The sequence below is a fragment of the Caballeronia sp. M1242 genome (genome assembly GCF_017220215.1).
Classification (GTDB): domain Bacteria; phylum Pseudomonadota; class Gammaproteobacteria; order Burkholderiales; family Burkholderiaceae; genus Caballeronia.
The window spans coordinates 2215094-2328898 of sequence record NZ_CP071129.1 but is presented as its reverse complement, the minus strand read 5'-3'; the positions used below and the strand labels follow the sequence as shown (position 1 = coordinate 2328898).

Here is a 113805-nt window from a genome sequence, read left to right as displayed (position 1 = left end):
CCGTATGTGGGGCTGGTGGAATCGCCGGTTTTCGACAAACCGGTGCACGTCATGCGTCCCGACCGTTATGACGAGATCTGGTTGATGTCCAAGGACCGTCTGTCCATTCCAATGATGCGCACGCTGCACCGGTGCGACGTTCATTTGGTGCCGTTCATATGGCATCCCCAGTTTCTCGAGCAGCGCATCGCAGAGATAAGCGAACACGGCTTCCATTATGGATATCAGCCGCGCCCGGACGGGGCGCTCGGCGATGCTTCTCAGCGGCAAGGCTTTCGCGTCTCCATCTTTGAGCCGAATATTTCCGTCGTTAAAACGTCCAGCATCCCGATGCTTGCCTGTGAAGAGGCATATCGGACCGATCCTTCAAGTGTTTCGCACATGCATGTGCTCAATACTTTGCATATGAAGGATCATCCGACGCTCGTGCAGATGGCTAATTCCCTGAATATCGTCAAGGACAGTAAAGCGACGTTCCACGGGCGCAACGATATTGCGGGATTTATGTCGCAGTTTTCGGATGCCGTTGTGTCCCATCAATGGGGCAACGACCAGAATTATCTTTATCTCGACGTGCTATACGGCGGCTATCCCCTCGTGCATAACTCGCCCTGGCTCGAGGCCGGCTATTACTACCCTGGCTTCGATTCACAGGAGGGAGGGCGGCAGCTCTTGCGCGCAGCGCGGGAGCACGATGCGTCGCTTGCGGACTATCGCGCTCGTGCGCAGCGTGTCATCGACTCAGTGAACCCCTTCAATCAAGCAAACCTGGACAGCTTTGCCGACCGGTTACTGAATTTGTTTCAAGGCAGCGAGGCGAAGCTCGGCGTATGAACAAGCAAACGAAATCCGGTATGCCCGAACGGCTCAATATCGGCGTATCCATTTTTATTCGCAAAGGCGAGCAGTCGCTTTGGGAAAACGGTATTTTCCAGAACTGTCTCTACCTCGTGATGCTGCTGAAACGCTCGCCGCGTGTGAAGGCCACTTATCTCGTGACGGGTGGAGGCGACGGCGGCCCGGAGGATGCGAAGCGTTTCCTGGTGGATGCGCCCGCGCCGCTGATCGACATGGAAACCGCGATGAACAAGCTCGATGTCATGATCGAGATGAGCGCGCAGCTCAACCGCGAATGGGCGATCAAGTTTCGGGAGAAGGGCGGCAAGATCATTACGATGCGCGTGGGTAACGATTACGTGATCGACATCGAGCGCATGGTGTTCAATCTTCAGCATGCCTTGCTAATCTCTGGCGCGCCATACGATGAAGTGTGGACGCTGCCTGAATATGAGAATAGTTGTGCGCCGTACTTCGAGACGCTCTTTCGCGCACCCGTGAAACTGATGCCGCATCTCTGGAGTCCGGTGGTACTCGACCGCGAAGTCGCGAGGTTACCGGCGGGGCAGAAGTTCGGCTATCAACCTGGTCGCCGCCGCTGGCGCATCGGCATTTTCGAGCCTAACGTCTGCATGGTGAAGACAAGCTTTATTCCCATGCTGTGCTGCGAAGCGGCGCATCGCGCTAATCCCGACATGATTGAGCGCATGTACGCGTACAACACTTTCAAGCTGAAGGAACATCCGGCGTTTGCGGGGTTTGCGCAAAGCCTCGATTTGGTCAAGCACGGACTGGGGTTCTTCGAAGGACGTTACCCGTTCGCGCAGATCGTGCCGGTGTCGGTCGATGCAGTGGTCAGTCACCAATGGGAGAACCCGCAGAACTACGTCTATTACGAGGCGTTGTATGGCGGTTATCCACTCATTCATAACTCGCATCTTATCGGGAACTGCGGGTACCGCTATCACGACTTCGACTGCGAAGAGGGCGGGTTGGCGTTGCGTCGCGCGTTCGGCATGCATGACGAAGACCTGACGAGTTACCGCGCAGCGGCGAAGGCGTTCCTGCATACGCTTGATCCCGAGAACGAGGACAACGTGCGTATTTACACGCAGGCAATAGAAGCGGTCTACGCAAGAGCGTGATCTTCGAATTAACTGAATTGGCAACGCGGCACTGGAGTACTGGGCGATGAAAAGGCTTCGTATCGGAATCACGATCGGCTTGCACCACGAGGCTGAGACCCTGTGGAACAACGGCATCAAGCAGAACGCTGTCTTTCTGGCGGAGGCGCTGAAGAATTGTGCGAATGTCGAAAACGTTGTGCTGGTCAATACGACGTCGGTTCCCATCACGGACAAACTGCCATGGGACTTGAACCGCTGGCCTACCGTCACCTTCGAAGGTGCCAAGGACAATATTGATGTGCTCATCGAACTGGGTGGGCAGATCGACCCCGGCGCCACCGAATACTTGAAACAGCGCGGCGCGCGGCTTGTTTCGTATTGCTGCGGATTCGAATACGTCCACGCGATGGAATCGATTCTCTTCAATAAGCCCAGCTTCGGCGACAACCTGTTCGTTAATCAGCGGTACGATGATATCTGGATGATCCCGCAGGTCGCCAATATCAGCCAACCCTATTTCGAAGTGATGCGCCGACAGTCCGCGCGGGTTGTTCCGTTCATCTGGAGCCCCGTTTTTCTGAATGCACGCACGGCGGAAATGCCCGCGTCGGGTGAGTATCGCCCGCACCAGGGTCCGCGGCGGCTGAGCGTGATGGAACCGAATATCAACGTCGTCAAGTTCTGCCTGTATCCAGCGATGATCGCAGAATTGGCCTATCGTGAGCGGCCTGATGCAATCGAGTTGCTGCAGGTGACCAATACACAGCACCTTGCAACCAATTGCCGGGAATTCATCTCGCTGATGAATCAGCTCGACATCGTCCGCCAGCACAAAGCAGTTTTCCTCGGGCGCTTCGATACTCCCACATTCCTGTCCGAAAGAACGGATATCGTCGTCTCTCATCAGTGGGAAAATCCGCTCAATTACTTTTATCTTGAAGTGTGCTGGCAAGGATATCCGCTGATCCATAACGCAACGTTATGCACCGATCTCGGTTACTACTATCACGCAAACGATGTCAAGGAAGGCGCCGCTCGCGTCATCCAGGCGATAGACGGGCATGATGAACGGTTCGCTCAGTACCGGGATGAACAGCGCAAAGCCATTACCCGTTTCTTGCCGGACGATGCGCAATTGGTGGCTGCTTACACTGGTTTGCTGAGTTCACTGATGGAAAGAATTCCGCGCTAATTCTTATCCGCATTTTCATGGTCGCTTTGCTGCCGGATTTCGGTGCCCAACACCGAACTCCGGCGGAGCTTATTATCGCCCGATGTTGCGTTTTGTTTCACGGCTTGATGCCGGCAAGATGACGCGATGCCCGCATTCGGCGTGCTTATCATCAAAACGAAGCGGCAAAAAGTTCGTCGACGCCGCCCGCCGCTGAGATGCTTAGCGCATCAATGAGCTTGCTCGCGCCATGCCGCCCAACGTCTTCCTCCAAGCACTTGGCCCCGCGCAAAAAGGCGGCATTTTGCTAGCGCGCTTCCTACCGACTGACTCACATCCAATACCCGTTCGCTCCCGTGCATGGTCATCATTGCTGATGCCGCGTCGGTAGTTCACGAATTCAAGCCATGGGGCGCGCATCGCCTTTTGAGATAGGCACCTGGGTACTTCCTCGAATCGTTTCCGCGTGAGCGCGCTGAACGCATATAAACAGCCCCACACTACGCATACGTTCAGCGCATTTTCGCTTAAAAATAAGAAATCTCCGATCCCCGTCATTCGTCCAGACCGTCGTCCATAGAGCTTCTTCGATTTTCGGATATGTCCGCTTCATCGTGAGGCGCGGCGTGAATATCCTCTCACGTGGTCAGAAGTGTTTTTCTTTGAGTTTTGTAAAAGAAGCTCGTTTTTTCGTGGGTCGATTCGGTTTATGAATAAGTCATACCGCAGTATCTGGAATGAGAAGGTAGGAACGTTCGTCGCCGTCGCCGAGACGACGATGGCGCGGGGTAAGAAAAGTCCGGGGGCGGTGGTCGGCCCCGACAATGCTGAGACAGCGTGTGATGACGGTTCCGGCGAGTTCTCGTCCGGCTTGCTGCATGCGGCAGCGGGTATCGGTGCGTCCATCGCGCTGTTGTTCGGGGGCAGTTCGACGGCATGGGCCGTGCCAGCAATCGTAAGTTGCGTAAACGGTTCCGGGAGCGGCGTCACAAACACTGGCCTCGCCACGGGTATGAGCGGTTCCTCTTGCGGTAACAACGCGTTTTCCGGTCTCGCTAACTATACCGGCGTCGTGCTGCAGGACGACAACGCCAATCCCACTGCCATGATCGGGGTCGGCAGCAACGCGGTCGTCTTCAACGCGGCAAGCAAGATCCAGATGAATCAGTATCTGGACATGACGGGCCACTCTGTCATTAACGTAGCAGCTGGTAGCATCACCAGTGTCAGCACCGATGCGATCAATGGTTCGCAGCTTTTCTCCTTCTCGAATTCGCTCTCGACGGCGGTGAGCTCGGTCTCGCTCTCACTGTCCACGAACGTAAGTTCCATGTCGACGGGCATCAGTTCGATATCCGTGGCCTGGAGCTCGTCCTCGGCGAGTCTCTCCACCAGCATGAGCTCGATCTCGAGTGGCTGGTCCGCTGCGTCCTCGAGCCTCTCGTCGAGCATGGCTTCGGTTTCGACTGGCTGGAACAACGCTTCATTGAGCCTGTCGACGAGCGTTTCCTCGATGTCGACCTCGGTGTCGTCGATGTCCACGGCAGTGAATTCGTTGTCCACAGGCGTTAGCACGACGACCAGTCGGGTTAGCAGCCTGTCGACCAGCTTGAGTTCGTTGTCGGTTTCCGCTTCAACGGGTATCAGCAGTCTTTCGACTTCGGCGTCCACCGGACTCTCGTCGCTTTCGACTAGTCTCAGCGGCGTGACGAGCAGCGTCCAGAGTCTCTCGACTGGCCTCAGCACCCCCGAGCGTCGGTTTTTTGCTTTTGGGAGCGAACGTTGCGTCGGCTGCCGTTTACCGACGCATTCCCCGCTTACCAGTAGAATTCGGTTCGTCCGCGCCGTACGCGCGCTTGCCGGACATTGCCTGACGAAGCAGGGCAGCGACGGCAAACGCACGGACAGCGCAAATAATCTCAACAAAATCAAGGAGGCGTTATGCCAGCCGTCCACGGGAGCATGTTGCTGCTCTACGCGGTGATCGCGATCGCGGTTCTGATCCTGATGATCGCCCGCTACAAGGTCTATCCGTTCCTCGTGCTCATGATCGTGTCGGTGTTGCTGGCCCTCGCGGTCGGCATGCCGATGGACAAAATCGTCAAGTCGTTCGAAACCGGCAACGGCAACACACTCGGCCATATTGCGGTCGTGGTCGGTCTAGGGACCATGCTCGGCAAGATGATGGCCGAATCCGGCGGCGCTGAGCGAATCGCGAATACGCTCATCAATCTGTTCGGCGAGAAGAACATTCATTGGGCGATGATGGTCGTCGCGATCATCGTCGGTTTGCCGGTGTTCTTCGAAGTCGGTTTCGTGCTGCTGATTCCGATTGCGTTCAACGTCGCAAGGCGCACCGGCAAGTCGCTGCTGCTGATCGGTCTGCCGATGGTCGCCGGTCTTTCTGTCGTGCACGGTCTGATTCCGCCGCACCCGGCCGCGCTGCTCGCCGTGCAGGCGTACCACGCGGATATCGGCAAGACGATCGCTTACGGTCTGATCGTCGGCGTGCCGACGGCGATCGTCGCCGGTCCGCTTTTCGCGCTGATGATTCACAAGTACGTCAAGCTGCCGGATGCCAACGCGCTCGCCGATCAGTTCACGCAAAAGCATGGCGACACCGAGAAGAAGCGTGATTTGCCGAGCTTCGGCATCACGCTGTTCACTATCTTGCTGCCGGTCATTCTGATGCTGGTCGGAAGCTGGGCGGACCTGATCTTCGCGCCGAAGACCTTGCCGAACAATTTGCTGCGCTTCATCGGCCAGTCGGACATGGCGCTCTTGATTGCCGTGCTGGTCAGCTTCTGGACTTTTGGCGCGAAGCAGGGCTTCAATCGCGAGCAGATTCAGAAGTTCTGCGGCGAGTGTCTTGCTCCGATCGCGGGCATTACGCTGATCGTGGGGGCGGGCGGCGGTTTCGGCCAGGTTCTGCGCGATAGCGGCATCTCGCAGCAGATCGTCTCGACGGCGTCGTCGGCAAACCTGTCGCCGCTGTTGCTCGGCTGGTTCGTCGCCGCGCTCATTCGTCTGGCGACGGGTTCGGCTACGGTCGCGATGACGACCGCGTGCGGCATTGTCGCGCCGGTCGCCGCCGCGGCGGGCGGGCACGTCAGCCCGGAACTGCTGGTGCTGGCCACGGGCTCGGGCTCGCTCATCTTCTCGCATGTGAACGATGGCGGCTTCTGGCTGATCAAAGAGTATTTCGGGATGACGGTCGGACAGACGTTCAAGACCTGGTCGTTGCTCGAAACCATCATTTCCCTGATGGGACTCGGTTTGACCCTCGCACTCGCGACGGTCGTGTAAGGAGTTTTAGATGATTCTCATCGCGATGGGCGTGTCGGGCGCCGGTAAGACCCGAATCGGCGAATTGCTGGCGGAGCGCCTGCACTGTCCGTTCACGGATGGCGACGCTTTTCACAGCGCCGCCAACAAGGAAAAGATGCACCACGGCATTCCTCTGACCGACGAGGACCGCTGGCCCTGGCTCAAGACCATACGTGCGGCCATCGAAGAGAAGCAGCGGGCGGGCGAAACGGCGGTGTTCACGTGTTCGTCGCTCAAGCGCTCGTACCGCGACATCTTGCGCGACGGCGACAAGGACGTGTGTTTCGTCTATTTGCACGGCACCTTCGAGACGCTGCAGGAGCGCCTGCAAACGCGCACCGGGCATTTCTTCGATCCGTCGCTGCTGACGAGCCAGCTCAACACGCTCGAAGAACCGGGTGAGGACGAGGCGATTATCGAGAGCATCGAGAAGACGCCTGAGCAGATCGTCGATGACGTGATCGAGAAGCTCAAAACGCGCTGATCGTGCCGTAAAGAAAAAGCCCCGCGCTCGCGAGAGCGTGGGGCTTCTTTTATTGCGCAGCGGCCGCGTTACGCGATGCGCTTCGCCAGTTCCGCCGCCTTGCCGATATACGACGCCGGCGTCATGTCGAGCAGCAGTTGCTTCGCGTCGGCCGGAATCGCGAGACCGCCGATGAACGCTTGCAGCGCCTCGCGCGTGATGCCTTTGCCGCGCGTTAGTTCCTTCAGTTGCTCGTACGGATTTTCGATGCCGTAACGGCGCATCACGGTCTGCACCGGCTCCGCGAGCACTTCCCAGCAGTTGTCGAGGTCTTCGTTCAGGCGCGCGGCGTTCACTTCGAGCTTGTCGAGGCCGCGGATCAGCGCGTCATACGCGAGCAGCGAATAGCCGAACGCGACGCCGATGTTGCGCAGCACGGTCGAATCGGTGAGATCGCGCTGCCAGCGCGAAATCGGCAGCTTATCGGCGAGATGGCGCAGCGTCGCGTTCGCGAGACCGAGATTGCCTTCCGAGTTCTCGAAGTCGATCGGATTGACCTTGTGCGGCATCGTCGACGAACCGATTTCGCCCGCCTTCGTGCGCTGCTTGAAGTAGCCGAGCGAGATGTAGCCCCAGACGTCACGGTCGAGGTCCAGCAGGATCGTGTTCGCGCGCGCGACGGCGTCGAACAGTTCGGCCATGTAATCGTGCGGTTCGATCTGGATCGTGTACGGATTGAACGTCAGCTTCAGCCGGTTCTCGACGACATCCTTTGAAAACGCTTCCCAGTCGAACTCCGGATACGCCGACAGATGCGCGTTGTAGTTGCCGACCGCGCCGTTCATCTTGCCGAGCAGCGGCACATGCGCGATACGCTCGATCGCACGCGACAGGCGCGCCGCGACGTTGGCGATTTCCTTGCCGAGCGTCGTCGGGCTGGCGGGCTGGCCGTGCGTGCGCGAGAGCATCGGCTGTTCGGCGTGCGTGTGCGCGAGCTTGACGAGGCGCTCATGCACCGAACGCAGCGCAGGCAGGATCACGTGTTCGCGAGCGCCCGCGAGCATGAGCCCATGCGACGTGTTGTTGATGTCTTCCGACGTGCAAGCGAAATGGATGAACTCGCTTGCGCGCTCCAGTTCCGGCTGGCCTTTGACGGACTCCTTGAGCCAGTACTCGACCGCCTTCACGTCATGATTCGTGACGCGTTCGATATCCTTGATGCGCGCCGCATTGTGCGCGGTGAAGCGGCTGACGAGGCCCAGCAGGAACTGCTCTGCGGCTTCGGAAAAGCGCGGCACTTCGGCGAAACCCGCACGCGACAGCGCGATCAACCAGTGAATCTCGACCGTGACGCGATGACGCATGAAAGCCGCTTCGGAAAGCCAGTCGCGCAGGGCTTCGGTTTTGGCGGCGTAGCGGCCGTCGAGCGGCGAGAGCGCGGTGAGCGCAAAGAGGGTATCGGGGCGGGTATCGGACATGGTGACGTGTCGGCAGCGGCGTGCGGCTGGAGGGAAAAGACGGAAGAACCGCGCATTTTACCATCGGATGCGTCCCATTCCGGGACACTCAGCGGGCGCGAAGCTCCTCGTCCAGCGACTGAAGCTGCTCCGGCGTGCCGATGTTCTCCCAGCGGCCTTCGTACAGTTCGCCGGTCGCGCGTCCCTGCGCGATGGTTTCGCGATAGTAGGGCGTCAGCGCGCGACGCGTGCCGGGCGTGAGATCGAGGAACATGCGCGTGTCGTAGAGACCGATGTTGCCGAACGTGTAGCGCGGCGAGCCATCGAGCGCGAGCTTGCCGTCGATCAGCGCGAAATCGCCGTTCGGATGAAACGGCGGATTCGGCGTCATCACGAGATGCAGGCCCGGCTGTTCGCTGCGCCGGAGTTCGTCGGCGCGGTCTCGCAGCGTGACGTAGTCGAAATCGCAGAACACGTCGCCGCTCACCGCGATAAACACGCCTTTGCCGATCAACGGCAGCGCCTTCGCGATGCCGCCCGCCGTTTCCAACGCCTCGCCCTCGGGCGAGAAGCGCAACTCGACGCCCCAACGCGATCCGTCGCCGAGCGCCGCTTCGATCTGCGCGCCGAGCCACGCGTGATTGATGACGATGGTCTCGACGCCCGCCGCCGCGAGCCGCTCGATCTGCCAGACGATGAGCGGCTTGCCGCCCGCTTCCAGCAGCGGCTTCGGGCAAGTATCGGTGAGCGGGCGCATGCGCTCGCCGCGGCCGGCGGCGAAGATCATCGCCGTCTTCAGGTGTTGGGTCATGCGGGAATCGGGAATCAGAACGTATAGCCGACTTCGACGGCGCGGCCTTCGAGCGAATCGAGCAGGCGCGCGAACGGCCAGAGCGGCGCATAACGCTCCGCGACCTTACGCGCATAGCCGATGAAACGCGGCAAATCCGCCAGATAATGCGACTTGCCATCGCGATAATGAATGCGCGCGAAAAGCCCGAGCACCTTGATGTGCCGTTGCAGCCCCATCCATTCGAGTTGACGGTAGAACTCGCCGAAATCCAGATCGACGTCGAGTCCCGCCTTCTTCGCGCGCTCCCAGTAATACGCGATGCAATCGAGCTGGAACTCTTCGTCCCAACTGATGAACGCGTCGCGCATGAGCGAGGCCATGTCGTACGTGATCGGCCCGTACACCGCGTCCTGAAAATCCAGCACGCCGGGGTTCGGCTCGCTCACCATCAGATTGCGCGGCATGAAATCGCGCAGCATGAAGGTCTGCGGCTGCGCGAGCGCGCTTTGCGCGAGCAGTGTGAACGTGTCGTCGAGCGTCTTGCGTTCGTCCGCCGTCACTTCGCGGCCCAGATGGCGGCCGATGAACCACTCCGGCATCAGTTCCATCTCGCGGCGCAAGAACGCTTCGTCGAACGGCGGCAGCACGCCCTCGCGCGCTGTCTTCTGGAAGCGGATCAGGCTGTCGATGGCCGCGCGCATCAAGGGCCGCGCGTTCTTCTCGTCGAGCACGGACATATACGTGGTCGTGCCGAGATCGGTGACGAGCATGAAGCCGGCGTCGAAATCCGTTTGCAGGATCTTCGGCACATGCACGTTCGCCGCCTCTAGCAGACCCGCGACCTGCACGAACTCGCGGCACTTTTCCGGCGGCGGAGCGTCGACGGCGATCAGCGTCTTGCCGTGCGCCGAATCGCAGTCGAGACGGAAATAGCGGCGAAAGCTGGCGTCGGAGGAGGCGGGCGCGAGGCTGTCGAGATTCAGCCGATACGTTTCGGCGAAAGTCTGGAGCCAGGAACGGAGTTGCTCGAAGCGGGTGTCGGCGGGATTGTGCGTCATAAATTCGAGAGGCAAAACATCTTGCCATATAATACCCCACGACTTTTTTAAGCGATCCTTGAGCTATCTGTTCGCGCCTGGCGCCAGGCGCCGACGACCGTGCCGCGTCATCGTTCGATCGAGTGTCGTCCCTGCCTAGCCACGGACCGTCGAATTCACTCCGGCAATGACGCGGGCGAACCGCGGCCGCTCACTTGGCGGCATCGAGCGCGTCCGACGCGAACGGGATCGAACCGCCACCCATACATGCCGCCACGACAGTTTCCCGCATCGAAGATTCAAGGCGACGCACAGCCACGCCGGCGGCGGCTCGTCGCCGCGCTGCTTTCCGTGCCGGGCCTGATGCCCGCTCTCGCGCATGCGCAGCTCGCCGGTCCGGCCGCCGACGCGCAGCCGATCGACGGTCCCGGCAGCCTGCGTCTCGCGCCGCAGTTGCAGGAACGGCCGCTCAAAAGCGGTCAGCAGCCCACGACCTTCCTGCTCGGCGACAAGGCCACCGGCACGTCCGACGAGGACATGGCGGCGAAAGGCTCGGCCGAAGTGCGCCGCACCGTCACGGTCATCAAGGCCGACGCGCTGCATTACGACCAGGACACGGACATGGCCGATGCTTTCGGCCATGTCAGGCTCATCAACAACGGCGTGTCGTTCGTCGGCCCCGAAGCGCATCTGAAAGTGGATTCGAACGAAGGGTTCATGACGAACCCCAAGTACCACTTCAATCTGACGGGCGGCTCGGGCAGCGCGGAGCGCATCGATCTGATCGACAACGAGCGCGCGCGCGTCGATCACGGCACCTACACCGCGTGCCAGTGCGACAATCCGGCGTGGTACATCAAGGGCTCGTCGTTCGATTTCGATACCGGCTCGGAAGAAGGCATCGCGCATAACGGCGTGCTGTTCTTCCAGGGCGTGCCCGTGTTCGCGAGCCCGTGGCTCTCGTTCCCGCTGACGGGCGACCGCCGCAGCGGCCTTCTGCCGCCGACGTTCTCGCTCAGTTCGACGACGGGCTTCGAAGCCACGATCCCGTACTACTTCAACATCGCGCCGAACCGCGATCTGACCGTCACGCCGCGCATCATGTCGCGGCGCGGCGTGCTCGGCGAAGCGAACTATCGCTATCTCTCGCCGACGTACTCGGGCTCGCTCACGGTCGACTATCTGCCGAACGACCGCGAAACGCACACGAACCGTTATGCGATCTTCTGGCAGCATCGGCAGAACTTCGGCGGCGGCTTTGGCGGCTACGTCAATTACAACAAGGTTTCGGACGATCAGTATCCAGAAGACCTGGGCAACGCGTCGAATCAGTTCCTGAACGGCACGCAGTTGCTGTATCAGCAGGAAGCCGGACTCACGTACAACAACGGGCCGTGGTCCGTGCTCGCCCGCGAGCAACGCTGGCAGACGCTGCAGCCGTCGATTCCGCCGTACGCGCGCGAGCCGCAGTTGAACGTGCAGTACAACAAGTACAACGTCGGCGGCTTCGATTACGGCGCGGAAGCGGACTTCACGCGCTTCACGATAACGCAGGAAGGCGCGACCGACGGTCAGCGCATGTATTTGAACCCGTACGTGAGCTACGGGATCAACGCGCCGGGCTATTTCTTCACGCCGAAGGTTCAGTGGCACTTCGCGTCCTACGACCTGAGCCACATCGCGACCGGCCCGATTCCGGGCCAGCCGCTGACGCCGGCCGGGCAGCCGAAGAACTTCACCGAGTCGATTCCCACGGTCAGTCTCGATACCGGCCTCGTGTTCGACCGTTCCGTGCGGCTCTTCGGGCAGGACTACATTCAGACGCTCGAACCGCGGCTCTATTACGTCTACACGCCGTATCGCAACCAGAATTTCGCGCCGATCTTCGATACCGCCGAAGCCGACTTCGGGCTCGCGGAAATCTACACGCCGAACACGTTCGTCGGAAACGACCGCATCGCGGATGCGAACCGCCTGACGGCCGGGCTGACCACGCGCTTCATCAACCCGGCGACGGGCGACGAGCGCGCGCGTTTCGTGATCGCGCAGCAATACTATTTCACGAGCCAGCGCGTCACGATCAGCCAGGACCAGCCGATCAACGAGGCCAAGCACTCGGACCTGATCGCCGGCGCGGCCATCAAGCTGGGCGCTGGTTTCGCTTCGGAAACTGCGTTCCAATATAATGTCGACAATAACCAGCTCGTGCGCACGAGCGTCGGCTTCGCGTTCAGTCCGGCGGACCGAAAGGTCATCAACGTCGGCTACCGGTACACGCGCTCGAACCAGACCACGCTCGTCAACGAGCCGATCAACCAGTTGCTGGTGTCCGGCGAATGGCCGCTCACGAACCGTCTCTATGCCGTCGCGCGTGTCAATTATGATCTTGCCGGCCACCGGCTCGTCGACGGCCTCGTGGGCTTCCAGTACGATGCCGACTGCTGGGCGCTCGGCTTCGGCGCGCAGCGTTACGCCAACGGCGTGAACACGAGCGGCCAGCCTTCGTCGGGTACGCGCGTGCTTGCGCAGATCACGTTCAAGGGCTTGTCGAAGGTCGACAACGGTCTCGTCAGCGCGTTCCGCGCGAGCGTTCAGGGCTATCAGCCGCCGCCGCCGTCCGCTCCGCCGCTCGCCCGCTTCAGCGACTACGAGTGACAAGACGTACCACAACGCCAAAGAAGCGCACAGCGCACGAATGGGTCAAGTCAGGATTTGATGGAGTATCTGTGGCAAACATGAAACTGTTTCGATCGACGGCGATTGCCGCGGGCGCGCTGACAGCGGCGCTGATGGTGAGTTCGCCGGCCGGTGCGCAGGCATTGTCGAACCCGAATGTGCAGGTGGCGGATTCCGTCGTCGCGGTGGTGAACGACGGCGTCATCACGCAGCGCGAGCTGGAAGAGCGCACGAGCCTCATCGTGCAGCGGCTCAAGCAGCAGAACGCGCCTGTGCCGCCCATCGAACAGATGCGCCGGCAGGTGCTCGACCAGATGGTGCTCGAACGCATCCAGCTGCAGAAGGCGAAAGAAGACGGCATCGTGATCGACGACGCCACCGTCAATCGCACGCTGCAACGCCTCGCGCAGCAGAACCAAATGACGCTCGACGTCTATCGCTCGCGCATCGAGGCGCAAGGCGTGCCGTGGGCGACGTTCATGCGCGACGCGCGCACCGAACTCACGCTCTCGAAGCTGCGCGAGAAGGAAGTCGACAGCAAGATCACCGTGTCGGACGGCGAAGTGGCGAACTACATCGCCAGCCAGCGCGGGCCGGGCGCGCGTAACGCGAGCGACCTGCATCTGCAGCACATCATGTTCAAGCTCGCGTCGAACGCGCCGGATTCGGAAGTCGCGGCCGTGCAGGCGAAGGCCGACGCCGTGCTCAAGCAGGCGCAGGCCGGCGAGGATTTCGCGAAGCTCGCCAAGCAGAACTCGCAGGACACCGACGCCAGCAAGGGTGGCGACCTCGGCTTTCGCGCGCCGGGCACGCTGCCGGCGGGTATCGTCTCGGCGGTGTCGGGGCTGCGTCCGGGCCAGGTCGTGCCGACGCTCCTGCGCACCGACGGCGGCTTCGAGATCGTGAAGCTGGTGGAACGTCGCGCGAGCGAGGGCACCGCGGCCGATGCGCCGAAGCTCGTGCAGACGCATGTGCGCCACATTCTGCTGCGCGTGTCGGACGGCATGTCGGAAGCGAGCGCGCGCCAGAAGCTGCTCGATATCAAGCAGCAAGTGGCCGCGGGCGGCGACTTCGCCAACTTCGCGCGCACGTACTCGCAGGACGGCTCGGCCTCGCAGGGCGGCGATCTCGGCTGGATCAGCCCCGGCGAAACCGTGCCCGAATTCGAGCGCGCCATGAACAACCTGCAGGACGGCGCGGTGAGCGACCCGGTGCGCAGCGAATACGGCTATCACCTGATTCAGGTGCTCGGCCGCCGCGACGCGGAAGGGACCGCCACGCAACAGCTCGATATCGCGCGTCAGGCAATCGGCCAGCGCAAGGCCGAGCAGGCGTACTCCGACTGGCTGCGCGAACTGCGCGACACGGCGTACGTGCAGTACAAGGGCATCGCTGCGCAAGAGGCGCAGCAGTAAGCCGCATGAGCACCGCCGCGCATCCGGACAGGCCGCTTACCGTCGCGATTACGACCGGCGAACCGGCTGGCGTCGGTCCGGAACTGACGGCTGCGGCGCTCGCTCAGGCGCACGCGCGCTGGCCGTCGGTGCGCTTTGTCGTGCTCGGCGACCGCGCGTTGCTTGAAGCGCGTTCGGGCGCTGCCTGGCCTACGAACGGCGACCTCATCGAGATCGAACATCACGCGCTCGCGGCGCCCGCCGAAGCCGGCAAGCTCGATGCGGCAAACGGGCGCTACGTGCTCGATCTTCTCGATGCCGCCATCGACGGCGCGGTGGCGGGCCGTTTCGATGCCATCGTCACCGCGCCGCTGCAAAAGAGCACGATCAACGATGCCGGCGTGCCCTTCACCGGCCACACCGAATATCTCGCGGAGCGCACGCACACGCCGCGCGTCGTGATGATGCTCGCGGGCAGTGGCGAACGCCCGTTGCGCGTCGCGCTCGCGACCACGCATTTGCCACTGAAGGACGTATCGGCTGCGCTCACCATCGACGGTATCGTGGAGACGTTGCGCATCATCGATCATGATCTGCGCGCGCATTTCGGGCTCCCCGCGCCGCGCATTCTCGTGACGGGCCTGAATCCGCACGCGGGCGAAAACGGCTATCTGGGTCGCGAGGAAATCGATGTGATTGCGCCCGCGCTCGAACGCGCCCGCGCGCTCGGCATCGACGCGCCCGGTCCGTATCCCGCCGACACGCTGTTCCAGCCGCGCTATCTGAAAGACGCCGACTGCGTGCTCGCCATGTTCCACGATCAGGGCCTGCCCGTACTGAAGTACGCGACCTTCGGCGAAGGCATCAACGTGACGCTTGGCCTGCCGATCATCCGCACCTCCGTCGATCACGGCACCGCGCTCGATCTCGCGGGCACGGGCCGCGCGGACCCCGGCAGCATGATCGCCGCCATCGACGCCGCCGTGACCATGGCGCGCCACAAACGCAGCGCCTGAGCGCATTCAACGAAAACGTATGTCCACACGACACCAGGGCCATCTGGCGCGCAAACGCTTCGGCCAGAACTTTCTCGTCGATCAGGGCGTGATCGATTCCATCGTCGACGCCATCGGGCCGCAGCGCGGCGAGCGCATGGTCGAAATCGGGCCGGGGCTCGCGGCGCTCACCGAGCCGTTGATCGAGCGCCTCGCCACGCCCGAGTCGCCGCTGCACGCCGTTGAACTGGACCGCGACCTGATCGGGCGGCTGGAGAAGCGCTTCGGCGAGCGGCTCGTCGTGCATTCGGCGGACGCGCTCGAATTCGATTTCGGCACGCTGGCGCTCGCGGGCGACAAGCCGTCGCTGCGCATCGTCGGCAATCTGCCGTACAACATTTCGAGTCCGCTGCTGTTCCATCTGACGACGTTCGCGCCGAAGGTCATCGACCAGCACTTCATGCTTCAGGACGAAGTGGTCGAGCGCATGATCGCCGAGCCGGCGAGCAAGGAATACGGGCGTTTGTCGGTGATGCTGCAATACCGCTACGTGATGGACAAGCTGATCGACGTGCCGCCCGAATCGTTCCAGCCGCCGCCGAAGGTCAACTCCGCGATCGTGCGCATGATTCCGTTCGCGGCGCATGAATTGCCGGCCGTCAACGAAACCGTGTTGAGCGATGTCGTCAAGGCCGCGTTCGCGCAGCGTCGCAAGGTCTTGCGCAACAATCTCGCGGCGTATCGCGACAAGGTCGATTTCGATGCGCTCGGTTTCGATCTCGCGCGTCGCGCCGAAGAAGTGCCGGTGGCGGAGTTCGTCGCGCTGGCGCAGGCTCTCGAGCGCAGTTGATTCGTCGGTTCGTCATTGGCATGTGGCCTCGCATGCGTCGGTGGCGAGCAGTTTCATCAATCGGTCGAGCCGCATGCGCTGATCGCGCTGCAAGCCGCGCGTCGCGCTGACCTGCTGCACGCGCTTGCGCCAGTAAGTCTGGCCGAATAGCGAATTCGCGCCTTCAGCCGACAAGACGCGCTCCAGATGCACGATCGCGGCGTCGACGTTATGAGCGGTGTAGGGACTGGTCATCGGGTTACCTCGCTGCGTGTTGACGTTCACGAATTCTGCGTGCCTGTCGGGACATTTCGCGTCTCTTGAGCACGGCGAAGCACTGAGCCGAACGAGACGCGAAATGTCCCGAATGTCTGCAAGCATCGTCGTTCGAACACGCGAGAAGCGCGACCACTCATTGAAAGGAGACAGCGCCATGCGCTTCATTCACGCGGCCGATATCCATCTCGACAGCCCGCTGCACGGGCTTTCCGCCTACGCCGACGCGCCCGCCGACATGCTGCGCAACGCCACGCGCGAGGCGTTCTCGAAGCTCGTGTCGGTCGCCATCGACGAGCAAGTGGACTTCATGGTCATCGCGGGCGACCTGTACGACGGCACCTGGCGCGATCACAACACCGGCATCTTCTTCTGCAAGGAGATGGGCAAGCTGCGGCGCGCGGGCATTCCCGTGTATCTGCTCTACGGCAATCACGACGCCGAAAGCGAAATGACGAGCCAGCTTCAGTTGCCGGACAACGTCCACACGTTTTCGACGAAGAAGCCGCAGACATATCGCATCGACGCGCTGAAGGTCGCGCTGCACGGCCACAGCTTCAAGGACAAGGCGGTGACGACGAATCTCGTGACCGCGTATCCGCCGCCTGTCGACGGTTATTTCAATGTCGGCGTGCTGCACACGGCGCTCGAAGGCGCGGCGATGCACGCGAGCTATGCGCCGTGCACGGTCGCCGAACTGCACGCGCGCGAGTATCACTACTGGGCGCTCGGCCACGTGCATGAGTTCGCGATGTGGCAGGAAGCATCGACCATCGTGTTTCCGGGTAACTTGCAGGGGCGCACCATTCGCGAGACGGGCCGGCGCGGCGCGGTGTTGGTCAGCGTGTCCGAGGCGGAGGAGGTCAGCGTCGAGCGGCTGTTCATCGACGTATTGCGCTGGGAAGCCGTGAATGTCGATGCTTCCGGCCTCGACACGCTCGATGAAGTCGCCCGCGCGGCCGGCCGTGCGCTGGAGACGCTCGTGGATGCCGCCGAGCGTCCGGTGCCGCACGCGGTGCGCGTGAGCATCACCGGCGCGACGAAGGCGCACGGCGAACTCTTCGCCAACGAGAAGCAGCTACGCGCCGAAGTGCTCGCGCAGATCGCGGCGATCAGCCATGACCGCTTGTGGCTCGAGAAGGTGAAAGTCGCGACGCAGCCGATCACGCGCGAACGCACTGCAGCAGATCTTGCCGATGGCGGCGACGCGCTCGCCGATCTTCACGCGCTCCTGATCGAAGCCGAATCCGATCCCGAATTCCTCGCCATGCTCAAAGACAGGCTCATCACGCTCGCGACGCAAGCGCCGAGCGACTTGCAGAAGTCCGTGCCCGAACTCGACTACGTGCGCGACGGCGATCTCGCGAAGCTCGTGAGCGAAGCGCGCGCCGGCCTGATCGCGCAACTCGCGGACGCGGAGTAACGGGATGCGCATCAGCCAGCTCGATCTCATCCGCTTCGGCAAATTCACGGATCACGCCGTCGAATTTCCGCTGGCGGAGCACGATTTTCATTTCGTCGTCGGCCCGAACGAGGCGGGCAAATCCACCATCAAGACGGCCATTTCCGAACTGCTTTTCGGCATGCCGCATAGCTCGTCGCTCGCGTTTTTGCATCCGCAAAGCGATCTGCGGCTGGGCGCGAAGCTGGAGAAAGACGGCGCGGCGCTCGCGTTTCATCGCACGAAGAGCCGCAAGTCGCCGCTCACGACGCCGAACGGCGACCCGCTCGCCGCCGATGCGCTCGCCCCGTTCCTCGGCACCGCCGACAAGAGCTTCTTTGAGCAGATGTATTGCCTCGACCACACGGCGCTGATTCGCGGCGGCCAGAGCATTCTCGACGCATCGAGCGATGTCGGGCAGGTGCTGTTTCAGTCGGCGGCGGGCATCGCGAGTCTGGGCGAAGTGCGCCAGCGTCTCGCCGACGAAGCCGACAGCCTTTGGGCCAAGCGCAAGTCGGGCGAGCGGGCGTACTACGTCGCGCTGAAGCATTATGAAGAAGCCACCGCCGAACTCAAGGCGGCGAGCGTGCGGACGGCGCAGTGGCGTCGGGCGCATGGCGCGGTGGAGGAGGCGCAGGAGCGCAGCCGCGAGCAGGAAGCGCGTCGCGCGGAACTCGAAGTCATGCGCGCGAAACTCGAACGCATCCGCCGCGCCGCGCCGTATCTCAACGTCTGGCGCGCGAAGTCGGCCGAACTCGACGCGCTCGGCGATACCGCCGATCTGCCCGCCAACGCCGAAGCGACGCTTCAGAACGCGCTGACGCGGCTGGCTTCAGCGCAGACCGCGCTCGATCTGCACGCTCGCGACGTCGAGCAGTTGCAGAAGGACTTGACCGAGATTCGCATCGATCAGGCGCTGCTGGCGGTCGAAGCCGATATTCGCGCGCTCGAAGGGACGCGGCATCAGTGCGCGAATCATGCGAACGAGATCGCGCGACTCGAACAGGAAGTCGCCGTGCGCATGCGGCAGATTGCGCAGGATTGCGCGCAACTCGGCTGGGGGCAGGACGAAGCAAGCGCGCGGCAGTCGCTGCCCGGACCGCTCGTGCTTCAGACTGTGTCGAGCCTGATGCTGGATCGCGGCGAGCTGGAACTCGCGGCTCGGAACGCCGAGCGCGCGGCGCACGAGAGCGTGGAGCAGATCGCGGCGTTGCAGACGCGGCTCGCCGCGCTGTCCGATTGCGACGTCGCCCCTGGCTTGCGCGTGGCGCTGCGGTCCGCGCAGAAGTCTCGCGATACCGCGACGACGCAACGCCGCCTCGACGACGCCCGCCGCGAAGCCGACCACGCGTTGCAAGCGGCGCTCGCGTCGCTCGGCAAGTGGACGCGGCCGCTGCCCGAATTGCGCGCGATGACGCTGCCCGCCGCCGAGCGCATCGCGGTGCTCCGCGACGAACGGCAGGCGCTGGCGTCGCGGCTCGCGATGGCCGGCGATCGGCTGAAGGAAGCGCAAGACGCGCTGCACGCGACGCAAACCGAACTGGGCGATTTCGTGCAGACACACGATGTCGTGACGGCCGCCGATGTCCGCGAGGCCCGCGACGCGCGCAACGCCGCGTGGCACGCCATCCGCGCGGGCGAGACGCCGCTCGCGACAGCCGCGCCGCGCTTCGAAACGGCGATGCACGCCGCCGACGGGCTCGCGGATCGTCAACTCGGCTCGGTCGGGCAGGCGACGCAGCTCGGCGCGCTGAAGCGGCGCGTCGCGGTGGAGCAGGAAACCGTCGCACGCCGGGAGCAGGCCGCGCGCGATGCCGCGACGGCGCTCGCTCAGTTCGACGCCGCGTGGGCCGCGCTGGCCGCCCAATCGCAGATCGCGGAAATGGCGCTCGACGACGCGCCGTCGTGGCTCGCGCGCCGCGATCAGGCGCTTGCCGCATCCCAGACGCTCGACCGCTGCACCGAAGAACTCGCACGCGAATCCGCCGATGCAGACTCGCGTCGCGCCGAACTCGCGCGGCAACTCGCGCAGGCGGGCGTGGCTGCCGATCCGTCCGCCGACCTCGACGCGCTATGCGACATCGCCGAGCGCCATATCAGCGCCATCGACGAAGCTGTCGTGACGCGGCGTAACAAGAGCGAACAGTTGGACGCGGCCCGCGCCGAGAGCATCGCGCGTCAACACGCCGCGAAGACCGCCCGCGACGCGTTCGAGCAGTGGCAGCGCGACTGGTCGGCGGCGGTCGGTCGCGCGGGCCTCGCGGTCGCGGCGGAGTCGCAGGCGGCGGCGGAAACGGCCATCGGCATCGTGAAGAAGATCGGCGATCAACTCGCGCAGATCGACGCCATTCGCTCGCAACAGATCGAACCGATGCGCGCGTCGCTCGCCGCGTTCCAGGCGGACGCGGCGCGGCTCGCCACGCACATCGACCGTGAGCTTGCCGCGCTCGAAGCAAGTGGCATTTCGGCGGAACTGTCGTCGCGGCTGGAGAGCGCGTGCGCGGCGCGCGGCGAAGCGGAGCGCATCCGCCGGGAACTGGCAACCGCCAACGAGCAAGCGAGCGCTGCGAAGGCTGCGCTCGACGAAGCCCGTGCGACGCTGCGCCCGCTCTACGAACTCGCGGGCGTCGATACGCCGGAACTGCTCGCCGCGCGCATCGCCGAGTCGCAACGCAAGCGCGACCTGACCGCCGCCGTGAACGACGCGCGCGACGCGTTCATCAAAGGCGGCGACGGACTCGCGCTCGACGCGCTGATCGCGGAAGTGGACGGCGCGGACATCGCGGACGTGCAGGCGCAACTGTCGCTGACGAGTAGCGCGCTCAACGAATCGGTGAAAGTCTCGACGGCGCTGGCCGCCGAACTCGACGCCGCCGAACGCGAACTGAGGGCGATTTCAGGCGAAGCCAACGCGGCGCGCGCCGAGGCGAAGCGTCAGGAGGCGCTCGCCGCGATGGCAGACGCCGCCGAGCGCTTCATCAAGGTGGAGACGGCATCGACGCTGCTGAAGTGGGCCATCGACCGTTACCGCGAGCGCCGCCAGGGCCCGATGCTCTCGCGTGCGAGCGCCATCTTCGCGGAATTGACGCTCGGGGCGTTCTCGCGGCTCGTCGTCGATTACGACCGCCAGCCGATGGCGCTCGCCGCCGTGCGCGCGACGAACGGCGCGCATGTCGAGATCGGCGGAATGAGCGAGGGCACGCGCGATCAGCTTTTCCTCGCGCTGCGGCTCGCGGCGCTGGAGGAGCATGGCGAGAAGGCTTCGGCGCTGCCGTTCGTCGCGGACGACCTGTTCATCAATTTCGACGATGGCCGCGCGCGCGCCGGCCTGCGCGTGCTGGCGCAGATCGCCAGGCGCACGCAGGTGATCTTTCTGAGCCACCACGATCATCTCGTCGGCATGGTGCGCGAAGTGTTCGGGCCGCAAGTCAACGTGCGGTACATGAGCTGAAGCGCGCAGCGGCATCAGCCGTTCAGCGCGCGATCGAGCCGCAGCAGCGTGTCCTTCGCGCCGCCCGCGATGCCGACGCCCACGCCCGGCGCGATGCCGTGCTCGCGCGGATTGATGCGCACGACGCGCGGCCCGTGCCGTTCGCTGAAGCGCCGCACCGTCGGCAGCGCGCGGCCCGCGCCCAGTTCGATCACGACAAGCCGTTCGACGCTTTCAAGCCAAGCCGCGAGTCGCCGTTCCTCTTGCGCCGATTGCGTGTCGATCCAGTTCCAGTCACCGAACATCAGAATGTTCGGGCGCGCGAGACGGCCGCAATGCGGACAAAGCGGCAACGCGTTGACGAGTTCGCAGCGGCTTTCGTCGACGACCGGCTCGAACGCGTCGGCTGGCCAGATGTCGTTCGTGCAGGCGTCGATGCACTGCATCGCATGGATCGCGCCGTGGCACTGCGCGACGCGCTCGGCGGCGAAACCGGCGCGCTGGAATTGACCATCGACGTTGCTCGTGAAAACGAACGCGCCGTGACCCATGCTCGCGCCCCAGCGCCGCAGCACGTCGAAGCCTTCGTGCGGCTGCGTCGCGCGATACAGCGCCAGCCGATGCCCGTAGAAGCCCCACGCAAGGCGCGGATGCCGAACGAAGCCGTCGGGATTGGCCATCTCCTCGAACGAGAAGCCGTGATGCCGCAACGCCGGATACGCGCGCCAAAAGCCTTCCGGGCCGCGGAAGTCAGGCAGGCCCGAATCGACGCCCATGCCGGCGCCCGCAGTGATCAGAAGACCATCGGCGTCGGCGATCCACGCAGCGGCTTGCTGAATGAGCGCTTCGTCACTCATGCCGCTTCTCCTGCGTGCGCGCTTGCCGTTGCATGCCGATAGCGGTTCGCGAGCTTCAGATAGTCCTGCGCGAACTCGTCGCGCAACGCTTGCGGCGCAAGAATCTCGACGCCCGCGCCGAGCGCGCGCAGCCACCAGCGCAGCTTGAGGCTCGGCGTGACGGTGCCGGTCACTTTCATGCGGCCGTCGGGCAGGGTGTCGATCTGCTGATCCTTCGACATCGGCGATTCGCGCAACTGATTGCCGGCGCTGCCTTCGAACGCAAGCTCCAGCTTCACCGCCGGTTCGGGCAGAAAGTCGAACGCCTGCTGCGTCTCGATGTATTTGCGCAGCCGGAAGTCCGCCGGATAGCTGAACGATTCGCCGGACTCCGTCACCGAACGAATGCGGTCCAGCCGATACAGCGCGCGCGCCGATTCCGGCTCGCCTTCGCCGGCCGGCGGCGCGCGGCGCGGGTCCTGCGCGACCATGTACATGACGCCCGCCGATTCGACGAGCGCGAGCGGCCAGAGGCGCTTCGTCTTCGGCGCATCGCTCTTTTCCTTGCTCTCGCTGCGATACGCGGCGCGATACTGCACGAGCAATTCGCGCTCGAAGAACGTCGCGGTCGCCACCGTGTTGAAGATCTCCGGACGCAGCTTCGGGCGAATCAACGTGAACGCGCCATCCACGGAATCGATCTTGTCGGCCCACGCGCGATACATGCGGCTGTCCGCTTTTTCCTGCGAGAGCCGCGCTTCCGCCGCCTTGAACAGCGGATCGATGTCTTGCGTGACGGCGGCCGGCAGCTTGTTGCCGGCGAATCGCTGAAGAATATGAAACGCGACGGCCTCCGACGCGCTCATCAGTCCGACGCCTTCCTGAAGGCCGTGCAGCCACGGCTTGCGCTGCCACAGCAACTCGCGGCCGTTGATCGTCGATATGACGCGCGACTCGGCTTCCAATGCGGTGAGGTGGCGCTGCACCTTTTTCGTATATCCGACGCGATGCCCGCGCTCTTCCAGCCGGCGGCGCACTTCGGGCGTCGAGAGCCACGCGACGGCGTCGCGTTCCGTCGGCAGCACGCGGAGAATGGCTTCGTCGAGACTGGAGGTCATGGCGCGGTTCCTTGAGGCGTTATCGCCTCATTATAGGAACGACCGGGACACAACGTGTCTCGAACGACACGTCGTCAGCGACGCCTACTGAATCAGCGCCTGCTTACGCGCCCACACCATCGCATCGTAACGGCTCGATACGCCCAGCTTCGCGAAGATATTGCGCAGGTTCCATTTCACCGTTTCGAGCGTGATGTTCAGCGTGAGCGCGATGCGCTTGTTCGACATGGCCTGCGCGACGAGCCCGAGAATCTCGACCTCGCGTTGCGTAAGCACGGCGTCCGTCTTCGACGTGTTCGCGCGTCGCAGCATCGACGCGGCGTCGTCCGCGCTGGCGCTATCGGCGAGCTTCGCGACCAGCTCTTCGAGGTAGCGCAGGCTGGATGCGTCGAGCCGCTTCTCGCGCAAGAGAGCGCCGAGCTGCTTGCCGACGATCTGCGCTTCATCGACGAACGTCCGCACGAGGCCGAGCTCGCGTCCCGCCTGCACCGCGCGAAGCAGGCATGCGTTCGCGTCGTCCGTCCGCTTCATGTCCGCGAGCACCGCGCCCGACAGCAGATCGACGAGCGCAAGCAAGCGGCTACGGTTGAAGCCGACGGCATGCGCCCGGACGACATCGAGCGCGCGCAATGCTTCGGCCGGATCGTCGTTGCGCAGCACGCGCGCGCGCGTGAGCGCCGCATTCGCCGCGATTTCATCGGGAAGCACCGCGCCGTCCGCGTCCGTATTCGTATTGGCGCGCGCCAGTTCGTCCAGCAAGGCCGCCGTCTCGCTGGCGCCCGCGCGATCGCCCTTGACGAGCAGAACCTTGACCTGTTCGGCGAGCATATAGCTGACGGCGCGCCGCTGACCGAGGCTTTGCAGATGCGATGTCTGCTGCCGGATGAACGCGAGCGCGGCATCGGCGCCTTCCTGCAAGAGATCGAGCCTCGCGCGGCACAGCGATGCCCAGATCGTGACATCCGGTCCCCACGAATGCAGCAGGCCGCGCCGGTTGGCGATCGTCTCGCGGGCGTCGTCGATGCGATCGAGCTCGTAGTAGACCTCCGCGAGCAGGCCGGCGCACACGTTCGCGCTGATCGAATGTTGGCCCGCCGCCTTCACCGATCGCGCGAGCAACGCCGAGCCCAGACGCTCTGCATCGCGCATGCGGCCTTCGAACATGAGATTGGACACCAGCGTCGCCTCGACGACGAGCGCCATGTCGTTGTTGCGATCGGCGTGCGGGACATGATGCGTGTCGAAGAGACGCTTCGCTTCGGCGTAGCGGCCCACCGAGCGATACGCCACGCCCAGTTCCGCGATCAGCATATACCGCAGGAACGGGTTCTCGACGGCCGCGTCGCGCACCGGTTCGAGCAGTTCGATCATGCGCGCGGCGTCATCGTTCTGAAACGCGATGGCCGCCTCGACGAGCGGCAGACTGCGCTCGATCTCCGGCGGAACCCCGTGCGCGCCGCTGCGCAGTTGCGCGAGCCACGCCTTGGCCTTCGCGGGCCGCGACGTCAGCGAAACCGTCAGGCAAGCGAGAAACAACAGGCGCGGGTGACGGAACAGCACATCTTCCGGCACGCGATCCAGCAGATGCAGCGTCGGGCTGAGATAGTCGAGATTCCACGTTGCGGGCGCGGCGCGCTCGATCATCCCGGTGGCGTATTCGATGTCGTTGCCGAGACTCGCGTGGCGCATGGCGTCGGCGAGCAGGCCGTTTTCCGCGAACCAGCGCGCGCCGCGCCTATGCAGCTCGTTCACGGCGTCGCGGCCGCGCCGCTCCAGACGCGTCGAAAGAAATTCGCCGAAGAGCCGATGCAGGCGATACCAGATCATTCTGTCGTCCGAATCGATTCGGATGGTCAGCAGGTTATCGTCCTCCATCTTCTTGAGCAGGTCCGCCGCGTTCGCCTGACCCGTCACGCTCTGCGCGAGCGACGCGTTGAAGCGCCGGAACACGCACATGCTCTCGGCAAACGCCGTCAGTTCCTCCGGCAGATGCGCGATGATTTCTTCGCTCAGATAGGTCTGCAGATCATTCGAGCGCCACACGAGATCCTGCAGCATGCTCCGCGCTTCCGGGCGATTGCGCAGCATCGTGACGATCAGTTGCAGGCACGACGGCCAGCCGCTCGTGAGCTCGTGAATCAGGCCGAGCTCGTCCGCATTGATCTTGCCGGTGCCGAGGTTTTCATCGAGAAAATGCCGTGTTTCCGGCAGATCGAACGGCAATTCCGCGCTGTCCACTTCGACGATTTGACCCATCATCCGCAAGCGGCTGAGACTCAACGGTGGCGTCACGCGCGAGGAAATCACGAGGTGCAGATTGCCCGGCCCGTGATCCAGCAGCTTCTGCACGAACTTGTGCGCAGCGGGCGCTTCGACGTGGTGATAGTCGTCGATGATCAGATACACGTCCTTCGGCAGATCGACCGCGCCCTCGACGATGGCCGCGATCGCCGCGTCCATTGCGCTCGCGCTCGTGTCGTCGGGCGGCATGTCGGTTTCGACCGAGATGCCCAGGCGCTGCATCGCCGCGAAGAGCTCTGCGCAAAAATCCGCGTAGCCGCCGTCGTCGGCGGTGAGCGAAAGCCATGCGACCTCCGCGCCGGACTTCAGGCAGTTCTGCCGCCATTGCGCGAGCAGCACGGTCTTGCCGTAGCCGGCGCTGCCGGACACGAGCGCGAGTTGCGCCTGATGCACGCGATCCAGTTGCGCGAGCAGGTTCGTGCGAGGGACATGCCGTGCGCCGATGCGCGGCGGCGAAAACTTGGTGGAAACCAGGTGTTTGGTGAAAGGCGTGGGCAAGTCGTCACCTAGTCGATGCAGTCGTGCGGCGGCCGCGAAAGCCGCGCTGGGGAAGCTCTCTTCGGCGGTCGCTCGACCGCCTGCGATGGCCCCCTCTGAACGAGGGGTGTCAATCGGATGACCGGAAACTAACTTACCCGAACGCGAACGTCAACGAAGGCAATTACTAATACTGTGGAGGAGAGATGAGTTTCTCACACGCGCTCGTGGGCTCCGTGGGCTGGTTGACGATGGATCGACCGGCCGCGATGAACAGCCTGAATCGCGAGATGGCTACCGGATTGACCGAGCAACTCAAGGCATGGCGCAACGACGACAACGTGCGTGCCGTCGTGCTGACGGGCAACGGCCGCGCGTTCTGCGCAGGCGCGGATCTGATCGAAGCGGCCGCTCCGCCCGCGGAAGGCGTGCGCGATTTCCTCGAACTGATCGTCGAGTTCTTCGACACGCTGCGCGCGTTTCCAAAGCCGGTCATCGCCGCCGTCAACGGGCTCGCGCTCGCGGGCGGCCTCGAAATCGTGTTGGCGTGCGACATCGTGCTTGCCTCCGACTCGGCCAAGCTCGGCGACGCGCATTCCAATTTCGGCGTGTTTCCGGGCGCGGGCGGCGCGGCCATTCTGCCGCGCAAGGTGCCTGTGAACGTCGCGCGCTATCTGCTCTTCACGGGCGATGCGATGAGCGCCGCCGAACTGAAGACGCACGGACTCGTGAACGAAGTGCTCGCGCCGTCGGAACTCGCCGCGCGCGCGCAGGCGCTCGCCGACAAGCTCGCGAAGAAGAGCCCGCTCGTGCTCGCGCGCATGAAGCGCGTGGCGAACGAAGCGCCGGACAAATCCGCCGCCGACGCGCTGCGTCACGAACTGCTGGAGCTTCGCGATCATCAGCGTTCGTACGATGTGAAGGAAGGGCTGCGCGCGTTCGCCGAAAAGCGCGAACCGGTCTTCAAAGGCTGCTGACACTCACTCGATCATCAAGGTATCCACATGGAAAAAGTCTATATCGTCGGTGTCGGCATGACGCCGTTCGGCCGTCACCTCGACAAGTCGGTCAAGCAACTGACGGCGTGGGCCGTCGAAGACGCGCTGAAGGATTCCGGCTGCGACCGCAAGTGGGTGCAGGCGGCGTACTTTGGCAACACCACGCAAGGCCACATGCAGGGCCAGCACATGATTCGCGGGCAGGTCGCGCTGATTCCGGCGGGCTTCGGCGGCATTCCTATTCATAACGTCGAGAGCGCGTGCGCGTCGGCGAGCAGCGCGTTCCATCTCGCGGTGACGCAGCTTCGCGCCGGCATGGCGGATGTCGTGCTCGCCGTGGGCGCGGAGAAGATGTACTCGTCGGACAAGGCGCGCATGTTCTCCGTGTTCGATTCGGCGTGGGACGTCGAAACCGCCGAAGCCAACGCGGCGCAGATCGTCGATCTCGGCAAGAACATTTCGCCGCCGCCGGGCACCACGTCGGACAAGCCGTACAGCGTGTTCATGGACGTGTACGCGGGCATCGGCCGGCAACTGATGTCACGCTTGGGCATCACGCAGCGGCAGTTCGCGGCGGTGTCGTCGAAGAATCACAATCATTCGGTGCACAACGAGCGGTCGCAGTATCGCAAGCCGATGAGCATCGAAGAGATTCTCGCCGCGCCGCCGATCACGTATCCGCTGACCTTGCCGATGTGCTCGCCGATCTCCGACGGCGCGGCGGCTGCAATTCTATGCACGGAGTCGGCGCTGGAACGCTACGGCTTCGATCGCAAGCGCGCGGTGCGCGTGCTCGCGACCGTGGTGCGCTCGGCCTCGCCGCGCGCCGGCGACGATCTCGCCAATCACATCACCGTGCATGCCGCGAAGCTGGCCTACGACGAAGCGGGCATCGGACCGGAAGACATTAACGTCGCCGAACTGCACGACGCGTCGTCCATCGGCGAAATCGCGCTGTGCGAGAACCTGGGCCTGTGCCGCCCCGGCGACAGCGGCGCGATGGCCGAGCGCGGCGAGACGAGCATCGGCGGGCGCTTGCCGATCAATCCGTCGGGCGGTCTCGAATCGAAGGGCCATCCCATCGGCGCGACGGGCCTCGGGCAGATTTTCGAACTGGTCGAACAACTGCGCGGCGAGTGCGGCCCGCGACAGGTGGAAGGCGCGCGCTTCGCGATTCAGGGCAATGGCGGCGGCCTGTGGGGCGTCGAGGAAAGCATCGATCACATCGGCATTTTCGGCCGCGCATGAGACCCGCTACCAAGAGATAGACCATGCCTTATCAACTGCCCAACGAAGACCAGAACCTCGCGGTCGAGAGCTTCCGGAAGTTTCTGCAAACCGAAGTCAAACCCGTCGCGCGCGAATATCGCGACCGCTTTATCCCGAAGGAGAAGATGCGCGAGCTGACGCAGCGCATCGCCGAATTCGGCCTGCCGGGCTGCACCGTGCCGGTGGAATACGGCGGCATGGGCTGGTCGATGACCATGCAAGGCATGCTGTTCGAAGAACTCGTGGCGTGCTCGTGCGATGTCGCGCTCGCGGTGATGCTCAACATGGGGCTCGCCTCCATGTTGGTCAACGCGCGTCCCGAAGTGCGCGAGCGCTACATGCCCGGCGTGCTGGCGGGCAAGATCTTCGGCTCCATCGGCATCAGCGAGCCCGACGTCGGTTCGAATGTCGCGGAAATCAAGACGCGCGCCGTGCGTGACGGCGACCACTACATCGTCAATGGCGAGAAGACGTGGATCACCAACGGCGTGTATTCCGACGTGCTCATTTGCACGGTGCGCACGGAGACAGGCCTCTCGCATATCCTGATCGACCGCGCGGAACACGGCTATGAATCGCGCAACATCGAGAAGATCGCGTTGAGTTCGCAATCGACCGCGCAGATTTTCATCACCGATGCGCGCGTGCCGGTCACGAATCTCATTGGCGAAGAAGGCGAAGGGCTGCGCAACACCATGAAAGTGTTCGAAACCGCGCGGGCGCATGTCGGCACGCTGTCGGTCGGCATCATGCGCGCGTCGCTGGAAGAGTCCATCGCGTATGCGAAAGAGCGTAAGCAGTTCGGCAAAGTGCTCGCGTCGCATCAACTCATCGCCGCGAAGATCGCGAACATGGCGATGCTCGTCGACGCGTCGCGCCTCATGTGCCAGCGCGTGTTCGGGCTGATCGACGCGGGTGTGCGCTGCGACATGCAGGCGTCGATGGCGAAGGCGTTCGCCACGGAGTCGGCGGTCCGCGTGTGCCGCGATGCCGTGCAGCTTCACGGCGGCAACGGCATCACGAAAGAGTTCAACGTCGAGCGTCTGTTGCGGGAGGCGATCATCATCCCGATCCCCGACGGCACCACGGAAATTCAGCAGCTCGTTATCTCGCGCGCGCTCACGGGCGTGGCCGCCTTCACCTGACGCGAAACCATCATCGTGCGAAGCGAGCGGTCCGCAAGAGACCGCCGACTATCGGAGACGCGCATGAACAGCGACGAATCGACTATCCGCCTCGCGGCAGGCGGCGAACTGCATTACCCGTTCGACGCCGTTCCCGCATCGGGCGACGCAATCGAAGTCGCGCCCGGCGTGCTGTGGATGCGCTTGCCGCTGCCGGCGTCGCTCGACCACGTGAACATCTGGGCGCTGGAAGACGGCGACGGCTGGGCGATTGTCGACACCGGCCTTTTCATGCCCGACGCGCCGTCGCGATGGGCGGCGCTGCTCGCCGGTCCGCTCGGCTCGCGCCGCATCACGCGCGTGTTCGCCACGCACCATCACGCCGACCACGCGGGCATGGCCGGCTGGCTCGCGCGCCGTTTCGACTGCGAGCTCTGGATGACGCGGGCGGAGTACCTGACGTGCCGAGCCTTCGTGGCGGAGCAGGGCCGCGAGGCGCCGCAAGACGCGATTCGCTTCTATCGCCGTGCGGGATGGCGTCAGGATACGATCGAGCAGTATCGCTCGCGCTTCGGCGTCGCGGCGGGCATGGTGTTTCCGCTCCCCGACAGCTTTCGCCGTCTAGAAGACTGGCAGACGCTCGAGATCGGCAAGCGCCGCTGGCGCGTGAGAGTCGGGCTTGGGCATTCGCCGGAGCACGCCTGCCTGTACTGCCCCGAACTGAACGTGCTGATCTCGGGCGATCACGTCTTGCCGCGCATTTCGTCGAACGTGTCGGTGCTTCCGGTGGAACCCGGCGCGAATCCGCTCGGCGAATGGCTGGCATCGCTCAGCCGGTTCGCGCGGACTATCCCGGCCGATGCGCTCGTGCTGCCGTCGCACAATGAGCCGTTTTACGGCCTGCATGAGCGCATAGAACGGTTGGACGCCGCCGCGCGACGCGGCCTCGGGAGACTGCGTGACCGGCTCGCCGAACCGCGCCGCGTGGTGGACGTTTTCGGCACGCTCTTCGCCGGCGCGGTGGAGGAAGCACGCTTTAGCCGCTACACGCTTGCCACCGGCGAGGCGCTGGCGTATCTCAACTACTTGCTGGCCAACGGCGAAGCGACTTCGCACGCAGACGATGACGGCGTACTCTGGTATCGCATGCGCGCATGATCCCGCTTTCCGGCGCGGCGGCGCGCCCCCTTGAAACGAGGGGTGTAGCGCGCGCAGCCCGCTGCCTATGATGGACCGAGGCCGGTTCTGTCGAACCGCGAGACGACGATAATCGAAGGAGAACATATGACGCGCAAAGTAGTAGTGGCGGGCGTCGGCATGGTGCCGTTCAAGAAGCCGGGTGCGAGCGAAACGTACGATTTGATGGGCGCCGAGGCCGCGCGCGCGGCGCTCGCGGACGCCCGCGTGCCGTACGAGTCCGTCCAGCAGGCCTACGCATGCTTCGTCTATGGCGATTCCACGGCGGGCCAGCGCGCGCTCTATCACGTCGGCATGACGGGCCTGCCCATCTTCAACGTGAATAACAATTGCTCGACCGGCTCCACGGGCCTGTTTCTCGCGCGCCAGGCGATCGAAGCGGGCGCCATCGACGTGGCGCTCGTGGTCGGCTTCGAGCAGATGAACCCCGGCGCGCTCGGCAGCTACTTCAACGACCGGCCGCTGCCCTCCGAACTCTTTCTCGCCCAATGCGAGCGCCTCGGCGTGCCGCAAGAAATTCCGCCAGCACTGCGCATCTTCGGCGGCGCGGGCCTCGAGCACATGAAGCGTTTCGATACGCCGCTTTCGTCGTTCGCCAAGATCCGCGCGAAGGCGAGCCGCCACGCCGCCAACAATCCGCTCGCGGTATTCCGCAAGGTCGTGACCGCTGAAGACGTGCTGGCCGATCAGGTCATGTGGCCCGGCGTGATGACGCGTCTCATGGCCTGCCCGCCAACCTGCGGCGCGGCGGCGGCCGTGTTGTGCAGCGAGGACTACGCGCGGCGTCATGGGCTCGACACGCGCGTGTGGATCGCCGCGCAGGCGCTGACGACGGATCGCCCGGAATCGCTCACCGGCGACGATCTGCGTTATGTCGCGGGCTACGGCATGAGCCAGGAAGCGGCGAATCAGGTCTACGAAGCATCGGGCATTGGGCCGCAAGACGTTCAGGTGGTCGAGCTGCACGACTGCTTCGCGCACAACGAACTGATCACCTACGAGGCGCTCGGCTTGTGCCCGGAAGGTGGCGCGGCGAAGTTCATCGACGATGGCGACAACACGTATGGCGGCAGCCACGTGGTCAATCCGTCGGGCGGGTTGCTGTCGAAGGGGCATCCGCTCGGCGCGACGGGCCTCGCGCAGTGCACCGAACTTGTCCAGCAGTTGCGCGGCACGGCGGGCGACCGGCAAGTGGAGAACGCGCGCGTCGCGCTGCAACACAACGTCGGGATCGGCGGCGCGTGCGTCGTCACGATGTATCGCAATTGAAGCGGAGCGTTCGATGGATTTCCAACCTGATCCGGGTCTCGATGCATTCCGCAAAGAGGTCCGCGCTTTTCTGCGCGAAAGCCTGCCGGCCGATCTCGCCGGCAAGCCCGTCGGCAGCGTGCGCTCGATGCGCGCCGATCTCGTGCGCTGGCAGCGCATTCTGAACGAACGCGGCTGGGGCGCGCCGTACTGGCCGAAGCAGCATGACGGCACCGGCTGGTCCGTGATGCAGCGCCTCGTGTTCGACGAGGAATGCGTCGCGGCCGGCGCGCCGACGCAGGACGGCTTCGCGCACAAACTGTTCGGCCCCGTGCTGAACGAATTCGGATCGCCGGAGCAGAAGGCGCAACATCGTCCGCTGATCTTGAGCGGCGAGCGCCTGTGGTGCCAGGGCTTCTCGGAGCCGGGCTCGGGTTCGGACCTCGCGTCGCTGTCGACGCGCGCCGAACGCGACGGCGACCACTACATCGTCAACGGCCAGAAGATCTGGACGAGCTACGCGCACGAATCCGACTGGATCTTCCTGCTCGTGCGAACGAGCGCGGACGCGAAGAAGCAGGCGGGCATCAGCTTCCTGCTCGTCGATATGGCGACGCCGGGCATCACCGTGCGCCCGATCCGCAGCATCGACGACTGCCATCACCTGAACGAGACCTTCTTCGACAACGTCCGCGTGCCGGTGGCCAACCGCATCGGCGAAGAGGGCGACGGGTGGAAGATCACCAAGTTCCTGCTGAACAACGAGCACGCGACAGCGGCGGATCTGCCGATTCTCCGGCGCTTTCTCGCGCAGATCCGTACGCTGGCGAGAAGCGAGCATTCAGGCGGCCGGTTGCTGATCGAAGAGCCTCAATTCGCGCAGAAGCTCGCGCGCTTCGAAGCCGAAGTGAACGCCATCGCGACGATGGTCACGCGCGTCGCGGCGATGGAAGAGGACCACAGTCCCGCCGCCCACGCGATGGATTCCATTCTCAAGGTTCGCGGCACCGAGTTGCAGCAACGCCTGTCGGAGTTCATCGTCGAGGCGCTCGGCGATTACGGCGCGGTGGCATATCCCGAGCCTCACGACGCGGCGACGGGCGAACCGTTGCCGCATCAGCAGGTCGCGCGCGGCATGGCGAACGAAATGTTCTTCCGGCGCGCTTCCACCATCTACGGCGGAACGAGCGAAGTGCAGCGCGGCATCATCGCGAAGATGCTGTTCCAACTCTGATGGAGCCCACAGAACATGAATTTCAAACTGGATTCCGAGCAGCAACTGCTGCAGGACAGCGTGCGCCGCTTCGCAGAGAAAGAATGCGGATTCGAGGCGCGCGCCGCGCTATTGAAAAGCGGACGGAGTGAGCCTCTGCACTGGCAGGCGTTCGCGGACAACGGCTGGCTCGCCGCCGCGCTGCCCGAAGCGTACGGCGGGCTGGGCGGCACGGTCATCGACACGGCGCTGATCGCGCAGGAGTTCGGCCGGGCGCTCGTCGTGGAGCCGTATCTCGGCTGCGGCGTGCTGGCCGCGCAAACGCTCGTGGCCGCCGCCGCGCCCGCGCAACTCGACCACATCGTGCCGCAACTTGCCAATGGCTCGCTGCGGCTCGCGCTCGCCTATAGCGAAGCGCAGTCGCGCGGCTTTCCCGAGCCGGTTCGAACCCGCGCGACCCGCACCGCCGAAGGCTTCTCGCTGCGCGGCACGAAGACGCTCGTGCTCGGCGCGCCGGGCGCGAACGCGTTCATCGTGTCGGCCGCCATCGATGACGACGGTCCGCTGACGCTCTTTCTCGTGGCGGCGTCGCGGCCCGGCGTGGCGTGCCGGCCGCTGCGCCTGCACGACGGAAGCTGGGCCGCCGAGATCGCGCTCGATGACGTCGTGGTGAGCGAAGACGCCGTGCTGGGCGCGCCCGGCGACGGACTCGCGGCGCTGCATCACGGCCTCGCGCACGGCACCGTGGCGTTGTGCGCGGAACTCATCGGCGGGATGGAAAAGGCCATCGAAATGTCCGCCGAGTACCTCAAGATGCGCAAGCAGTTCGGCGTGCCGATCGGCAGCTTTCAGGCGCTGCAGCATCGCATGGCGGACATGGCGGCGGAACTCGAAATCGCGCGTTCGATGTTGTTCGCGCTCCTCGCCTCACTTCTGCACGACGACGACGCTGCCGCGCGCCAGCGCACGGTCTCGCAAGCGAAGGCGCTGATCGGCCGCGCCGCGAAGTTCGTGTGCGCGCAGGCCATCCAGCTTCACGGCGGCATCGGCATGACCGAGGAATACGCGGTCGGCCATTACTACAAGCGCGCGGTCGTCGCGGACGTGCTGTTCGGCAGCAGCGACCGTCACGAAGCGGCCTGTGCCGCGCAGTTGCAACACGCCTTGCTTCAGAGGGACATACAGGCATGAAGAACTTCGACAAGATCGCGGACTTGCAGCCGCTCGTGGGCGAATCCATCGGCACGAGCGAGTGGCTTTTGGTCGACCAGGCGCGCGTCAATCTCTTCGCGGACGCAACGGGCGATCACCAATGGATACACGTCGATGTCGAGCGCGCGAAGAGCGGGCCGTTCGGCGGCACCATCGCGCACGGCTTTCTCACGTTGAGCCTGCTGCCGGCGCTTCTCGCCACCGCGTTCCACATCAAGGAAACGAAAAGCGGCCTGAACTACGGTCTGGACAAGGTGCGCTTCGTCGCGCCGGTCAAGGTGGGCGCCCGCGTGCGCGCCCACTTCAGGTTGATCTCGTGGGACGCGATCGGGCAGGGCGGCGCGCAGCTCAAAGTGGAAATGACGGTCGAGTGCGAAGGGTCGGACAAGCCCGCGTGCGTCGCTGAATCGATCATGCGTCTGTTTCCCTGAACCTCATCTCTCGACAACTGGAATGGAGCATCAAGCATGAGTATTCGTTTCGATGGCAAAGTCGCGATCGTCACCGGCGCGGGCGCGGGTTTGGGGCGGGCGCATGCGCTTGCATTCGCCGAGCGCGGCGCGAAAGTCGTGGTCAATGATTTCGGCGGCGCGCGCGACGGCAGCGGCGGCTCGTCGGAGGCCGCGCTCGCCGTGGTCGATGAAATCCGCAAGGCGGGCGGCACGGCCATCGCGCACGGCGCGAACGTCGCGGACTTCGCGCAGGTGCAGGACATGGTGAAGCGCGCGGTGGCCGAGTTCGGCCGCGTGGACATTCTCGTGAACAACGCCGGCATTCTGCGCGACAAGAGCTTCGCGAAGCTCGACATGGCCGATGTCGAGGCCGTGCTCGACGTTCACCTGATGGGCTCGATCCACTGCTCCAAGGCGGTGTGGGACATCATGCGCGAGCAGGGCTACGGCCGCATCGTGATGACGACGTCGTCGTCGGGCATGTACGGCAACTTCGGCCAGGCCAACTACGGCGCGGCGAAAATGGGCGTGATCGGCCTGATGAACGCGCTGACTACGGAAGGCAAGAAAAACAACATCAAGGTCAACACTATCGCGCCGGTGGCCGCCACGCGCATGACCGCCGACATCCTGCCCGAAGCCATGCTCGCGCGCATTCAGCCGGAGCGCGTGACGCCGGCCGTGCTGTTCCTCGCAAGCGAGAATGCGCCGTCGAAGACGATCATCGCGGCGGGCGGCGGCGCGTTCGCGGCGGCGACCATCGTCGAGACCGTGCCCGTGCTGCTGCCGGACGCGGAAGTCACGCCGGAAGGCGTGGCGGCGCGCTTCGGGGACATCGCGAACTGGAGCACGGCGCAGGAGTACGAGGAGTCGGGGCAGCAGGTCGGCGCGTTCCTCAAGCTGGTTTGCGCATGACCGAAAGCGTGGTCTAGAAAGCAACGTGCCCGGTCGAGCCGGGCATTTTGCATTGGCGAAGCAGCGAATTCAGCCGAGACTGCGCGCGATAATCAGCTTCTGAATGTGGCTCGTCCCCTCGTAGATCTTGCAGATACGCACGTCGCGCAAGTATCGCTCGACGGGGAAGTCGGTGAGATAGCCGTAGCCGCCGTGAATCTGCAGCGCATCGGAGCAGACCTTCTCGGCGATCTCGCTCGCGAACATTTTCGCAATCGACGCTTCCTTCACGCACGCGACGCCGGCATCGCGCAGACGCGCAGCGTGCAGGCAATATTGGTAAGCGACGTCCACTTGCGCGGCCATATCGGCGAGATCGAACGCCACGCCTTGCAGCCGGATGATCGGCGCGCCGTACGCTTCGCGCTCCTTCGCATAGCTGACCGCAGCCTCCAGCGCCGCGCGCGCCACGCCCGCCGCGATGAATGCAATGCCGATCCGCCCATCCGACAGGCCGCCCATCACCTTGCGATAGCCGTCGCCTTCGTTGCCGAGCAGGTTGGCGGCCGGTACGCGAAAGTCTTCGAGCGTGATCTGCGCCGTGTGCGCCGTGTGCTGGCCGAGCTTGCTCTCCACGCGCGTCACGTGATAGCCGGGCTGGCTCGGATCGATGACGAACAAGCTCGCGCCGCGCTTGCCGGCGGTCTTGTCGGTCATCGCATACAGAACGCCGATGCCCGCTTCGCTGCCGTTCGAGATGAACTGCTTCGAGCCGTTGACCACGTAGCTGTCGCCGTCCTTGCGAGCGGTGGTGCGCAGCGCGGCGGTGTCGGAGCCGGCGTGCGGTTCCGTCAACAGGAACGCGCCGATGGACTCGCCGCGCGCCATGGCAGGTAAGTAGCGGCGCTTCTGTTCCTCCGTGCCGTGTTCGACGATGTTCAGCGCCGTGAAGTTGTGCACGTGGATGATCGTGGCGAGGCCCGCGTCGGCGGCGGCGATCTCGTGTTGCGCGAGACACAGGTCCAGCACTCCCGCGCCCGTGCCGCCGTATTCCTCGGGAATCAGCATGCCGAGGAAGCCGAGTTCGGCGAGCGCCTTGAGTTCGTCGCGCGGCCACGCCGACTCGCGATCGCGCCGGGCGGCGGTCGGCGCGACGATCTCGCTGACCACGCGACGCGCCGAATCGCGAATCAGGTTCTGTTGTTCGGTCAGGAACAGGTGAGCGGTGTCGGTCATTTGGAATCCTTCGTAAAGTCGGAATGGGAAGAGCGTGCCCAGTCGCGCAGCACCGCTTCGGTGTGCTGCCCGCGGCGCGGAATCTCGCCGGGCGGGGCGGGCGGCGTGACGGAAAAGCGCGGCGCTGGGTTCGCCTGGAGCACGCCGTTCTCACGCGTGTAGATCTCGCGCTGACGCATGTGCGGATGCGCAGCGGCTTCCTCCGGGCTCAGGACCGGCGCGAAGCACGCATCGGTTCCTTCGAGCAGCGCGCACCATTCGTCGCGCGTGCGCGTGGCGAACAGTTCCGCGAGCCGCTCGCGCAGCCCGGGCCACGCACGGCGGTCGTAGGGCTTGGCGAACGCGGGGTCGTCGGACAGGCCGAGCTTGTCGAGCAGCAACGCATAGAACTTCGGCTCCAGCGATCCCACCGACACATAGCCGCCGTCCGCGCAGCGATACGTGTTGTACCAGTGCGGACCGTCCAGCAGACTTTCGCCGCGCTCGTGCGTCATCTGGCCAGAAGCCTGGAGCGCGAGCAGCAGCGTCGTCATGTGCGCGCTGCCATCGACGATGGCCGCGTCGATCACCTGACCGTGGCCCGTGGCGCGCGCGTGCATGACCGCCGCGAGAATGCCGACGGCGAGATACAGCGCGCCGCCGCCAACGTCGCCGACGAGGCTGGGCGGCGGCAGGGGCGCCGTGCCCGGCTGACCGGCGTACCACAGCGCGCCCGACAGCGCGATGTAGTTCAGATCGTGCCCCGCTGCCTGCGCGAGCGGGCCGTGTTGCCCCCAGCCGGTCATGCGGCCGTAGACGAGCCGTGAATTTCGCGCGAGACATACGTCCGGCGCCAGCCCGAGACGCTCCATTACGCCGGGGCGCATGCCTTCGATCAGCACGTCGCAATGCTCGACGAGGCCGAGCACCGTCTCGACGCCATCGGCGCTCTTCAGATCGACCGCGACCGAACGCTTGCCACGATTAGCGATCTGCGTGTCGCCGAGATCGAGCGCGTCGGCGGCCGCTGCGATGCGGTCGACGACCACCACGTCCGCGCCGAGATCCGCGAGCAGCATCCCGCAGAAGGGCCCCGGCCCGATGCCCGCGATCTCCAGCACTCTGAGCCCGGCAAGCGGCCCGCGCTTTGTCGCTGTCATTGACTGCCTCCGTATGTTCGTGTCGGCCAATGATAGAGAGCGGCCGGCGCGCGCACGCCCCCTCGTCGCGAGGGGGCGCGGCGCGCGATGCGCTGTCTGATGGCGACGCAGCACGACAGCGGGCGGCAGCGCGGGGCGTTCATCGTTTTCCCGTAGCGAGAACCTGGCGTTGCTGTCGGTCCGCGACCGGAACGCCCTTTCGGATCAATGCTTTGCGCGAGTTGCATCGCACTAGCTGACCGGGCTCGCGCTCCGCGGCATCCCCCCTTTAACGAGGGGGCGGCGCGAATCGGGATACCGCATATCCTTCGCCATGTACCCCGCATACGGGCGTACCGGGCATCGGAGGATAGACGCGATACCGACACACGTTTCGATCGCAGTTCATGCACATACCTAAGCATCGCCGCGAAGCACCTCGTTGGCGGACGCGCCGGTGCGGGAGAGCATGAGCCGCGAAGTCGCGGTCGAAAGCGCGTAGTGCGTCCTTCAAGCCACGCGACAGAAGTGAGCATTTAGATAAGCATACCTAATTAACGATGGACGACGCAGAGCGTCCACGTTTGCGACGCGGACGGCGCTGGCCCGCGTCCAACGGAGAGTGAGCAATCGGGAGTGTTGTAACCGCACCTGGCCGGATGCGCCACAAAAAAAGGAGACAGGCGTGCGCTTCATCAGACAGACGATTTTGGCAATGGCAGCGGCCGCTGCGGCCGGTAGCGCGGCGGCGCAATCGAGCGTCACGCTGTACGGCGTGGTCGATGTATTCGGTCAGTATCTCAACAACGGCGGCACATCTTCGATCATGGAGCGCAGCGGCGGGCTGGCCGGTTCGCAGATCGGCTTCAAGGGAACCGAAGACCTGGGTGGCGGCTTGCGCGCGGTCTTCGACCTCGAGAGCGGATACACGACCAACAACGGCGGGTTCTTCGTTGATCCTACCGCCTTGTTCTACCGGCAGGCGTGGCTCGGGCTGACGCACGAGCGATACGGCACGCTGTCGTTCGGCCGTCAATACCAGCCCACTTTCTGGGTGCTGTATTACGGCGATCCGTTCAGGGGCAACGAGGTCTTGTCGCCGCTTTCGGCAGCGGCCATCGCCACTGACCGCAACACGCTCGCGACTCAGGCCGGCCCCGGCCGTCTCAGCAATTCGGTGCTGTATAAGTCGCCGAATCTGAACGGCTTCCAGCTGTACGCGATGTACGCGCTCGCGGCCACCTCGTCGTATCCGGTGCCGACGACGCTCGGCAACACGCTGGACGTCGCCGCCATGTACACCGGATACGGCTTCTATGCAGGCATCGCTTATCAGAACGAGCATCAGGGCGCGAGAACGTTGCCAGGACTGCCGGGACCTCTCGCCATGATGTCGACCGACCACTACACGGGCGCGCTCGCGTATCGCTTCGGTATCGTCAACCTGCAGTTCAACTACATCTACTCGCGGCCGCAGAGCGCACCGGCAGGCTCGCTCGCAGCACGCCTGAACGCGGCCAATTCGAACAGCATCGCCGAAGCCGGCATGACGATCCAGGCAACGGATGCGGACGTCATCGAGTTCGCCGCCGTCCAGCGCAAGGTGCGCGGCGCGGACAACAACACGCTGGCGTTCGAGCTCGGCGCGGATCACAGCCTGTCGAAGCGCACCACGGTCTACGCCCGCGCGGGCTATATGAAGAACCACGGCACCGCGACGATGAGCTGGCCGGGCGTTTCGGTGACGAAGCGCGAGACATCGCAGACGCTCGTCGGCGTGGGCTTGTCTCACCGTTTCTGATCTATCGGACGCCAATCAGGAAACACGCATGAAACTGGAAAACAAGGTGGCCATCGTCACGGGCGCGGCCTCGGGCCTCGGTCTCGCGACGTGCAAGGCGCTCGCCGCAGCGGGCGCGACAGTCGTCGGCTTCGATCTCGACGCCGACAAGCTGCGTGGGGCGCTCGGTCCGTCTATCTCCTCGTTCGCGGTCGATGTCGCCGACGAAGCGAGCGTTCAGCGGGCCATCGCGGCGGTCGTGGGACTGCACGGGCGCGTGCACATCGCGGTGAACTGCGCGGGCGTGCTCGGCCCGTGCAAGACCATTTCGAAAGGCCAGCTTTTCCCGAGCGAACTATGGAACCGCGTGCTGTCGGTCAATCTCACCGGCACGTTCAACGTGCTGCGCCACGCGGCGCTCGCCATGACGAACAACGAACCCGAAGACACGGGCGAGCGCGGCGTCATCATCAACACGGCGTCGGGCGCGGCGAAGGGCGGTCAGATGGGGCAGGCCGCGTACAGCGCGAGCAAGGCGGGCGTGATCGGTATGACGATTCCCGTAGCGCGCGATCTCGCGGAACACGGCATCCGCGTGCTCGCGGTGTCGCCCGGGCTGTTCGAATCGGGCATGTCGGCGGGCATGCCGCAGAAGGTGTCGGACGGTCTCATCGAAAAGATGCTGTTTCCGCGACGGATGGGCCGCGCGCAGGAGTTCGCCGCGCTCGTCGTTCATCTGGTGCAGAACGCATATATGAACGCGACGGTGGTCGATATCGACTGCGGCACGCGTTGAGGCGCGATGGTTTCGCAGCATCGCAAAAGGAGGGGTACGTGAAGGTTCTGATCGCAGTCAAGAGAGTGACCGATGCCAACGTAAAGGTCGGCGTTAAGTCCGACCACACGGGCGTCGACATTGCCAACGTGAAGATGTCGATGAACCCGTTCGATGAAATCGCCGTGGAAGAGGCGGTGCGTCTGAAGGAAGCGGGCGTCGCAACCGAGGTGATCGCGGTGTCGTGCGGTGTCACGCAGTGTCAGGAAACGCTGCGCACCGCGCTGGCCATCGGCGCGGATCGGGCGATTCTCGTTGAAACCGCCGAGGAATTGCAGCCGCTGGCGGTCGCGAAGCTGCTGAAAGCGCTGGTCGATCAGGAAAAGCCGGAACTCGTGATTCTCGGCAAGCAGGCGATCGACGACGATTCGAACCAGACCGGTCAGATGCTTGCAGCACTGGCGGGGCTGCCGCAGGCGACGTTTGCATCGAAAGTCGTGATCGCCGATGGGCGCGCGACTGTCTCGCGTGAAGTCGATGGCGGCGCGGAAACGCTGTCGCTCAAGCTGCCCGCGGTCGTCACGACCGACCTGCGCCTGAATGAGCCGCGCTACGTGACGCTGCCCAACATCATGAAGGCGAAGAAGAAGCCGCTGACGACGGTCACGCCTGCGGATCTTGGCGTCGATGTCGCGCCGCGTCTGAAGACGCTGAAAGTCACCGAGCCGCCGAAGCGCAGCGCCGGCGTGACGGTGCCGGACGTCAAGACGCTGGTCGAGAAACTGAAAACCGAAGCGAAGGTGATCTAACGTGACGACTCTGGTAATTGCAGAACACGACAACGCGTCGATCAAGGCGGCGACGTTGAACACGGTCGCGGCAGCGGCCAAGCTCGGCGGCGATATTCACATTCTCGTTGCGGGTTCGAACGCGCAGGGCGCGGCGGAACAAGCGGCGAAGATCGCGGGCGTTTTGAAAGTGCTGCTGGCCGATGCGCCCCAACTCGCGGAAGGACTCGCGGAAAACGTCGAAGGCACGGTGCTGAACATCGCGAAGGATTATTCGCACATCGTCGCGCCCGCGACGGCCTATGGCAAGAATATCGCGCCGCGTATCGCCGCGCATCTCGATGTCGCGCAGATCAGCGAGATCACCGCTGTCGTGAGCGCCGATACGTTCGAGCGTCCGATCTACGCGGGCAACGCGATCGCGACGGTGCAATCGGCTGATCCGATCAAGGTCATCACGGTGCGCGCGACGGGCTTCGATCCGGTCGCGGCGGAAGGCGGCAGCGCATCGGTCGAGAAGATCGAAGCAGCGGCCGATGCGGGCGTCTCGCAGTTCGTGAACCGCGAAGTGACGAAGCTGGACCGCCCGGAACTGACGAGCGCGAACATCATTGTGTCGGGCGGGCGCGGACTCGGCAGCGGCGAGAACTACACGCAAGTGCTGGAGCCGCTCGCGGACAAGCTCGGCGCGGCGCTGGGTGCATCGCGCGCAGCGGTCGACGCGGGCTATGTGCCGAACGACTATCAAGTCGGCCAAACGGGCAAGATCGTCGCGCCGCAGTTGTACGTGGCGGTCGGCATTTCCGGCGCGATTCAGCACTTGGCCGGCATGAAGGACAGCAAGGTGATCGTCGCGATCAACAAGGATGCCGAAGCGCCGATCTTCAGCGTGGCGGACTACGGCCTCGTCGGCGATCTGTTCGCGACGGTGCCCGAACTCGTCGGCGAGATAGGCGCAGCCGCATAAAGCAGCCAACACGATCCGCGCGAGAAGACCGCAACACAGTCAACCGGGCGCGAGACCCGGCGCCGCGCCGCATGACACCCTGTTCACTTTGAAGGAATCAGCATGACAGCGATGTACCAGGTCCATGACGGCGTGGCCGTCATCACGCTCGACCATCCTCCGGTCAACGGTCTGGGTCATGCAACCCGGACCGGTATCATGAACGGCATGAGCCGCGCGCTCGACGACGCAGCGGTCAGGGCAATCGTCATCACGGGAGCGGGGAAGGCGTTCTCGGGCGGCGCGGATATCCGCGAGTTCGGCACGCCGAAAGCGTTTCAGGAGCCGAGCCTCGCGACGGTCATCGACACTATCGAGCGATCGGCGAAGCCGGTCGTCGCCGCGATTCACTCGGTCGCGATGGGCGGCGGGCTCGAACTCGCGCTCGGCTGCCACTACCGGCTCGCCACGCGGCAAGCGAAGATCGCGCTGCCCGAAGTCAACCTCGGTCTGTTGCCGGGCGCGGGCGGCACGCAGCGCCTGCCGCGCGCGATCGGCCTCGAAGCAGCGCTCAACATGATCGTGTCCGGCAAGACCATGCTCGCCGAACAGTTCGCGGGCACGGGCCTCTTCAACGAGATCGTCGCCGATGATGTCGTCGCGGCCGCCGTGACATTCGCGCGCGATGTCGCCGAGCGTGGCGGTTCGCATCCCAAGCTGCGCGACGCAAGAGTGCAGCACGCGCACGCCGAAGCGTATGTCGGCTTTGCGCGCAGCACGGTCGCGGCGAGCGCGGGGCCGTATCCGGCGCCGCTGGCGTGCGTGGATGCCGTCGCCGCCTCACTGAAGCCATTCGATGAAGGCCTGAAGACCGAGCGCGACGGCTTCATGGCGTTGATGAACACGCCCGAGTCTCGCGCGCTGCGTCACGCTTTCCTCGGCGAACGCGCGGCGAGCCGCATCCCCGACGTGCCCGCCGATACGCCGACGCGCGCCATCGCGAAAGTCGCCGTGATCGGCGCGGGCACGATGGGCGGCGGCATCGCGATGAACTTCCTCAACGCGGGCGTGCCGGTCACGCTGCTCGAAATGAAAGCGGACGCGCTCGCGCGAGGCGTCGGCGCGATCCGCCGCAACTACGACAACACCGCGAAGAAGGGCAAGCTCACGCAAGACGAAGTGGACGCGCGCATGGCAAGGCTTGCGACCACGCTCTCGTACGAGGACATTCGCGACGCCGATCTCGTGATCGAAGCCGTGTTCGAAGACCTGGCGGTCAAGAAGAGCGTGTTCCAGCGGCTCGACGAAGTGGCGAAACGCGGCGCGATCCTCGCATCGAATACGTCGACGCTCGATATCGACGCCATCGCGTCTTTCACGAGGCGCCCGCAAGACGTGATCGGCATGCACTTCTTCAGCCCCGCGAACGTGATGAAGCTGCTGGAAGTGGTGCGCGGCGCGCGGACCGCGAAAGACGTGCTCGCCACCGTGATGCAGCTCTCGAAAAAGATCGGCAAGGTCGCTGTGGTGTCGGGCGTATGCGACGGTTTCATCGGCAACCGCATGATCGAGCAGTACAGCCGTCAAGCCGGCTTTCTGCTCGACGAAGGCGCGCTGCCGCAGCAGGTGGACCGCGCGATCGAACGCTTCGGCTTCGCAATGGGCCCGTTCCGCATGATCGACATGGCGGGCAACGACATCAGCTGGGCGATCCGCAAGCGCCGCGCCGTCGAGCAACCCGAGTTTAACTACTCGAAAACGGGCGATCTGCTGTGCGAGATGGGTCGCTTCGGTCAGAAAGCGCAGGCGGGCTGGTACGACTACAAGCCGGGCGATCGCAGGGCGTATCCGAGCGCGGTCGTCGACGAGATGATCGTGCAACATTCGAAGGACCTCGGCATCGCGCGCCGCAAGATCAGCGACGAGGAAATCGTCGAGCGGCTCGTGTTCGCGCTCGTCAACGAAGGCGCGCTGATCTTGCAGGAAGGCATCGCGTCGAAGGCATCCGATATCGACATGGTCTATCTGCACGGCTACGGCTTTCCGAAGTTTCGCGGCGGCCCGATGCAGTACGCGGACGAGATCGGTCTCTACGCGGTGGCGCAGGCCATCCGCCGCTACGCCAAGGGCTACCAGGGCCACGCGTGGACCGTCGCGCCGCTCTTGCAGCGCCTCGCCGATGCCGGCGCGAGCTTCAACGACTGAGGACCGAGACATGAACGAGGCAGTGATCGTATCGACGGCGCGCACCGCGCTGGCCAAAAGCTGGAAGGGCGCGTTCAACATGACGCACGGCGCGACGCTCGGCGCGCACGCGGTCCGGCACGCTATCGCGCGGGCGGGCATCGAGGCCGGCGAAGTGGAAGACGTGCTGATGGGCTGCGCAAACCCCGAAGGCGCGACGGGCGGCAACATCGGGCGTCAGATCGCGTTGCGTGCGGGCTGTCCGGTGACCGTGCCGGGCGCGACCATCAACCGCTTCTGCTCGTCCGGGCTGCAAAGCATCGCGATGGCCGCGCAGCGCGTGATGACGGGCGAAGGCGAGATTTACGCGGCAGGCGGCGTGGAAAGCATCTCGTGGACGCAGCGCCAGATGAACATGGAGTACGCGAACGACCCGTGGCTCGCCGCGAACAAGCCTGAGATCTACTGGAGCATGTTGCAGACGGCGGAACAGGTCGCGCAACGCTACGGCATCTCGCGCGAGCGGCAGGACGAGTACGGCGTGCGCAGCCAGCAGCGCGCGGCGGCGGCGCGCGAGGCGGGCCGCTTCGACGCCGAGATCGTGCCGATGACCGTCACGGCGGGCGTCGTCGATCGCGCGACCGGCGATATCGTGAGCCGCGAAGTGACCATCGCCGCCGACGAAGGCATTCGCGCTGACACGACGCTGGAAGGCGTCGCGAAGATTCGCAGCGCGCTGCCGGGCGGCGTCATATCGGCGGGCAACGCGTCGCAGTTTTCGGATGGCGCGTCCGCGTGCGTCGTGATGGATGCCCGCGTCGCAGCATCGAAGGGCATTGCGCCGCTCGGCGTGTTTCGCGGCTTCGCGGTGGCGGGCTGCGAGCCGGACGAAATGGGCATCGGACCGGTGTTCGCGGTGCCGAAGCTATTGAAGAAAGCGGGGCTGACGGTTGACGATATCGGCTTGTGGGAGCTGAATGAGGCTTTCGCCGTGCAGGTCTTGTACTGCGCCGATACGCTCGGCATTCCGATGGAGCGGCTCAACGTGAACGGCGGCGCGATCGCGGTGGGGCATCCGTTCGGCGTGTCGGGCGCGCGGCTCGTCGGACACGCGCTGATCGAAGGCAAACGCCGCGGCGTGAAGCACGTCGTCGTGACGATGTGCATCGGCGGCGGACAAGGCGCGGCCGGCCTTTTCGAAGTGCTTTGACAAGGACGAGAGACATGTCGTTGATCCTTTCCCGGCGCGATCTGAACTTTCTTCTGTACGAATGGCTGAAGGTCCAGGCGCTCACCGACAACCCGCGCTACGCCGACCATTCGCGCGAAACGTTCGACGCCGCGCTCGATACGTGCGAGAAGATCGCCACTGATCTCTTCGCCACGCATAGCAAGAAAAGCGATCAGCAGGAGCCGCATTTCGATGGCGAGCGCGTGCATGTCATTCCCGAAGTGAAGACGGCGCTCACGGCGTTCAGCGATGCCGGGTTGATGGCTGCCGGACAGGACTTCGATCTGGGCGGCATGCAGTTGCCGGTGGTCGTCGAGAAGGCGGGCTTCGCGTACTTCGTCGCCGCGAATATCGGCACGGCGGCGTTTCCGTTTCTGACCATCGGCAACGCGAACCTGCTGCTCGCGCACGGCACGCAGAAGCAGATCGACGCCTTCGTGCGGCCGGAAATGGAAGGGCGCTACTTCGGCACGATGTGTTTGTCCGAGCCGCAGGCGGGCTCGTCGTTGTCGGATATCACGACGCGCGCCGAGTACGAGGGCGAATCGGCGTTCGGGGCGCAGTATCGGCTGCGCGGCAACAAGATGTGGATTTCGGGCGGCGAGCATGAACTGTCCGAGAACATCGTCCATCTGGTGCTCGCGAAGATTCCCGGTCCGGACGGCAAGCTGATTCCCGGCGTGAAGGGCATTTCGCTTTTCATCGTGCCCAAATATCTGGTCGAAGAAGACGGCTCGCTCGGCGAACATAACGACGTCGTGCTCGCCGGGCTCAATCACAAGATGGGCTATCGCGGCGTGACCAACTGCCTGCTGAATTTCGGCGAAGGCGTGCGGCATCGGCCGCTGGGCAAGGCGGGCGCGGTGGGCTATCTCGTCGGCGAGGCGGGGCAGGGGCTCGCCTGCATGTTCCACATGATGAACGAGGCGCGCATCGGCGTCGGGCTCGGCGCGGCGGCGCTCGGCTATACGGGCTATCTTCATGCGCTCGACTATGCGCGCAATCGCCCGCAAGGACGCCCCACGGGACGCGCGGGCAAGGACCCGGCGAGCCCGCAAGTGAAGCTCGTCGAGCACGCGGACGTGCGCCGCATGCTGCTCGCGCAGAAGAGCTACGCGGAGGGCGGCCTCGCGCTGAATCTGTACTGCGCAAAGCTCGTGGACGAAGCGCGCGCCGCCGAAGCCGCCGACGATGCGCAGAAACACGAACGCCTGACCCTCTTGCTCGACATCCTGACGCCGATTGCGAAAAGCTGGCCGTCGCAATGGTGTCTCGAAGCGAACAATCTCGCGATTCAGGTGCACGGCGGCTACGGCTACACGCGCGAGTACAACGTCGAGCAGTTCTATCGCGACAACCGTCTCAACGCGATTCACGAAGGCACGCACGGCATTCAGGCGCTCGATCTGCTGGGCCGCAAGGTGACGATGAAGGACGGCGCGGCGCTGCGGCTGCTCGTGGACCGCATGCATGCGAGCGCGGCGCGCGCGTCCGCCACGGGCGATGCAGCGCTCGTCAAGCACGCTTCCACGTTCGACGAATCGGTGACGCGCCTCATGTACGTCACGCGCATGTTGTGGGCGGCGGGCGATCCGTCGGTCACGCTCGCGAACGCGTCGCTGTACATGGAGGCGTTCGGGCATGTGGCCGTTGCGTGGATCTGGCTCGAACAGGCGCTTGCGGCGCGCTTGGGGCTCGCGGCCGCCGGCAATGATGAAGACGCGGCGTTCTATCGCGGCAAGCTCGCGGCCGCCGATTACTTCTTCAAATGGGAACTGCCACGCGTCGGCCCGCAGTTCGATCTGCTGGTGTCGCTGGATCGCACGACGCTCGACATGCAGAACGCGTGGTTCTAGGAGAGCGAGTGCGCACCGTACAACAACTCATCGACCTGAGAGACAAGACCGCGCTCGTCACGGGCGGCTCACGCGGCCTCGGCCTGCAGATTGCCGAGGCATTGGGCGAACAGGGCGCGCGCATCGTGCTGTCCGCACGCAAGCCGGATGAACTCGATGCCGCCGCGAAGCATCTGCGCACGCGCGGCGTCGATGCGCGGTGGATCGCGGCGGACGGCGCGCGCGAGGACGACATCGCCCGCCTCGCCGATGAAGCGGTCGCCGCGCTCGACCGCGTCGACATTCTGGTGAACAACGCGGGCGCGACATGGGGCGCGCCCGCCGAGGACTATCCGATCGCGGCGTGGGACAAGGTGATGAGTCTGAACGTCCGCGGGCTCTTTCTGCTGACGCAGCGCCTCGGCAAGCTGTCGATGATTCCGCGCCGCTATGGACGCGTCATCAACGTGGCGTCGATTGCGGGGCTTGCGGGCAACGCGCCCGGCACGATGGAGACGATCGCGTACAACACGTCGAAAGGCGCGGTCGTGAATTTCACGCGGACGCTCGCGGGCGAGTGGGGCAAGCACGGCATCACGGTGAACGCGCTCGCGCCCGGCTTCTTTCCGTCGAAGATGACGCAGGGCTCGCTCGACCGGATGGGCGTCGAGCGCATGTGCGAGCGCATTCCGCTTCACCGTCTCGGCGACGACGAAGACCTGAAGGGCGCGGCTGTTCTCTTTGCGAGCGATGCCGGCAAGCACATAACCGGGCAGGTGCTGGCCGTGGATGGCGGGGTGAGCGCGGTGTAGCGTCAAGCGGCGTTAGCGAGCATTGCTTGGCATTTCTGCATCCATCATCACTCGTTCGACGTACGGCGCGCCGCGTATGGCTCTGCGATTGCGAAGTCGCGGGTGATCGAAGCGAGAGATTTCGTTCCGGTCACTGCGTGTCTAACGCCGCTAATATTCTTAGCAAGTCGGTGCCCGCGAAGGGCTTGACCAGACAATGCAGGCCGCCCGCGTTCGCCACCGCGAGGCGCGTCGTCTCGTTGTCGTGCGACGTGATGAAGATGGCTGGAGGGCGCGGTTCGACGAGTCGTGCGTACAAGGTGGGGCCCGAAACTCCGGGAAGCTGGACGTCCAGGACGAGACACCAGGCGCTCTCTATACCGCCTGCGGCGCTATATGCTTCAGCACTTTCGTAAGCAAGCGCGTCGTACCCCGCCAGTCTTAGCAGGCGTTGTAGCGCACGCCTCATGCCGTCATCGTCTTCGACAATGACGATCGTTTTTTTCGTATCGCTCATGGCCAGCCACAGGGAGGTATCCCAGTGTGGTGCCGCAAGAGCAAGCTGCCTATCGGGACGAGGGGCAACGCGATTGCCCTTGCGGGCAACGCTTGTCCGCCTGTACATTCGACGCGCGGGTGAGTGGTTCCGCCCGACGAATCAGTTCTGCAAGTGAATGCGCCTCGAACTTACGCATCAGTTCTGCTCGACACGACTTGATCGTTCGTTCGCCTAAATAGAGCTCGGCGGCAATCTGCTTGTTCAATTTGCCCGCGATGATGCCGCACAGCACGAAGTGCTCGCGCTCGCTGAGCTCCACTTTGCTTGTCAACGGTGATGCATGCTCCACGGCAGTGCGATCAGTGGCGGCGAGCGCGCTTTCGATGGCTGCGAGTAAGGCCTGTGAATCGATAGGCTTCAGTAGGAAGTCGCTGGCGCCCGCTTTTATCGCAAGAACTGTCTTTGGAATGTCCCGATAGGCGCTGATGAAAACGATCGGAATCGGGTGCTCCCTGCGTTGCAGCGCGTGCTGCAGTTCCAGGCCGCTAGGACCGGGAAGTTCCAGGTCCAAGAGTAGGCAGCCCGGGAGCGAATTCGTTTCTGCCACGAGGAAATCGCCGGCGCTCGCATAGGCCTGAACTGAGTATCCAGCGTTCTTCAAGAGCCGTGACAAGGCGGTGCGCATGGATTCGTCGTCATCCACGATGTGGACGACTGCTTTGGCATGATCGATCAAGTCTCGCGTCCTCGGTTTGTCGCCCTGTGCGTAGCACGGAGATCGCGCCTTCGGCGTACGGGCGTTAGCGGTTGCGTCTTCTCGCCCTCACACAGATATCACAACTTTGAGCCAAGCCGTGCGTCGCTCGGCGCGCGCTACTGGCGGGGCATTGCAGCGGCCGTCGCCATGAGGTTTTGCGGTTTCACGCGGATGAGCCCGTTTCGCGGGCTATCAATATCCGCGATTAGCGTGAACGAGATCGAAACAATCAACGGCATGATCATGAGGAGGCGTCTGCCCGGTCTCGAGCTTCGCGTTCCGTACCCGATCAGAACGTTGCAGAAGAAACCGATGATGAGCATGAGCGCCCATGCAGAGGTCGGAATATGGTTCCACCAGGCAGCCTGTGTATAACCCTGCGTATTGATGACGTCGTTCATGCCAGCGATTGCGAGTGCAGAGAGCGGGCCTGGTTGCGCATTCGCACCGGAGCGAGCGGCCGTCCAAAGGCTGGATTGCAAGCGAGCCGTCGCCGTGTTGATTTGCTGCAGTTCATCGCCGTCACCGGTCTGATAAAAGCTGATTCGCTGAGCGGCGTACTGCGGCAAAAGCGTACGGATCTCAGAAGCCTGCGCCGCCGGTAACAGTTCCGCACGCAGCAACTCCGTCCCGATAGCATTCGCTTCCTCTTCCTCGAGGTTCTTGCGCTGATCGTAGCGGCCCACCGCCATGGACAGGCTGAAACCGATGACCAGAGCAAGAAGGGTGAGAGCCGCCGACTGCACAACGCCGAAGTGCTCGCGCATGTCGTCTGCCATCGGTCGCGCTCGGCGCAATAGCGAGCCAAAGTAGGCGGCGGCTGACATGACGAACAAGGTGAGCACGAGAAAAACAATCGGATGGCTAACCAGTTCTGGCACGCTTGCCTCCTTCCGGGCCCGTGGGAGTCAGGGCTTGAACATGCGCGCGTAGCGGCGCCCGTACGTTTGAAGCGTATCGGACCAATTCGTCGCTGTTGGCGAAAGGCTGCATCGTCAACGCTCGAGAAGGATGCTCGAATCCGGTGCTCACGGTGCCATTCGGCTGTTCGTCTGATGGGCGCATCTCGGACGTCGAAGAACGGTTTGTCTCCAAGTGTCTCACCAGATGACCAGCCGTGATATTGGGAAGACGGGCAATGCAATTGCCCTCGGGGGCAATCCAACCTCGGCTGCGGACCGATTGCCCCCGGGGGCAACAGCCGTTGCCCGATATCCCTATGGCGCACACCATCGTTGACGTGAATGATTCTGAACGTCGTTCTTTCCAACAGGGGTAGAACATGTCCACGAAACTCAGCTGGCTGGCCGCACTCGCCATCATGGCTTTTGACGCGACAGGGAACATGACGAGCGCCGCGCCCAATCCCGCGACCGACGCCACGCGCAAGGCCAACCAGGCGGTCGCAGACTATCTGCCGTTCTCGAACACGCAAGATTTCGAAGACGTGCGTCGCGGGTTCATCGCCGATCTGCCGAGTGCCGTGATAAAAGGCGCCGCTGGCAACACCGTCATCGATCTTTCTCAGTATGACTTTCTGCACGGGAACGGTCCGGCTCCGGCCACCGTGAATCCCAGCCTATGGCGACAGTCGGAGCTACTGTCCACGCGCGGACTCTTCAAGGTGGTCGATGGCATCTATCAGGTGCGCAACATCGACCTCGCGAACATGACTTTTATTCGCGGAAAGACGGGCTGGGTGGTCATCGATCCGTTGACTTCCACCGAGACCGCGAAGGCTGCGCTCGATCTGGTCAACGACAAGGTCGAGCGATTGCCCGTGACCGGCGTAATCTTCACGCATTCGCACGTCGATCACTTCGCCGGCATTCGAGCGGTTGTCGACGAGGCGGACGCGCGCTCGGGCAAGATCCCGGTCGTCGCTCCCGAAGGGTTCATGGAGGAAGCCGTCAGCGAGAATGTCTTCGCCGGCAATGTGATGAGCCGGCGCGCGTCATACATGTACGGCAATCTGCTGCCGAAGAACCCCGAAGGGACAGTCGGCGGCGGTCTCGGACTCACGACCGCGGCGGGCACGATCACGCTCTTCGCGCCTAACAAGATCATCGGGAAGACTGGCGACAAGATGACAATCGACGGCATCGACGTTGTTTTCCAGATGGCGCCCGGCACCGAAGCGCCCGCGGAGATGCTCTTCTACTTCCCGCAGTTCAAGGCGATCGACCTGGCGGAGGACGCCAATCACACGCTGCATAACCTTCTCACGCTGCGCGGGGCAAAGGTGCGCAGCGCACAGAAATGGACGAGCACGCTGGATGAAACCATCGACATGTGGGGCAGCGATGCCGTGGTGTCGTTCGGCAGCCACCATTGGCCGCAGTGGGGCAATCAGCGCGTCGTTGAGCATCTCGAGAAGCAGCGCGATCTGTACAAGTACATCAACGACCAGGTGCTGCGCATGGCCAACCAGGGTCTGACGATGAACGAGATCGCCGAGCAGTTCAAGCTACCCGACAGCCTCGCCAAGGAGTTCTACAACCGAAGCTATTACGGTGATCTCAGGCACAACGTCCGAGCGACATACCAACTCTATCTCGGATTCTGGGACGGCAACCCGGCGAACTTCAATCCGTATCCGCCCGCAGAGGAGGCTAAGAAGTACGTCGCGATGGTCGGCGCCACCAAGATGGTCGATACGGCGAAGGCCGCCTACAAGCAAGGAGATTATCGCTGGGCTGCGACCGTCGCGAACAAGGTCGTCTTTGCCGATCCTCAGAACCGTGAGGCGCGCAACGTCGAAGCGGACGCGCTGGAGCAACTCGGCTATCAGGCCGAGTCAGGCCCGGCGCGCAACTTTTATCTCTCGGGCGCGCAGGAGTTGCGCGGCGGGGTACAAAAGGCGGCGACGCCCAATACGAGTTCGCCAGACATCATTCGCGGTATGACCACCGACATGTTCCTCGACTTCCTAGCCATTCACCTCGACGGACCCAGAGCGGGCGCGAAGTCATATGTCTACAACCTGAACTTCCCGGACACGAAAGAGCAGTATGTGTTGACGCTTAAGAATGGGGTGATGAATTACCGAAAGAACAAGCAGCTCGACAAGGTGGACGGCACCGTCACGTTGAATCGCACGACGCTTGACGACATCGCCCTCGGAAAGGTCAAGCTCGGCAACCTCGCTGAAAGCGGTCAGGTCAGGATCGACGGAGACTCGGCCAAATTCAAAGACATGCTAGGAAACTTCGACAAATTCGACTTCTGGTTCACCATTGCAGAGCCTTGAAGTCCGCGTTCGACCACGCTGTCTTTGTTACGTTTCGCGCGCCGCGTTGCGATCTGGCTTGTGCTGCGCGCGGAATCGGCTTCTCGATGCAGAGGGAAGCCATACCACGAATTCACTGCCACCCCCTTCTCTGGAGCGAGCTACGATGGTGCCGCCATGAAGCTCGACGATGGTCCGCGCAATCGAGAGTCCAAGACCCATGCCATGAGGCTTAGTGGTGGCGAAAGAGTCGAAGAGCGTCGATCGCATGGCTTCGGGGATGCCGTGACCGCGGTCCGCGACGGTCAGTTCGATGCCGTGTTCGCCGGGCCGCGTCAGTATCGTGAGAAGGCGCTCTGTGTGTTCCGTCTCATGCATTGCGTCCATCGCATTGACTGAGAGATTGAGAAGGACCTGCTGAAGCTGAATCCGGTCGCCAACGATGTCAGGACAAGCCGGTGCGAGCTCCGACTCGATTGCGATACGGCGCCGCCGAGCCTCGGGGGCCAACAAGGTCAGTGTCTCCTCGACGGTCGAATTCAAGTTGAGCTCGATGAACTCGACGGGCTGCTTTCGCAGCAAATCGCGCAAGCGCTGTACGACCTGACTTGCGCGCGCTGCATCGCGGCGCACGTCGGCGAGGATCTGCTGAAGTTCGGGCACTTCGGGCTCGCCATGCTCCAAGATCAACCCGGCCGCATCGGCATTGCTAAGAATGGCGCCTAGCGGCTGACCGACTTCGTGCGCAATCGAGGCGCTCAGTTCACCGGCAGACGAAATGCGCGCGGCTCTGGCTAGTTCGTTGGCACGTACCGTTGCCGCTTCTTCCGCGAATCTTCGCTTGCGATGCTGCCAGAGCAGGGCGGCGATGGTCAAAGCTTGTAGTCCCACCACGGCGGCCACGAAGAGGACGGTGCCCCGATACTGATTCCAGAGCGATGGAGGAACGTTGATTTGCTCGCAGTCGTCCGGGATCAGGGAGGAGTGGATCGCCAACCTGTCGGACTGAGTTCGGTCGACGATGCAACGAGAGCGCATCGTGGGCAAGGTCGCACCATGAGCCGATACTTTGCCCAGCAAAATAGACGCGGCAAGACCGCCGGCGCGACGTCCGTTATCCTCGTAGCTGATAACCGCGCCGCCTATCAAGCCTTGATCGAGGTAGGTCGGATACCAGCCGTAGATCGGAGCACGCGACGCACGCGCAATCGGAGCGACGACTTCGAATGGGAAGAAGGTTCGACCCTCACGGTCGCGATACATCGTCGTGTAGACGACCGCTGCGGTGGACGCGTCGAGTGCATTCAGCCGGCCTTGCAATTCGTTCAGTGTCAGTCCGCTCCAAACCTTGACGTCCCAATTTCGGGAACGGCGCGAGCGAGCCGCCTGTTCGGCGAGCCGCGCGGTGAAATCGTCGAAATTGCTGTTTCCCGCCACGATGACGAGTTGCGTCGCGTGCGGCTGGATGGCTTCCGCCAGTGCAATCGTATTGTCGGCGTCGAAATGCCAGGCAATATAGGCAAAATCCGGAGGTATTCGGGCGACGCGGCTCTCGTCGATACTTGTAATCAGAATGGATGCCTTGGGCCAGATGTCCGTGTGGTATCGCGTGGTGAAGTCGAGCGCGAAGTCGGCGATGCCAATAACCAAATCGATTCGTTTGTTCTCATACTTCTTCTTGAGGAGCGCGAGAAACTGTGGAGTCAAGTCGCTGCTGTCGAATCGCAATTCATCGAGCGAATCGGTGTAGAACTCGACGCCATCCGGTGCAGCAGCGGTCAGCGCGCTACGCAGCGCTCGGATTTGGATGGCTACCGCTGGCTGCGTAGGATCGGCGCCCGGAAGAATGACGACTCGCCACGGCTCGCCTGCGTGAATGGCGTTGGAGAGAAACCAAAGCATTAAGCCCAGCCAACAAAGGCTCCAACGATTCAATCGTGCGGAGCGGGGCGTTTGAACATTCCGTGTCGCAACTCCCTCGGGCATATCAACTCCGAAAGTTGGCGAGGCGATTCGGCGGTACGCATAACCGGAAGCGCCTGTGATTATTTTCTTTCGAATCGTATGGCGAGCAATATAGCAAAGACTTACCTTGACTTTGATATTGGACATTGCCCCTTTGCAGTGAGATTGCGCCGACGCGATACCAAAGCAGCCGCCAAAAGTGCGGACATGCGAAGTCAACTCTTGGTCCGAGGCGTCGAAAGGAAAGCTGAACGCTTCTCTGATGGCGGCTGACCTTATTCAATCGACCGACGGCGGTGATCTCAACGTTGGCGGTTCGGTTATGCCTCGCGCCTTGCGATCACTTCGGAGGACTGCTTTCCTTCCGGTGTCGGAAGTGGCCGATATCTAGTCTGAGAGGTAGGCTGTCGATATTGGCGCCGCAGTCGATTTCCGATTCGATGTGTCGGCTCCATTGTTGGGCTTGCTGCGAGTGTGGAATGTGCGGTGAATGAGTTCGCCGACTCGGCGGCGCATTCCCACAGGGCAGTGGTTGCCGCGTTGCGCGACGAATGTCCGATGCGGTTCAAAGCAAGGTCAATCGGCTTGGCTCGCGTGATCGCGTTCCAGTAGATTTCCGGCAAAGCGCTGTTTGCCCGCATTAGGCAAAGAAAAAGGGCCTGCCGAGACGGCAGGCCCTTCTTGATCTTTGGTAGGCCGTGCGGGATTCGAACCTGCGACCAACGGATTAAAAGTCCGCTGCTCTACCAGCTGAGCTAACGACCCGAAAGAGGCGAAATTATAAGCGGCGATCTCGAATACTGTCAACCGTATATCGCCATAACCCGCTCAAGAAAAACGCCCGCGGCATGCGTGCCCGCGAGCGTTCTTCAACGAGAGGCGCGGAACCGGAGAAGCCCGAAAGCTCCGCTTACTTCACCTGCGACATCTTGCTTTGCGCCGTCTGCGCGACTTCAGTGCCCGAATACTGCGAGATGATCTGTTGGAGCGTCTGCTTCGCAGCCGATTTCTGGCCCTGTTCGATCTGGTTATTCGCGATTGCGAGCAACGCTTCGGGTGCTCGCGGATGCGTGGGGTACGTCTTCACCAGATTCTGCCAGATCGCGGTCGAGCCCTTGTAGTCGCGCTGCGCATACAACGCGTTGCCGAGCCAGTACTGCGCGGTCGGCTGATACGGGCTTTGCGGGTACTTCGCGACGAACGCCTTGAACGACGCCGCGGCACTCTTGTAATCACCGTTACGGAACTCGGTCGACGCTGCGTTGAACGCTTCCGTCTCGCCGGGCTGCACCGAACCCGTCACGCCGTCGATGGTCTGCTGCTGCGGCTCGAACTTCTTCAAGCGCGTATCGAGATCGGCGTAATAGTCCTTCTGCTGCTTTTGCAGCGTGGCCACCTGGTTCGCCAGGTCCTCGTTCTGGCCGCGAACCGTCGCGAGCTGCTGATTCAGCTGGTCGAGGCGATTCTGCTGATCGAGGATCGTGCGCTGCGCAGCCTGCAACTGATTCGTGAGGCCATCGGTCTTGGTGCGCAGATCGAGCACGGCTTTGCGCGCTTCGTTGTCGTCGAAGACGCCGGCGTGCGCGGGCACGCCGAGCATTGCCGAACCAACTACACACGCGGCTGCGGCAGCGCGCAGCAAGGGAAAGCGATACAACATAGGGCGACTCACCCGTGACTGGTTACGTTAGTTCGATTACTGCTGGTACACGAGATCCGCGCGGCGGTTCTGCGCGTACGACGACTCGTCGTGACCCGTCGCCGTCGGCTTTTCCTTGCCGAGGCTCACGGCTTCCATCTGCGAATCGGCCACGCCCATCAGCGACATCGCGCGACGCACGGCTTCCGCGCGCTTCTGGCCGAGCGCGAGGTTGTACTCGCTCGTGCCGCGTTCGTCGGTGTTGCCCTGAATCAGGACGTGACGCTCCGGATGGCTCTTCAGATACGACGAATGTTGTTGCAGCAGCGGCTGATAGTCGTCCTTCACGGCATAGCTGTCGAAGTCGAAATAGATGCTGCGCTTGGCGAGCGGGCTGTTCGGATCGTTCAGCGGGTCGATGTTGACTTGCTTCACGTCCGTCGGGTTGGGCTGCGTGCTCACCGCACCCTTGTTTGCGCCTTCATCGAGCTTCACGCCCGAATGACACGCGGCCAATGCGCCGACCATTGCAACTGCCAGGCCGATACGGAGTTTCGACATCATGGTACCTCTCCTTGTGTTGTAGCTGAACGTTGTAGGTGAAACGTATTGCTGGACTTATTGCATGAACGGACCCCAGGACGGCTCGCGCACCGCGCCGCCCTGTACGGACAAGACTTGCCGCGTGCGACCATCGGTCGACACGGCTGCCAACACGCCACGTCCGTTCACTTGGGTGGCGTAGAGGATGTACTGACCATTCGCCGCGAAGCTCGGCGATTCGTCATGCGTCGTGTCGGTCAGCCCCGTTGCCGTGCCGGACCCGAGGTCCTGCAAATACAGCTTGAAGCCGCCGCCGGTGCGCGAAATGTACGCGAGTTGCTTGCCGTCCGGGCTCACGCGCGGGCTCGTGTTGTAGCTGCCCGTGAACGTGACCCGCTGGGCCGCGCCGGCAGATTCCCCCGCCGCCGGCATTCTGTAGATCTGCGGTTGGCCGCCGCGATCGCTCGTAAAGTAGATGGAGTTGCCATCGGGCGAGTAGGCCGGCTCGGTATCGATGGAACTGCCTTGTGTCAGACGGCGCAGGCCGGTGCCGTCCGCGTTGACTTCGAAAATCTGCGTATTGCCGGTGCGCGACAGCGCGACCGCGAGCTTGCGGCCGTCAGGCGACCACGCCGGCGCGCTGTTGTTGCCCTTCTGATTCGACACGACGATGCGGCGTCCCGTCGGCAGGTCGTGAATGTAGACGACGGGCTTCTTCTTCTCGAAGGACACGTACGCGACCTTCGTGCCGTCCGGCGACCATGCCGGCGAGATGATCGGTTCCGGGCTGGAAAGGGCGATCTTCGCGTCCTGTCCGTCCGAATCCGAAATCTGCAACTGATAGCGCCCGCCCGTCTGGATGACATACGACAAGCGCGTGGCGAACACGCCCCGGCCGCCGAGCAGCTTGGCGTAGATGTAATCCGCAATCTTGTGAGCGCTCATGCGCAGGCCGCTTTCCGCGCTGACGAGCGACAGGCCGCCGAGATTCTGCTGCTTCACCGTGTCATAGAGGCGAAAGCGCACTTCGTACTGGCCGTTCGACAGGCGCGTGACGCTGCCCGACACGAACGCGTCCGCGCCCTTGGCCTTCCACGCGCCCAGATCGACGGATTCGGTCTCCGAAACCGGCGTGCTGCCCGCGTCGATGTTCGTGAACTTGCCGCTCCTCTGCAGGTCCTGACGAATGATCGCGCTGATCTGCTGCGGCGAGTTCGCCTCGTTGGCGAAATTGGCCGTCGCGATCGGGAACTGAGTCGAACCGACGCCGGTGACGAGCACGTTCAACTGGGCGTGTGCGGCAGTGCCGGCTGCGATCAGGCAGGATGCGACCAGCGTTCTCAGGCCAAGCTTCGTCATCAAACTCATGCTGTTTAGGTTCCGAAAAAAGCGTTTTCAAGTGTCTGGGGAATGCAGAACAGACCCCCGGTTGCACGATTCGTTCCCAGCGCAAAGCGCCTCGCACGCTGGCCGAATCAGCCTCCAGCCGGCCGCAGCGTGATGGTGAAATGATCGGGCGCCTTGCCGTCGACATCGACGGGCATCGGGTCCGAACGCTGCACCGCGCGAAGCGCCGCCTGATCCCATTGCTCGTTGCCGCTCGACCGGCTGATGCTCGCCGAGAGCAGCGTGCCCGACGGCGAACAACGGACCGACACGACGGTTTCGAGCCCTGCGGTCTCACCGGCCCAGACGATATTCGGCCGCACGCGCCGCTGCACCTTCTCGGCATAGCCGGGCGACGTCGCGTTGCCGCCCGCGCCCCGGCCCGTGCCGCTCTTCGCGAGGCCTTCGCCGCTCGAACTCGTGCCGCCGCCCAACTGGCCTTGCAGCGCGGCGAGCCGCGCACGGCGCTCGGCGTCGACCTTCGCTTTCGCTTCCGCATCGGCCTTCGCCTTTGCCTGCGCCTTGGCTTTCGCTTCGGCGTCGGCCTTCGCGCGGGCTTCCTTCTGCGCCTGCTGTTGCTCGGCCTTGAGCTGTTCCGCCTTCTGCGCCTCGGCTTGCTGCTGACGTTCCTTCTCTTGCTGCGCCTTGGCTTGCTGTTGTTGCTTCTGCAGTTCCGCCTGACGCTGCTTCTCGATCTGTTTCTGCTTGTCTTGCATCGCCTTCTGCGCCGCGGCTGCTGCGGCCGCTTGCGCGGCGAGTTGCTGCTGACGTTTCGCCTCCGCTTCTTGCTGCGCCTGCTGCTGCGCTTGCTGCTGCTCGCGACGCTGCTCGGCAAGTTGCGCCTCGCGCGCGGCGGCTTCCTGCTGCTTGCGCTTTTTCTCCTGCAACGCGATGTCCGCCTGCTCGTCTCTCGCGGGCGGCGGCGCGGGCTGCGCCTTTGCAGGCGCGGGCGGCGGAGGAGCGGGGCGCGGCGTCGGCGCGGACATGTCGGGAATGTCGGTCCAGATTTCGGCTTCGGCGCCGGCCGGCGTGTTGTTCTGCCAGTTGATGCCGTGATAGAGCAGCCAGCCGAGCAGCAAATGCATGACGGCCGCGAGCGCGAACGCCTTGCCCGTGCCTCGCTCGCGAGGCGGACGGATGGGCCGCGCGGAACGCGCGCGCGCCTGCTGGGGCTGGCCGGTGCGACGATCGATCATTGCGATTTGACGAGCAATCCAACGCGCTTCACGCCGCGCGCTTTCATATCGGACATCACGTCCATGACGACTTCATACTTCACCGTCTTGTCCGCCGCGATCACGACCGGCTGATCCGGGTGCGATTCCTGACGATTGAGCACGAATGCGTTGAGATCGCCCTTCGTCATTTTCTGCTCTTGGGTCGCGCCGCCTTCTTCCTTGTAGCGCACGTTCATGCTGCCGTCCGCCTTGATGTTGATGACGAGCGGCGGCTGCTGTTCCTGCGGCTGCGCATTGCCGACGGTCGGCAGATTGATGATCGAAGGCGACACGAGCGGCGCGGTCACCATGAAGATGACGAGCAGCACGAGCATCACGTCGATATACGGCACGACGTTGATGTCGGCCATCGCGCGGCGCGAACTGCCGCGCATGCTGGAACGGATCGGGCCTGCCATCGCGGACTCCTGTTAGTGCGCCTGACGCTGCAAGATGTTCGAGAACTCTTCGATGAAGGTCTCGAAGCGGATCGCCAGCCGGTCGATGTCGTGCGCGTAGCGGTTGTACGCGACCACGGCGGGAATCGCGGCGAACAGGCCGATCGCGGTGGCGACGAGCGCCTCGGCGATGCCCGGCGCGACGTTCGCGAGCGTCGCCTGTTGCACGTTGGCGAGACCGCGGAAGGAATTCATGATGCCCCAGACCGTGCCGAACAAGCCGATATACGGACTCACCGACCCGACCGAAGCAAGGAACGCGAGGTTCGCTTCCAGCACGTCCATTTCGCGCTGAAACGCGGCGCGCATCGCGCGGCGGGAGCCGTCGAGAATCGCGCTCGGATCGGTGATGCGGCGCTCCTTGCCCTTCAGGAATTCGCGCATGCCCGACTCGAAGATACGCTCGAGCGCGCCGATGGTGTGACGGTTGTTCGCCGCGCTCTGATACAGCGCCTGAAGGTCGCCGCCCGACCAGAAATCTCGTTCGAAGCGCTCCGTCTGCGCACGCGCGCGGCGAATGGCGAACCACTTGCGGAAGATGAAGGTCCACGACAGAAGCGACAGAACCAGCAAGAGCGCCATCACGGCCTGCGCGAGCACGCTGGCATGGACGACGAGAGATACGATCGACAGGTCTTGTGTATTGTTCATAAAGGTCCGCTGTTACTTCCCGGAAAACGGCGTCCGGTCGGAGCGTCAGGCTTTCGTGAATGAGATGTGAACGGAACGAAAGCCGCGCCTTTGCCGGCTCTTTCTCGATTGTCTTGCTCTGCTAACCACGGCTGAATCCGCCATGCGGCGCGATGGGTGCATCGGCTGACTGCGCCGCAGGAGGGCCGCGCCGGAGTCCGTCGAGGACGGCTGCCGGAATGCCGGCGGGCCGAATGGATGCGCGATCCACCGACGCCACGCGAATCTCGCCGCTCGCGAGCAGCACGCCGTCGCGCCACGCTTCCTGATGAAAGTCCACCGACGCGCGCCCCAGCCGCTCGATACGGCTGACGACGCGGATCACGTCGTCGAGACGCGCGGGCGCTGAATAATCGACGGACGTCCTTTTCACGACGAACACGATGCCGTCTGATTCCGCGAGGCGCTGCTGGTCGATTCCGCACGCGCGCAGCCATTCGGTACGCGCGCGCTCGAAGAACTTCAGGTAATTCGCGTAGAAAACGATGCCGCCGGCGTCGGTGTCCTCGTAGTACACGCGAATCGGCCATTCGAAAACGGACGGATTGCTCACCTGCGCGCCGCCCCGCTTGCGCCGGGCCTTCTCAGACCGCTGCGGCTCGCTTTTTGACAGATATTCATCCGCGGCATTTTACCGGAACCCGCTAAGTGCTCGCCAAATCCTCAGGCAGTTTGCCGCTCAGCCGCGGTGAATTTGCAACGGTCCGAACGTCTGCGCGACCGGCATCAGTTCGATCGTGTTGATGTTCACGTGCGCCGGCCGCGTGGCGATCCAGTAGATCGTGTCCGCGATGTCCTCGGCCGTGAGCGGCTGCACGTCCTTGTAGACGGACGCGGCCTTGTCGTCGTCGCCCTTGAAGCGCACGTTGGAGAACTCGGTTCCGCCGCACAGGCCCGGCTCGATATCGGTCACGCGCAATGCAGTGCCCGCGAGATCGGCGCGCAGGTTCAGGCTGAACTGCCGCACGAACGCCTTGGTCGCGCCGTAGACGTTGCCGCCTGGATAAGGATAGGAGCCGGCTACGGAGCCGAGATTGAACACGTGGCCGCGATTGCGCTCGACCATGCCCGGCAGAACAGCATGTGTGACGGCGACGAGACCGGCGCAGTTCGTGTCGATCATGTTCTTCCAGTCGTCGAAGTTCGCGCGTTGCGCGGGCTCGAGACCGAGCGCGAGGCCGGCGTTGTTCACGAGCACGTCGATCTGCGCGAAGCCGTCAGGCAGCGAAGCGATCGCGTTTCGCACGGCGCTTTCGTCGCGCACGTCGATTTCGACGGGCAACAAGGCGTCGCCGAGTTCCTTCGACAGCGCGTCGAGGCGTTCCTTGCGACGCGCCGCCGCGACGACGCGATGGCCGCCGTTGACGAAAGCGCGCGCGATAGCGGCGCCGAAGCCGGCTGACGCGCCGGTGACGAAGACGATCATGGTCGAGCTCCGATTGGAGATAAGCGATAGGCCGAACCGGGCGGCGCACAGGCACGCGTCCGGCAACGGCGCAAAGGGTACTTCCATTGATGCCAGGCGGCAAGCGACCGCGCACGCGAACGACCGTGCTTCCGGGCGCAGCCACGCACCGCAAAAGAGGGGCGCGAAGGGGTCCGGAGGCCGGTTGCCTAAAGCCCGGCCGCCCATTAAACTACAACGCTCAAACCCCGCGTGACTGGCGATAGAATCTACGGATTCAAGGTGGAACGACCCACTAGGAAGCGCGGAGCGTCGTTTTGCCGTTCGCCTGGGCAGCTGAGATCCGCGCGCCGTCGCTGCGTTGCCGGTGGCTGTCCGTTCCGCGAAACCGGATTCTTCCCTCATCCGCCGCGTCTGGACTTCATCGGTGTCCAGCCTTTCGTGCGCCCGCGCGATCCGGTCAACCTGTTTTGATCTCACGGAAAACGTATGTTCGACAGAGCCGAAAGTACCCTTGCCAAAGTCGATCCCGAATTGCTCAAGGCCATCGAGCAGGAAAACCGCCGACAGGAAGAGCACATCGAGCTGATCGCCTCGGAAAATTACACGAGCCCGGCCGTCATGGCCGCGCAGGGTTCGCAACTCACGAACAAGTACGCGGAAGGCTACCCGGGCAAGCGCTATTACGGCGGTTGCGAGTACGTGGATATCGTCGAGCAGCTGGCCATCGACCGCGTGAAGCAACTTTTCGGCGCCGAAGCCGCGAATGTGCAGCCGAACTCCGGCTCGCAGGCGAATCAGGGCGTGTTCTTCGCCGTCCTGAAGCCGGGCGACACGATCATGGGCATGAGCCTCGCCGAAGGCGGGCACCTCACGCACGGCTCGCCGGTGAACATGTCGGGCAAGTGGTTCAACGTCGTCAGCTACGGCCTGAACGAAGCCGAAGACATCGATTACGAAAAGACCGAGGCGCTCGCCAAGGAACACAAGCCGAAGCTGATCGTCGCGGGCGCGTCGGCGTTCGCGCTGCGCATCGACTTCGAGCGTCTTTCGAAGATTGCGAAGAGCGTCGGCGCTTACTTCATGGTCGACATGGCGCATTACGCCGGTCTCGTCGCCGCGGGCCTCTATCCGAACCCCGTGCCGCACGCGGACTTCGTCACGACGACCACGCACAAGAGCCTGCGCGGCCCGCGCGGCGGCGTCATCCTGATGAAGGCAGAATTCGAGAAGCAGATCAATTCGGCCATCTTCCCCGGCATTCAGGGCGGCCCGCTGATGCACGTGATCGCCGCCAAGGCCGTCGCGTTCAAGGAAGCCCTCGCGCCCGAGTTCAAGACGTATCAGCAAGCCGTGATCGACAATGCTCGCGTGCTGGCCGAGACGCTCGTCAAGCGCGGACTGCGCATCGTGTCGGGCCGCACCGAAAGCCACGTGATGCTGGTCGACCTGCGCGCGAAGAAGATCACGGGCAAGGCCGCGGAAGCCGCGCTCGGCGCCGCGCACATCACGGTGAACAAGAACGCGATCCCGAACGATCCCGAAAAGCCGTTCGTCACGAGCGGCGTGCGTCTCGGTTCGCCCGCCATGACCACGCGCGGCTTCGGCGTGAAGGAAGCCGAAATCGTCGGCAACCTGATCGCGGACGTGCTGGACAATCCGGAAGACCAGGCGACCATCGAGCGCGTGCGCGCCCAAGTGGCCGACCTGACCAAGCGTTTCCCGGTCTACCGTTAATCCTCTAGCCAAGCCCCGAGACACGCCGCGATGCGCTGCCCGTTCTGCCGACACGAAGACACTCAGGTCGTCGATTCCCGCGTGTCGGAGGACGGCGCAGCCATCCGGCGGCGTCGGCGCTGTCCTGCGTGCGACAAGCGTTTCACCACGTACGAGCGCGTGGAGCTTGCGCTGCCGTCCGTCGTCAAGAAAGACGGCAGCCGCACCGAGTTCGACCGGCGCAAGATCGTCGCCAGCATGAAGCTCGCGCTGCGCAAGCGCCCAGTCGCGGCCGACGCCATCGACGCAGCCGTTGCGCGCATCGAATATCAGCTGCTCGGCAGCGGCGAGCGCGAAGTGCAGAGCGAGCGTCTCGGCGAGCTGGTGATGAACGAATTGCGCCAGCTCGACACCATTGCCTACGTGCGGTTCGCCTCCGTCTACAAACGCTTCGAGGACGTATCCGAGTTCGAAGACGTGCTCGAGGAATTCCGCCGCGCCGCGCCCAAGAAATCCGCTTCCCGTAAGCGTTGATTCGTTCTGCATTCGCCCTCCGCAAGGTTTTCTCGCATTCCCGCGCAAAGTCTGCCTGCCGAAAACCGGCCTGAACACTAGGCCGTTCGGCTAATGGCGGCGCGAGTTGCTTCCCGATAGATTCGGCGTTCTTCAACTCGAATCGTTCAGGGATGCAGATGAATCGCGCTCACTTAGCCGGCTTAAGCGGCTTCACGCTGGTCGAACTGTGCGTCGTGCTGGCCGTCATGGCGATCATCGCGACATTCTCCGCGCCGTCGTTCTTCGCCTGGCAGATGCGCGATCAGGTCGATGCCCGGGCGCGCTCGTTCTTTTCGACGCTTTCGCTCGCACGCGCCGAAGCGCTCCGGCGCGGTGCGCGCGTCACGCTGTGCCGGATCGACGCCGCGCGCCACTGCCTCGCATCCGGCAAAGGCTGCGATGGAGGCGTCACGGACTGGTCTTGCGGCTGGGCGCTCTATGTCGATCGCGACGGCGTGCCGGCGCTGCTGCGCGTCGAACCGGCCATGTCTTCCATCGCCATCGCGGGCGCGGCAACCGATCTCGCGTTCACGCCGCCGTCGGGTCAGGTGATCGGCGGCTTTCGCAGCTTCGACTTTTCCCCGCGCGGCGCCGATCCCGCTGGCAATGCCGCAGCGCGCCGCTGCATTCGCATCGCGGCGGGCGGGCGGCCGCGCATCACGCAGGGCGGCTGCGGAGCATCGGCATGAAGACGACGCAAAGCGGCGATTCGCTGATGGAAGTGATGATCGCGCTCGCGCTCGCCGCCGTGACGGCGCTCGGAATCGTCGCGGTGCAAAGCGCGCTCGCGAGGGGCGAGCGGCTCGCGTTGCTGCGCGAGCGCGCGACGCTCATCGCCGATTCGGTCGCGGAAGGCATTCGCAGCGACGCGGATCGCGCGGCGGTCCTGTCGCAATGGCAGGCGATAGCGTCCTCGACCTTGCCGGATGGCGATGTCGCCGTGCTCGACCGCGCAGACGGCGTGCGCCTCGCGACCGTCAGCTGGCACGCCGACGACCACGCCGATCCGTGCCCCGAGCCGCAAGTGAAGCCGCTCGCGTCGTGCATTGCCGTGGCGTTCGCGCGATGACGCCGCGTTCTTTTCCCGCCCGCGGCCACACGCTCGTCGAACTCGCGATATCGCTCGCGCTCGGCATGTTGATTGTGCTGGCCATGCTGTCGCTGTATCGCGGTCAGCGCGCGGCATTCGACCGGGCCACCGACGCCGCGCGCATGCACGACGCCGGCGTGTCCGCGCTCGACCTCATCGCGCAGCAAATCCAGATGGCGGGCTTCGGGGCAACGCGCGCCGATGCCGCGCTATTCGGCTGCTCGCAGGCGCGCGTGGTCGGGGCGGATACGGCGGCGTCGTGCGAGTCGCTGACGAGCCGGTCCGACGGCGTGCAGGTGCGCTATGCAGCCGACACGGTTTCGACGTGGCCGACATCGGCGGGCGCGCCGACGGATTGCATCGGCCAGTCGGTGGCGGATGCCTTCGTCGGCAACCGCTTCTATGCGAAGGCCAGCGCGTCGACGGGCGAGCCGGAACTGTATTGCGAGGGCAGTGGCAAGCAGGCGCAGCCGCTGGTCGAAGGCATCGAGCGCATTCGGGTTTTGTACTGGCTAGCGGGCGCGTCAAGCGCGGTGGATGCGTCCGCGATCCCGCGCGACCGTTGGCCCGATCTTCGCGCCGCCGACCTGTGCGTGCTCGTGCGAGGCTTTGCGGCCGCGAGACAGCGCCGCACGAACTACGTGGATTGCACCGGCGCGCCCGCCGTCGCCGACGATGCGCGCTTGCACCAGGCGTTCTGGCGTCGTGTGCAGATTCGCAATTCAGTTTCGGCGAATCAAGGAGGCGCGGCATGAACCGTCGCGCGTTGTCTCGCGGCACGGCGCTACCCATTGTCCTGCTACTCGCTGCGATCATCCTCGTCACGGCGAGCGCATGGCTGCAAACGTCGCTCGTGGCGGCGCGCACGACCGTCGCGGCGCGCGAGCGCGTGCAGGCGTTCCATGCGGCGGACAGCGCGCTCATTGGATGCAGCCACATGCTGTCGGCGGCGTTGCCGGCGATAGGAGCGGTCGATCAGGAGCCGGCACGCTGGCGGCTGAAGGCGTCGTTCGAAGGCGTGTCGGCGATTGCAGTCGCGCCATTCGCGTCGTGGCCTTACGCGATGCGTCCGCCGCAATGCCTGATCGAAACGTGGTCGCGCTCCGATCAGTCGTCGACGACCTCGTATCTGATCACGGCGCGCGGCTTCGGCGTGACGTCGCAGACCGAAGCCTGGCTGCAACTGCGCATCGATTCGACGAACGGCACCTTCACGCAACAGTGGCGGCGGGTCGCGGGGAAACCATTCTAAGGAGGACCAAGGATGAGCCGAATGACTTCAAGCGCGGGCTTCAGCCTACTCGAACTGATGATCGCGCTCGGCGTCGCGGCGATCATCGCGACGTTCGCGATTCCTGCGTATCAGTCGCATGTCGCGAAAGCGCATCGCCTGGACGCGGCTGCCGCGCTGTTCAAGGCGGTGCAGTTCGTGGAAAGCGCGCGGCTGTCCCAGACCGGAGCGGGCACCGTTGCGCTGAGCGCGGGCATCGACCAGGCGCCGTCGAGCGGCACAGCGGTCTACCGGCTCGCGCTCTTGCCCGAGTCCGCGACCAACGGCGGTTATGCGATCGAAGCGGCGCCCGTGTCGCCCGGTCCGATGGAGGCCGACGCATGCGGCGTGTTCACCATCGACGCAACTGGCTTGCGCTCGAATCGGCTGACGGATGGCGCAGCGGCCCTCGACGCGGCCAAATCGACCGCGTGCTGGGCGGGCAAGGGATGATGCGGCTATGCGACTAGAAAACGGTCGGGTCGACGGCGTCGGTGGACGTTTCCACGCTCGTGGCCTTCATCTGTTGCCAGATGCGCCAGCCTTCCCATGCAGCCAGCCCGAGGCCGCCCCATTTGATGAGCGGCTTCGCGCCGCGCAACAGGCGAGTGCGCACCGGCTTAGTCAACAGCAGCGAAGCGAGCGATCCGACCACCGGATACTGCTTGAACAGGAAGCTGAACTTGCCCGCTCCGCCGCGGCCGAGCAGCGAATCCAGCACGCCGGCAATAGTGCCACGCGGCGATGTATTGCGGATGCCACGTCGGGCAGGGCGGCTTCCCGGCACGAGCATGCCGATGAGCGGCAGATGCGCGACGTTATCGCGCAATTCGTGCGTGGCCTGCCGCAGTTCCATGCGTTCGACATCCGCGCGCGCAAGCAGCAATTCCTTGCGCAGCGTGCGCATGCCGGGCGTGCGAAGCTGCTGCTGAACTTCTTGCTTGGCTGCGCTGGAGGTGGCGTCGTTATGGCTCATGATCGAACGGGCAAGTGAGTTTCGCGTGAAAAGAAAGGGATCGCGTTCAAAGGCGTCGCGTGGCGGCGCTTAGTTGAACATGTCGCGGTCCTTGCGGAACTGGTCGAGCGTGTCGTCGAACAGATGCGGTGCATCGCTCAACTTGCCGCGCGCGCGCAGGCCGCATCCGATGGCGAGCACCGCATACAGCAGCGTGATGCCGCCGAGCGCCTGCCAACGATACGTATCCCAAAAGAATATGGCGATGAGCACTGTCAGCGAGATCAGCGCCATCATGGCGAGCAGCATGGCCGCGAGCCCGAGGAAGAGCACGCCGATCAGCCTGACTTTTTCTTCCTGCAACTCGATGCCGATCAGTTCCAGCCGGGTCTCGAAGATGGCGAAGGCGGAACTCACAATGCGGCGCAAGGGTCCGGGGGACGTATCGCGCGGTAGCCGTTCTGTCGTCATGGTTTGGGTGCGAGAGCGCGTTGGGTGCCGCTTGATGATTTCCCGGCCGATGCACGAAGCAAGGAGCCGGCGCGAAGGTCGAGCCGCGCGCCGGATAAGAGCGTCGCAGTTCGAACTGATTCGATCCCGGAGGACCGCATCGGTTAGGGATTTAGCAAGCCTCGGGCCATTGCGGCGAAAAAAATGCTGCCCGCGCGTGCGGGCAGCATGGAACGACTACTTACGATTGATGAGCAGACCGATCACCATGCCGATGCCCGCCGCGATTCCGATGGACGCCCACGGATGCTCGTGGACGTAATCGTCGGTGGCGCGCGCCGCTTTACGGCCGCGCTCGACGACGACTACTTGCGCGTCGGCGGCTTTTTCCTTGGCTTGTTTCAGGCGCGACATGGCGCTTTCGCGCAGCTCGGAAGCGCGCTCGCCCGTGGCGGCAGCGGCTTGCTTGAGCAGGTCTTCGGCGTCAGCGAGAACGGTTTTGATATCCGACATGAATCGCTCCTTATTGGTATCTGACATTGAAAGCTCCATCGGTGAGGCTACGGGCATCGTAACCAAAGATGCCATCGCTGACGAGGAGGCTTTGCTGCAGCGGCTTGCGGATGCAGGTTCCGTTCCAGTCGCTTGCGGCCGTCACGCTGCGGGCGGGCGCTCGCTTACGCCGGCCTCCTGTCCAGCATGGAGACGATCTGGCCCGTAAAAGTTTCAGCCGCGCATCGAAAGTTACAAAACGGCTGCGGGCCCGCATCAACGAAAAAGGCCGGTCGTGCCAGGACCGGCCTTGTCGCGAATCGGGGCCTGCGCGTTTAGAAGAACGCCTGGATGCCGGTTTGCGCGCGCCCGAGGATCAGCGCGTGGATGTCGTGCGTGCCTTCATACGTGTTGACCACTTCAAGATTGACGAGATGCCGCGCCACGCCGAATTCATCCGAAATGCCGTTGCCGCCCAGCATGTCGCGCGCAAGCCGGGCGATCTCCAGTGCCTTGCCGCATGAGTTGCGCTTCATGATCGACGTGATCTCGACGGCCGCCGTCCCTTCGTCCTTCATACGGCCGAGGCGCAGCACGCCTTGCAGCCCGAGCGTGATTTCGGTTTGCATGTCGGCGAGCTTCTTCTGAATCAGCTGATTGGCGGCAAGCGGACGACCGAACTGCTTGCGATCGAGCGTGTATTGCCGCGCCGTATGCCAGCACGCTTCGGCCGCGCCGAGCGCGCCCCACGAGATGCCGTAGCGCGCCGAATTGAGGCACGTGAACGGCCCCTTGAGCCCGCGCACGTTCGGCAGCAGGTTGTCCTCCGGCACGAACACGTCGTCCATCACGATTTCGCCGGTGATCGACGCGCGCAGTCCGACCTTGCCGTGAATCGCGGGCGCCGAAAGCCCCTTCCAGCCTTTCTCGAGGATGAAGCCGCGAATTTCATCGCGGCCGTCTTCTTCGAGCTTCGCCCAGACGACGAACACGTCCGCGATCGGCGAGTTGGAGATCCACATCTTCGCGCCCGACAGCGAATAGCCGTCCTGCACTTTCTTCGCGCGCGTCGTCATGCTGGCCGGGTCCGAGCCCGCGTTCGGCTCCGTCAGTCCGAAGCAGCCGATCCACTCGCCGCGCGCGAGCTTCGGCAGATACTTTTGCTTTTGCGCCTCGCTGCCGAACGCGTGAATCGGCACCATGACGAGCGACGATTGCACCGACATCATCGACCGGTAGCCGGAATCCACGCGCTCCACTTCCCGCGCGATCAACCCGTAGCTCACGTAGTTGAGGCCCGGTCCGCCGTACTGCTCCAGAATCGTCGGGCCGAGCAGGCCGAGTTCGCCCATCTCGCGAAAGATGGCCGGATCCGTCTTTTCTTCGCGGAACGCTTGCATCACGCGCGGTTGCAATTTGTCCTGCGCGTAGGCACGCGCCGCGTCGCGCACCATGCGTTCTTCTTCGGTCAATTGCTGATCCAGAAGCAGCGGATCTTCCCAGTTGAAACGGGCGGCGTCGGCCATCGCGTTCTCCTCAAGTCGTGAAAAGCGCCATCGCGCGGCGCTTGACGTTGGTTCCGCTGTGCGAAACAATGTTCTGAAAATGAACTCTCAGTTTAGCATTCGATGCAAGCCGATTCCAACTCGTACGCCACCGCGAAAACGCCGCCCGAAGGCATCGACGAGCGGCGGTTCGTCGTCGCGCTCGCACGCGGTCTCGATATGTTGCGCGCGTTTCGCCCGGGCGACACGCTGCTCGCCAACCGCGATTTCGTCGAGCGGACCGGCTTGCCGAAGGCGACCGTCAATCGCCTCGCGTACACGCTCGCAACGCTCGGCTATTTGCGTTTCGACGAAGCCGCCGGCAAGTACGCGCTCGACACCGGCGTGCTGTCGCTGGGCTTCGCGCTGCTCGCGGGCGCGGACACGCTCGAACTCGCGCGGCCGCACATGCGCGCGCTCGCGCGCGAGATCGGCGCGGCGGTGTCGCTCGGCTGCCGCGACGGGCTCGACATGATTTATCTGGAAACGATCCGCAGCGAGACGGCGCTGACGCTCGGGCTTGCGCCCGGCTCGCGCCTTTCGATGCTCACGAGCTCGATGGGCCGCGCCTATCTGGCGGTGCAGGAGCCGGCCGCGCGGGCGGCGTTATTTGAAGAGTTGGGGAGAGCGGAGGGCGCGGCGCGCGTCGCGGCCGCCGAGCGCGCGATCGAGGACTACGCCCGCGACGGCTGCTGCTACTCGTTCCGCGAATGGCATGACGACGTCAACGCGATCGCCGCGCCGTTTCGCGACGAGCGCAATGGCCGCTGGCTCGTGTTGAGCAGCAGCGGCCCGGCTTCGTCGATGGACGAAGCGTATTTTCGCGAAACCATCGGCCCGAAGCTGCGGGCGCTGGCCGCGCGGCTCGCGTGAAGTTGAACGCTCAGAGGAGCGTGCGAACGTGCCAGAGCTCCGGAAACAACACGACGTCGAGCATCTTGCGCAGATACGACGCGCCCGCCGTGCCGCCCGTGCCCTGCTTGAAGCCGATGATCCGCTCGACGGTTGTCACATGACGGAAGCGCCACTGACGGAACGCGTCTTCGAGATCGACGAGTTCTTCCGCCATTTCATACAGTTCCCAATGCTTCGACGGCTCGCGATACACCGCGAGCCACGCGGCTTCGACTGACGCGTCGTGCGTGGTCGGCTGCGTCCAGTCGCGTTCGAGGCGCGCGGGATCGATTTCGAATCCGCGTCGCGCGAGCAGACGAATCACTTCGTCATAGAAAGAGGGCGCTTCGAGCGTCCCCTGCACCTCGCCGAGAACGTCCGGGCGATGCGCATGCGGCTTGAGCATCTGCGCGTTCTTGTTGCCGAGCATGAACTCGATCTGCCGATACTGATGCGATTGAAACCCCGACGACGCGCCCAGATACGGCCGCATCGCGGTGTACTCGGAAGGCGTCATCGTCGCGAGCACGTTCCACGCTTGCACGAGCTGCTCGAAGATGCGCGACACGCGCGCGAGCATCTTGAACGCGGGCGGCAACTCATCGCGATGCACCGCGCCGAGCGCCGCGCGCAATTCGTAGAGCGCGAGCTTCATCCATAGCTCGCTCGTCTGATGCTGCACGATGAACAGCATCTCGTTGTGATCCGGCGAGAGCGGATGCTGCGCGGTCAGAATCGAATCGAGGCCGAGATAGTCGCCATAGCTCATCGAATCCGAAAAATCGAGCCGCGCGTCGTGCCAGCCGTCTTTCTCTTGCGCCGCGGCCGTGCCGTGGCCGAACGGACAACCCTTAGTTTCGCTCATCGTCTCAGTCCTCAGGTCACCGACGCGCGTTCGGCGAACTCCGGCGCGCGCCAGCTTTCGGTCGCGAGCACGTCGCGCAGTACCTCGACCGCATCCCACACATCGACGAAACGCGTGTAGAGCGGCGTAAAGCCGAAGCGCAGAATGCCCGGTTCGCGATAGTCGCCGATCACGCCACGCGCAATCAGCGCCTGCATCACTTCGTAGCCGTGCGGATGCTCGAAGCTCACCTGCGAGCCGCGCCGTGCGTGATCGCGCGGCGTCGCGAGCGTGAGCGGAAAATCGCCGCACCGCGCCTCGACCAGCGCGATGAACGCATCGCCGAGAGCGAGCGACTTGCGCCGCAGCGCCTGCATGTCGGTTTGCAGGAACACGTCGAGTCCGCATTCGACGAGCGCCATCGAAACGATCGGCTGCGTGCCGCAGAGAAAGCGGCCGATGCCGTCGTCCGGGCGATACACCGGGTCCATTTCGAACGGTTTTTTGTGGCCCCACCAGCCGGAAAGCGGCTGCGAGAACGCATTCTGGTGACGCTTCGGCACCCAGACGAAGCCGGGCGATCCCGGGCCGCCGTTCAGATACTTATACGTGCAGCCGACCGCGTAGTCCGCGCCGACGCCGTTGAGGTCCACCGGCACCGCGCCCGCCGAATGCGCGAGATCCCATACGGCGAGCGCGCCCGCGCGATGAATCGTCTCCGTGAGCGCGGCCATGTCATGCATATAGCCCGTGCGGTAGTTGACGTGCGTGATCATCGCGACGGCTGTGTTTTCGTCGATCGCGGCGGGCAGCTCGGCGGCATCATCGACGAGACGCAGTTCGTATCCGCGATCCAGCTGCTCGATCAAACCCTGCGCAATGTACAAATCGCTCGGGAAGTTCGAGCGTTCCGAGACGATCACGCGGCGCTTCGGGTCGCGCTCGTTCGCGAGCTTCAGCGCGGCGGAAAGCACCTTGAAGAGATTCGCGGAAATCGTGTCCGTCACGACGACTTCATCTTCTTCTGCGCCGATCAGCGAACTCAGCTTGTTGCCGAGGCGCTTCGGCAGCGCGAACCAGCCTGCCGTGTTCCAGCTTCGAATCAGCCCTTCGCCCCATTCGCTGCCGATCACGCTCGCGGCGCGCGCGGCGGCGGCTTTCGGCGGCACGCCGAGCGAATTGCCGTCGAGATAAATGACACCTTCGGCGAGCGAGAACTGGTCGCGCAGGCGGGCGAGCGGGTCGTCGCGGTCGAGGGCGGCGGCGTCGTCACGAGATTTCATCGAAAAGTCCATGTGTTCGGGGAAGATTCAGGGAAGCGGGCGCAGAACGGCGCGCACGGGGCTTGCATCGAGCGTCGCAAATTTGAGCGGGAGCGCGATCAGTTCGTAATCGCCGGGCGCGACGGCATCGAGCACCAGTCCTTCGAGAATCGCCATGCCGTGCGCGCGAATGCGGCGGTGCGCGTCCATCGTCTTCGATTCCTGCGGATCGAGCGACGGCGTGTCGATGCCGACGAGCGTCACGCCCTTCGCCGCCAGCAGGTCGATGGTGTGCGGCGCGACGGCGCAGAACGCGCTGTCCCATGCGGTAAGCGGCGCGCGGTCATACGTGCGGATCAGGATGCGCGGCGGCGCGTCGCCGAGGTGCGCGGCGATCATCTCCGGCGTCACGACGGGCGCAGCGCCAATGCAATGCACGACGCGGCACGCGCCGATGTACGTCTCCAGCGCGACTTCGCCGATTGCTGCGCCGTGTTCGTCGTAGTGCAGCGGCGCGTCGGCATGCGCGCCGGTGTGCGGCGAAAGCGTGACGCGCGCGACGTTCACCGGCGACCCTGCTTCCATCCGCCAGACGCGCTCGATGCCGACAGGCGTGTCGCCCGGCCAGACCGGCGTCGCGGCGGCAATCGGTGGCGAGATGTCGATGAGCGTCATGGCGGCCTAGCAGAGAGCGGGGAGATGCGTCAAATCATAGCCGCGTTATCTTGAAAAGTGATTGCAAAATAACCACCCAAAAGGTTTGTGGCTAGAACATAATTCGAGGAAACGGGCTAGGAGACTCAAAAGTGACCGGATTCACGCTCGATGCAACGGATTGCCGAATTCTGGCTGTGCTGCAGGAAGATGGACGGATCAGCAACCTGGACCTCGCGGAGCGCATTTCGCTGTCGCCTTCCGCGTGCTTGCGGCGTATGCGCCTGCTCGAAGAGGAGGGCGTGATCGCGAGTTATCGCGCGTGTCTGGACCGCGAGCGGCTGGGCATCGAACTGGAGGCGTTCGTGCACGTCTCCATGCGCAACGATCAGGAGAACTGGCACGAGAAGTTCGCGGCGGCCGTGCGCGAGTGGCCGGAAGTGGTCGGCGCGTTCGTCGTGACCGGCGACACGCATTACGTGCTGCGCGTGCTGGCGCACAATCTCAAGCACTACTCCGATTTCATTCTGACGAAGCTGTATAAAGCGCCGGGCGTGATCGACATCCGCTCGAACATCGTGCTGCAAACCATGAAGGACGATGCGGGCGTGCCGGTCGCGCTCATCGAGCAGCCGGCGCGCGGCGCCTGAGCCGGCGTTATTCCAGCGGCCCGAGCGAGTGGAAGCCGCCCGCCTGAAAGACGAGCGGCGCAATCTCCGACGCGTCTTCGCGCACGCCGCAGCGTTCCACTTCGCCGACGAAGATCACGTGATCGCCTTCGTCGTAGCGGCTGCGGTTATGGCATTCGAACCACGCAAGCGCGCCGTCCAGCACCGGCATGCCGCTGTCGCCCGCCGCGTGCGAGACGCCCGCGAAGCGGTCGCCCTTCACCGTCGCGAAGCGCCGGCACAGGTCCAGTTGCGAAGCGGCCAGCACGTTAATGACGTAGTGACTGTTCGCGCGAAACACCGGCATCGACGCCGAGCGCGTCGCGAGACTCCACAGCACGAGCGGCGGATCCAGCGAAACCGAATTGAACGAGCTCGCCGTAATGCCGATAAGCTGGCCGGAATCCGTGCGCGTGGTGATGACGGTGACGCCGGTCGCGAACTGGCCGAGCGCGGCGCGGAACGCGGTGGGATCGAAGTTCGGAGTTCTGGCGCGTTTCATCGGGCAAGTGGGCGATCGAATAGGTCTTTTGGCACCGAACAGGCCGAGTGTCGTGCTGAATGTCGCGCTCGAGTCGGACGAACCTTTTTTGAAGCCATGTAAAAGCTGGAGATTGACTCGATTCTAGCGGAATCGGCTGCTTCGAGCCGCCATAAGCCAGTACGGGCAATGTGGGCAACGCCGCTTTGCAAAAGCCGGTAAGCTCGGCGGCATTGAATAAGCGGCTTCGCGCATCAATATGGATGGTCCGCGGCGTGGCCGCTGCACTTGAGAGGAGCAGGCATGAACCAGCAAGCGAGACTCGAAACCGCGACGCTCGGCGGCGGTTGTTTCTGGTGCACCGAAGCCGTGTTTCTGGCGGTCGAGGGCGTGCAGTCCGTCGAATCCGGCTACGCGGGCGGCCAGGTGGCGAATCCGTCGTACGAGCAGGTGTGCGACGGCGACACCGGGCACGCGGAAGTCGTGAAGGTCGTGTTCGATCCCGAGGTCATCGGCTATCGCGAGATTCTCGAAATCTTCTTCGCGACGCACGATCCGACGCAGCTCAACCGTCAGGGCAACGATGTCGGCACGCAGTATCGCTCGGCCGTGTTCACGCATTCGGACGAGCAACGCAGAATCGCGCAGGAAGTCATCGAGGAACTACAGCGCGAAGACGTCTACGGCGGCAAGATCGTGACCGAAGTGACGCCGCTTCGCGATGACTACTATCCGGCCGAGGCGTATCACCAGAACTTCTTCGCGCAGCATCCGAATCAGGGTTATTGCGCGGCGGTCGTCGGGCCCAAAGTCGCGAAGTTTCGCAAGAAGTTCGCGCATCGCCTCAAGGCGTGACGGCGCGCGAGCCGGACTGCGCGCGCTCGCAGCGCTCTGCGATGCCGCGCGCCAGTTCGAAGCACGTCAACGGGGCGGAGCCTTCCGCCTTGTTGTTCACCGCGATGACCACCGGCTGGCCCGCGAAGGCGTAACGCGCGGCCAGTTCCGCGAGCGCCTCGCGCGTCTCGCGGTCTTCATCGACGATTCTGTCGAACGGCTCGTACTTGGCCTTCGCCTGTTCATAGCGAAAGCCGCTGTGCAAACTCCAGCGCACGACGAGCGGTCCCATGTCTTCCTCATCCAGCAGCGCCAGCGCCTTCGCCTGACGGCGCACGTCCGGCATGCGCGCATGCACGCCGATGCAGTAGCGCACGTTCGCGTCGCGTAGCGCGCGGATGAAGCGTGGCGTCAGCATGACGGCGTCGCGCAACTCGACCGCATAACACGCCTCGCCTTCGAGCGGCGGCAACGCGGCGAGAAACGACGCGAGCCGCTCCACGAAGCGCGACGGCTCCACGATCATCGCGTCCGGCAGCGGCGGGAACTGGAAGACGAGCGCGCCGGTCTTCGCCCCGAGGCCGCTTATGCACGGCGCGACGAACTCGTCGATGGCGATCTGCGCGTTCAGAAAAGCGGGATTGTCAGCGCCGGGCAAGCCGCGCTCGCCGCGAATGAAAGCATCCGTGACCGAAGCGGGCGCCTTCACGATGAAGCGGAAATGCGCCGGCACCTGCGACGCATACCGCGCGTATTGCGCCACCGGCACCGGCCCGTAAAACGACCGGTCGATGGACACGCCACGCAACAGCGGATGCGCGGCGTAGGCGGCGAGGCCATCGCGCGAAAGCGTGGTGTTCGCATACGCGCCGCCGTACACGATGCCCTGCCAGCCCGGAAACGACCACGTCGACGTGCCGAGATGCACGCTCGCCGGCAGACGTTGCGCGATGTCTTCGTGTTCCCGCTTCAACGGCGCGGGCAGCACGCCGCGCGGCTTCGCAACGACGGCAGGCTCGGGCGCGCCGAACAGATCGCACTGTTCGTCGTCGCCCGCGCCTGCTTCGATGGCGGACACTTCCCGGCTCAGAGCGGCTTCTCGTAGATATAGCGCCGCGACCACGGCAGCGTCTTCGCGCTGCGGCCCGCCTTGCGGCAGACCACCTGATAGATCGATACGTCGTCGTTCTCGAACGCGTACGCGCAGCCGGCGAGATACACGCGCCAGATGCGGAACTTCTCGTCATCGACGAGCTTGCGTGCTTCGTCCGCGTTCGCCTCGAACCGCTCGGCCCAGATATCGAGCGTACGCGCGTAATGGCGGCGCAGGCTTTCGACATCGACCGCTTCGAGCCCGCCGCGCTGCATGCTCTCCAGCGCGAGGCTGATATGCGGCAACTCGCCGTCCGGAAACACGTATTTGTCGATGAACTCGCCGCCGCCGAGCGACGTCTCCCCGCTATCCGCATCCGACGACGTGATGCCGTGGTTCATCGCGACGCCGTCATCGACGAGCAGTTCACGCATCTTCGTGAAGTAGCCCGGCAGATTCTTGCGCCCGACATGCTCGAACATGCCGACGCTCGTGATGCGGTCGAACTGGCCTTCCACGTCGCGATAGTCTTGCAGGCGAATTTCGATCTGGCCTTCGAGGCCGGCGTCCTTCACGCGCTGCGTCGCGAGCTTGAACTGGTTCTCGGAGAGCGTCACGCCCACGCACTTCGCGCCGAATTTCTGCGCCGCGCGAATGACGAGCGCGCCCCAGCCGCAGCCGATGTCGAGCAGCCGATGGCCCGGCTGCACCTGAATCTTCGTGAGAATGTGGTCGATTTTCTTGATCTGCGCGGTGTCGAGGTCTTCGTCGCCGTTTTCGAAGTACGCGCACGAATACACCATGTTCTTGTCGAGCCAGAGCTGGTAGAACTCGTTCGACACGTCGTAGTGATACTGAATGGCCTTCTTGTCCGACGCCTTCGAGTGATTGAAGTAGCGTCGCACGCGGGCGAGCTTGCTTGCATTCGTCACCGTGCTTTTCGCGAGCGAATAGCCGATGTTGATGATGTCCGAGAGCTTGCCCTCGATATCGATCTTGCCTTTGACATACGCCTCGCCCAGATTGTCGAGGCTCGGCTCCAGCAGATACGGCAGCGCGGTCGCGCTTTTCACATGCAGCGTCACGGCAGGCGCGGCAAAGCGGCCGAAGTCGTGTTGCTGTCCGTCCCACAGCACGAGGCGCGCGGGCAAGTTGGCTTGCTCGCGGACTTCCTCGACCCACTGCGTCAGCTTCTTCTCCCAGAACATGCTTGTTTCTCCGCGCTAAGAAAGTCAAGGTGGAAGGCGTGACGCCTTCATGTTCGTCTGCCGTGTTGCTGCGCCGGCTTATTGTCTGCGCGCCGCGTGAACGCGGCGCGCTTTACGTTGTGCTTACAATTCGTGCGTGTGTCGTGGTGCGCGAAGCGTGGGCTCTTTACGGCGCGAGCCGCGTGATGCGCCACGGCGCATCGACGCCTTCGCGCGTATAAACCATGCGATCGTGCAGCCGCGACGGCCGCCCTTGCCAGAATTCGATGGTGTCCGGCACGAGCCGGTAGCCGCCCCAGTGCGGCGGGCGCGGCGGCGCGTCGCCGAATTTCGCCATCATCTCGCGTTCGCGCGCTTCGAGTGCCTCCCGGCTCGCAAGCGGCTGACTCTGGTCCGACGCCCACGCGCCGATGCGCGAGCCGAGCGGCCGCGAGGCGTAGTACGCGTCGCTTTCTTCGGCGCTCGTCTTGACGACCATGCCTTCGATACGCACTTGCCGTTCGAGCTCGATCCAGTGAAAAAGCAGGCTCGCGGCCGGGTTGGCGGCCAACTCGCGTCCCTTGCGGCTTTCGTAATTCGTGAAGAACACGAAACCGCGTTCGTCGACACCCTTGATCAGTACGATGCGCGCCGACGGACGGCCCTCTGCGTTCACGGTGGCGAGCGTCATCGCGTTGGGTTCGGGCAGCTTCGCGTCGAGCGCCTGGGCGAACCATGCTTCGAACTGGCGCACGGGGTTCGGGTCGATGTCGGCGGCGTCGAGCGCGCCGCGCGAATAGTTTTTACGAAGGTCTGCGAGGGTCGTCATGTTATGCGAACGCTACAGTCGCGTCAGTATAGCCAAGGTGAAACGTTCTTGCCCTGATTAAGGAATTCGCGCAATGACGCGTGTCAAAGCCGCCGCTTGTGCCGCCACGCAATCGTGCGGACATTCGGCGCGCCTATCACGCCTTCCGTTTCGATAAGGCAGAATACGCAATTCAGCCGGTTTTTGCATGAAGCGACTGCCAACTTTTGTGCAACCGACAGCCGAGCGTAAGCCTTGTCGCGCGGTCCTCGCCGGCAAGCCGCTTCGTTTTCACGTGCCCCGAGCGCCATGACTCCATCCGATGCCACCGCCACGCTTCCCGTTGAAGACACCGTCGATCGCGACCGGCGCTTCGGCGGCATCGCGCGTCTCTATGGCCCGAGCGCGCTCGCGGCGTTCCAGCGCGCGCATGTCGCGGTGATCGGCATCGGCGGCGTCGGCTCGTGGGTCGCGGAAGCGCTGGCGCGCAGCGCCATCGGCACGCTGACGCTGATCGATCTCGACAACGTCGCGGAGAGCAACACCAACCGCCAGATTCACGCGCTCGACGGCAACTACGGCAAGGCGAAAGTCACCGCGATGGCCGAGCGCATCGCGCTGATCGATCCGGCGTGCGACGTCCGGCAGATCGAAGACTTCGTGGAGCCGGGCAATTTCGACGCGACGCTCGGCGGCGGCTTCGACTTCGTGGTGGATGCGATCGACAGCGTGCGCACCAAGACTGCGCTGATCGCGTGGTGCGTCGCGCGCAAGCAGCCGCTCATCACGGTGGGCGGCGCGGGCGGGCAACTCGATCCGACGCGCATCCGCATCGACGATCTCGCGCTCACCATTCAGGACCCGCTGCTTTCCAAAGTGCGCGGCCAGTTGCGCAAGCAGCACGGCTTTGCCCGTGGACCGAAGGCGCGTTTCAAGGTAAGCGCGGTGTATTCCGACGAGCCGCTCATTTACCCTGATTCGCCGGCGTGCGGCATCAGCGAGGGCGCGGAGCACCTCGAAACCGCTTCGGGCTACGCGGGCCCGGTCGGTCTCAATTGCGCGGGCTTCGGATCGAGCGTGTGCGTGACCGCGAGCTTCGGCTTTGCGGCTGCGGCGTTCGTGCTGCGCGAACTGGCTAAGCGTTCCTGATCGAAGAAACGGCAACGGCTAGATTGCGCGGGCTTCGGGTGAAGCCTGTGCGTGACCGCCAGCTTCGGGTTTGCGGCGGCGGCGTTCGTGCTGCGCGAACTGGCGAGAGCTTTCTGATCGAAGAAACGACAACGGCCCGCCTTCCTGGCTGGCCGTTCAGTCACGATTGCGCGAGCTTAGCGTCAAGGGTGTGCGTGAGCGCGAGCGTCGGTTCTGCGGCGGCGTTAGCGCTGACGAAAGTTTCTGATTGAACACAACGATGACGGCCAGATCGCGCGGGCTTCTGATCGAGCGGTTGCGTGACCGCGAGCTTCGGCTTCACGGCGGCGGCGTTCGTGTTGCGCGAACTGGCGAAGCGTTCTTGATCGAAGAAACGATAACGGCTAGTTCGCGCGGGCTTCGGGTGATGCGTGCGTGAGCGCGAGCTTCGCCCTTGCGGCGGCTTTCGTGCTGCGCGAACTGGCGAAGCGTTCCTGATCGAAGAGACGATAACCGCCAGATCGCGCGGGCTTCGGATGAAGCGTGCGTGAGCGCGAGGTTCGGTTTTGCGGCGGCGGCGTTCGTGTTGCGTGAACTGACAAAAGTTCCTGATCAAAGAAACGACAACGGCGAGCCTTTCGGGGCTGGCCGCTGATTTCACTGCGCTTCAGTTCTTAGTTGATCGCCGCGCTCAACCTGCGTCGCCAGTACGACACGAGATCCGGCTGATTCGACGCGAGCTCGAACACGGAAAGCATCGTCTTGCGGCCGACGTCGTCCATGAAGCTGCGGTCGCGCTCGACGATCGCAAGCAAGTGCTCCAGCGCGCCGCCATAGTCGCGGCCGGCGATCAGGCGGTTTGCGAGCGCAAAACGCGCCTCGAGATCGTCCGGGTTCGCGTTCACCGCGTCGATCAGCGCATCGGCGGGCGGCAGCGCGGCGGCGGCTTCGGCGGCGTCGATCTCGGTCTTCAGCGCGTTGTAGCGCGCGTCGATGCCTTGCGTCGTCTTCGGCGAGAGCAGCTTGTCCTCGGCCTTCGCGTCCTCGATGCGCCGTTCCGCGAGCAGCCATTCGATCAGGTCGAGCCGCGCCTCGTCGTAGCCGGGATCGAGCGCGAGCGCGGCCTTGATCCGGTCGATCGCTTCCTTGCGATTGCCGAGCGCCCACGCGTTATGCGCGGCGCGGCGTTCGGTGTCGGCGCCGCCGGGCACGAGCTTGTCGAGAAAAGCGCGCAACTGGCCTTCGGGCAGCACGCCGATGAACTGGTCGATCGGCCGGCCTTCAGCGAACGCGATCACATGCGGGATGCTGCGCACCTGGAAGTGCTGCGCGAGTTCCTGATTCTCGTCGACGTTCACTTTGACAAGCTTCCACGCGCCGCCGGCTTCCGCTTCGAGCCGTTCCAGCATCGGGCCTAGCGTCTTGCACGGGCCGCACCACGGCGCCCAGAAGTCGACGAGCACAGGGGCGAGCATCGACGCGTTGATGACGTCGTTCTCGAATGTGGCAAGGGTCGTATCCATGCGTTTCTCCTCAAACTTGCGAGCTATCCTGAAATGTCAGATGGGGACGATCCGCGTGTGTCTCAATGCTTTTCGTGGTCGCGTGCCGCAGGCTTCATGCCTCCGGCGCGCGCTCTTCGCGGCGCGGCGGCGGCAGCGGGATGAATTCGGTTTCGCCCGGCACCTGGCCCATGCGCTGCTCGCTCCACGCGCGCTTCGCGGCTTCTATCTTGTCCCGCGAACTGGACACGAAGTTCCATTCGATGAAGCGCGCGCCGTCGAGCCGTGCGCCTCCGAGCAGCATTACGACGGCGCCGTTCGCGCTCGCGAGCTTCGCGGGGACGCCCGTCGCGAGCACCGCCATTTGCTGCGGGGGCAGGCTTTCGCCGTCGATCGTGAGGTCACCGTCGACGAGATACACGCCGCGTTCCTCGTGCTCCGTATCGAGCGGGAGTTCGCTGCCAGCCGCGAAGTGCGCCGCGACGTAGAGCGTCGGCGAGAACGTGCGGGTCGGGGCGGTCGCGCCGAACGCCGTGCCCGCGATCACGCGCAGCGTGACGCCCGCGCGCTCGATCTGCGGCAGCGTCGCGGCCGCGTGATGCTCGAACGACGGCTCCACTTCCTCGCTCGCCATGGGCAGCGCCACCCACGTCTGGATGCCGTGCATCGTCTGCCCGGCGGCGCGCTCTCCGTCAGGCGTGCGTTCCGAGTGCACGATGCCGCGCCCGGCGGTCATCCAGTTCACGTCGCCGGGAACGATCTTCTGCACCGAACCGACGCTATCGCGGTGCATGATCGCGCCGTCGAACAGATACGTGACTGTCGCGAGTCCGATATGCGGATGCGGACGCACGTCGAGGCCCTTGCCGGGCACGAGGGTTGCGGGTCCGATATGGTCGAAAAAAATGAAGGGTCCGACGGTGCGCGCGGCGAGCGCGGGAAGGACGCGCCTCACCATGAGGCCGCCGACGTCGTGTTGATGAGGTTTCAACTGCGCGCGGATCGTCGAGGACATGGCAGGTCACCGGAAGGTAGAGGCGGGCGTCGGAATGGCGCACCAGAACCGCCGATTCTACCGGCGGCTGCAGACAGGCGCTCGTCCGGCGGTTCGGGCGCGCGCTCAACCCTTCACCGTTCCGTGCGGTCGCGACCGGCCGCGCATTTTGAAGCATGCGTGCAGCTTTGCGCACTCTTGATAGGAGAGAGAAACAATGAGCAAGAACAAGCTGTTGATCGCCATCGCCGCGGGCCTTTTTAGCGCCACTGCCGCCACCGGCGCGTTTGCACAGACTTCGTCGGGCAACTCGTCGGCCGCGATGGGCGGCAATTCGGGCGCGGCCGCGCAGGGCGATGCATCGACCGGCGCGGGCGGCGGCTCCGACATGGGCACGACCACGACCAAGAAGCACCGGTCGCACCGGCATACGGGCCATGCGTCGGCCGGCACCAAGAAGACGCCTGCCGTCGAAACCGGCAACAACGCGGCTACGGAGTCCGGCCAGAGCAAGTAAGCGCCCGGCCGCGGCCTTCGTCAGCCGCCAAGCGCCCACGCCCTCGAAACGGGCGCGGGCGCTTTTTCGTTGTGCGCTTCCTAAAACCACGTTGAGCGCAGTTTTTCACAATCCTTCGCAGATTCGCTTCGCTACACTCGTCCGATCGCTCGCATAGCGCGCACGGAACAGGGGAGCGGCGATGTCGCCAAAGGATTTGCTGATAGCAACGGTGGTTATTTTTGCTTGGGGCGTGAACTTCGTCGTCATCAAGCTCGGCCTGCATGGCGTCCCGCCGATGCTGCTCGGCGCGCTGCGCTTCGCGCTCGCCGCGACGCCCGTGTTCTTCGTCAAGCGCCCGCAGATTCCGCTGCGCTGGCTCTTCGCGTACGGCCTTACCATTTCGCTCGGGCAGTTCGCGCTGCTCTTCTACGGCATGTATGTCGGGATGCCGGCGGGGCTCGCGTCGCTGGTGCTTCAGGCGCAGGCTTTCTTCACGCTGATCTTCGCCGCGATGTTCCTCGGCGAGCGCATTCGCGCAGCGAACGTGATGGGCGTGTTGATCGCGGCGGCCGGGCTCGCGCTGATCGGCATGCGCGGCGGCCACGCGATGACGCTCACCGGCTTTCTCTTCACGCTCGGCGCGTCCGCCATGTGGGCGCTCGGCAACGTCGCGACCAAGCGCATGGGCAAGGTCGATCTGCTGTCGCTCGTCGTGTGGGCGAGCCTCATTCCGCCGCTTCCGTTTCTGGTGCTGTCGCTGATCTTCGAAGGACCGGCGCGTATCGAATCGAGCCTCGCAGCCATTCCGATGGTGTCGGTGCTCGCGGTCTGTTATCTCTCGTTCATTGCGACGATCGTCGGCTATAGCTTGTGGGGCAAGCTGCTCGCGCGGTATCCGGCGGCGCAGGTCGCGCCGTTCTCGCTGCTGGTGCCGGTGATCGGGCTCGCGTCGGCCGCGGTGTTTCTCGGCGAGGCGTTGAACGGCACGCAGCTCGCGGGCGCGGCGCTGGTGATGGCGGGGCTGGCGGTGAACGTGTTCGGCGGACGGCTCGCGCAGCGGTTTCTGCCCGCGGCGCGCTGAACGAAGCCGCGAGCGCCGTCCTGCGGAACGCTGAAGCTCTGCGCGCGCCGCTTACGTCATGCGGCTCTTGGCGAGCGGCGGATTCGCCGCGAAGTACCGCTTGATGCCTTTCAGAATCGCGTTGGCCATCTTGTCGCGATAGGCGTCGTCGTTCAGGCGCGCTTCTTCATCCGGATTGCTGATGAACGCGGTTTCCACGAGGATAGACGGAATATCCGGCGCCTTTAGCACGGCGAAGCCCGCCTGCTCGACCGATCCCTTGTGCAGCTTGTTGATGCCGCCGATCTCGTTCAGCACGAAGCTGCCGTAGCGCATCGAATCGCGAATCTGCGCGGTTGTCGACATGTCGAACAGCGCGCGGTTCACGCTCGCGTCCTGCGTCTTCACGTTGATGCCGCCGACCTGATCCGACGAGTTCTCCTTGTTCGCCATCCAGCGCGCCGCCGCGCTCGACGCCCCGTGTTCCGACAGCGCGAACACCGACGAGCCGCGCGCATCGGGCGTCGTGAACGCGTCCGCGTGAATCGACACGAAGAGGTCAGCGCCGACGCGCTGCGCCTTCTGCACGCGCACGTTGAGCGGCACGAAGAAGTCGGCGTCGCGCGTCATCATCGCGCGCATGTTCGGCTGGGCGTCGATCTTCGCGCGCAGCTTTTTCGCGATGTCGAGCGCGATGTGCTTCTCGTACGTGCCCGCGCCGCCGATCGCGCCGGGATCTTCGCCGCCGTGACCGGGATCGATCGCCACGGTCAGCAGGCGCGTCGTGGCGGCGCGATCCTGCTTCGGCGCGGAGAACGCGTAGTGGCTGTCGTCATCGTCGTCGTTCTTCTTCGCGATGACGGGCGGCACGGCGACGGGCGGCACGCGCGGTTTGACTGCGGGCGGTGCTTTCGCCGTGTCGTCCGGAAGATCGTTGCCCGCGTACTTCTGAAAGAAGTCGTCCGTGGAATCGTGCGCGAGCGGCTTTTGCGCCGTGGCCGGACCCGAAAGCGTGGCGGGCGGCGGCGCGGACGGATTCGGATTCGCGCGATCGAACGCTTCCTGCTTGTGCTCGGTCTGCGCGAGCAGTTCCATCAGCGGATCGGGCGCGACGGCCGGATACAGATCGAACACGAGCCGATACTTGTAGCTGCCGATCGGCCCGAGCGTGAACACCTGCGGCTTCACCGAGCCCTTCAGGTCGAACACCATGCGCACCACATGCGGCTGATACTGGCCGACGCGCACCGCCTGAATCTGCGGATCGTTCGGCGTGATCTTGGAGACGAGGTCTCGCAGCGCCTGATCCAGATCGATGCCGTTCAGATCGACGACGAGCCGGTCCGGTCCCTGAAGCAGTTGATTGCTGTTCGTGAGCGGCTGGTCGGATTCGATCGTCACGCGCGTGTAGTCGCGCGCCGGCCACACGCGCACGCCGAGCACGGAACTCGCGTGCGCGAGCTTCGGGCCGACGAGCGCCAGCATCAGCGTCGAAGCGCCCGCGCGCAGCACCTGACGCCGGCGCCAGTTGTGCGGCGCGCTCGCGCTCGATTCGATCGAGTGGAACGGCTTGATCAGCATCTTTCGAGACATGTCTTTCCTGTTTCGCTAAACGCCCGCGCGGTCAGCACGCGGCCTTCTTCTTCGTTCGTCTGCGTCGTTGGTGCGCTGGCGTGAGAAAGCGTCAACGCGAACACGAGGTCCGGCACGCCGAGCAAGCCGCCCGCTTGTTGCGGCCATTCGACGAGACACACCGCGCCCCGGTCGAAATACTCGCGAAAGCCGGCATCGGCCCATTCGGCCGGATCGGCGAAGCGGTACAGATCGAAGTGATAGACGTCGAGCGGGCCGCCGGGCGCATCGAGCGAATAGGGCTCGACGAGCGTGTAAGTCGGGCTCTTCACGCGGCCCGCATGACCGAGCGCACGCAGCGTTGCGCGCACGAGTGTCGTTTTGCCCGCGCCGAGATCGCCGATCAACTGGACCTGCAAGCCGTGAAATGGTTCGGGCGCGGCCTGAGCGCGCGTGTATCCGATGGCCTCTGCGAAGCGTTCGCCGAATGCGAGCGTCGCGGCTTCGTCGCGCAACTCGAAGCGTCGTTCGATGAGCGCGGCGGGCAGATCGGGCGTCGATGGTGCGAGGTTCTCGGGCATTGCTCGTAAAATAGAGTGATGAACCGTTTGCCGGACCACTCCACTGAAGTCACTGAAATCACGGCAGCGACGAGCGCCGCCGCCGTCGAGTCGCGCGCCTTGCATCCGTTGGAGAACGACGAGGCCGCGCTGGCGGAGCTCGCGCGGCGCATCAGGGCGTGGGGGCGCGAGTTGGGATTCGGTGCGGTCGGTATCAGCGATATCGACCTGACGGATGCCGAGGAAGGCCTCGCCAATTGGCTCGAAGCAGGCTATCACGGCGAAATGGATTATATGGCCAAACATGGGATGAAACGCGCAAGGCCAGCCGAGCTTGTGGCCGGCACGCGACGGGTCATCACGGCGCGCATGGCCTATCTGCCCGCTGCGACGCTCGCGCAAACGGGCGATGAAAGTGTCGCGACAGCCGATGGTCAGAAGAACGACTGGCGCGCGGTCGAATGGAAGCGGCTCGCCGATCCCTCGCAGGCCGTGGTGTCCATTTACGCGCGGGGCCGCGACTATCACAAGGTCATGCGCAACCGCTTGCAGCAACTCGCCGAGCGGATAGAGAGCGAGATCGGGCAGTTCGGGCATCGCGCGTTTACGGATTCCGCGCCGGTGCTCGAAGTGGCGCTCGCGCAGAAGGCGGGCAACGGCTGGCGCGGCAAGCACACGCTGCTGCTCGACCGCGATGCCGGATCGCTCTTCTTTCTCGGCGAGATTTACGTCGATCTGCCGTTGCCTGTCGACCCGGAACCCGAGCACGACGGCGCGCATTGCGGCCAGTGCACGCGCTGCGTCGGCGCATGTCCGACGGGCGCGATCGTCGCGCCGTATCGCGTGGATGCGCGGCGCTGCATCTCATATCTGACCATCGAATTGCACGGCAGCATTCCCGAGGACATGCGCCCGCTGATCGGCAATCGCGTCTACGGTTGCGACGACTGCCAGCTTGCGTGTCCGTGGAACAAGTTCGCGCAGGCCGCGCCGGTCGCGGACTTCGACGTGCGTCATGGGCTGGATCGTGCGACGCTCGTCGAACTGTTCTCGTGGACCGCCGACGAGTTCGACACGCGCATGCAGGGCAGCGCGATTCGCCGCATCGGGTACGAGCGATGGCTGCGCAATATCGCCGTCGGCATGGGCAATGCGTTGCGCTCGTCATTGGAAGGCGAGCAACGCGCGGCGATCATCGACGCATTGCGAGGGCGCGCGGACGATCCGTCCGAGATCGTGCGCGAGCATGTTGGCTGGGCGCTGAAGCAAGGAGAAACGCATGAAGAGCATGCTGTCTGAAGGCGGCTTCATCGCGGTGGAACCGACCGCACCGCCGACGCGCCAGTTCGACGCCGTCATCGACGCGCCGTTCGGCAAAGTCGGCATCCGCGCGGACGATCGCGCCGTGCGCGAGATCGTCTATCTGCCGGCGCATGTCGAGAACATCGAGGCGCATGCGCCCCTCGTGCAGGAAGCCGCCTATCAGATTCGCCGCTACTTCGAGACGCCTTCGATGCGCTTCGATCTGCCGCTCGCTCTCGGCGGCACCGCGTTCCAACAGCGCGTGTGGCGCGGCATCAGCGGAATCGGGGCGAGGCAAGTCTGGACTTACGGACAACTCGCGCGTGAAATCGGCAGCGTGCCGCGCGCGGTCGGGCAGGCGTGCGGCTCCAATCCGCTGCCGATCGTGATACCGTGCCACCGGGTCGTCGCGGCGGGCGGAATCGGCGGATTCGCGCATCATCCGGGCGATGGCTTCTTCCGTGACGTGAAGCGCTGGCTGCTGGCGCATGAAGGTGTATCCATCGCATGACGAGCGCAACCACCGCGACGACCGCAACCACTGAGGCACTCGACACGCCCGAACTGACCGCGAGCAGCGACGCCATCGACCTGTTCTGCGATGCGTTGTGGCTGGAACACGGGCTCGCCAAGAATTCGCTCGATGCCTACCGGCGCGACTTGCGGCTCTTCGCCGAGTGGCTCGCGAAGACACGTGGCGCGTCCATCGACGCCGCCACCGAAGCGGACATGAACGGCTACATGGCCGCGCGGCGCGGCGACAAGGCGACCTCCGCGAACCGGCGTCTGTCGGTCTTTCGCCGCTATTACGCGTGGGCGATGCGCGAACATCGCGCGAGCGCCGACCCGACGCTCAAGCTGCGTTCGGCGAAGCAGCCGCCGCGTTTTCCTTCGACGCTCAATGAATCGCAAGTCGAAGCCCTGCTGCACGCGCCCGATATCGAGACGCCGCTCGGCTTGCGCGATCGCACCATGCTCGAACTGATGTACGCGAGCGGCCTGCGCGTGACCGAACTCGTCACGCTGAAAACCGTGGAAGTCGGCCTGAACGAAGGCGTGGTGCGCGTGATGGGCAAGGGCTCGAAGGAGCGCCTCGTGCCGTTCGGCGAAGCGGCGCACGATTGGTTGATGCGCTATCTGCGCGACTCACGCCCGGCGCTGCTCGGCCCGCGCGCCGCCGATGCGCTCTTCGTCACGGCGCGCGGCGAGGGCATGACGCGCCAGCAGTTCTGGAACATCATCAAGCGTCATGCGCTGAACGGCGGCGTGCACGCGCCGCTTTCGCCGCACACGTTGCGCCACGCGTTCGCGACGCATCTGCTCAATCACGGCGCGGACCTGCGCGTGGTGCAACTGCTGCTCGGCCACTCCGATATTTCGACGACGCAAATCTATACGCACGTCGCGCGTGAACGCCTGCAGAAGCTGCACCGCGAGCATCATCCGCGGGGCTAGATGTCCGCGCCGCGCATGAGTCCCCGCGCGATGATCACCTGCTGGATCTGCGACGTGCCTTCGTAGAGCCGGAAAAGCCGCACGTCGCGATAGAACCGCTCGATGCCGTACTCCGCGATATAGCCCGCGCCGCCGTGCACTTGCACGGCGCGGTCCGCGACGCGCCCGCACATCTCGGTGGCGAAATACTTTGCGCACGACGCTTCGATGGACACGTCGCGGCCCTCGTCGCGACGGCGCGCGGCGTCGAGCACCATGCATTCGGCGGCGTACAACTCGGCTTTGCTGTCGGCGAGCATGCCCTGCACGAGCTGGAATTCCGCGATCGGCTGCCCGAACTGACGACGTTCCATCGCGTAGGCGAGGGCATCGCGCAACATGCGCTTCGCCGCGCCGACCGCGACGGCCGCAATGTGGATGCGGCCTTTGTCGAGCGTTTTCATGGCCGTCTTGAAGCCGACGCCTTCCACGCCGCCGATCAGTTGACTGGCGCTCACGCGGCAGTTCTCGAAGATCACGTCGCTGGTATGCGCGCCGCGCTGGCCCATCTTGCGGTCCGGCTTGCCGAGCGACAAACCCGGCGTATCGCGCTCGACGATGAACGCCGAAATGCCGCTCGCGCCCTTCGCGTCGCTCGTTCGGGCCATCACGGTGTAGATGCCCGCTTCCGGCGCGTTCGTGATGTAGCGCTTGGTGCCGTTGAGCACGTACGCGTCGCCGTCGCGCCGGGCCGTGGTTTTGAGCGACGCGGCGTCCGAGCCCGAATCCGGCTCCGTGAGGCAGAACGAGCCGATTAGCTCGCCCGCCGCGAGCTTCGGCAGATAGTGCGCTTTCTGTTCTTCGGTGCCGTCGAGCAGAATGCCGATCGACCCGATGCCGTTGTTCGTGCCGATCACCGAGCGAAAGGCCGGCGACGTCTGCCCGAGCTCGAACGCGACGCGCACTTCCTCTTCCATCGTGAGGCCGAGGCCGCCGTACGCCTCCGGAATGGTGAGGCCGAACATGCCGATCTCGCGCATGGCAGCGATCAGGTCGGCGGGAATGGCGTCGGTTTCGTCGACTTCGGCTTCGCGCGGCACGAGCTTCTCGCGCACGAAGCGGCGAATGGTGTCTTCCAGCAGCGTTTGAGTTTCGGCGTCGCGGATCATGGCAAGGTCCTGTCGTGAGTCGAACGATCGTACGACATCGGGAGACGCTGCACCACTAGGCCGAATGGCCGATGGTGAGCCGCATCCCGCGCCGCTACAATGCGTCCATGTCGAAAATCAAACACGTTTCCGAGACACCTGCGACGCAATTCCTGCGCCGTCACAAGGTGGAGTTCGGCGAGCATCCGTACGATTACGTCGAGCATGGCGGCACCGAGGAATCGGCGCGGCAGCTCGGCGTGGACGAACATTGCGTGGTCAAGACGCTCGTGATGGAAGACGAGCACGCGAAGCCGCTCATCGTGCTGATGCACGGCGACCGCACCGTGTCCACGAAGAATCTCGCGCGGCAGACGGGCGCGAAACGCATCGAGCCTTGCAAGCCGGAGGTGGCGAACCGGCACTCCGGCTATCTCGTCGGCGGCACGTCGCCGTTCGGCACGAAGAAGGCGATGCCCGTGTACGTCGAATCGAGCATTCTCGATCTCGACACCATCTATCTGAACGGCGGGCGGCGCGGCTATCTGGTGAGCCTAAATCCCGCCGTGCTGACCGAACTGCTCGGTGCGAAGCCCGTGCAGTGCGCGAGCGTCGATTAGAATGCTGACCGCGCTTTCGCCCCGACTCGTCACGCTTAAAGGAACACATGATTGATCTGATCGTCGCCGTCGTGTCCTACCTGATCGGCTCGATTTCGTTTGCCGTCGTCGTCAGCGCGGCGATGGGACTCGACGACCCGCGCTCCTACGGCTCGGGCAATCCCGGTGCGACCAACGTGCTGCGCACCGGTAACAAGCGCGCGGCCATCCTGACGCTGATCGGCGATGCCTTCAAGGGCTGGCTGCCCGTATGGCTCGTCGCGCACTTCGGCGCGCGCTTCGGGCTCGATGCGACGGGGCTTGCAACGTGCATCGCGCTCTCGGCCATCGCCGTATTCCTCGGCCATCTGTACCCGATCTTCTTCAAGTTTCAGGGCGGCAAGGGCGTGGCGACGGCCGCGGGCGTGCTGCTCGCCATTCATCCGGTGCTCGGGCTCGCGACGCTCCTGACGTGGCTCATCATCGCGTTCTTCTTCCGGTACTCGTCGCTCGCGGCGCTCGTCGCTGCCGTGTTCGCGCCGTTCTTTCAGGTGTTCCTGTTCGGGCCGAGCCGCATCTCGCTCGCCGTGCTTGCCATGAGCGCGCTTCTAATCTGGCGGCATCGCGCGAACATTTCGAAGCTGCTTGCGGGCAAGGAAAGCCGCATCGGCGACAAGAAAAAGGCGGTGCAGTAAACAACAAAAAAGCCGTTCCGGCATTGCGCGGAACGGCTTTTTCGCAAGCGACTCGCGATAATCAGTCGCGGAAGTTGTTGAAGTCGAGCGGCGTATCCGTCACTTCTTTCTTCAAGAGCGCGATGGTGCTCTGCAAATCGTCGCGCTTCGCGCCTTGCACGCGCACGGCATCGCCCTGAATGCTCGCCTGCACCTTGATCTTGCTGTCCTTCACGATCTTGACGACTTTCTTCGCCAGATCGCCCGACACGCCTTTTTTGATGGTGACGACCTGCTTCAGCTTGTCGCCGCCGATCTTCTCCTGCTTGCCATAGTCCAGGAACCGCACGTCGACGCCGCGCTTGGCGAGCTTCGACAGCAGCACGTCCTTCACCTGGCCGAGCTTGAAGTCGTCGTCGGCGTAGAGCGTCAACTCGCGCTCCTTCTGCTCGACGCGTGAATCCGAACCCTTGAAGTCGAAGCGCGTCGAGATTTCCTTGTTGGACTGCTCGATCGCGTTCTTCACTTCGATCATGTTTGCTTCGCTGACGACGTCAAACGATGGCATCTGTCTTCCCCTTCTTCGTTGGGCGAGGGCGGGCGCGGCGCGCGCACTCGCTATAATCACGGACCTGACGTCATTCTACCGACGCGCTTTGGTTTTCCCCAAGGCCGCTTCCATTCCTGCATTCGCCACGCGGTTCCTCATGTCCGACGCCTTCTTTCCCGCGCCCGCGCTCCTCGCGGATTACTCGCTGCGTCCGCACAACACGTTCGGCTTCGATGTTCGCGCGCGTCACGCGATGCAGATCGATAGCGTCGAGGCCGCCGCTGCGCTCGCCGCCGACGCGCGGATCGCCGGCATGCCTCGCCTCGTGCTCGGCGGCGGCAGCAACGTCGTGTTGACGCGCGATTTCGAGGGCGTCGCGCTCGTCGTCGGCATCATGGGCAAGCGTGTGATCGGCGAGGACGACGACGCGTATCTGGTCGAAGCCGGCGCGGGCGAGAACTGGCATGCGTTCGTTGCGTGGACGCTCGCACAGGGCATGCCGGGGCTCGAAAACCTCGCGCTGATTCCCGGCACCGTGGGCGCCGCGCCGATCCAGAACATCGGCGCATACGGCCTCGAAATGGGCGAGCGCTTCGAGCGGCTTCACGCCGTGGAGATGGCGACGGGCGCGCGAGCCGAATTCGACCGCGACGCGTGCGCGTTCGGCTACCGCGACAGCTTCTTCAAGCGCGCGGGGCGCGGGCGGTTCCTGATCACGTCAGTGGTTTTCCGTCTGCCGAAAGCGTGGACGCCGCGCGCCGATTACGCGGACGTCGCGCGCGCGCTGGAAGGCGCGTCGTCGTGCGACGCGCAGGCCATCTTCGACGCCGTGATCGCCGTGCGTCGCGCGAAGCTGCCGGACTGGACCGTGCTCGGCAACGCGGGCAGCTTCTTCAAGAATCCGGTTGTGAGCGCAGAAGCGTTCTACGCGTTGCGCGCGCGCGAACCCGGCGTCGTCTCGTACGCGCAGCCGGACGGCAGCGTGAAGCTCGCGGCGGGCTGGCTGATCGACCAGTGCGGGTGGAAGGGGCGCGGCATCGGCGGGGCGGCGGTGCACGAGCGGCAAGCACTCGTGCTCGTGAATCGCGGCGGCGCGACCGGCGCGCAAGTGCTCCAACTGGCTGAAGCGATCAGAAGCGATGTGCTCGCGCGATTCGGCGTCGATTTGGAGATGGAGCCGGTCGTCGTCTGAAAAAGCGAACGCCGCCGGATGGCGCATGGGGCGGCGTTTTCGTACTAGGGAGAATGCGCTCGCGCGCTCTGGCGTCGATCTGCAGAAGGGAGCGGTCGTCATGAACGACAAACGCCGCCGGACGCGAAATCCGGCGGCGTGTTGATGCGCAAAAGCCCCCGTCAGTGGTTCAGCTTGCCGAGCAGCAGATATTCCATCAGCGCCTTCTGCACGTGCAGGCGGTTTTCCGCCTCGTCCCAAACGACGCTCTGCGGCCCGTCGATCACTTCCGCGCTCACTTCCTCGCCGCGATGCGCCGGCAGGCAATGCATGAAGAGCGCATCCGCGTTGGCGCGCGCCATCATGTCGGCATCGACGCAATAGTCCGCGAACGCCTTCTTGCGCGCCTCGTTCTCCGCCTCGAAACCCATGCTCGTCCACACGTCCGTGGTGACGAGGTCCGCGCCCGCGCAGGCTTCGTTCGGATCGGCGAATTCTTCGTAGAACGGCGCGCTCTCGGCCGCCACCAGTGTGCGGTCGAGCTTGTAGCCTTCCGGCGTGGACAGACGCAGCTTGAAGCCGAGAATCTGCGCGGCTTCGATCCACGTGTACAGCATGTTGTTGGCGTCGCCGACCCACGCGACGGTCTTGCCGTGAATCGGCCCGCGATGCTCGTAATACGTGAAGATGTCCGCGAGCACCTGGCACGGATGGTATTCGTTGGTCAGCCCGTTGATGACCGGCACGCGCGAGTTCTCCGCGAATCGCTGGATGATGTCCTGCCCGAACGTGCGGATCATGATGATGTCCACCATGCGCGAAATGACCTGCGCCGCATCCTCGATCGGCTCCCCGCGCCCGAGTTGCGTGTCGCGCGTGCTCATGAACACCGCGTGACCGCCCAACTGGAAGATGCCCGCCTCGAACGAAAGGCGCGTGCGCGTCGAGTTCTTCTCGAAGATCATCGCGAGCGTGCGGTCGTGCAGCGGGTGATACGTCTCGTAGTTCTTGAACTTGCGCTTCAGAATGCGGGCGCGTTCCAGCACGTACTCGTAATCGTCGAGCGAAAAATCCTTGAACTGAAGATAGTGGCGAATTTTCTTGGCGGTCATGAAACGCAAGCAGCGGCTTCGAACCGGGTGCGCGACTACCGGAAGACGTCGCTCGACCGGACGGCGCCGCCATCGGGAGTGGGTTGGCGTTCGAGCATAAAGGATTTTGCGAGGTTTGACGAGGCGGCGGAAAGGCCGATAGACAGGCGTGCGAGCCTGTGTGCGCTGCGGAAAAAGGGGCGCTGCGGTATAATTGGCGCCGCTTGCTTCAACAACTCTGCAACACTCAGTAACGCTCAGCACCGTTTCACGCGCATGGTCGGCGTTGGCTCGCAAGAGTCCGCTCGGCGTTCCTTTGCGCTTGCGATCTCTTCGTGCTGCCGAGTCCGCCATCCAGTCGCGGGCGCGGACGGTCCTCTTCGGACCGTTGGCCAAGCGCCGCCCGGCGCTCGTGCCGGCCGGCGCGGTCGCCGCGTCAAGCGTGTGCATTCGCCGGTGCCGCCACCGGCCGACAAAAGGTATTGCTACATGGCTGAATCATCCCCTACCGAGTACTTCATACAAGGCATCACCAAGAGCGGGAGGAAGTTTCGGCCGAGCGACTGGTCGGAGCGCCTGTGCGGTGTCATGTCGGGCTTCGGGCCGAAAGCGAAAGGGCCGAACGCGCGCCTGCAATATTCCATCTATGTGCGCCCGACCATGATCGGCGATATCAAGGTCGTGATCGTCGATTCGCGTCTGCGCGACATCGAGCCGATGGCCTTCGACTTCGTACTGAATTTCGCGAAGGACAACGACCTGGTGGTGACCGAGGCGTGCGAATTGCCGCCGCATCACGGCACGCAGACGCAGCAGCGTCGCTAGATCTAAAGCCGCACGTCGGCAGCAGGACGCAAAAAAGCCCGCGCAAGCGGGCTTTTTCGTTACAGCGCAGCGGAAACAGGAAGCCGTTCCGACGAGCGCGCGATTCTTAAAACCGCGAGCGCCCGCCGAAAACGAGCCGGAATTACTGGGCTGCGGGAGCCTGCAGACCCTTGATGGCTGCAGCCAGGCGGCTCTTGTGACGAGCGGCCTTGTTCTTGTGGATGATCTTCTTGTCCGCGATGATGTCCATCGTCTTGACCGACGACTTGAACACTTCGGCGGCCTTGGCCTGATCGCCGGCTTCGATTGCCTTGCGAACTGCCTTGATGGCCGTGCGGAACTTCGAGCGCAGCGCCGAGTTGTGCGAGTTGGCTTTGGCGGCCTGACGGGCGCGCTTGCGAGCTTGAGCGGTATTTGCCATGACGGTTCCTTATCCTGTTTCTGCTGTTACTTGTCGGAGCGGGCTTCACCTTCTGACCCGGCGGGCCGGAAGCGGTGATCGACGCGCGCTGCCTTTGATCTGAAATTCCGGGAAGCGATTGAGCGCTTAAGCTATTCGCCATTCGCCATTCGCCATTCGCCCGGAAACCTGAGACGCCCACGCTGGACGCCTTTGGAACACTGCCGACAGAGCCGGAAGTCGCGAAAAGCACGCCGGCGCTTCAAGTCAGACTTCCGCCGGATTCCCGTTTCGGGCGCAATTTCGCCAGAACCGGCCGTCGAAACCCGCGATTATAGCAAGCGAAGACGAGATATGACAAGCGCGACAGTGCGGGCGGCAGGCCGTGCCCGCGCCGCCACGAATTTGGTGCAATCCGTCATTCTCGCGGCGTTGCGCGCCAGCGTGACCGGAGCGCGTCACCCTCGGCCCGTATAATAAGCGCCCCATGAATCTATTCCGAGCCCTCCTGACGGTCAGCGGCTTCACGCTGCTGTCGCGCGTGACCGGCCTGATCCGCGAAACGCTGATCGCCCGAGCCTTCGGCGCCAGTCTCTACACCGACGCCTTTTACGTCGCGTTCCGCATCCCGAACCTGCTGCGGCGCCTGTCCGCGGAAGGCGCGTTCGCCCAGGCGTTCGTGCCGATCCTCGCCGAGTTCAAGAACAGCAAGGGGCATGATCCGACCAAGGCGCTCGTCGATGCCATGTCGACCGTGCTGACCTGGGGCCTCGTCGTGTTGTCGCTCGTTGGCATGGCGGGCGCGGGCTGGGTCGTGTTCGCGGTCGCGTCGGGGCTCAGGCACGACGGCGCGGCGTACGGCCTTGCCGTGGAGATGACGCGGATCATGTTTCCGTACATCATCTTCATTTCGATGACGACGCTCGCCTCGGGCGTCCTTAACACGTACAAGCAGTTCTCGCTGCCCGCGTTCGCGCCGGTGCTGCTTAACGTGGCGTTCATCTTCGCGGCGGTGTTCGTCGCGCCGCACATGAAAGTGCCGGTGTACGCGCTCGCCTACGCGGTGATCGCGGGCGGCCTGCTGCAATTCCTCGTGCAACTGCCCGGCTTGAAGAAGATCGACATGATGCCGGCTGTCGGCCTGAACTTCCGGCGCGCGCTCGCGCATCCCGGCGTCAAGCGCGTGCTTGCCAAGATGGTGCCCGCGACGTTCGCGGTGTCGGTCGGGCAACTGAGCCTCATCATCAACACGAATATCGCGTCGAACATCGGGCAGGGCGCGGTGTCGTGGATCAACTACGCCGACCGGCTGATGGAATTCCCGACCGCGCTGCTCGGCGCGGCGCTCGGCACGATCTTGCTGCCGAGCTTGTCGAAAGCGCACGTCGACGCCAACGCCGACGAATATTCCGCGCTCCTCGACTGGGGCTTGCGCATCACGTTCCTGCTCGCGGCGCCCAGCGCCGTCGCGCTCTTCTTCTTCGCCGAGCCGCTCACCGCGACGCTTTTTCACTACGGCAAGTTCGACGGTCATTCGGTCGTGATGGTCGGCCGCGCGCTGTCGGCGTACGGCATCGGGCTCGTCGGGCTGATCCTGATCAAGATTCTCGCGCCCGGTTTCTACGCGAAGCAGGACATCAAGACGCCGGTGAAGATCGCCGTCGGCGTGCTCATCATGACGCAGGTGAGCAATTACATCTTCGTGCCGATTTTCTCGCACGCGGGGCTGACGCTGTCCATCGGCCTCGGCGCGCTCGCCAACGCGCTGCTGCTTTTCATCGGACTGCGCCGCCGCGGGATTTATCGGCCGTCGCCGGGCTGGACGCGCTTTTTCGTGCAGCTGATCGGCGCGTGCCTCGTGCTCGCCGGCGCGATGCACTGGGTGTCGGCCAATTTCGACTGGATTGCCATGCGCGCGACACCCTTCGCACGAATCATGCTGCTCGGAGCTAGCCTGGTTGTGTTCGCGGGACTGTATTTCGGTATGCTTTCCGCAATGGGCTTCAAATACGCTTACTTCAAGAGACGAGCGCATTGATGACGACGACGCGTATCCTCGACTATTTCTCGGCCCTGATGGCCGACGACGAGAGCCTGCCGCTCACGGAGGCCGCGCTGTCGCTCGCGCAGGACGCCTATCCGGACGTCGACATGCAAGCGGTGCTCGCGGAACTGGACGAACTGGTGGTGCGCGCGCGTCGCCGCATGCCGGAGGACGCGGACGTCAAACAACGCGTCGAGGCGCTCAATCGCTATTTCTTCCGCGAGCTGGGCTTCTCCAGCAACCTGAACGATTACTACGATCCGGACAACAGTTATCTGAACGCCGTGCTGCGCCGTCGGCGCGGCATTCCGATTTCGCTTGCCGTCATCTATCTGGAAATGGCCGAGCAGCTTGGCTTGCCGGTGCAGGGCGTGTCGTTTCCGGGGCATTTCCTGTTGCGCGTCGCCACGCCCGGCAGCGATCTCATGCTCGATCCGACCACCGGCCAATCGCTCTCCGAAGCGCAGATGGTCGAGATGTTGGAGCCGTATGTGCAGCGCGTCGGTGAATCGATCGGCAGCGCGTTGCGCGTGCTGTTGCAGCCCGCGACGCGCCGCGAAATCGTCGCGAGAATGCTGCGCAACCTCAAGAGCATCTATCTTCAGACGGAGCGTTGGCAGCGTTTGCTTGCCGTGCAGCAGCGGTTGGTGATCGCGTTGCCGGACAGTATCGAGGAAGTGCGCGACCGCGGCTTTGCGTACGCGCGGCTCGACTATTTGCGCCCCGCGCTCGAAGACCTTCAGCGCTATCTGGAAGACCGCCCGGACGCGGACGACGCCACCGTCGTCGAGTCCGAGCTGCACGATCTGCGGCTACGCACGCAGGAAAACGGCGACTGAGCCGAGATTCAAGCGGCGCGCTTATTTCGGCTGCATGCGGATCGCGCCGTCGAGGCGGATCACTTCGCCGTTGAGCATCGGGTTGTCGAAAATCTGCTTGACCAGCATCGCGAACTCGTCCGGCTTGCCGAAGCGGGAAGGGAACGGCACCATCGCGCCGAGCGCCGTCTGCACGTCGGGCGGCATGCCGAGCAGCATCGGCGTTTCGAAGATGCCCGGCGCGATCGTCATCACGCGGATGCCGCTGCGCGCGAGATCGCGTGCGATCGGCAGCGTCATGCCCGCGACGCCGCTTTTCGACGCCGCGTACGCCGCCTGCCCGATCTGCCCGTCGAATGCCGCCACCGACGCCGTATTTACGATCACGCCGCGTTCGCCCGCGCCGTTCGGCTCGTTCTTCGACATCGCGTTGGCCGCGAGCCGGACCATGTTGAATGTGCCGATCAGATTCACCGCGACGACCTTGCTGAAGAGATCGAGCGGGTGCGGGCCGTCGCCCCCAACCGTCTTCGATGCCGGCGCGATGCCCGCGCAGTTCACGAGGCCGCGCAGCGTGCCGAGCTTCGTCGCGGCGTCGACGGCGCGTTGCCCGTCGTCTTCGCGGCTCACGTCGCACTTCACGAACACACCGGACAAATCGCGCGCAAGCGCTTCGCCCGCGGCTTCGTTCATGTCGGCGATCACGGGCTTGCCGCCATTGCCCGCGACGATGCGCGCGGTCGCCGCGCCGAGGCCCGAGGCGCCGCCCGTGATCAACACGACGTTGTCTTTCATCTCCATGTGTCTTCTCCTTGTAGTGTGGCCCTCGCGGGCGACGCGTCGATTGTAGCCAACGCGTTGCCGCGAGCACGCATAAAAAAACCCGCTCGTTCGGAGCGGGTTTCTTGGGTGCTCGGCTGCTTACTTCAGCGCAGCGAACACGCGATCGCGGATTTCATCGACACTGCCGGAACCCGAGATGCGCCGGTATTGCGGCGCCTTCAGGCCGTCTTCGGTGGCGCCCGACTTCGCCCAGTCGTTGTAATACGCGATGAGCGGCTTCGTCTGCGCGTCGTACACGTCGAGACGCTTGCGCACGGTCTCTTCCTTGTCGTCCTCGCGCTGGATCAGCGGCTCGCCGGTCACGTCGTCCACCATGTCGTTCTTCGGCGGATTGAACGTAACGTGATACGTGCGCCCCGACGGCGCATGCACGCGACGCCCGCTCATGCGGGTGATGATCTCGTTGAAGGGCACATCGATTTCGAGCACGTAGTCGATCACGACGCCCGCGCTCTTCATGGCTTCAGCCTGCGGAATGGTGCGCGGGAAGCCGTCGAACAGATAACCGTTGGCGCAGTCGCTCTCCAGCAGCCGCTCCTTCACCAGATTGATGATGAGCAGGTCCGGCACGAGTTCGCCCGCGTCCATGTAGCGTTTCGCCTCGACGCCGAGCGGCGAGCCCGCCTTGACGGCGGCGCGCAGCATGTCGCCGGTGGAAATCTGCGGAATGCCGAATTTCTCCTTGATGAAGTTTGCCTGGGTGCCCTTGCCCGCGCCGGGTGCGCCCAACAGGATCAACCGCATGGTGATATCTCCGAATCGTCTAGAAACCGCTGGCGCGAGGTTCGTGACATCCGGCGGCGACGCTCGGGCGGCGTCGACGACAGGCGGCGCGGCCGATTCGACAGGCAGCGCGGCACCCGCGGACAGCGGCGCAACGTTGAGCGTGGCGCTGACCGGAAGGCTCGCGCAATCGCTTGATTATGCCACGCCTCATTACGATCGCGGCCCTGATAGCGATTATGGAAACCGCTAAGACGCCCGTCGCGCGGGCGTTTGGCGGGGTATACACCGGTTGCGCGATGCGTTCAGTTCACGCGTGGAAAGAGCGCCTGCACGCGCGCGAGGTCCGCGGGCGTATCGACGCCGGGCGGCGGCGCGTCTTGCGTGACAAGCACCGCGATACGCTCGCCGTGCCACAACGCGCGCAGTTGTTCGAGGGCTTCGGCCGCTTCGATAGGCGCTTGAGCAAGCGTCGGGAAGTCGCGCAGAAACTTCGCGCGGTAGGCGTAGAGCCCGGTATGCCGCAGCACGTTGTCCGGCACGGCGGGCAGCGCGGACAGCGCGGCGACGTCGGGCCAGTGCGGCTGCCACGCATCGCGCGACCACGGAATCGGCGCGCGGGAGAAGTACAGCGCGACGCTTTTCGCGTCCAGCGCGACCTTCACCACGTTCGGATTGAAGACGTCGCCGGGATCGTGGATCGGATGCGCGGCCGTCGCGATCGCGCATTCGCCGTGCGCGGAAAGATGCGTGGCGACATCGCGCACGAGTTGCGGGTCGATCAGCGGTTCGTCGCCCTGCACGTTCACGACGATCGTCTCGTCGCTCCAGTTCAGGCGCGTGGCGACTTCCGCGAGGCGGTCGGTGCCGGTTGGGTGATCGCTGCGCGTGAGCATCACTTCGATGCCGTGATCGCGGGCTGCTTCGACGACGAGGTGCGAGTCCGTCGCGACGAGCACGTGACTCGCGCCCGACTCGCGCGCCCGTTCGGCGACGCGCACGACCATCGGTTTGCCGCCGAGATCGGCGAGCGGCTTGTTCGGCAGCCGCGTGGACGCGAGACGCGCGGGAATGACGGCGATGAACGGCACGGACATGTCGATGACTTCAGAGGTCGCCGACGGGCTTCAGCGGCGTAACGGGCGTGCCTTCGACCGTCTGGCGCGCTTCGTCCACGAGCATCACCGGAATGCCGTCGCGAATCGGGTACGCGAGTTTGTCCGCGTTGCAGACGAGCTCCTGTGCCGCGCGGTCGTAGTTGAGCGGGCCCTTGCAGATAGGGCATACGAGGATTTCAAGCAGACGTGCGTCCACGGAGTTTCTCCACAACGAGAGCGATGAGGCGAGGGCTGAGCACGGCTTGCACGGGAACGACCCAGATGCGCGCGTCGCGCCAGGCTCCGAATTTTACTGCATCCTTTTCCGTGATCAGGATCGCGTCCGCTTCCACCGAGGCGAACGGATTCTCGCGATACGCGTAGTGATCGGGGAAGGCGCGAGTCGTCGGCGCGATGCCCGCCGCGCGCAGCGTCGCGAAAAAGCGCTCGGGCGAGCCGATGCCCGCCGCCGCGACCACTTTCTCGCCGGCGAACTGCGCGAGCGGCCGGCGCACCGAGGGATCGTCGAGCAGCCAGGCGTCGCCGGGTTCGAGATCGAGCGCGAACGTGTTCGGCCACGGCGGCAGCGTGCGGTCGTAGGGACTGTTGATGAGCGTGGCATCGCGATGACGCGACATCGGCTCGCGCAAAGGACCCGCAGGCAGCAGGAAGCCGTTGCCGCCAAGGCGGTCGTCGAACACGACGAGTTCGAACACGCGCGCGAGGCGATAGTGCTGCAGCCCGTCGTCGCTCACGATCACGTCGACATTCGGATGCGCGATCAGCAAAGCGCGCGCGGCGGCGACGCGGTCCGGACAGACGAACACCGGCGCATGCGTGCGGCGCGCGATCAGAAGCGGCTCGTCGCCGACTTGGTTCGCGAGGCTCGCGGGCGTGACGCTCGTCGGCTCGGCGACCTTCGCGCCGTATCCGCGGGAGACGACGCCCGGCTGGAAGCCCGCCGCCCGCAGCGCCTCGACGAGCGCGATGACGGTCGGCGTCTTGCCCGTGCCGCCGACGGTCACGTTGCCGACGACGACCACCGGCACGCCGACATCGACGCGCTTCATCCAGCCCACGTCGAAGAACGCGCGGCGGGTCGCGGCGATCGCGCCGAACACGCACGCAAACGGCGTCAGCGCCCACGCGACGCCGCCGCGCCGACGCCATTCGCGGGCGAAGAAGTTTTCGATCGGCGGCTTGAAGTCAGACATGGACCGCCTTCGCGCGTACGGCTTGCAATGCGCAGTAACGCGGGAACGATCTCGGGTACGGCAGGGCGCGCAACGGCAACTCCTTCGGTTTCGGTATGCGTTGTACGGTTCGACCGGCGGTGCGCGCTCGAAGGTCCCAATCAACCTCGGAACCGCGCGACCGGTGCACGACCCGGCACTCTATCGCGCGAACGCGCTCTTCGCCAGTCGGTGCGGCCGTTCGCGGCACCGACGCAAACTGTGGATAACTCTGTGAAGAACTTGGCGTTCAAAAAGGCGAAATCCGCTTCAGGAAAGAGTTGCTTCGGGAAATTGCCTGGCTTGCTGCAATAAAACGCGTCGAATCAAAGACTTGCTACGAACTCATGGGCGTCCGGCGGCCGTCGGGGAGCCGTATCGGTAACTTCTTCTGTGTGGACACTTGCTACACTTGCGGGGCCTTGCCAGGCGGACCGCGCCGGGCGACGCGCCTCTCATCCGATCTCAACCATGACTCCCGATTCCTTGCCGACGCCAGGTGGCGACGCCGTCATCCCCGTTTCCGTGCTCAACCGTGCGATCGGCACGATGCTGGAGCGGTCGTTTCCGCTCGTCTGGGTATCGGGCGAAGTGTCGAACTTCACGCGCGCCGCGAGCGGCCACTGGTACTTTTCGATCAAGGACGCCAACGCGCAGATGCGCTGCGTGATGTTCCGAAGCCGCGCGCAGTACGCCGAGTTCGTTCCGCGCGAAGGCGACAAGATCGAAGTGCGCGCGCTCGTCACCATGTACGAGCCGCGCGGCGAATTGCAACTGAGCGTCGAAGCGGTGCGGCGCACGGGGCAGGGGCGCCTGTACGAAGCGTTTTTGCGCCTCAAGGCGCAACTGGAGAGCGAAGGCCTCTTCGCCGCCGAGCGCAAGCGCGCGCTGCCGACGCATCCGCGCGGCATCGGCATCGTCACGTCTTTGCAGGCCGCCGCGTTGCGCGACGTGCTGACCACGCTCGCGCGCCGCGCGCCGCACGTGCCGGTGATCGTGTATCCGGGGCCGGTGCAGGGCACGGGCGCCGGCGCGAAACTCGCGGCGATGGTCGAAGCGGCCAACGCGCGGCGCGAAGTCGATGTGCTGATCGTGTGCCGCGGCGGTGGGTCCATCGAAGACTTGTGGGCATTCAACGAGGAAGTGCTCGTCCGGGCGATAGCCGCGAGCGAACTGCCGGTGGTGAGCGGCGTCGGTCACGAGACGGACTTCACCATCGCCGATTTCGCCGCCGATGTCCGCGCGCCCACGCCGACCGGCGCAGCAGAGCTCGTGAGTCCGCAGCGCGTGTTGTTGCTGCGCGAGCTGGATCATCGCCACGCGGCGCTCGCGCGCGCGTTCGGACGCACGATGGAGCGTCGCGCGCAGCAACTCGACTGGCTCGCGCGCAGGCTCGTGAGTCCCGCCGAGCGGCTCGCGCGGCAGCGCGTGCATCTGCGGCAACTCGCGAGCCGTCTTGCAACAGCCGGCGCGCGGCCCGTGCGCGATGCGCGCGCGCACTTCGCGCTCGTGCGCTATCGCTGGGAGCGCAGGCGGCCGGATGTCGCCGCGCAAAGCGAGCACCTGCTGCGGCTTGCGCAGCGCATGAAAAGCGCGAACGAGCGTCGTCGCGAGCGCGAGAAAGCGCGCGTATCCGAGCTCGCGGCGCGTTTGCAGGTGCTGAGTCCGCAGCGCACGCTGGAACGCGGTTATGCCGCGCTCATCGACACGCAAACGGGCCGAGCGCTGCGCGCGCCGAACGCGCTGAAGCCCAAGCGCGCGCTCACGGTTCACCTCGCGCAAGGCTCGGCGGATGTCGTTCTCGCCGACGTTCAGCCGCGTCTGTCCGACGATTTCTGACGCGTTTCGCGCTCGCGCCACGGCGTAATTTCGACGTGGCGCGAAGCGCGGCCGCGAGCACTTTTTACGCCGCTTTTGACGGTAAGAAAGCGATCTTGCTCATAAAGGCGGGCGGTTTGCGGGGTTATCCCAACTCGCCTACAATCCATTGCTCCACTGCTTCACTCCTCACAGTCCCACAATCCACATAGAAAGGAAGCTCGCAATCATGGAACATACGCTCCCGCCGCTGCCGTTCGACAAGAACGCGCTTGCACCGCACATGTCGGAAGAAACGCTCGAGTTTCACTATGGCAAGCACCACCAGACCTATGTGACCAAGCTGAACGAGCTGATCAAGGGCACTGAATTCGAGAACATGCAGCTCGAAGAAATCGTGAAGAAGTCGTCGGGCGGCGTGTTCAACAACGCGGCTCAGACGTGGAATCACACGTTCTTCTGGAATAGCCTATCGCCGAACGGCGGCGGCGCTCCGACCGGCGCGCTGGCCGACGCAATCAACGCGAAATACGGCTCCTTCGACAAGTTCAAGGAAGAGTTCGCGAAGGTCGCCGTGGGCACGTTCGGCTCGGGCTGGACGTGGCTTGTGAAGAAGACGGACGGCTCGCTCGATATCGTCTCGACGAGCAACGCCGCGACGCCGCTGACCACCGACAGCAAGCCGCTCGTCACGCTGGACGTGTGGGAGCATGCTTACTACATCGACTATCGCAATGCGCGTCCTAAGTTCATCGAGGCATTCTGGAACATCGTGAGCTGGGACTTCGCTTCGAAGAATTTCGGCGCGTGAGTTCGTGGCGCTGACCGGATAGCGCTGGTAAGTGCCGCAAAGTTCGTTGGATGTTAAGTATCTGAAAGCCCTCCGTGCGAGGGCTTTCTTGTTTCTAGAGTCGGCTGACTAGGGCGCGGTCTTTTGCGGCTGGGCTAAAAACTGACGCGGACGAGCTGCCACTTGCGCAGCGGAAGCGCGAACCGACGATGCACCGCATCAGGCGCAGTATCTTCGTTCGCTGTGCTGAGCGACTCATTCTTTCTTATGCGCAGACCGCGCCAACGCTCCCGCGACGGCGAGCCCCGAGTCCTTCTTCTCGCGCATTCCGACTTGGCCGCGCCGCGCCATTGTGTCTATGAACACGGCGATCCCGCTAAATAAACTTCGCGCAGATAAACGGCAGCGTCGACAATTCGGTCGCCTCGCTTCCTCCATAACAGTGAAGTCGCAGACACACAAATCCGAACGGCAGACTCCTTGTTATTTCTTTTTGTCCAGGCGATAACTTCCGTTACCAGAAGTGCAACACGGCGCGAACCATGACGATTCCATTCGACAGCCAGGAAAAGTGTCAGCACTCCAATACGGCGACGAAAGAAAATGTCGGCACCGTTTTGCAGTTGGGCGACGTCCGCAAGGACGGCCGTTATCTGCAATGAGAAAGATCGCGCCGGTCGAACGAGTCGATGCGACCCGCAGAGAAAGCGGTACCGAGCCTCTATTCATGCAAGAGACGCTCGGTTGGCGCGGTTGGGCGGCTTTGTTGACAGCACTTAGTCTGCTGTCCATAGCAGTCACCGGTTTCACGATCGACAGTAACAATATCTTCCACTTGCCGATTCTCGAGGGCTTGTGGCGCGAACCGCAGTTCGCGCACGATGCCTTCATTCAGTCGCTGCGTTATTTCGCTTCCGGATTTTGGCTTCTTCAGGTGGGCATCGCCGACGACAGCAATGTGCTGAAGTTCTTTCTTCCGTGGCTGTTTGTTTCTCGACTGCTTTTCTTCGCGGGCATCGGCTCCTGGATCGGCATTCTGGGGCTGAAGGGGCGAACGCAGACGCTGATTTTCATGCTGCTGTGCGCGGTCATCGGCTTGCTGCGCGGCGAATCTTTCGCTGGCGAAGGCGGAATCGCCATCAGTTCTTTCAGCCACTCGGAACTCGGCAACGGCTTGGGCCTGATTGCGCTCTCGCTCGTGTGGCGCCACCGTTATGCTTGGGCGCTGGCCGTGGCAGGGCTCGTATTCGCACTCAACATCTTCATGGCCGTCTGGCTTGCGCCGCTCATGGTGGCGATTGTTTGGTTGCAATGGCGAGAACAAGCGCTATCCATTGGGCGCCTCGTGCGCAGAAGTTGGCCCGGCTTGCTCGCGTGTGTCGTGCTGGCGCTTCCGGTGTTGGTCAATCTTTCGCACAACCCCGAATTGGGCAAAAGGCCCGATTACGATTTCCGCGTGTATTTGCTCGAGCATTGGCCCGATCACTTTCTGGCGATGCACTTGGCGCTCAGGCAATACGTCGGCTTTGCGGTCGTTATCGCGACCGCCTTCGTCTCGGCATCGCAGTTGCCGCGAGAGCGGACGCGGCTGATATATGCGCTGACCGGTGTGTTGCTGGGAACGTGGGCGATCGGCGCGCTGCTACCGCTGGTCACCGCGTCGCCCACGCTGTTCAATCTTCATCTGCTGCGCTCGACGACGTATCTGCAAATACTGGCCGGACTTGCGCTCGCAGCCGTCATCACGCGATGGATGACCTCGGCGAAGGAGGCGGATCGCTTTGTATGGGCGCCTATTCTGGTTTGTGCCGTGGTTGTCAGCCCCTTGGGCGCTGCGATGCTGCTTCCTGTGCTAGCCATGCGAAAGATCTGGCAACCCGGTGCGCGGCTCGCCAGCCCGATCGTCGCGGCATTGCTGCTGACGCTGTCTACCGCGGGAACGGTGGCGCAGATCGTCAAGCAGTATCGCCGCGTTTCGGACGCTGCCGCAAAGCGCGCGGACTGGCTCGCCGTGGCCGGATGGGCGAAAGCCAATACGCCTCCTGATACGGTCTTCCTTTTGCCGGTGATGCGGCTCTACGAGCGCAGCCCCCTGCCGGAAGCGCCGTCGCGCATGAGAGACTTGCTGATCGGCAGCGAGGTGTTTCCCACGATGTCGCATCGCCAGGTTTGGATCATGGGTAAATATGGCGCAGCGGCGCTTTGGCTGCCCAGCTACTACCACACTTGGCACCAGCGGATGGTCAGCAGTCTCGGCGCCGCAAGCCTGCCGGAACGCATGGCTTACGCGCGCAGTAATGCTATCGGCATGGTGGTGGATGATTGCGGCGTCGCGGGCAGGGATGTTCCGGTCTACCGGTCGGGCAGGCTCTGCGTCTTTTCGTCGGATGATCGGGAGGGTGAATGAGCGATGCCCGCGTCGGGCGGCTTGGCCGGACTAAGGACGCGGCTGTCATCCGCATGGCGCGCGCTGTAACGACGCGGCGCCTTCACGCGACTCTCCCAGCGTGAGCTCGCGCGTCCTGAGTCCTAAAGTTCCACGGTAACGTTCCGTTATTTCATTGTCGGCATCCGTCGAGAGCGGCGGCCTGTGCTCACTCCGAAGACAATGAACTCGCCATGAAACTCCTATCGAAACTCTGCCTGCTCGCTCTGCCCATCCTCGCCGCATGCGGCGGCGGCGGCGGCGACGACAAGACCTGCGTGTCGGATCTCAGCAATCTGACGAAATCCTGTGTTCCCAAGACGTCTCACGCATTGCCCGAAGGCCTCTGGTACGGATCGGCGAATTCGTCGCAGTCGTTCGCGGCGCAGACCATCGTGCTGGAAAACGGGCAGTACTACAGCATCTACACGCAGAGCGGCTCGTTCGTGTGGATGATCGAAGGCATCATGACGGCTACCGACGGCGCGCTCACCGATTCAGCGACGGTCGGCTTCCACAACCTCGGCGCGATTCGCGCAGGCACGCTGACGGGCAACTTTACGACGAAGAGCGCGCTTTCCGCCACCACGAGTCTCTACGTTGCGCCTGACACGACCGCCACCGCCTTCAACGGCAACTACAACGCGACCTACGACACGCCGCTCGCCCTGAGCGATGTCGCGCGTACGTGGACGAGCGGCGCGGGCTATAACCCGGTCTCGACGATCACCATCGCCGCCGACGGCACGGCCAACGGCACGCAGAGCGCATGCACGTTCTCGGGCAGCTTCAAGCCACGCGCAACCGGCAAGCATCTGCTCGACGGCACGCTGAATTTCAGCGGCGCGTTGTGCGGTCTTAACAACGTGTCGATGCCCGTCGAAGCGACGGTCGTAAACGGCTTGCTTACCGTGGTCGGCGTGACGCCGCAGCGGGACCAGGCGTTTTATCTGGCGGCGCAGTAAGAGTGGTGTCGTTGCGGGCCGAGGGGCGGTGCACGCTAGACCAGCGCCTCGGCTGACGCAATCGAGCTGATGCCATCAGCAACACCGCAAGCGGCCGTTTTATGCGTTCATCCACGCCCGCTCGATAAAATAGCGATCTTTCCCTGCACCACCGCTTCATCATGAAACGCTTCGCTGCCCTCTGCGTCGCGGCGTGGACTTCCGCCGCGCTGCTTTACTTCGGACGCCACTCCGCCGCGCTCATCGTGATGTCGGGCGTGCTCGCGCTGGCGGCGTTCGATCTTCTGCGCCCGGAATCGAACGAACGCGCGTGACGCCGCCGGTCGCGAAGTATCGCGCGACGAGCAGCGCGTACAGCAGCCATACCGCGACCGTATAACTCGCGCCGCGCGACGCGAACGCCATCACCGCAATCGCCAGGCTCGCGAGCAGCAATTCGACTCGCGGCGCGACCCGCGACAGCCGCGCGCCGGGCCGCTCGAACGCCGTGCCGAACAAAATGCACACCGGAATCAGTGCAACGACCAGATGCACCGGCTCCAGCATCGGGGATGCGACGAGCATCGTCATCGTGGCGAGCGCGAAATCGATGCGACGGTCCGCGTGGCGCCGCGCCACCAGCACCACGGCCAGCGTGCAGACAACCGAGGCGGTAGCGATCCAGACCGCGCCGAGCATCGCCTGAGACGCGCCGAGGCCGGCGCTCTGCAGCACCGTTTGCAGGCCGCCGCGCAGCGCAACGTTGATCGGCGCGCCGCCGAGCATGAGGTTCTGCGTGTTGAGGCGCGGCATGTCGGATACGACGTAATGCCAGATCGCATGAAACCCGAGCGCCCACGCCGTGATCGCGGTCAGCACGACGGACGTCACGAACGTGAAGAGGGCAGTGCGCCATTCGCGTCGCAACAGCAGCAGACCCGCAATGGCGATGGGCGTCACCTTCAGCGCGATCGCCACGCCGAGGAACACGCCCGCGAGCCCGCGATTGCCGCGATCGATGAAGAAGAACGTCGCCGCGAGCAGGAAGAACAGCAACTCGTTCGACTGGCCCCAATACACATCGTCGAAGAAAGGGCGGCTCAAGAGCGCGAGCGCGACGATCAGCAGCACGACGCCGCGATCCGCGCCCCGATACGCGAGCTTCGCGACCATCGCGACGCCCAGCGCGAACAGCATGAGCGATCCGCCGACCCACACGGCCTTCGCCGCGAGCGGCGAGAGTGCGCCGAGCGGCGAGAACAGCCACGCGAATTGCGGCGGATACGCATAGAACACGTCCATGCCGGCATCGCGGGCGCCGATCGAGCGCATGAACGCGACGAGGCTCGCGTGATCGTAGAGCACCGTTGCATCGGCAGGATGGCGCAGCACGGTCGTGAACGCGTACAGGTAGTAGTTGAAATCGCTGAAGGCGTTCGCGGGATCGGCGCGGAACTGCGCGTAGACGTGCGGCACGCGCGCCGCGATCATCGCTAGCGCCACGACGATCAGCGCGGTCGAAATCGCGCCGAGACTCGGCGCGGACTTGCCCGCGGCAGTCCGTGAAATCAGCATGACAGTTCCCCGAAACGACTCTTTTTTTGATATTCAACGCGGCTCAGGCCGTGGCCGGAGCGGGCGCGTAAAGCAGCAGAACACTTGCGATCAACAACGTGGCGCCGGCAAGCGTGCGCAGCGACATCGCCTCTCCGAGCAGCACGCCGAACAGCATGATTTCGAGTATCGTCACCACGACCATCAACGGATACGCGACGCTCAGTTCCACGCGCCGCAGCGCGAGCGCATACAGCACGAAGCCCGCGCCATAAGCGCCGATCGCCCCGAGCCGGTAGATGAGCGCGCGCGGCTCCATGCCGAAGACGAGCGCGTGGCCGCTCGCCGGCAGCGTGCCCGCGAGACGCAGCAGGATACTCGCGAGCGCACTGCACGTGCCGCTCAGAAGAAGCGTGATGTATTGCATGAAGCGCAGGTCAGGTTGGAGCTAGATCGCCGCGACGATCGTGGCGATGCATAGACAGATGACGAGAAGGCTCAGGCGGTTCTTGATCGCATAGACGATCGGGTCGTCGTGCATTTCGCCGCGAAACGCGAGCATCCACACGCGACTCACCCAGTACAGCAAGAGCCCGAAGAGCACCCATAGCGCGTGCGGATGCCGATACAGCAGCCGCACGTCCGACGAGTTCAGATACAGCGCCAGCACCAACACGGCGACATACCCCGACGCGGTGCCGAACGAACGCAGAATGCCGAGATCCTGCGTGACGTAGCCGCGCCCGGCCGCCGACACCTTGCCGTCGCGCAAGAGGGCGTCGAGCTCGGTGTAACGCTTGACCATCGCGAGGCTCAGGAAGATGAGCACCGAGAACATGATGAGCCAGTCCGACAGCAGGATATCGGCCGCCGCGCCGCCCGCGATCACGCGCGACGTATAAAGCGCGGCGAGCGTGAAGACATCCACCAGCATCAGGCGCTTGAGCTTGAACGAATACGCGAGCGTCACGATGAAGTAGCCGCCGAGCACGAGCTGAAAGTTGGGCGCGAGTTGCGCGGCAAGCGCGGCGGATGCGACGAGCAGCGTCAACGTGAGCGCCATGCCGTAGGTCAGCGGCAGTTGCCCGGACGCGAACGGCCGGTTGCGCTTCTTCGCGTGGCGACGGTCCGAGTCGAGATCGAGCATGTCGTTCAGCAGGTACACCGCCGACGCGCAAAAGCTGAACGAGAAAAACGCGAGCGTTTCGGCGAGCAGCATCGCCGGATCGGTGAAGCGGTGCGACGCGAGCAGCGGCACGAAAATCAGCAGGTTCTTCACCCACTGGTACACGCGCATTTCCTTGAGCGTCAGGCGAACGAGCGAGCGCTTTTCTTCGAAGAAGACGATCGTCTTGTTCACCCTTTCAGCCGCCGCCGCGATGTGCCGATTGCCGACGACGATCGCCTGCCGCGACGCCTCCCAGACCGGCACGTCGGCGAGCGCGTTGCCGCAGTAATCGAAACCGTGCGCGCCGAATTCCTTCGTGAGCGCGCCGGCCTTTTGGCTGCCTTTGAGGTTGTGCGAATGATCGCTTGCAAGCACGCCTGTGAAGATGCCGAAGTGCTTGGCGATCTGTTCTGCGAACTGTTTGTTCGACGCGGTGCAGAGATAAAGGTCGCGTCCCGATTGACGCTGCTCCCGCAGATATTCGACGAAACGCGCGTTATACGGCAGCACGGACACATCGATGGCTACGCGCTCGGCGATCTGCGCCTTCAGGTACGCCTTGCCGCGCAATAACCAGACAAAGCAGTAGAGGATATAGACCGGATTCTTCTTGACGAGCACGAGGAACGATTCGACCAGCAGATCGGTGGCGGTCAGCGTGCCGTCCAGATCGACGCACAGGGGAACGCTAGCTTCGGCCATGATTTCCTCGTTGCGATCATTCGTCGTGAGATTCGGGCGGGCGCCGCCGAACCGTTTGCGTACAGAATAACGAGGGCTCTTTTTCTAGCTCTGTGCGTTAGGGCACTCGTGTCGCGCGCCCGAGACAGTACGGTATCTGTTTCCCTAGGTTTTGTGAATTGTTTGGGACCGCTTGCTTTCGGGGACGGATGCGGCGCTATTAAGTAAGCGCCGCATGGAAGAAACGCGTCTCAGCGGCGCTTCGGCACGCCTTCCCAGTTGATGTCGACGCACAGCACCTGAAGCCCGTAAGGCGTTTGCGCCGCGATGGACGCGGTCACGCACAGGTGCGCCTCGTTTATCGACAAATAGGGTGCCGTCAGATGCACGCGCCCCGGCGCGCGCAGCGCCTCGATGAAATAAGGCCGGCGTTCCCAGCTTGCGCCTTCCGAATGCAGCAGCGGGCTGAAGCGTTTCGCGCGCTGCGACGTGCGCACGACAGGCACCACGTTGTCGCCGATCTGCCTGCCCGCGTGGTCGAGCAGGAAGCAGCGCGCGGTGTCGGCCAGTTGCAGCAATTCGCTCGTGGCGGCGGCGAGCGCCTCGCCTTCCATCAGCTTGACGGCGGCGCGTTCCAGTCCACTCACGTACGGTTCGAGCCGCGCGGCCTGCGCGCGCTCGCGGGCCGCGACCCGTTCGCGCGATGCCGCCGAGAGCGCGTCCATCGTTTTTGCGGCGACTTCGCTGTGCACGGCGTCGACGCTCGGCTGCGCGAAATACGCGCCCTGCACGAAATCGACATTGCATTCGAGCGCGATCAGCGCGTCGCGTTCGGTGGCGAGGCCGCCCATCAGCACGAGCTGGCCGGATTCGTGAAGCAGCGACACGAGCCGCGGCAACACGCGCTCGATATGCGAATGCTCGGTCGCCTGCTGAAGAATGCAGCGGTCGAGCGAGACGATGTCCGGCCGCAACTGCCACACGCGGTCGATGTTCGAATGCTTCACGCCGAAGCCGTCGAGCGCGATCAAAAAGCCCGACTTGCGCAGCGAATCGACGATTTCGGAAAAGCGCGTCGTCTCGCCGCCCGCCTGCTCGGGCACTTCGAGCACCACGCGCTGCGGCGGCAGGCCGATGTCCTTCAGCGCGGCGAGTAGCGCGTCGCCGTAGCTCGTGTCCATCAGCGCGGCCGGGTGAAGGCTCAGGAAAAGCCATTCGTCGTGGCTGTCGAACGCATTGAAGTTGCCCAGATGCAGCGATTCGGCGAGCCGGCCGAGTTCCAGCAAGTCGCCGCGCCGCGCCGCCTGCGTGAAGACCTCGTGCGACGGCACATGCCGATGCGTCTCGTCGCGCGCCCGCAGCGACGCGTGATAGCCGATCGCCCGCCGGTGCGACACCGAAAACACCGGCTGAAACACGCTGAAGACGGTGTATTCGCCATACAGCACGGTGCGACGCGAGCCGTCGTCGCCGGCAACAGGGCGCGGCGGCTGGAAGCGGGGAGGGTCGAGATCAACCATGCTCATGGTCTAACGGGCGTCGATCGGCTTTATGAGATAGCGGCAGTTTACAAGATCGCATCCGATCATTCGAGCAAGAAGCATGCGAATCGAGCATCGGCGCGGGTTTGCGCAGTGGGGCGCGTGCATTCGTCCGCTTATTGCGGGTCGAGATGACGTCGGGCGTCGCGTCGCGGTGCCGTGCGCACCACTGCGGTGCTGCGCGACGTCGCGATGGGGAGCGCAATCGCTCAGTTTGCTTCCGACGGGTCCGGCTTCTTGCGCGCGCCGCGCACTTCCGGCGCGAGTTGCCCGAAGATCCACGCGGTCGCCGCCGTGATGACGCCCACGCACAGGAAGGTCGCGTGGAACGCAGGCAGCGAATTCGTTTCGGTGACACGCGGAAGGAGCCCGGTGAACGTCGAGAGGATCGCGCCCGCGACGGTCACGCCGAGGCTCATCGACAGCATCTGCACGAGCGAAAACAAGCTGTTGCCGCTGCTCGCGCCGCCGGTGCCGAGGTCCTTCAGCGTGAGCGTGTTCATCGCGGTGAACTGCATCGAATTCACGGCGCCGAACGCGGCCAGTTGCACGAGCCGCAGCCATAGCGGCTGATGCGCGCTCGTGAGCGCGAAGCTCGCCATCATCAGGCCGACGAGCACGGTATTCGTCACCAGCACGCGCCGGTAACCGACGCGTTCGATCAGCCGCGTGACGAGCCGCTTGCTCGCCATGCCGGCGGCGGCGACGGGCAGCATCATCATGCCGGCCTGGAACGGCGTATAGCCGAGGCTCACTT

106 protein-coding genes, 1 tRNA gene and 1 riboswitch (2 of these 108 only partly in view) are annotated in these 113805 nt (G+C 64.1%); of the genes, 56 read left to right on the top strand and 51 right to left on the bottom strand.

Going from position 1 to position 113805, the window contains the following annotated elements; translation table 11 throughout:
- From JYK05_RS10820 to JYK05_RS10790, 6 genes are all read left to right on the top strand, one after another.
- Window positions 1–834, top strand: the 3' portion of a protein-coding gene (locus tag JYK05_RS10820) for a DUF2827 domain-containing protein (RefSeq protein ID WP_175945305.1). The gene continues 318 nt to the left of window position 1, outside the view; the window shows 834 of its 1152 coding nt (coding positions 319–1152); its start codon lies beyond the left edge, outside the window; the stop codon is at window positions 832–834.
- Window positions 831–1982 (top strand): DUF2827 domain-containing protein, encoded by a 1152-nt coding sequence (locus JYK05_RS10815; RefSeq protein WP_206466993.1) that lies wholly within the window; start codon window positions 831–833, stop codon window positions 1980–1982. Before JYK05_RS10820 ends, JYK05_RS10815 begins: the two co-directional genes overlap by 4 nt.
- 46 nt (window positions 1983–2028) lie before the next feature.
- Complete coding sequence (locus JYK05_RS10810; RefSeq protein WP_206466991.1) at window positions 2029–3156, top strand: DUF2827 domain-containing protein; 1128 nt, start codon at window positions 2029–2031, stop codon at window positions 3154–3156.
- A 688-nt stretch (window positions 3157–3844) separates the two neighbouring features.
- Complete coding sequence (locus JYK05_RS26640; protein WP_371826382.1) at window positions 3845–5119, top strand: ESPR-type extended signal peptide-containing protein; 1275 nt, start codon at window positions 3845–3847, stop codon at window positions 5117–5119.
- The gene (locus JYK05_RS10795; RefSeq protein WP_206466989.1) at window positions 5077–6441 is read left to right on the top strand and encodes a GntP family permease; all 1365 of its coding nucleotides are present in this window, start codon (window positions 5077–5079) and stop codon (window positions 6439–6441) included. Before JYK05_RS26640 ends, JYK05_RS10795 begins: the two co-directional genes overlap by 43 nt.
- Before the next feature lie 10 nt (window positions 6442–6451).
- A complete protein-coding gene (locus JYK05_RS10790; RefSeq protein ID WP_175945018.1) occupies window positions 6452–6946 on the top strand; it encodes a gluconokinase in 495 nt (164 codons plus the stop codon).
- Between the two features lie 68 nt (window positions 6947–7014).
- On the opposite strand, the gene purB is transcribed toward JYK05_RS10790, so the two are convergent.
- From purB to JYK05_RS10775, 3 genes are all read right to left on the bottom strand, one after another.
- Window positions 7015–8403 (bottom strand): adenylosuccinate lyase, encoded by a 1389-nt coding sequence (gene purB / locus JYK05_RS10785; protein ID WP_206466987.1) that lies wholly within the window; start codon window positions 8401–8403, stop codon window positions 7015–7017.
- Between the two features lie 88 nt (window positions 8404–8491).
- Window positions 8492–9193 (bottom strand): N-acetylmuramate alpha-1-phosphate uridylyltransferase MurU, encoded by a 702-nt coding sequence (gene murU / locus JYK05_RS10780; RefSeq protein WP_206466985.1) that lies wholly within the window; start codon window positions 9191–9193, stop codon window positions 8492–8494.
- Window positions 9194–9207: 14 nt separating this feature from the next.
- A complete protein-coding gene (locus JYK05_RS10775; RefSeq protein WP_206466984.1) occupies window positions 9208–10233 on the bottom strand; it encodes an aminoglycoside phosphotransferase family protein in 1026 nt (341 codons plus the stop codon).
- Window positions 10234–10479: 246 nt separating this feature from the next.
- Here JYK05_RS10775 and JYK05_RS10770 point away from each other — a divergent pair, with 246 nt between their 5' ends.
- The 4 genes from JYK05_RS10770 to rsmA all read left to right on the top strand — a co-directional run bounded on the left by JYK05_RS10770 (window position 10480) and on the right by rsmA (window position 16127).
- Complete coding sequence (locus JYK05_RS10770; protein ID WP_206466980.1) at window positions 10480–12867, top strand: LPS-assembly protein LptD; 2388 nt, start codon at window positions 10480–10482, stop codon at window positions 12865–12867.
- Between the two features lie 71 nt (window positions 12868–12938).
- Window positions 12939–14303, top strand: a complete 1365-nt coding sequence (locus JYK05_RS10765; RefSeq protein ID WP_371826381.1) for a peptidylprolyl isomerase — start codon at window positions 12939–12941, stop codon at window positions 14301–14303.
- A 5-nt stretch (window positions 14304–14308) separates the two neighbouring features.
- Window positions 14309–15298 (top strand): 4-hydroxythreonine-4-phosphate dehydrogenase PdxA, encoded by a 990-nt coding sequence (gene pdxA, locus JYK05_RS10760; protein WP_206466976.1) that lies wholly within the window; start codon window positions 14309–14311, stop codon window positions 15296–15298.
- Window positions 15299–15317: 19 nt separating this feature from the next.
- Window positions 15318–16127 carry a 16S rRNA (adenine(1518)-N(6)/adenine(1519)-N(6))-dimethyltransferase RsmA gene (rsmA, locus tag JYK05_RS10755; protein WP_175945003.1) on the top strand — a complete coding sequence of 270 codons (810 nt, stop codon included), beginning with the start codon at window positions 15318–15320 and terminating at the stop codon, window positions 16125–16127.
- A gap of 12 nt (window positions 16128–16139) precedes the next feature.
- Here the strand turns inward: rsmA and JYK05_RS10750 are convergent, their stop codons facing one another.
- On the bottom strand, window positions 16140–16361 hold the full coding sequence (locus tag JYK05_RS10750) for a hypothetical protein (RefSeq protein WP_175945001.1): 222 nt from the start codon (window positions 16359–16361) through the stop codon (window positions 16140–16142).
- 178 nt (window positions 16362–16539) lie between these two features.
- Here JYK05_RS10750 and JYK05_RS10745 point away from each other — a divergent pair, with 178 nt between their 5' ends.
- Both JYK05_RS10745 and JYK05_RS10740 read left to right on the top strand, forming a co-directional pair.
- Entirely contained in the window at window positions 16540–17805 is a 1266-nt protein-coding gene (locus JYK05_RS10745; RefSeq protein ID WP_206466974.1) for a DNA repair exonuclease, read from the top strand.
- 4 nt (window positions 17806–17809) lie between these two features.
- Window positions 17810–21274 (top strand): YhaN family protein, encoded by a 3465-nt coding sequence (locus JYK05_RS10740; protein ID WP_206466973.1) that lies wholly within the window; start codon window positions 17810–17812, stop codon window positions 21272–21274.
- Between the two features lie 14 nt (window positions 21275–21288).
- Here the strand turns inward: JYK05_RS10740 and JYK05_RS10735 are convergent, their stop codons facing one another.
- From JYK05_RS10735 to JYK05_RS10725, 3 genes are all read right to left on the bottom strand, one after another.
- Window positions 21289–22110: a Sir2 family NAD-dependent protein deacetylase gene (locus JYK05_RS10735; protein WP_241269801.1), complete on the bottom strand. Its 822-nt coding sequence runs from the start codon at window positions 22108–22110 to the stop codon at window positions 21289–21291.
- Window positions 22107–23207 carry a YafY family protein gene (locus tag JYK05_RS10730; RefSeq protein ID WP_206466971.1) on the bottom strand — a complete coding sequence of 367 codons (1101 nt, stop codon included), beginning with the start codon at window positions 23205–23207 and terminating at the stop codon, window positions 22107–22109. Before JYK05_RS10730 ends, JYK05_RS10735 begins: the two co-directional genes overlap by 4 nt.
- Window positions 23208–23291: 84 nt before the next feature.
- The gene (locus JYK05_RS10725; RefSeq protein WP_206466969.1) at window positions 23292–26006 is read right to left on the bottom strand and encodes a LuxR C-terminal-related transcriptional regulator; all 2715 of its coding nucleotides are present in this window, start codon (window positions 26004–26006) and stop codon (window positions 23292–23294) included.
- A 185-nt stretch (window positions 26007–26191) separates the two neighbouring features.
- Between JYK05_RS10725 and JYK05_RS10720 the strand changes: the two genes are divergently transcribed.
- The 9 genes from JYK05_RS10720 to JYK05_RS10680 all read left to right on the top strand — a co-directional run bounded on the left by JYK05_RS10720 (window position 26192) and on the right by JYK05_RS10680 (window position 35613).
- Entirely contained in the window at window positions 26192–26962 is a 771-nt protein-coding gene (locus JYK05_RS10720) for an enoyl-CoA hydratase/isomerase family protein (protein WP_206466967.1), read from the top strand.
- A gap of 27 nt (window positions 26963–26989) precedes the next feature.
- Window positions 26990–28231 (top strand): thiolase family protein, encoded by a 1242-nt coding sequence (locus tag JYK05_RS10715; RefSeq protein ID WP_206466965.1) that lies wholly within the window; start codon window positions 26990–26992, stop codon window positions 28229–28231.
- A 23-nt stretch (window positions 28232–28254) separates the two neighbouring features.
- Window positions 28255–29397, top strand: coding sequence for an acyl-CoA dehydrogenase family protein (locus JYK05_RS10710; protein WP_175944987.1), 1143 nt, complete (start codon window positions 28255–28257; stop codon window positions 29395–29397).
- Window positions 29398–29460: 63 nt separating this feature from the next.
- The gene (locus JYK05_RS10705) at window positions 29461–30534 is read left to right on the top strand and encodes an MBL fold metallo-hydrolase (RefSeq protein WP_206466963.1); all 1074 of its coding nucleotides are present in this window, start codon (window positions 29461–29463) and stop codon (window positions 30532–30534) included.
- Between the two features lie 126 nt (window positions 30535–30660).
- Window positions 30661–31842, top strand: coding sequence for a lipid-transfer protein (locus tag JYK05_RS10700; RefSeq protein ID WP_206466961.1), 1182 nt, complete (start codon window positions 30661–30663; stop codon window positions 31840–31842).
- Window positions 31843–31855: 13 nt separating this feature from the next.
- Window positions 31856–33055 carry an acyl-CoA dehydrogenase family protein gene (locus JYK05_RS10695; RefSeq protein ID WP_206466959.1) on the top strand — a complete coding sequence of 400 codons (1200 nt, stop codon included), beginning with the start codon at window positions 31856–31858 and terminating at the stop codon, window positions 33053–33055.
- Window positions 33056–33070: 15 nt separating this feature from the next.
- Window positions 33071–34225, top strand: a complete 1155-nt coding sequence (locus JYK05_RS10690; RefSeq protein WP_206466957.1) for an acyl-CoA dehydrogenase family protein — start codon at window positions 33071–33073, stop codon at window positions 34223–34225.
- Window positions 34222–34677, top strand: coding sequence for a MaoC family dehydratase (locus tag JYK05_RS10685; protein WP_206466955.1), 456 nt, complete (start codon window positions 34222–34224; stop codon window positions 34675–34677). Before JYK05_RS10690 ends, JYK05_RS10685 begins: the two co-directional genes overlap by 4 nt.
- A 36-nt stretch (window positions 34678–34713) precedes the next feature.
- Complete coding sequence (locus JYK05_RS10680) at window positions 34714–35613, top strand: SDR family NAD(P)-dependent oxidoreductase (RefSeq protein ID WP_206466953.1); 900 nt, start codon at window positions 34714–34716, stop codon at window positions 35611–35613.
- Window positions 35614–35682: 69 nt separating this feature from the next.
- Here JYK05_RS10680 and JYK05_RS10675 read toward each other — a convergent pair whose 3' ends face one another.
- Together JYK05_RS10675 and JYK05_RS10670 are read right to left on the bottom strand one after the other, a co-directional pair.
- Window positions 35683–36828, bottom strand: a complete 1146-nt coding sequence (locus JYK05_RS10675) for an acyl-CoA dehydrogenase family protein (protein ID WP_206466951.1) — start codon at window positions 36826–36828, stop codon at window positions 35683–35685.
- Window positions 36825–37967 (bottom strand): CaiB/BaiF CoA-transferase family protein, encoded by a 1143-nt coding sequence (locus tag JYK05_RS10670; protein ID WP_206466949.1) that lies wholly within the window; start codon window positions 37965–37967, stop codon window positions 36825–36827. The genes JYK05_RS10675 and JYK05_RS10670 overlap by 4 nt, the downstream gene beginning before the upstream one ends.
- A 664-nt stretch (window positions 37968–38631) precedes the next feature.
- Between JYK05_RS10670 and JYK05_RS10665 the strand changes: the two genes are divergently transcribed.
- The 8 genes from JYK05_RS10665 (at window position 38632) to JYK05_RS10630 (ending at window position 48297) form a co-directional block, all read left to right on the top strand.
- Window positions 38632–39747, top strand: coding sequence for a porin (locus tag JYK05_RS10665; RefSeq protein ID WP_371826380.1), 1116 nt, complete (start codon window positions 38632–38634; stop codon window positions 39745–39747).
- Between the two features lie 28 nt (window positions 39748–39775).
- A complete protein-coding gene (locus JYK05_RS10660; RefSeq protein WP_206466948.1) occupies window positions 39776–40522 on the top strand; it encodes an SDR family NAD(P)-dependent oxidoreductase in 747 nt (248 codons plus the stop codon).
- A 38-nt stretch (window positions 40523–40560) separates the two neighbouring features.
- Window positions 40561–41310 carry an electron transfer flavoprotein subunit beta/FixA family protein gene (locus JYK05_RS10655; protein ID WP_206466946.1) on the top strand — a complete coding sequence of 250 codons (750 nt, stop codon included), beginning with the start codon at window positions 40561–40563 and terminating at the stop codon, window positions 41308–41310.
- A gap of 1 nt (window position 41311) precedes the next feature.
- The gene (locus JYK05_RS10650; protein WP_206466945.1) at window positions 41312–42256 is read left to right on the top strand and encodes an electron transfer flavoprotein subunit alpha/FixB family protein; all 945 of its coding nucleotides are present in this window, start codon (window positions 41312–41314) and stop codon (window positions 42254–42256) included.
- Window positions 42257–42358: 102 nt separating this feature from the next.
- Window positions 42359–44440 (top strand): 3-hydroxyacyl-CoA dehydrogenase NAD-binding domain-containing protein, encoded by a 2082-nt coding sequence (locus JYK05_RS10645; RefSeq protein WP_206466943.1) that lies wholly within the window; start codon window positions 42359–42361, stop codon window positions 44438–44440.
- Window positions 44441–44450: 10 nt separating this feature from the next.
- Window positions 44451–45629 (top strand): acetyl-CoA C-acyltransferase, encoded by a 1179-nt coding sequence (locus JYK05_RS10640; RefSeq protein WP_206466941.1) that lies wholly within the window; start codon window positions 44451–44453, stop codon window positions 45627–45629.
- Between the two features lie 14 nt (window positions 45630–45643).
- The gene (locus JYK05_RS10635; protein ID WP_206466939.1) at window positions 45644–47506 is read left to right on the top strand and encodes an acyl-CoA dehydrogenase; all 1863 of its coding nucleotides are present in this window, start codon (window positions 45644–45646) and stop codon (window positions 47504–47506) included.
- Between the two features lie 8 nt (window positions 47507–47514).
- On the top strand, window positions 47515–48297 hold the full coding sequence (locus tag JYK05_RS10630) for an SDR family oxidoreductase (protein ID WP_206466937.1): 783 nt from the start codon (window positions 47515–47517) through the stop codon (window positions 48295–48297).
- A 130-nt stretch (window positions 48298–48427) separates the two neighbouring features.
- Here the strand turns inward: JYK05_RS10630 and JYK05_RS10625 are convergent, their stop codons facing one another.
- The 3 genes from JYK05_RS10625 to JYK05_RS10615 form a co-directional block, all read right to left on the bottom strand.
- Window positions 48428–48793, bottom strand: a complete 366-nt coding sequence (locus JYK05_RS10625) for a response regulator (RefSeq protein ID WP_206466935.1) — start codon at window positions 48791–48793, stop codon at window positions 48428–48430.
- Window positions 48794–48842: 49 nt separating this feature from the next.
- The gene (locus JYK05_RS10620) at window positions 48843–49511 is read right to left on the bottom strand and encodes a response regulator transcription factor (RefSeq protein ID WP_206466933.1); all 669 of its coding nucleotides are present in this window, start codon (window positions 49509–49511) and stop codon (window positions 48843–48845) included.
- Between the two features lie 137 nt (window positions 49512–49648).
- Window positions 49649–50413, bottom strand: a complete 765-nt coding sequence (locus JYK05_RS10615; RefSeq protein ID WP_206466931.1) for a hypothetical protein — start codon at window positions 50411–50413, stop codon at window positions 49649–49651.
- Between the two features lie 401 nt (window positions 50414–50814).
- On the opposite strand from JYK05_RS10615, the gene JYK05_RS10610 reads away from it, so the two are divergent.
- Window positions 50815–52782: an alkyl/aryl-sulfatase gene (locus tag JYK05_RS10610; RefSeq protein WP_206466929.1), complete on the top strand. Its 1968-nt coding sequence runs from the start codon at window positions 50815–50817 to the stop codon at window positions 52780–52782.
- A gap of 27 nt (window positions 52783–52809) precedes the next feature.
- Here the strand turns inward: JYK05_RS10610 and JYK05_RS10605 are convergent, their stop codons facing one another.
- The 10 genes from JYK05_RS10605 to JYK05_RS10560 all read right to left on the bottom strand — a co-directional run bounded on the left by JYK05_RS10605 (window position 52810) and on the right by JYK05_RS10560 (window position 62085).
- Window positions 52810–54873, bottom strand: coding sequence for a sensor histidine kinase (locus tag JYK05_RS10605; protein WP_206466927.1), 2064 nt, complete (start codon window positions 54871–54873; stop codon window positions 52810–52812).
- 542 nt (window positions 54874–55415) lie between these two features.
- Window positions 55416–55491: transfer RNA gene (locus JYK05_RS10600), tRNA-Lys, on the bottom strand.
- Between the two features lie 145 nt (window positions 55492–55636).
- Window positions 55637–56386: a tol-pal system protein YbgF gene (gene ybgF / locus JYK05_RS10595; protein ID WP_206468279.1), complete on the bottom strand. Its 750-nt coding sequence runs from the start codon at window positions 56384–56386 to the stop codon at window positions 55637–55639.
- Window positions 56387–56422: 36 nt separating this feature from the next.
- Window positions 56423–56929: a peptidoglycan-associated lipoprotein Pal gene (gene pal, locus JYK05_RS10590; protein WP_175944948.1), complete on the bottom strand. Its 507-nt coding sequence runs from the start codon at window positions 56927–56929 to the stop codon at window positions 56423–56425.
- Between the two features lie 54 nt (window positions 56930–56983).
- Complete coding sequence (gene tolB, locus JYK05_RS10585) at window positions 56984–58276, bottom strand: Tol-Pal system beta propeller repeat protein TolB (RefSeq protein WP_206466925.1); 1293 nt, start codon at window positions 58274–58276, stop codon at window positions 56984–56986.
- A 107-nt stretch (window positions 58277–58383) separates the two neighbouring features.
- Entirely contained in the window at window positions 58384–59490 is a 1107-nt protein-coding gene (gene tolA, locus JYK05_RS10580) for a cell envelope integrity protein TolA (RefSeq protein ID WP_206466923.1), read from the bottom strand.
- Entirely contained in the window at window positions 59487–59930 is a 444-nt protein-coding gene (gene tolR, locus JYK05_RS10575) for a protein TolR (RefSeq protein WP_175944941.1), read from the bottom strand. The genes tolA and tolR overlap by 4 nt, the downstream gene beginning before the upstream one ends.
- Window positions 59931–59942: 12 nt before the next feature.
- Entirely contained in the window at window positions 59943–60620 is a 678-nt protein-coding gene (tolQ, locus tag JYK05_RS10570) for a protein TolQ (RefSeq protein ID WP_175944939.1), read from the bottom strand.
- A 121-nt stretch (window positions 60621–60741) separates the two neighbouring features.
- The gene (gene ybgC / locus JYK05_RS10565; RefSeq protein ID WP_175944937.1) at window positions 60742–61212 is read right to left on the bottom strand and encodes a tol-pal system-associated acyl-CoA thioesterase; all 471 of its coding nucleotides are present in this window, start codon (window positions 61210–61212) and stop codon (window positions 60742–60744) included.
- 126 nt (window positions 61213–61338) lie between these two features.
- The gene (locus JYK05_RS10560) at window positions 61339–62085 is read right to left on the bottom strand and encodes an SDR family NAD(P)-dependent oxidoreductase (RefSeq protein WP_175944935.1); all 747 of its coding nucleotides are present in this window, start codon (window positions 62083–62085) and stop codon (window positions 61339–61341) included.
- A gap of 221 nt (window positions 62086–62306) precedes the next feature.
- Window positions 62307–62405: riboswitch (ZMP/ZTP riboswitch) on the top strand.
- Window positions 62406–62553: 148 nt separating this feature from the next.
- Here JYK05_RS10560 and glyA point away from each other — a divergent pair.
- The 7 genes from glyA (at window position 62554) to JYK05_RS10525 (ending at window position 67148) form a co-directional block, all read left to right on the top strand.
- Window positions 62554–63801: a serine hydroxymethyltransferase gene (glyA, locus tag JYK05_RS10555; protein WP_175944933.1), complete on the top strand. Its 1248-nt coding sequence runs from the start codon at window positions 62554–62556 to the stop codon at window positions 63799–63801.
- Window positions 63802–63831: 30 nt separating this feature from the next.
- Window positions 63832–64314: a transcriptional regulator NrdR gene (nrdR, locus tag JYK05_RS10550; protein WP_175944931.1), complete on the top strand. Its 483-nt coding sequence runs from the start codon at window positions 63832–63834 to the stop codon at window positions 64312–64314.
- Between the two features lie 152 nt (window positions 64315–64466).
- Window positions 64467–65024 carry a GspH/FimT family pseudopilin gene (locus JYK05_RS10545; protein ID WP_175944929.1) on the top strand — a complete coding sequence of 186 codons (558 nt, stop codon included), beginning with the start codon at window positions 64467–64469 and terminating at the stop codon, window positions 65022–65024.
- Complete coding sequence (locus tag JYK05_RS10540; RefSeq protein ID WP_175944927.1) at window positions 65021–65404, top strand: prepilin-type cleavage/methylation domain-containing protein; 384 nt, start codon at window positions 65021–65023, stop codon at window positions 65402–65404. The genes JYK05_RS10545 and JYK05_RS10540 overlap by 4 nt, the downstream gene beginning before the upstream one ends.
- Window positions 65401–66180 (top strand): PilW family protein, encoded by a 780-nt coding sequence (locus JYK05_RS10535; protein ID WP_206466921.1) that lies wholly within the window; start codon window positions 65401–65403, stop codon window positions 66178–66180. Before JYK05_RS10540 ends, JYK05_RS10535 begins: the two co-directional genes overlap by 4 nt.
- Complete coding sequence (locus JYK05_RS10530) at window positions 66177–66677, top strand: pilus assembly PilX N-terminal domain-containing protein (RefSeq protein ID WP_206466920.1); 501 nt, start codon at window positions 66177–66179, stop codon at window positions 66675–66677. The genes JYK05_RS10535 and JYK05_RS10530 overlap by 4 nt, the downstream gene beginning before the upstream one ends.
- Window positions 66678–66698: 21 nt before the next feature.
- Window positions 66699–67148, top strand: a complete 450-nt coding sequence (locus JYK05_RS10525; RefSeq protein ID WP_371826379.1) for a type IV pilin protein — start codon at window positions 66699–66701, stop codon at window positions 67146–67148.
- 13 nt (window positions 67149–67161) lie between these two features.
- Here the strand turns inward: JYK05_RS10525 and JYK05_RS10520 are convergent, their stop codons facing one another.
- From JYK05_RS10520 to JYK05_RS10505, 4 genes are all read right to left on the bottom strand, one after another.
- Window positions 67162–67671 carry a DUF3318 domain-containing protein gene (locus tag JYK05_RS10520; RefSeq protein WP_206466917.1) on the bottom strand — a complete coding sequence of 170 codons (510 nt, stop codon included), beginning with the start codon at window positions 67669–67671 and terminating at the stop codon, window positions 67162–67164.
- A gap of 69 nt (window positions 67672–67740) precedes the next feature.
- Window positions 67741–68121, bottom strand: coding sequence for a phage holin family protein (locus JYK05_RS10515; protein ID WP_206466915.1), 381 nt, complete (start codon window positions 68119–68121; stop codon window positions 67741–67743).
- A 216-nt stretch (window positions 68122–68337) separates the two neighbouring features.
- Window positions 68338–68640, bottom strand: coding sequence for a YqjD family protein (locus JYK05_RS10510; RefSeq protein ID WP_175944915.1), 303 nt, complete (start codon window positions 68638–68640; stop codon window positions 68338–68340).
- Window positions 68641–68927: 287 nt separating this feature from the next.
- Window positions 68928–70118, bottom strand: a complete 1191-nt coding sequence (locus JYK05_RS10505; RefSeq protein WP_206466913.1) for an acyl-CoA dehydrogenase — start codon at window positions 70116–70118, stop codon at window positions 68928–68930.
- 102 nt (window positions 70119–70220) lie between these two features.
- Between JYK05_RS10505 and JYK05_RS10500 the strand changes: the two genes are divergently transcribed.
- Complete coding sequence (locus JYK05_RS10500; RefSeq protein WP_206466911.1) at window positions 70221–71009, top strand: IclR family transcriptional regulator; 789 nt, start codon at window positions 70221–70223, stop codon at window positions 71007–71009.
- 10 nt (window positions 71010–71019) lie between these two features.
- On the opposite strand, the gene kynA is transcribed toward JYK05_RS10500, so the two are convergent.
- From kynA to kynB, 3 genes are read right to left on the bottom strand one after another with little or no spacing between them, the layout of a single operon-like run.
- Window positions 71020–71895, bottom strand: coding sequence for a tryptophan 2,3-dioxygenase (kynA, locus tag JYK05_RS10495; protein WP_206466909.1), 876 nt, complete (start codon window positions 71893–71895; stop codon window positions 71020–71022).
- An 11-nt stretch (window positions 71896–71906) separates the two neighbouring features.
- On the bottom strand, window positions 71907–73157 hold the full coding sequence (gene kynU / locus JYK05_RS10490; protein ID WP_206466907.1) for a kynureninase: 1251 nt from the start codon (window positions 73155–73157) through the stop codon (window positions 71907–71909).
- A 27-nt stretch (window positions 73158–73184) separates the two neighbouring features.
- Complete coding sequence (gene kynB / locus JYK05_RS10485) at window positions 73185–73811, bottom strand: arylformamidase (RefSeq protein ID WP_206466905.1); 627 nt, start codon at window positions 73809–73811, stop codon at window positions 73185–73187.
- A 131-nt stretch (window positions 73812–73942) separates the two neighbouring features.
- Here kynB and JYK05_RS10480 point away from each other — a divergent pair, with 131 nt between their 5' ends.
- On the top strand, window positions 73943–74440 hold the full coding sequence (locus JYK05_RS10480) for an Lrp/AsnC family transcriptional regulator (protein WP_175944902.1): 498 nt from the start codon (window positions 73943–73945) through the stop codon (window positions 74438–74440).
- 7 nt (window positions 74441–74447) lie between these two features.
- On the opposite strand, the gene JYK05_RS10475 is transcribed toward JYK05_RS10480, so the two are convergent.
- On the bottom strand, window positions 74448–74960 hold the full coding sequence (locus tag JYK05_RS10475; RefSeq protein WP_206466903.1) for a flavin reductase family protein: 513 nt from the start codon (window positions 74958–74960) through the stop codon (window positions 74448–74450).
- 282 nt (window positions 74961–75242) lie between these two features.
- On the opposite strand from JYK05_RS10475, the gene msrA reads away from it, so the two are divergent.
- Window positions 75243–75794 (top strand): peptide-methionine (S)-S-oxide reductase MsrA, encoded by a 552-nt coding sequence (msrA, locus tag JYK05_RS10470; RefSeq protein ID WP_175944898.1) that lies wholly within the window; start codon window positions 75243–75245, stop codon window positions 75792–75794.
- Here msrA and JYK05_RS10465 read toward each other — a convergent pair.
- The 3 genes from JYK05_RS10465 to pdxH form a co-directional block, all read right to left on the bottom strand.
- Window positions 75784–76851, bottom strand: a complete 1068-nt coding sequence (locus JYK05_RS10465) for a DUF72 domain-containing protein (protein ID WP_371826378.1) — start codon at window positions 76849–76851, stop codon at window positions 75784–75786. The two genes, msrA and JYK05_RS10465, sit on opposite strands and share 11 nt — an antisense overlap.
- 8 nt (window positions 76852–76859) lie before the next feature.
- A complete protein-coding gene (locus JYK05_RS10460) occupies window positions 76860–78074 on the bottom strand; it encodes a cyclopropane-fatty-acyl-phospholipid synthase family protein (protein WP_206466901.1) in 1215 nt (404 codons plus the stop codon).
- Between the two features lie 166 nt (window positions 78075–78240).
- Window positions 78241–78882: a pyridoxamine 5'-phosphate oxidase gene (pdxH, locus tag JYK05_RS10455; RefSeq protein ID WP_206466899.1), complete on the bottom strand. Its 642-nt coding sequence runs from the start codon at window positions 78880–78882 to the stop codon at window positions 78241–78243.
- A 288-nt stretch (window positions 78883–79170) separates the two neighbouring features.
- Here pdxH and JYK05_RS10450 point away from each other — a divergent pair, with 288 nt between their 5' ends.
- Complete coding sequence (locus tag JYK05_RS10450; protein ID WP_206466898.1) at window positions 79171–80010, top strand: ThiF family adenylyltransferase; 840 nt, start codon at window positions 79171–79173, stop codon at window positions 80008–80010.
- Window positions 80011–80663: 653 nt separating this feature from the next.
- Here JYK05_RS10450 and trxA read toward each other — a convergent pair.
- Both trxA and JYK05_RS10440 read right to left on the bottom strand, forming a co-directional pair.
- Window positions 80664–81512: a thioredoxin gene (gene trxA, locus JYK05_RS10445; protein ID WP_206466896.1), complete on the bottom strand. Its 849-nt coding sequence runs from the start codon at window positions 81510–81512 to the stop codon at window positions 80664–80666.
- Window positions 81513–81606: 94 nt separating this feature from the next.
- Entirely contained in the window at window positions 81607–82506 is a 900-nt protein-coding gene (locus JYK05_RS10440; protein ID WP_206466894.1) for a pirin family protein, read from the bottom strand.
- Between the two features lie 196 nt (window positions 82507–82702).
- Here JYK05_RS10440 and JYK05_RS10435 point away from each other — a divergent pair, with 196 nt between their 5' ends.
- A complete protein-coding gene (locus JYK05_RS10435) occupies window positions 82703–83002 on the top strand; it encodes a hypothetical protein (RefSeq protein WP_206466892.1) in 300 nt (99 codons plus the stop codon).
- A 181-nt stretch (window positions 83003–83183) separates the two neighbouring features.
- A complete protein-coding gene (locus JYK05_RS10430; protein ID WP_206466890.1) occupies window positions 83184–84065 on the top strand; it encodes an EamA family transporter in 882 nt (293 codons plus the stop codon).
- A gap of 51 nt (window positions 84066–84116) precedes the next feature.
- Here the strand turns inward: JYK05_RS10430 and JYK05_RS10425 are convergent, their stop codons facing one another.
- Both JYK05_RS10425 and tsaE read right to left on the bottom strand, forming a co-directional pair.
- Window positions 84117–85637: an N-acetylmuramoyl-L-alanine amidase gene (locus tag JYK05_RS10425; RefSeq protein WP_206466888.1), complete on the bottom strand. Its 1521-nt coding sequence runs from the start codon at window positions 85635–85637 to the stop codon at window positions 84117–84119.
- Window positions 85619–86197, bottom strand: coding sequence for a tRNA (adenosine(37)-N6)-threonylcarbamoyltransferase complex ATPase subunit type 1 TsaE (gene tsaE / locus JYK05_RS10420; RefSeq protein WP_206466887.1), 579 nt, complete (start codon window positions 86195–86197; stop codon window positions 85619–85621). Before tsaE ends, JYK05_RS10425 begins: the two co-directional genes overlap by 19 nt.
- Before the next feature lie 18 nt (window positions 86198–86215).
- Between tsaE and queG the strand changes: the two genes are divergently transcribed.
- Genes queG through xerD form a run of 3 tightly spaced genes read left to right on the top strand, consistent with a single transcriptional unit; the run spans window position 86216 to window position 88933 of the window.
- Complete coding sequence (gene queG / locus JYK05_RS10415; RefSeq protein WP_175944877.1) at window positions 86216–87475, top strand: tRNA epoxyqueuosine(34) reductase QueG; 1260 nt, start codon at window positions 86216–86218, stop codon at window positions 87473–87475.
- Window positions 87465–87989, top strand: a complete 525-nt coding sequence (locus tag JYK05_RS10410; RefSeq protein ID WP_175945295.1) for a methylated-DNA--[protein]-cysteine S-methyltransferase — start codon at window positions 87465–87467, stop codon at window positions 87987–87989. The genes queG and JYK05_RS10410 overlap by 11 nt, the downstream gene beginning before the upstream one ends.
- Entirely contained in the window at window positions 87986–88933 is a 948-nt protein-coding gene (gene xerD / locus JYK05_RS10405; RefSeq protein ID WP_175944875.1) for a site-specific tyrosine recombinase XerD, read from the top strand. The genes JYK05_RS10410 and xerD overlap by 4 nt, the downstream gene beginning before the upstream one ends.
- Here xerD and JYK05_RS10400 read toward each other — a convergent pair.
- A complete protein-coding gene (locus JYK05_RS10400; protein ID WP_175944873.1) occupies window positions 88930–90081 on the bottom strand; it encodes an acyl-CoA dehydrogenase family protein in 1152 nt (383 codons plus the stop codon). The genes xerD and JYK05_RS10400 overlap by 4 nt on opposite strands.
- Before the next feature lie 107 nt (window positions 90082–90188).
- On the opposite strand from JYK05_RS10400, the gene ybaK reads away from it, so the two are divergent.
- Both ybaK and plsY read left to right on the top strand, forming a co-directional pair.
- Window positions 90189–90680 (top strand): Cys-tRNA(Pro) deacylase, encoded by a 492-nt coding sequence (gene ybaK, locus JYK05_RS10395; RefSeq protein WP_175944871.1) that lies wholly within the window; start codon window positions 90189–90191, stop codon window positions 90678–90680.
- A 47-nt stretch (window positions 90681–90727) separates the two neighbouring features.
- A complete protein-coding gene (gene plsY / locus JYK05_RS10390; RefSeq protein WP_206466881.1) occupies window positions 90728–91354 on the top strand; it encodes a glycerol-3-phosphate 1-O-acyltransferase PlsY in 627 nt (208 codons plus the stop codon).
- A gap of 61 nt (window positions 91355–91415) precedes the next feature.
- On the opposite strand, the gene JYK05_RS10385 is transcribed toward plsY, so the two are convergent.
- A complete protein-coding gene (locus JYK05_RS10385; protein ID WP_175944867.1) occupies window positions 91416–91901 on the bottom strand; it encodes a YajQ family cyclic di-GMP-binding protein in 486 nt (161 codons plus the stop codon).
- Between the two features lie 139 nt (window positions 91902–92040).
- Here JYK05_RS10385 and murB point away from each other — a divergent pair, with 139 nt between their 5' ends.
- The gene (gene murB / locus JYK05_RS10380) at window positions 92041–93075 is read left to right on the top strand and encodes a UDP-N-acetylmuramate dehydrogenase (RefSeq protein ID WP_206466880.1); all 1035 of its coding nucleotides are present in this window, start codon (window positions 92041–92043) and stop codon (window positions 93073–93075) included.
- Window positions 93076–93236: 161 nt separating this feature from the next.
- Here the strand turns inward: murB and argF are convergent, their stop codons facing one another.
- Window positions 93237–94166, bottom strand: coding sequence for an ornithine carbamoyltransferase (gene argF / locus JYK05_RS10375; protein WP_175944863.1), 930 nt, complete (start codon window positions 94164–94166; stop codon window positions 93237–93239).
- Between the two features lie 468 nt (window positions 94167–94634).
- Here argF and JYK05_RS10370 point away from each other — a divergent pair, with 468 nt between their 5' ends.
- Window positions 94635–94970, top strand: a complete 336-nt coding sequence (locus tag JYK05_RS10370; protein ID WP_175944861.1) for a DUF3579 domain-containing protein — start codon at window positions 94635–94637, stop codon at window positions 94968–94970.
- Window positions 94971–95112: 142 nt separating this feature from the next.
- Here the strand turns inward: JYK05_RS10370 and rpsT are convergent, their stop codons facing one another.
- Window positions 95113–95391, bottom strand: coding sequence for a 30S ribosomal protein S20 (gene rpsT / locus JYK05_RS10365; RefSeq protein WP_159836876.1), 279 nt, complete (start codon window positions 95389–95391; stop codon window positions 95113–95115).
- Window positions 95392–95857: 466 nt separating this feature from the next.
- Here rpsT and murJ point away from each other — a divergent pair, with 466 nt between their 5' ends.
- Together murJ and JYK05_RS10355 are read left to right on the top strand one after the other, a co-directional pair.
- Window positions 95858–97408: a murein biosynthesis integral membrane protein MurJ gene (gene murJ, locus JYK05_RS10360; protein WP_175944859.1), complete on the top strand. Its 1551-nt coding sequence runs from the start codon at window positions 95858–95860 to the stop codon at window positions 97406–97408.
- A complete protein-coding gene (locus JYK05_RS10355; protein WP_206466872.1) occupies window positions 97408–98253 on the top strand; it encodes a SirB1 family protein in 846 nt (281 codons plus the stop codon). The genes murJ and JYK05_RS10355 overlap by 1 nt, the downstream gene beginning before the upstream one ends.
- 21 nt (window positions 98254–98274) lie before the next feature.
- Here the strand turns inward: JYK05_RS10355 and JYK05_RS10350 are convergent, their stop codons facing one another.
- The 5 genes from JYK05_RS10350 to lpxK all read right to left on the bottom strand — a co-directional run bounded on the left by JYK05_RS10350 (window position 98275) and on the right by lpxK (window position 102109).
- Window positions 98275–99033 (bottom strand): 3-hydroxyacyl-CoA dehydrogenase, encoded by a 759-nt coding sequence (locus tag JYK05_RS10350; RefSeq protein ID WP_206466871.1) that lies wholly within the window; start codon window positions 99031–99033, stop codon window positions 98275–98277.
- A gap of 120 nt (window positions 99034–99153) precedes the next feature.
- On the bottom strand, window positions 99154–99819 hold the full coding sequence (gene adk / locus JYK05_RS10345) for an adenylate kinase (protein WP_206466869.1): 666 nt from the start codon (window positions 99817–99819) through the stop codon (window positions 99154–99156).
- A gap of 284 nt (window positions 99820–100103) precedes the next feature.
- Window positions 100104–100895 carry a 3-deoxy-manno-octulosonate cytidylyltransferase gene (gene kdsB, locus JYK05_RS10340; protein WP_206466867.1) on the bottom strand — a complete coding sequence of 264 codons (792 nt, stop codon included), beginning with the start codon at window positions 100893–100895 and terminating at the stop codon, window positions 100104–100106.
- Between the two features lie 10 nt (window positions 100896–100905).
- Window positions 100906–101112: a Trm112 family protein gene (locus JYK05_RS10335; protein ID WP_206466865.1), complete on the bottom strand. Its 207-nt coding sequence runs from the start codon at window positions 101110–101112 to the stop codon at window positions 100906–100908.
- The gene (lpxK, locus tag JYK05_RS10330) at window positions 101093–102109 is read right to left on the bottom strand and encodes a tetraacyldisaccharide 4'-kinase (RefSeq protein WP_206466863.1); all 1017 of its coding nucleotides are present in this window, start codon (window positions 102107–102109) and stop codon (window positions 101093–101095) included. Before lpxK ends, JYK05_RS10335 begins: the two co-directional genes overlap by 20 nt.
- A 489-nt stretch (window positions 102110–102598) precedes the next feature.
- Here lpxK and xseA point away from each other — a divergent pair, with 489 nt between their 5' ends.
- The 4 genes from xseA (at window position 102599) to JYK05_RS10310 (ending at window position 108125) form a co-directional block, all read left to right on the top strand.
- The gene (gene xseA, locus JYK05_RS10325) at window positions 102599–103966 is read left to right on the top strand and encodes an exodeoxyribonuclease VII large subunit (protein WP_206466861.1); all 1368 of its coding nucleotides are present in this window, start codon (window positions 102599–102601) and stop codon (window positions 103964–103966) included.
- Window positions 103967–104174: 208 nt separating this feature from the next.
- Window positions 104175–104756: a superoxide dismutase gene (locus JYK05_RS10320; RefSeq protein WP_206466860.1), complete on the top strand. Its 582-nt coding sequence runs from the start codon at window positions 104175–104177 to the stop codon at window positions 104754–104756.
- Window positions 104757–105393: 637 nt separating this feature from the next.
- Window positions 105394–107142 carry a DUF6798 domain-containing protein gene (locus JYK05_RS10315; RefSeq protein ID WP_206466858.1) on the top strand — a complete coding sequence of 583 codons (1749 nt, stop codon included), beginning with the start codon at window positions 105394–105396 and terminating at the stop codon, window positions 107140–107142.
- A gap of 212 nt (window positions 107143–107354) precedes the next feature.
- Window positions 107355–108125, top strand: a complete 771-nt coding sequence (locus JYK05_RS10310) for a hypothetical protein (protein ID WP_206466856.1) — start codon at window positions 107355–107357, stop codon at window positions 108123–108125.
- A gap of 240 nt (window positions 108126–108365) precedes the next feature.
- Here JYK05_RS10310 and JYK05_RS10305 read toward each other — a convergent pair whose 3' ends face one another.
- The 5 genes from JYK05_RS10305 to mdtD all read right to left on the bottom strand — a co-directional run.
- Window positions 108366–109679, bottom strand: coding sequence for a glycosyltransferase family 87 protein (locus JYK05_RS10305; RefSeq protein WP_206466855.1), 1314 nt, complete (start codon window positions 109677–109679; stop codon window positions 108366–108368).
- 43 nt (window positions 109680–109722) lie between these two features.
- On the bottom strand, window positions 109723–110085 hold the full coding sequence (locus JYK05_RS10300; RefSeq protein ID WP_206466854.1) for a ligand-binding protein SH3: 363 nt from the start codon (window positions 110083–110085) through the stop codon (window positions 109723–109725).
- A 21-nt stretch (window positions 110086–110106) separates the two neighbouring features.
- Complete coding sequence (locus JYK05_RS10295) at window positions 110107–111528, bottom strand: UbiA family prenyltransferase (RefSeq protein ID WP_206466852.1); 1422 nt, start codon at window positions 111526–111528, stop codon at window positions 110107–110109.
- Between the two features lie 230 nt (window positions 111529–111758).
- Window positions 111759–113033 carry an EAL domain-containing protein gene (locus JYK05_RS10290; RefSeq protein ID WP_175944832.1) on the bottom strand — a complete coding sequence of 425 codons (1275 nt, stop codon included), beginning with the start codon at window positions 113031–113033 and terminating at the stop codon, window positions 111759–111761.
- A 224-nt stretch (window positions 113034–113257) separates the two neighbouring features.
- Window positions 113258–113805 carry the 3' portion of a multidrug transporter subunit MdtD gene (gene mdtD, locus JYK05_RS10285; RefSeq protein WP_175944830.1) on the bottom strand. Its footprint extends 886 nt past the window's final position, so the window shows 548 of its 1434 coding nt (coding positions 887–1434); its start codon lies beyond the right edge, outside the window; the stop codon is at window positions 113258–113260.

Coding starts and splice junctions, on each gene's coding strand:
- JYK05_RS10400 (WP_175944873.1), bottom strand. CDS start 90,081: ATGATCCGCGACGCCGAAACTCAAACGCTGCTGGAAGACACCATTCGC.
- kynU (WP_206466907.1), bottom strand. CDS start 73,157: ATGAAATCTCGTGACGACGCCGCCGCCCTCGACCGCGACGACCCGCTC.
- JYK05_RS10675 (WP_206466951.1), bottom strand. CDS start 36,828: ATGACCGACACCGCTCACCTGTTCCTGACCGAACAACAGAACCTGATT.
- nrdR (WP_175944931.1), top strand. CDS start 63,832: ATGCGCTGCCCGTTCTGCCGACACGAAGACACTCAGGTCGTCGATTCC.
- JYK05_RS10790 (WP_175945018.1), top strand. CDS start 6,452: ATGATTCTCATCGCGATGGGCGTGTCGGGCGCCGGTAAGACCCGAATC.
- JYK05_RS10535 (WP_206466921.1), top strand. CDS start 65,401: ATGACGCCGCGTTCTTTTCCCGCCCGCGGCCACACGCTCGTCGAACTC.
- JYK05_RS10680 (WP_206466953.1), top strand. CDS start 34,714: ATGAGTATTCGTTTCGATGGCAAAGTCGCGATCGTCACCGGCGCGGGC.
- JYK05_RS10545 (WP_175944929.1), top strand. CDS start 64,467: ATGCAGATGAATCGCGCTCACTTAGCCGGCTTAAGCGGCTTCACGCTG.
- JYK05_RS10475 (WP_206466903.1), bottom strand. CDS start 74,960: ATGAAACGCGCCAGAACTCCGAACTTCGATCCCACCGCGTTCCGCGCC.
- JYK05_RS10355 (WP_206466872.1), top strand. CDS start 97,408: ATGACGACGACGCGTATCCTCGACTATTTCTCGGCCCTGATGGCCGAC.
- glyA (WP_175944933.1), top strand. CDS start 62,554: ATGTTCGACAGAGCCGAAAGTACCCTTGCCAAAGTCGATCCCGAATTG.
- JYK05_RS10610 (WP_206466929.1), top strand. CDS start 50,815: ATGTCCACGAAACTCAGCTGGCTGGCCGCACTCGCCATCATGGCTTTT.
- kdsB (WP_206466867.1), bottom strand. CDS start 100,895: ATGTCCGTGCCGTTCATCGCCGTCATTCCCGCGCGTCTCGCGTCCACG.
- JYK05_RS10635 (WP_206466939.1), top strand. CDS start 45,644: ATGTCGTTGATCCTTTCCCGGCGCGATCTGAACTTTCTTCTGTACGAA.
- tolR (WP_175944941.1), bottom strand. CDS start 59,930: ATGGCAGGCCCGATCCGTTCCAGCATGCGCGGCAGTTCGCGCCGCGCG.
- JYK05_RS10685 (WP_206466955.1), top strand. CDS start 34,222: ATGAAGAACTTCGACAAGATCGCGGACTTGCAGCCGCTCGTGGGCGAA.
- JYK05_RS10815 (WP_206466993.1), top strand. CDS start 831: ATGAACAAGCAAACGAAATCCGGTATGCCCGAACGGCTCAATATCGGC.
- JYK05_RS10730 (WP_206466971.1), bottom strand. CDS start 23,207: ATGACCTCCAGTCTCGACGAAGCCATTCTCCGCGTGCTGCCGACGGAA.
- JYK05_RS10310 (WP_206466856.1), top strand. CDS start 107,355: ATGAAACTCCTATCGAAACTCTGCCTGCTCGCTCTGCCCATCCTCGCC.
- pdxH (WP_206466899.1), bottom strand. CDS start 78,882: ATGACGACCCTCGCAGACCTTCGTAAAAACTATTCGCGCGGCGCGCTC.
- tolQ (WP_175944939.1), bottom strand. CDS start 60,620: ATGAACAATACACAAGACCTGTCGATCGTATCTCTCGTCGTCCATGCC.
- JYK05_RS10385 (WP_175944867.1), bottom strand. CDS start 91,901: ATGCCATCGTTTGACGTCGTCAGCGAAGCAAACATGATCGAAGTGAAG.
- JYK05_RS10695 (WP_206466959.1), top strand. CDS start 31,856: ATGGATTTCCAACCTGATCCGGGTCTCGATGCATTCCGCAAAGAGGTC.
- JYK05_RS10500 (WP_206466911.1), top strand. CDS start 70,221: ATGCAAGCCGATTCCAACTCGTACGCCACCGCGAAAACGCCGCCCGAA.
- trxA (WP_206466896.1), bottom strand. CDS start 81,512: ATGGATACGACCCTTGCCACATTCGAGAACGACGTCATCAACGCGTCG.
- JYK05_RS10510 (WP_175944915.1), bottom strand. CDS start 68,640: ATGTCAGATACCAATAAGGAGCGATTCATGTCGGATATCAAAACCGTT.
- queG (WP_175944877.1), top strand. CDS start 86,216: ATGAACCGTTTGCCGGACCACTCCACTGAAGTCACTGAAATCACGGCA.
- JYK05_RS10525 (WP_371826379.1), top strand. CDS start 66,699: ATGACTTCAAGCGCGGGCTTCAGCCTACTCGAACTGATGATCGCGCTC.
- tolA (WP_206466923.1), bottom strand. CDS start 59,490: ATGATCGATCGTCGCACCGGCCAGCCCCAGCAGGCGCGCGCGCGTTCC.
- JYK05_RS10315 (WP_206466858.1), top strand. CDS start 105,394: ATGAGAAAGATCGCGCCGGTCGAACGAGTCGATGCGACCCGCAGAGAA.
- plsY (WP_206466881.1), top strand. CDS start 90,728: ATGATTGATCTGATCGTCGCCGTCGTGTCCTACCTGATCGGCTCGATT.
- JYK05_RS10320 (WP_206466860.1), top strand. CDS start 104,175: ATGGAACATACGCTCCCGCCGCTGCCGTTCGACAAGAACGCGCTTGCA.
- xerD (WP_175944875.1), top strand. CDS start 87,986: ATGACGAGCGCAACCACCGCGACGACCGCAACCACTGAGGCACTCGAC.
- JYK05_RS26640 (WP_371826382.1), top strand. CDS start 3,845: ATGAATAAGTCATACCGCAGTATCTGGAATGAGAAGGTAGGAACGTTC.
- JYK05_RS10770 (WP_206466980.1), top strand. CDS start 10,480: ATGCCGCCACGACAGTTTCCCGCATCGAAGATTCAAGGCGACGCACAG.
- JYK05_RS10750 (WP_175945001.1), bottom strand. CDS start 16,361: ATGACCAGTCCCTACACCGCTCATAACGTCGACGCCGCGATCGTGCAT.
- pal (WP_175944948.1), bottom strand. CDS start 56,929: ATGATGTCGAAACTCCGTATCGGCCTGGCAGTTGCAATGGTCGGCGCA.
- JYK05_RS10560 (WP_175944935.1), bottom strand. CDS start 62,085: ATGATCGTCTTCGTCACCGGCGCGTCAGCCGGCTTCGGCGCCGCTATC.
- JYK05_RS10710 (WP_175944987.1), top strand. CDS start 28,255: ATGCCTTATCAACTGCCCAACGAAGACCAGAACCTCGCGGTCGAGAGC.
- tolB (WP_206466925.1), bottom strand. CDS start 58,276: ATGAGTTTGATGACGAAGCTTGGCCTGAGAACGCTGGTCGCATCCTGC.
- JYK05_RS10430 (WP_206466890.1), top strand. CDS start 83,184: ATGTCGCCAAAGGATTTGCTGATAGCAACGGTGGTTATTTTTGCTTGG.
- msrA (WP_175944898.1), top strand. CDS start 75,243: ATGAACCAGCAAGCGAGACTCGAAACCGCGACGCTCGGCGGCGGTTGT.
- JYK05_RS10745 (WP_206466974.1), top strand. CDS start 16,540: ATGCGCTTCATTCACGCGGCCGATATCCATCTCGACAGCCCGCTGCAC.
- JYK05_RS10810 (WP_206466991.1), top strand. CDS start 2,029: ATGAAAAGGCTTCGTATCGGAATCACGATCGGCTTGCACCACGAGGCT.
- JYK05_RS10690 (WP_206466957.1), top strand. CDS start 33,071: ATGAATTTCAAACTGGATTCCGAGCAGCAACTGCTGCAGGACAGCGTG.
- JYK05_RS10305 (WP_206466855.1), bottom strand. CDS start 109,679: ATGCTGATTTCACGGACTGCCGCGGGCAAGTCCGCGCCGAGTCTCGGC.
- JYK05_RS10370 (WP_175944861.1), top strand. CDS start 94,635: ATGGCTGAATCATCCCCTACCGAGTACTTCATACAAGGCATCACCAAG.
- JYK05_RS10645 (WP_206466943.1), top strand. CDS start 42,359: ATGACAGCGATGTACCAGGTCCATGACGGCGTGGCCGTCATCACGCTC.
- JYK05_RS10775 (WP_206466984.1), bottom strand. CDS start 10,233: ATGACGCACAATCCCGCCGACACCCGCTTCGAGCAACTCCGTTCCTGG.
- murU (WP_206466985.1), bottom strand. CDS start 9,193: ATGACCCAACACCTGAAGACGGCGATGATCTTCGCCGCCGGCCGCGGC.
- murB (WP_206466880.1), top strand. CDS start 92,041: ATGTCCGACGCCTTCTTTCCCGCGCCCGCGCTCCTCGCGGATTACTCG.
- JYK05_RS10350 (WP_206466871.1), bottom strand. CDS start 99,033: ATGGAGATGAAAGACAACGTCGTGTTGATCACGGGCGGCGCCTCGGGC.
- JYK05_RS10700 (WP_206466961.1), top strand. CDS start 30,661: ATGACGCGCAAAGTAGTAGTGGCGGGCGTCGGCATGGTGCCGTTCAAG.
- JYK05_RS10460 (WP_206466901.1), bottom strand. CDS start 78,074: ATGTTCTGGGAGAAGAAGCTGACGCAGTGGGTCGAGGAAGTCCGCGAG.
- JYK05_RS10715 (WP_206466965.1), top strand. CDS start 26,990: ATGGAAAAAGTCTATATCGTCGGTGTCGGCATGACGCCGTTCGGCCGT.
- JYK05_RS10410 (WP_175945295.1), top strand. CDS start 87,465: ATGCTGTCTGAAGGCGGCTTCATCGCGGTGGAACCGACCGCACCGCCG.
- tsaE (WP_206466887.1), bottom strand. CDS start 86,197: ATGCCCGAGAACCTCGCACCATCGACGCCCGATCTGCCCGCCGCGCTC.
- JYK05_RS10625 (WP_206466935.1), bottom strand. CDS start 48,793: ATGAGCGATACGAAAAAAACGATCGTCATTGTCGAAGACGATGACGGC.
- JYK05_RS10505 (WP_206466913.1), bottom strand. CDS start 70,118: ATGGCCGACGCCGCCCGTTTCAACTGGGAAGATCCGCTGCTTCTGGAT.
- JYK05_RS10290 (WP_175944832.1), bottom strand. CDS start 113,033: ATGAGCATGGTTGATCTCGACCCTCCCCGCTTCCAGCCGCCGCGCCCT.
- JYK05_RS10530 (WP_206466920.1), top strand. CDS start 66,177: ATGAACCGTCGCGCGTTGTCTCGCGGCACGGCGCTACCCATTGTCCTG.
- JYK05_RS10670 (WP_206466949.1), bottom strand. CDS start 37,967: ATGACAGCGACAAAGCGCGGGCCGCTTGCCGGGCTCAGAGTGCTGGAG.
- JYK05_RS10295 (WP_206466852.1), bottom strand. CDS start 111,528: ATGGCCGAAGCTAGCGTTCCCCTGTGCGTCGATCTGGACGGCACGCTG.
- JYK05_RS10735 (WP_241269801.1), bottom strand. CDS start 22,110: ATGAGTGACGAAGCGCTCATTCAGCAAGCCGCTGCGTGGATCGCCGAC.
- purB (WP_206466987.1), bottom strand. CDS start 8,403: ATGTCCGATACCCGCCCCGATACCCTCTTTGCGCTCACCGCGCTCTCG.
- JYK05_RS10300 (WP_206466854.1), bottom strand. CDS start 110,085: ATGCAATACATCACGCTTCTTCTGAGCGGCACGTGCAGTGCGCTCGCG.
- rsmA (WP_175945003.1), top strand. CDS start 15,318: ATGTCCACACGACACCAGGGCCATCTGGCGCGCAAACGCTTCGGCCAG.
- adk (WP_206466869.1), bottom strand. CDS start 99,819: ATGCGGTTGATCCTGTTGGGCGCACCCGGCGCGGGCAAGGGCACCCAG.
- pdxA (WP_206466976.1), top strand. CDS start 14,309: ATGAGCACCGCCGCGCATCCGGACAGGCCGCTTACCGTCGCGATTACG.
- JYK05_RS10740 (WP_206466973.1), top strand. CDS start 17,810: ATGCGCATCAGCCAGCTCGATCTCATCCGCTTCGGCAAATTCACGGAT.
- JYK05_RS10435 (WP_206466892.1), top strand. CDS start 82,703: ATGAGCAAGAACAAGCTGTTGATCGCCATCGCCGCGGGCCTTTTTAGC.
- JYK05_RS10540 (WP_175944927.1), top strand. CDS start 65,021: ATGAAGACGACGCAAAGCGGCGATTCGCTGATGGAAGTGATGATCGCG.
- JYK05_RS10450 (WP_206466898.1), top strand. CDS start 79,171: ATGACTCCATCCGATGCCACCGCCACGCTTCCCGTTGAAGACACCGTC.
- JYK05_RS10640 (WP_206466941.1), top strand. CDS start 44,451: ATGAACGAGGCAGTGATCGTATCGACGGCGCGCACCGCGCTGGCCAAA.
- JYK05_RS10720 (WP_206466967.1), top strand. CDS start 26,192: ATGAGTTTCTCACACGCGCTCGTGGGCTCCGTGGGCTGGTTGACGATG.
- JYK05_RS10660 (WP_206466948.1), top strand. CDS start 39,776: ATGAAACTGGAAAACAAGGTGGCCATCGTCACGGGCGCGGCCTCGGGC.
- lpxK (WP_206466863.1), bottom strand. CDS start 102,109: ATGTCTGACTTCAAGCCGCCGATCGAAAACTTCTTCGCCCGCGAATGG.
- JYK05_RS10515 (WP_206466915.1), bottom strand. CDS start 68,121: ATGACGACAGAACGGCTACCGCGCGATACGTCCCCCGGACCCTTGCGC.
- kynA (WP_206466909.1), bottom strand. CDS start 71,895: ATGAGCGAAACTAAGGGTTGTCCGTTCGGCCACGGCACGGCCGCGGCG.
- xseA (WP_206466861.1), top strand. CDS start 102,599: ATGACTCCCGATTCCTTGCCGACGCCAGGTGGCGACGCCGTCATCCCC.
- rpsT (WP_159836876.1), bottom strand. CDS start 95,391: ATGGCAAATACCGCTCAAGCTCGCAAGCGCGCCCGTCAGGCCGCCAAA.
- ybaK (WP_175944871.1), top strand. CDS start 90,189: ATGTCGAAAATCAAACACGTTTCCGAGACACCTGCGACGCAATTCCTG.
- JYK05_RS10795 (WP_206466989.1), top strand. CDS start 5,077: ATGCCAGCCGTCCACGGGAGCATGTTGCTGCTCTACGCGGTGATCGCG.
- JYK05_RS10520 (WP_206466917.1), bottom strand. CDS start 67,671: ATGAGCCATAACGACGCCACCTCCAGCGCAGCCAAGCAAGAAGTTCAG.
- JYK05_RS10605 (WP_206466927.1), bottom strand. CDS start 54,873: ATGTCCAATATCAAAGTCAAGGTAAGTCTTTGCTATATTGCTCGCCAT.
- murJ (WP_175944859.1), top strand. CDS start 95,858: ATGAATCTATTCCGAGCCCTCCTGACGGTCAGCGGCTTCACGCTGCTG.
- JYK05_RS10440 (WP_206466894.1), bottom strand. CDS start 82,506: ATGTCCTCGACGATCCGCGCGCAGTTGAAACCTCATCAACACGACGTC.
- JYK05_RS10705 (WP_206466963.1), top strand. CDS start 29,461: ATGAACAGCGACGAATCGACTATCCGCCTCGCGGCAGGCGGCGAACTG.
- ybgF (WP_206468279.1), bottom strand. CDS start 56,386: ATGTTGTATCGCTTTCCCTTGCTGCGCGCTGCCGCAGCCGCGTGTGTA.
- argF (WP_175944863.1), bottom strand. CDS start 94,166: ATGACCGCCAAGAAAATTCGCCACTATCTTCAGTTCAAGGATTTTTCG.
- kynB (WP_206466905.1), bottom strand. CDS start 73,811: ATGACGCTCATCGACATCTCGCCACCGATTGCCGCCGCGACGCCGGTC.
- JYK05_RS10425 (WP_206466888.1), bottom strand. CDS start 85,637: ATGTCTCGAAAGATGCTGATCAAGCCGTTCCACTCGATCGAATCGAGC.